Source organism: Streptomyces liliiviolaceus, assembly GCF_018070025.1.
GTDB lineage: Bacteria > Actinomycetota > Actinomycetes > Streptomycetales > Streptomycetaceae > Streptomyces > Streptomyces liliiviolaceus.
In genome coordinates, this window is sequence record NZ_JAGPYQ010000001.1 from 4,177,275 (window position 1) to 4,291,961 (window position 114,687).

The following is a 114,687-nucleotide window of genomic DNA, read 5'->3' on the forward strand; positions in this document are numbered from 1 at the left end:
CCCGCCGACCGGCTGACGGCTCTGCTCGCGCCCCTCGCCGAGGACGTGCGCGTGGAACGCCTGTCGGACGACTCCCTGCTGTGGGGCCGGGAGGTGGGGGACGAGCGGTACGCGGTGATCGCCGTGCCGTGAGACGCCGGGGGAGGGCTACCTGGCTGCGGGGCTAGGCCAGCAGTGCCTCGAAGTCGCCTTCGCGGGCGCGGAGTTCGAGTTCGTCCAGGGCCGCCCGGGCTGCGGACGCGGCCCGCGGATCGGTGGTCTCCAGGCCGCTCGCCGCGAACTCGTCCTCGTCGAGGCGCAGTACGGTCCCGCCGTCGGCGGAGCGCCACAGGTCCAGGTCGAGATCCTCGCAGACCACCTCGCCCGGGGTGGCGTCGGCCGTGGTGACCTCGGCCGGGCGGGCGATGTCGCAGTACCAGCCCTTGAGCGTGCCCTCGGCGTTCCGGACCTCCTTCACGGCGTACCAGCGGTCGCGCCAGTAGTGCTCGGTGAAGACGTCGCCCGGCTCGAAGCGTACGAAGCCGAAGTCGCGGACGCCCGCTCCCGCCCAGGCCGCGCGGACGACGACGTGCGTCCCGTCGTCGTGGAGCAGGTCGGCCGGGTACCGGATCTTCGTACGGCCGGCCTTGACCAGGACGATGTCCACGGCCTTCCGGAGTGAGGGATCAGCCGAGTTCGCGGACATGCTGCACCTCCGTGGCGCAGATCTCGTAGCCGAACCACTTGTTGATCGCGAGCATCGGGCCGTTGCCCGAGTCGTTGCCCGTGAACGCCTCCGTGAAGCCGGCGGCGCGGGCGCGGTGCAGGGAGTCGGCCTTGGCGAGTTTGGCCAGGCCCCGTCCGCGGTGGGCGCGGGCCGTGCCGGTCATCACCGTGCCGTACCGGGTGCCGCCGTCGGTGCGGGCGGCGCTGAACGCGGCGGGCCGGCCGTCGACGACCGCGACCGAGGTCAGCTCCTGGCTGAGGAGGGGGTGGTGCCAGGTCTCCTTCAGCCACGCCTCGTAGTCGGTGAACTCGTGGGCGATGTCGCTCGGTTCGTCCGCGAGCGTCTCCGCGTCCAGTTCGAACAGGGGGCGCGGGTCGTCGGCGAAGTCCGCGGCCGTGCGCAGCTCCACGCCCGCGGGCGCCTCCGGGCGCGGCGGCAGCGGGCTGTTCGCCAGGTCGAGACGGAGGAAGTGCGCGGAGCGGCTCGCGCGGTAGCCGCGCCGCTCGGCGAAGGACCGGTTCGCGGGCTCGTCGAGGACCCAGGCGAAGAGCTTGTTCGCGGACACCTCGGCGAGATGCTCCTCCGCTGTCCGTACGAGCAGCGCGCCCGCGCCGCGGCCACGGCGCTCCGGGTGCACGTACACGTTCAGATAGCCCTGGCCCGGCTGCGGGCTGTCGTACACGACGCCCGTGTTGGCCGTGCCGATGAGTTCGCCGTCCTCCTCGGCGACCAGCGGCCGGAAATGCGCGTCGGGGTGAGCGTGTGTGACGTCGTGGAGGACGGACTCCGGGGTGGAGAGCATGTAGGGGAGGGCCAGACGCCGGATGTGCGAGAAGCCTTCGGCGTCCTCGGCATCCTCGGTGCGGAGGTCGCGGACGATCACAGTCATGGAATCGCACGCTACGCGCGGGGTGCGGCAGGCCGCCTCTCATTTTCCGGCGGGTGCGGGACAATCACGGGGTGACACTGAAGATCGACATCGATGACGGTACGGGGGTCGCGCCCTACGAGCAGGTGCGCGCCCAGATCTCCGAGCAGGCGAGGGCCGGGGCGCTGCCGGTGGGGTACCGGCTGCCCACGGTGCGGGGGCTGGCGGAGGAGCTCGGTCTCGCCGCCAACACGGTCGCCAAGGCGTACCGGGCGCTTGAGGCCGACGGGGTCATCGAGACGCGGGGGCGCAACGGCACGCTCGTCGCCGCCGCGGGCTCGGCGGCCGACCGTACGGCCGCGTCCGACGCGCAGGCCTACGCCGAGCGCGTACGGCGGCTCGGGCTGTCGGAGGCCGCGGCCCTCGCCGCGGTACGGGATGCGCTGCGCGCGGCTTACGGGGAGTCCGGCTGACGGGTGGGGCGCGGCCGTCGCCCCACCGCCCTGCCCGGCCACCCCGGCCGACCGCCGCGGTCGGGTCCCGGGCGGCGGCCGGTGGTCGTGGCCTGCGCGGAGTGGGCGGGGGTGGGTTCGGCACCGCCGGGGTGCGTCGCGGTGGTTGCTCGCCGGCGCGGCGGAGTTGAGCGGCGGGGAGTGAGCGGTGCTGGTGGGTGGCAGGTTGGTCAGAGGTACAAGCCTGCCTCCGTGTCGGCCCGTTGGTCCGGGACCGAGGTCGGGGTCGTGCCTCTGCGTAGGGCGTACAGCTCCGCCAGGGTTGCGCCGTCGCGGCCCACGCCCTCGTCCGTGCCCAGCCAGGCCGTGGACTCCCGGCGGGTCAGCGGGCCCACCTCGATGCGCGCGAGGCAGCGGCCGGGGCGGACCACCGCGGGGTGCAGGCGCTCCAGGTCCTCGTTGGTCGTGACGCCCACCAGGACGTTGCGGCCCTGGCCCAGCAGTCCGTCCGTGAGGTTGAGCAGCCGCGACAGCGCCTGACCCGCCGTGTGCTTGGCCTCGCCGCGGATCAGTTCGTCGCAGTCCTCAAGGAGGAGCAGCCGCCAGCGCCCCTTCCCCGAGCCGTCCTCCTCGCCGATGGCGATGTCCATCAGATAGCCGACGTCGGAGAACAGCCGTTCCGGGTCCAGGACGCAGTCCACCTGGCACCAGTCCCGCCACGAACGCGCCAGCGTGCGCAGCGCCGAGGTCTTGCCCGTGCCCGGTGGACCGTGCAGCAACAGCAGCCGGCCCGCGATGTCCTCGGGCGTGGTCTTCATCAGGCCGTCCATGGCGTCCGCCACCGGCGCCGTGTAGTTGCCGCGCACCTCTTCCCACGTACCCGCCGAGATCTGCCGGGTCGTGCGGTGCGGGCCGCGCCGCGGGGACACGTACCAGAACCCCATGGTCACGTTCTCTGGTTGCGGTTCGGGCTCGTCGGCCGCGCCGTCCGTGGCCTGGCCGAGGACCTTCTCGGCGAGCTCCTCGCTGGTCGCGGTGACCGTCACGTCGGCGCCGCGGTTCCAGCGCGACACGAGCAGCGTCCAGCCGTCGCCCTCCGCGAGCGTCGCGCTGCGGTCGTCGTCGCGGGCGGACCGCAACACCCGCGCGCCCGGCGGGAGAAGGGAGACCCCGGACCGTACGCGGTCGATGTTCGCCGAGTGCGAGTGCGGCTGCTCGCCCGTCGCGAAGCGGCCGAGGAACAGCGCGTCGACGACGTCCGACGGTGAGTCGCTGTCGTCGACGTTGAGCCGGATCGGCAGAGCGTCGTGCGGGTTGGCAGACATGCCGACATGATCCGTCACACGGACGCCCCGTGCATCCGGTTTCCGCGTTGCGTCCACGGGCGTCCTCGGCGGGGCCCACGGGTCCCTGCCGGCCTGCCCGGGCGCTGTCCTGTTACAGGGCTGTGGTGTTCCGGAAGCTGTTCCGCCGCTGACGCGCGCGGTTACTGTTGTCCTTGATGGCACGTCATGGGTGGAATTCGGGGGCTCGGCGGTGGCGCTTCACCGCTCTGCTCGGCGTGGGTGTGGCCGCTGTGGCCCTGGTCCTGACCCTGATCCACACGCTGCCCGGAAGCGCCGGGAGTGAGGCGGGCACGACCCGCGACGGCGACAAGGTGCACGGCACGCCGTCCGTCCCCCCGGCGCCGAAGCCGGAAGTGGGCTGGGGGTTCACCCACACCCAGTACAGCGCCGACGAGGGCAGCGTGGCCGCCACGAAGCGCGTGGCGGAGCGCCTCGGAGAGCAGTCCCCGCCGCAGATCCAGCACATCATGGGCTGGGGCGCGGACAACCCCGAGCCGGTGAAGGGGCGTTACGACTTCGAGGCGATGGACCGCCGGATCGACTTCGTCCGCGAGACGGGCGGCACGCCGGTCGTCACGCTGTGCTGCGCGCCGGACTGGATGAAGGGCGGCAAGCCCGGCGCCGACCGGACCGACTGGAGCCAGGCGGCCCTGGAGACGGCTCCGGACCGCGCCCACTACAAGGACTACGCGGCACTCGCCGCGACCGTCGCCAGGCGTTATCCGGACGTACGCCACTTCATCGTGTGGAACGAGTTCAAGGGTTTCTGGAACGACTCCGCCGCCCGCTGGGACTACGAGGGCTACACGCAGTTGTACAACCTCGTCTACAAGGCGCTGAAGAAGGTCGACGAGGACATCGAGGTCGGCGGGCCGTATCTGGTGATGGACAGTCTCGACCCCCGCCAGAAGGAGGACGCCTCGCCCACGGTGAGGGGCAGTTGGGGCGCGCTGGACCAACGGGTCCTCGATGCCTTCGACTACTGGAACAAGCACAAGGCGGGCGCGGATTTCGTCGTCGTCGACGGATCCAGTTACACCAGGGACGACGAGCTGCTGCCGGACGAGTTTGCGGCCACCGAGAAGTTCACGGCCGTGAGCCGGTGGGTCCGCTCGCGGACCGGCGACCTGCCGCTGTGGTGGGCCGAGTACTACGTGGAGCCCGCGGACGCCGACGACGTACGGGACGGGTGGTCCGAGTCGCACCGGGTCGCCGTGCACGCCGCCGCGTTGATCGCCATGGTGCGGGGCGGGGCCACGTCCGGCTTCTACTGGAATCCGGAGACGGAGAAGGGGGGCGGGGGCGGGGACGGGTGTGCGGGGTGTCTGTGGACGCCCACGGATCGCTCCTCGGGGGGCAAGCCGTTGCCGATGCTCGGCCTTCTCTCCCGGTTCGGGGCGGAGTTCCCTCCCGGGACGGAGTACGAGTCGGTGGCCGTCGCGGCGGACGATCGGGCCAATGTGCGGGTGCTGGCGTCCGAGCGGGTTGTTCTCGTCGTGAACACGTTGGGGCGCACGATCAGTGCGCAGGTTGATGGGCGGCGGTTCGACATGGGGGCGTATGAAGTGAAGTGGGTTCGCCGGTAGGGGGTGGGGCGCGGCGGGTCGTGTGTCGGCTGCGGGCCGGTGGGGGCTTGTCGCGCAGTTCCCCGCGCCCCTAAAGGCGAAAGGATTGCGCAGTTCCCCGCGCCCCTAAAGACAAAAGATTGCGCCGTTCCTCGCGCCCCTAAGGACAAAAGATTGCGCCGTTCCCCGCGCCCCCAACGGCGGTTCAGGCCATCGTCAGGAATCTCTGGATCAAGGACGCCAGCAGCAGGGCCAGTAGGGGCAGCGAGAACCAGAACGTCGCCTGCAGCCACAGGTGCTGGCGCACGCTCGGGCGCGCAGCCACCCGTACGACCTCCCGCGTCGCGAGCAGCGCGATCAGTGCCACCGCCGCGAGCGCCCCCACCACCGACCAGGGCGTCCAGGTCACCTGCGGACCGATCGGGCCGGGGTCGGCCTTGGCGACCTTGCCGCTCGGCTGCTGCCGCAGGGCGTACAGGGACACGTCCTCGTTCACGAAGACCTTGCGCAGTTCCTGCCGCGCGTCGAGGTTGCGGATGAGCCGGTACTCGTACGTCTTCGAGTAGCCGATGTCCAGTTGCAGATAGGTCACCTGACTGCGGTTGATCATGAGGTACGAGTTCGGGCCCGCGTCCTTGAGCGACTTGACCAGGCTCGACACCAGCACGGGGTCGGCGGGCGCGAGCGTCGGTACGTAGTTGACCTTCTCCATGTCCCGGGTGCCCCACGGCATCGCGGGCGTCACGTTGTTGACCGTGTCGTTGCTCAGCCACAGCACCCGTGTCGTGGGTTTGTCGTGGGCGTACACGTACTCCATCGCGGCGACCTCGCCCGGCCTGATCCGCTCGAACGGCTCGTTGCCCCAGCGGGCCACCAGGAAGCCGCCCATCAGGACGAGGCCCGCCATCAGCGCGGCGAGCGGTGCGAGGCTCACCCGGTCCTTGTCCCGTTCGTCCGCGGTGACGCCCGTGCGCGGGAAGAGCGCGAGGCCGGCGAGCAGGGCCGCTCCCGGCAGAGCGAACATGAAGACGCGCAGCGCCATCTCGCCGCCGTACGACTGCAGGCCGAAGCCGAGGAACGGGACGAAGGTGAGGACGAGCAGCGACCGTTCGCGGTACTTGTGGTCGCGTCGGCGCCACCAGCCCCAGCAGGCCAGCGCAAGCACACCGCCGGCCAGCGCCACGCGCGCGTAGAGGACGAGTTTGTGGGACGAACTGCCCTCGCCGATACGGCCGGAGACCGAGGACGAGACGTTGTCGCCGACTCCGCCGACGCCGCCGAACAGTTCGCCGAAGTGCCCCGACCAGTACGGCTCGGCGAGGAAGCCGATCCATACGCTGACCACGACGGCGAACAGGATCGGCAGGCCCCGCAGTTCGCAGCGGCCGACCAGGACGAGGACCGCGAGGACGCCCAGCATCACGAACGGCGTCAGCTGATGGGCCGGCACGGTCGCCATGAACAGACCGATCAGCACCACGAGCAGCACGGCGCGTTCGCGCCGGCCGGTCGGCTCGACCTCCAGCTCGCCGGGCCGCATCCTCGTCCACAGCACCCGTGGTGCCCGGAACCACACCAGGAGGATCGCCACGAAGACTAGGTAGAGGAGGTAGGTGAAGCCCTGCGGGGAGAAGTAGTCCTGGCCCACCCAGCCGCTGAGCACGAAGATCCAGATGCCGGTCCACTGGGCGCGCCAGCTCGCCCGCATATGGCGTACGAGCAGGAACAGCGGTGCCAGGTAAAGGAGTTGCATGGCTGTCGGCCACCAGCGGATGACCTCGGTCAGGTCGTCGACCCCGCACGCCTTGGAGAGGAACGCGGCCGCCGCGAAGAAGCCCGGCCAGCTCCAGCGGGCGTCCAGATCGGGCACGGCCGAGCCGGTCCGGTCGATGTAGTCGATGAAGCCGAGGTGCTGCCACGCCGTGGCGAACCGCGGCTCGGTCTCGATCACGGCGGGCAGCGCGTGCAGCGACACCACGGTGGCCAGCAGGGTGACCATGAGCAGCGCCTTGTGCTCGCGCCCCAGCCACAGCAGCGAGGCGAACACCAGGACCAGCAGTCCGGCCCCGACCAGGGTCGCCGTGGGCAGGACGGAGATCAGGCCGAGCCCGCCCATCCGGTCCAGATCGCGCTCCCCGAGCTCGGACGCCGGCACCCAGTACAGGACGAGCGCGGCCGTCAGCAGAGAGCCGAGCAGCACCCCGAGCCGGGTCGGCCGCAGCCGCTGCCACCCGACGACTGGCGGCTCCGGCGGTTCGGGCCCGTCCGCCTCCCGTACGGCTCCGGACGCGCCGCCCGTGCCGGACGCGAGCGCGCCGCGTACGCCCTCCGGTTCCTCGGGAACGCCGCCGACCGGTGGGTCGAAGGGGGCGTCCACCTCGATCTCGGACGGGCTGAGGGAGGTCTCCGAGCCCGGTTCCCGCCGCTCGACGGGCAGCCCCAGATCCAGCCGCGAGGAGGGGAGTCGTGGCGGGGGAGTCTGCGGAGTGCGCAGCGCCCAGGTCGGCCGGTGGTCCGGCCGGGGCCCCGAGGGGCGGCCCGGCCGGTCGACCGCGGGTGTTCCGGCGGGCGGTGTCCCGGGGCCGGGCCGTACGTCCGGCCGTCGCTCCAGGTGGTCGAAGTCGAGCTGGACGCCGAGCGCCAGCGTGTCCGTGTCCAGGCGCTGCGCCCAGGCCGGACCGCGCCCCTTCCGCGGCTCGACCTTCCTGGGCCCGTCCTTCCCCGGGCCGTCCGTCCTCGGCCCGTCCTGCTCCGGCCCTCGCACCTTCCCGGCGCCCAGGTCCGCCAGGTCCCCGTCGGACGCCGCGTCCCCGGCGGCTTCCCCGGGCTGCGCGGTCATGACGATCCGGTACAGCCGGGGAGCGGCGAGCAGCACGATCACCGCGAGGCTGGAGATCTCCGCGACGCCCGCGCCGGTCAGTCCCATGCGGGGCAGCAGGATCACCGTGAGGCCGAGGACCAGTACGCACAACAGGCCCTGCAGCCAAGCGAGTCCGGCGGTGCGGCTCTGGGCGCGCAGCACCGCGAAGTACGTCTCCATGACGACCCGCAGCACCGCGCCGACCGCGAACCAGCGCAGCAGCGGCGTCGCCGCGTCCGCGTATCCCTGGCCGAACACACCGAGGATCCAGGGCGCCCCGAAGAACAGCACCCCGGCCACCGGCAGCATGATCCGTGCCATCCGGCGCAGCGCCGCCCGGGTGTTCGCGGCGAGCCGTGCCGGGTCGTGCGAGCCCTCGACGGTCAGCGAGGCACCCATGTTGATGGCGAGCAGATTGACCGTGCCGCCGATGGTGGTGGTGATGTAGAAGTACGCGTTGTCGGCCGAGCCGACCTGCGAGGCGACGATCACCGGGACGAGGTAGACGACGGCGAGCGAGAACAGCGAGCCCGTGTAGTCGCCCGCCAGGAACCGTCCGATCTCCCGCAGAGTGGGCGGCTCGGCGCCCTCCGCGGTCTCCTCCACATGCCGGGGGACCAGCCGCCGGAACACCAGCCAGCCCAGCGGCAGCACGGACACCGCGATCGCCGCGACCCACGACACGAAGACACCCATGGTCGGGATCGCCGACGCGAACGCCACGAGCAGCGCGAGCTTCACCGCCGAGAACACGGTGTTGCCGACGGGCACCCACAGCGCGCTGCGCAGCCCGGTCAGTACGCCGTCCTGGAGGGTCAGCACCGACCAGGCGACGACCGACAGGACGAAACAGAGCCCGATGAGCGGATCGTGCAGGAAGCGGTACGAGGATCCCCAGAGCCCCAGGGTGAGCAGGAAGACGCCCGCGGCCAGCGCCACGACCACCGAACTGCCCGCGTAGGTACGGAAGATGAGCCGTCCGGTGCCGCGGCCCGCCACCGGGATGAACCGGGCGAGGGCGCCCGTCAGCGTCACCGCGGTGAGGCCCGCGAGGAGTTTCATCGCGGCGATCGCGGCGGAGCCCTGCCCGACCGCCGACTCGGAGTAGTACCGGGCGGCGGCCAGCCAGAAGCCGAGCCCGAGGACGGCCGAGATACCGGTGTTCAGCATCAGGGCGTAGGCGTTCCGGAACAGCTGGCTGCCTCCGGACGACGGACCCAGCCGGGGCAGGCGCAGGCGCCGCCCGGACCGCTCGGGTGGATCGGGCGCGGGGGTGTCGGCTTCGGCCGTGGTCGTGTCAGACACGGGAACGGATGGCCTTCCGGCGAACCTGTCGTGCTCTGCGGACCATGGAGTACCCCTTGGTGAGGGCACGGTCCCTGGCGAAGACACGGGTGAGCGCGCGGCCCTCGACGAGCCGCTCGAACTCCCCGATCCCGGTGCTGCGGCGCACGGTGACCCGCCGCAGCGCGTACGGTCCCTGGCGGCGGCGCGCGAGAGCGTTGCCCACGGCGAGCGACTGGGTGAAGCCCGCCTCGCGCACGGCCCGGCGCACCCGGCGGCTGGAGTAGCCGTACGGGTACGCGAACGACGCCGGGAGCACGCCCAGTTCGGCGGCGATGATCTCCCGGCAGTGCCGCAGTTCGTAGCGCAGGGCGTCGTCGGGCAGCTGGTCCAGCTGCGGATGTGTATGGCTGTGGCCGCCGATCTCGACGCCGGAGGCGGCCAGTTCGCGCACCTGGTCCCAGTCGAGCATGACGTCGAGGCCGCCCCCGGTGTCGTACTCCCCGCGCAGCCAGCCCGTCGACACGAACAGCGTGGCCGCGAAGCCGTGCCGGGAGAGCACGGGCAGCGCGTGCCGGTGCACGCCCTCGTAGCCGTCGTCGAAGGTGATCAGCACGGGGCGTTCCGGCAGCGGTGTCGCCTCGCGCCAACTCCCGGCGAGCGACGCGGTGTCGACCGGGGTGAAGCCCGAGCCGCGCAGCAGCGCCATCTGTTCGGCGAACGCCTCGGGTGTCACGGACAGCGTGCGGGTGGCGTCGTTCGGCGCCTTCGCCACCGCGTGGTACATGAGGATCGGCACGCGTGGCTCGGGTGATCCACTCATGGTTCGGCCCCCTCGTTCCGCTCGATTCCGTCGGTCCCCTCGGTCCGGCTGTTCCGCTCGATCGGGAGCGCCGCGAACGTGGTGCCACCCCTGCGCGCCCGGACGCTCCCCAGGGCGTACCCGCCCGCCGCCGTCACCACCCCGGCGACGATGGCGGCGGCCCGGCCCGCGCCGCCGGGGCGGGCGAGCAGGGCGTCGCGCAGACCGCGCGCGACTCCGGCGGGCAGGACACGCGTGGTGTAGCGGCGTTCCGACTCAAGTCCCTTGCCCGCGCCGACGCTCCGGGCGACCAGGGCCTTGGACAGACCTTCGGCGTACGTACGGGTGCGGAAGTACGCGAAGTGCTCGCGTGCCTCGGGCACCCGGTGGTGGATCACCGCCCGGTCGTCGATCAGCAGGACGGCGTCCGGCCGGGCCCGGGTGAGCCGGATGCACAGCTCCGTCTCCTCGCAGCCCAGCGGACGTCTGTCGCCGTCGCGCCCGATACCGGTCGCGAAACCGCCCGCCGCGTCGAAGGCGGTACGGCGGAACGAGGCGTTGCCGCCGAGCACGTTGCGCACCCGGACCCGGCCGGGCGGCAGACCCTTGTACGTGCAGCCCACCACCCAGTCGAACTCGGCGGGGAACCAGACGGGCCGGCGGCCCGACGCCCAGATCGGCATCGTCCGGCCGCCGACCGCCATCACCCGCGGATCCGCGTACCCCTCGGCGAAGCGGCGGAGCCAGTCGCGCTCGGCCACCGCGTCGTCGTCCAGGAAGGCGATCACGTCGCCGCGGGACGCGGCGATCCCGGTGTTGCGGCCCGCGGACAGGCCGCGGGGGCCCGCGTTGGCGAGCACCCGCACCTCTCCGGTCCCCTTGTGCGCCGCGTGTTCCCGGTACTCCTTGTACTCCCTGGACAGCCGGTCCAGGAGCGCCTGGTTGTGGTCGACGACCAGCAGGGTCTCCCGTGCGGGCCGGGACTGCGTCCGCACCGAGGCGACCGCCGCGAGGATGTCCTCCCAGCGGTCCTCGGTGTAGACGCAGATCACCACTGAGATGTCCAGAGCGTTCAAGACGCTTCTCCCGCACCGGAGTTGAGCGTGACCGCGTGCGGGCGCCGGCGCAGCGACCGCCGGTTGGAGCGCTCCTTGAGGATCACCTTGAGCACCCGCAGCCCGTCCCGCACGGCCCGCAGATTGCTCGCGCCGTGGATGCGTACGTACTCGTGGCTCGGTATCTCCTGGACCTTCAGCCCCGCCTTGACCACCCGGATGTTCATCAGGGTCTCCACCTCGAAACCCGTGCAGTCGAGGTCGATCTTGTCCAGGCAGTGCCGCCAGAAAGCGTTGTATCCGTAGCAGAGATCGGTGTAGCGCGCGCCGAACTTGCGGTTGACGACCGTGCACAGGGCCCAGTTGCCGAGCTTGCGGATCGGTGTCATGTCGTCCGTGCCGCCGCCGTTGGCGAACCGCGAACCCTTCGCGAAGTCGGCCCCGGAGACCAGCGCGGAGACGTAACTGACGATCTCGTGACCGTCGGCCGAGCCGTCCGCGTCGACCATCACGATGATGTCGCCGGTGCACGCCTCGAAACCGGTGATCAGGGCGTCGCCCTTGCCCTTCCCGCGCTGCCCGACGACCTTGACGTCGGGCCACAGTTCGCGGGCGACCGCCACGGTGTCGTCGGTGGAATTCCCGTCGACGAGCACCACTTCGTGAATCCACCGCGGAAGTGTCTTGAAGACGAACGGGAGATTCTCCGCCTCGTTCATGGCGGGAATCACGATGCTCACCGGAGGCGCTATGGCCAGGTGAGTTGATATGGGCCGGTACGTGCTGGCAGCGATCTGATCCTGAATGTGACCTTGAATCTGACCTTGCATCTCATTCTGGAGCTGATCTTTGAGCTGATCTTGTCCCGAATCCGCCGGGCGCAGAAAAGAAGTCATTGAGTCTGGTCCCTCTCGTCCGGTGGACCGCCCGCCCCTGGGCGGTCCGGTTCTTTGTCCGGTTCGAAAGGGGGGTTTCTCACTTACGGCATGCCGAAATAGATCTCCGTCCATGCCGGGTGAGCTGGCATAACTGGCCGACTGTCTGGGTCGGTCTCGCGGCACGGCCCGGCAGCCTTGCGGTCACCGAGCACGGCACCCCCCTACCGCGCCCCGCGCCGGGCCCTCGTCGCGATCTTGAGCCCTCCCCTAGATCGCATATGCGCTGATGGACCGATGCGGGTGAGATGTACGACGGTATTGATGATTGAGACGCTATGGCAAGACCTGGAACATGGCCTCACGTTTTTGTTGGTTTGGCCGTTACTCAACCGCCCGAACGGATCTTCCCCATCCGTTTGAGCATTTTGTCGGCCGGCTCGAACAACTCCGGCCTCCCCAGCACCGCATTGCGCAGAGCGCGGACGGGGGCGCGTCGCGCCCGGTGTCCGAACGCCACGGGATGGCGGCGCGCAACCCACCCTTCGGACACGGTGAGTTCCCGTGTCTTGAGGGAGTCCTTGTATTCCTTCTGGCCCCTGCCGAGATCCAGATAGGCGATGCCGTCGGCGGCGGCCGCCTCGGCCATGCGTAAATGCAGGATCAGACCGGGGGAGTATTTCGAGAACGCCGGATCGTACGCGGGGAACCAGCACGCCAGCACCCGTTCGGAACGCAGTCCGAAGTGCGCGGCGATCGGCCGGCCGTCGGCGTAGAGCACCGACAGGAGCCCGGCGAACGACTCGGAACGGCTGTGGAAGAGCTGCTGTGCCAGCCGGGCGATCCAGTCCTGCGCGAAGCGGTCGCTGCGCCCGGTCCTGCGGTACTGCGCCGACTTCCAGCGCATCAACGTGCCCAGCGCCTCGGGGTCGCGCTCGTCGTGCACGTACCGCACGTCCGCGTGGTCGCGGCCCAGCTTGCGCTCCTTGGCGAGCGTGGTCCGGGTGAACTTGGGTGACTGGGAGCGCAGTTGGGTCAGATACGCCTCGTACCCTCGGTCGACGTCGATGACCGGGGACGGGAAGGCGCCGGAGGCTCCGGCCTCGAACGGTGCCTGGCCCTGGGCCAGATGGTCGAACTCCCACACGGAGAGGCCGCAGGCCCTCAGCAGTTGGCGGGCGTCCCAGGTGAAACCGGGGCGGTGGACCAGCCCCTGACAGTCCGAGATGCCCAGTCCGATCGCCCGGCCGACGCCCGCGGCGGTGGTGTGGAAGGGGAAGAACGCGGCGGGTTCGCCGTTCTCCCTGATGACCGCGATCCGTACGCCGCGCCGGCAGCGGCCCACGGCCAGTGTGAACTCCGGGGACAGGAACGGGTTCGCGAGTTCCGGGGTGTCGTGCAGATGGGCCTTCGACTGGAAGGCCGTCCACGCCGACCGGTCGGCGGAGGTCAGTTCGCCGGGGCGGTACACGCTGATGTCCATGTCATCCACGTCGTCCACGTCGTCCACGTCAGGAAACCCGTCTTCTCGCCGTACGGCCGCGCAGCCGCCGTACCAGGACCAGCAGGAGAATGAGGGAACTGAGTGCGGCCACGGCCGCGATTCCGCCCGGGACCGACCACCGGTGCACGGCGAGCATGCCCTGGGCGACCAGGAGATTGACAGCTACCGCTGCCGACAAGGACGCCAGGACGCGGCCCACCGGTTCCAGGTTCCGCAGGGCGATCGCCACGGCGGCGGCGGGGGCGGCGAGCAGGAAGAAGAGTGTGAGGGGGGCGCGCAGGGGGGAGTCGATGTCGGCGAGGGCCAGGACGGCGCCCACGCCGGCGATCGTGGTGGCCGCTCCCGCGAGCAGGGGGAGCAGGTCCCTTGCCGGGGTCCGCGCCTGCCGTAACCGCTCGTCGCCGTCCTGGTCGGGCGGGTCCGATGATGATGACTTGATACCTATGGTCTGCATGGGCGACTTGCCCCCTGAAGCGCCGGATGTCGGGCTTCAATGTCGCGCAGCTGTCGGGGAGCAGTCAAGCCCTGTGGCGGCTGCCGGCGCGTGAAGGGGGGTTGTCGTTCGCCTGCGGGCCGGTGGGGGCTGGTCGCGCAGTTCCCCGCGCCCCTAAAGACCAAAAGACTGCGCCGTTCCCCGCGCCCCTTCAGGGGCGCGGGGAACGGCGCGATCTTTTTGTGACGGGTTACGGGACTATCTTCAGGAGGCGGTTGGGGGAGCCTGTGCCGGGGGACGTGACCTTTCCGGTGGTGGCGCCGTTCGTCAGGGCCGTGGCGACCTGGGCAGGAGTCGCCGAGGTGTGACCGGCCAGGTACACCGCCGCCGCGCCCGCGACATGCGGCGTGGCCATCGACGTACCCGAGATCGTGTTCGTCGCGCTGTCACTCGTGTTCCAGCCCGCCGTGATCGACGACCCGGGCGCGAAGATGTCCAGCACGGAACCGTAGTTCGAGTAGCTGGCCTTCGCGTCCGTGCTGGTGGTCGCGCCCACGGTGATCGCCGCCGCGACCCGCGCCGGCGAGTACGACGAGGCGTTGGCGCTGCTGTTGCCCGCCGCCACCGCGTAGGTCACCCCGCTCGCGATGGAGTTGGACACCGCGGCGTCCAGCGTCGAGGAGGCGCCGCCGCCGAGCGACAGGTTGGCGACCGAGGGACCGCTGTGGTTCGCGGTCACCCAGTTGATGCCGGCGATGACACCCGCCGTGGTGCCGGAGCCGGCGTTGTCGAGCACGCGGACCGCCACGATGTTCGCCTTCTTGGCGATGCCGTAGGTCGAGCCCGCGATGGTCGTGGCGACGTGCGTGCCGTGACCGTTGCCGTCCGAGGCGACGGTGTCGCCGTCCACGGCGTCGTAGCCGTAGCTGGCCCGCCCGCTGATCTGCGAGTGCGTGATGCGTACGCCGGTGTCGATGACGTACGCCGTCACCCCGCTGCCCGCCGAGTCCGGGTAGGTGTACGTGCCGGACAGCGGCAGCGACGCCTGGTCGGAGCGGTCGAGGCCCCAGGGCGCGTTGGACTGGGTGGTGTCGCTCGCGCGCACGATCTGGTTCTGCTCGACCGTCGCCACCGACGGGTCGGCGGCGAGTCTGCGGGCCTCGGCCGCGGAGAGGTTCGCCGAGTAGCCGTTCAGCGCGGCGCCGAACGTCTTCGCGACGGTGCCGCCGTACCCCTTGATGAGGCTCTTGCCCTGGGCCGACGAGGCCTTGAAGCCGGCGCCCTTCTTGAGCGTGACGATGTAGCTGTCCTTGACGGCGGTGGGGGAGTCGGCCGCCAGGACCCGGCCCTCGGCCGGTGCGGCCTGGGCGGGCAGGGCGGTGACGGCGCCGAGCAGGGCGGCGGTCACCACGGAGGTCGCCGCGGCGATCCGGATCTTCTTGCTACGCAGCTGTGCCATTACGAGGGATTCCTCCTCATAGGCGGCGCGCGCCTGGGATGGGGCGCGCGTCTGTGGGGGGTGCGCACGTGATTGCGCGCACAGCCAGGAGCGTCGCGTTCCGCTACTGGTCGAGACATCAGCGTGATCGGTCTACGGGCGTAGCTCAAGGGAGTTGAGGGTATGTCACATGTCTGTCATGAGCACGCAATCGAACGTGTGGTGAACGTCAGGAAGAACTACCTGCCTGACCTGAAAAGTCTTGGCATGAACGCTTCCTGACGACACGTGCGGCTGGTACCAAAGTCACGGCAGAGATCCTGCTAAAGGGAGGTTCCATGAGACGTTCCCGACTTACGGCATACGTGACCTCGCTTCTCCTCGCCGCCGCCGTCGCCCTCACCGGGGCAGCGACGGCCGAGGCGTCCCAACAAGCCGCCGCCACGGGCTATGTGGCCCTCGGCGACTCCTACTCCTCCGGCGTCGGCGCGGGCAGCTACATCAGCTCCAGCGGCGACTGCAAGCGCAGCACGAAGGCCTACCCCTACCTCTGGGCGGCCGCGCATTCACCCTCGTCCTTCGACTTCACCGCTTGCTCGGGCGCCCGTACGGGTGATGTTCTGGCGAATCAGCTGGGCCCGCTCAACTCCTCCACCGGCGTCGTCTCGATCTCCGTCGGCGGCAACGACGCCGGGTTCGCCGACGTCATGACGACCTGCGTCCTGCAGTCCGACAGCGCCTGCGTCGCCCGCGTCAACCAGGCGAAGGCGTACGTCGACTCGACACTCCCCGGCAAGCTCGACTCGGTCTACTCGGCGATCAGCGCCAAGGCCCCGGCGGCCCAGGTCGTCGTCCTGGGCTACCCCCGCTTCTACAAGCTGAGCGGCAGCTGCCTGGCCGGTCTCTCCGAGACGGAACGGGCCGCCATCAACGGCGCCGCCGACTACCTGGACAGCGCCATCGCCAAGCGCGCCGCCGACCACGGCTTCACGTTCGGCGACGTACGCCCCACGTTCACGAACCACGAGATCTGCTCCGGCAGCGCCTGGCTGCACAGCGTCAACTGGTTGAACATCGGTGAGTCCTACCACCCGACCGCCGCCGGTCAGTCGGGCGGCTACCTGCCCGTCTTCACCGCCGCCGCCTGACCGATTCCGCCACCTGACCGATTCCGCGGGCCTGATCCACCCGCGGCCTGCTCACCCCCAGGGCCTGAGCGCCCCGTCCGGGGCCAGTGCCTGGGGAGAACCGGAGCCGGAGGTCCCGCCCGTCGGGGCCTCCGTCTCGCAGGTGACCGAGAACGGCACCTGGTTCGACTTCGTCCGCTGGGGGCTGCGGACCTCCACACCGATCTTGTTCGTGAGCGTCCCCGACGTGTCGTACGTCGTCAGGACGACCGTGTTCTGCTTGCTCTTCCCGCCGCCCTGCGGGAACGAGAGCGTCTTCCAGCCCGGGTCGGACACCTCACCGGTCTCCGTCACCCAGCGGTACTGCACATCGACCGGTACGACGCCCACGGTGAACGTCGCCGTGAAGGTCGGAGCCCCCGCCTCGGGCGGCGGGCAGGCGCCGGTGTAGTCGGTGTGCGAGCCCGAGACCGTCACCTTCACGGACTGGGTGGGCGCGGGTGTCGTAGCCCCGCCGCCCGTGGTCGAGCCGCCGTCCGACCCGCTCGTACCGGAGTTCTCCGTCGTCGAGCCGCCGTCGGTGCCGCCCCCGTCGCTCCCGTTGCTCGCGCCGCCGTCGCCCCCGCCCGTGGAGCCGCCGGTGGTCCCGCCGGTCGAGCTGTTGGCCCCGTTTCCCCCGTCGCCGCCGTTGTCGCGGTTGATCAGCGCGTAGCTCAGGCCCGCGATGGCCAGGGCGAGAGCGGCCAGACCCGCGATCATCACGATCATGGTGCGCCGGGAACGGTCGGGCTGCGCGGTCGTCGTCGTGGCGGTGGGAGTCTGCGGGCCGGGTGAGGCGGGCGAGTACGCCGGCACCGGGGACGGCCGGGTCGGGTCGCCCCGGTCCGGCTGCGGGAACGCGGCGATCGTCGGCGCGTAGGGGACGGTGCCCGTACGGGGTGTGCCGCCGGCCGAGACGAGCCGCAGATCCCGCTCGGCGTCCTCTGCCGACATGCGCTCCGCCGGGTCCTTGCGCAGCAGCCCCTCGATGACCGGAGCGAGCGGACCCGCCCGGAGCGGCGGCGGCAACTCCTCGTCGACGACCGCGCGCAGGGTGCTGAGCGGGGTGTTCTGCCGGAACGGAGAGTTCCCCTCGACGGCCGCGTACAGGAGCACGCCGAGCGACCACAGGTCCGACTCGGGCCCCGGCGTACGCCCCAGCGCCCGCTCGGGGGCGAGGAACTCGGGCGAGCCGATCACCTCGCCGGTCATCGTGAGCGCCGAACTGCCCTCGACCGTGGCGATGCCGAAGTCGGTGAGCACGATGCGGCCGTCGTTGGACAGCAGGACGTTGCCGGGCTTCACGTCCCGGTGCAGGACCCCCGCCTCGTGCGCGGCCCGCAGCGCGGCGAGCACCTCCGCGCCGATGTGGGCGGCGCGCTCCGGGGACAACGGGCCCTCGGCGTCCAGTGCGTCGGACAGCGCGATCCCGCGGATCAGCTCCATCACGATCCACGGGCGGCCGTCCTCCATCGCCACGTCGTAGACCGTCACCACATTGCGGTTCGAGACCCGGGCCGCGGCCCACGCCTCACGCTCCAGGCGGGCGTACATCCGCTCGACGTCGGGGCCCGGCAGCCCGCCCGGGGCCCGTACCTCCTTGACCGCCACCTCGCGGTGCAGCACCTCGTCGCGGGCCCGCCACACCGTCCCCATCCCGCCCTCGCCCAGCGGCGAGAGAAGACGGTAGCGGCCCGCGATCACACGTTCACTGCCCGGCTCTTCGGACACGGGCGTCCCCCATTCGCATCCGCACGATTCTGAACAAAAGTAGCTCAACCGAGTGCGGTTGCCGCCCCCTTGAACACCAAACCGGCCCCAAGGGCCACTACTACGAACGCGGATCCGAGCGGCGTGGCCCGGCGGACCAGCGCCGCGGTCCTCCCGCCCGACCAGCGGGCGCCGTTCTCGATGGCCTTCGCGACCCGGCTGCCGACCCTGACGACGGCGAACCCGGCCGCCGTGAGGGTGAGCGCGAGCCCGGCCCCGTACGCCAGGACGAGCAGCAGCCCGAACCAGGCCTTGCCGAGCGCCGCCGCGCCGACGAGCACGACCACGGCGGACGGGCTGGGGACGAGACCTCCCGCGAAGCCGAGGAGAAGCGTGTCCTTGAGCTTGAGGGCCGGCCCGTGCGTGTGGGTGTGCGGGTGGGGGTGCGCATGCCCGTGCCCATGGCCGTGCGCATGCCCGTGCTCGTCCTCGTGGCTGTGCTTGTGGCCGTCGCCCTCCCCATGCCCGTGCTTGTCCCCGTCCCCGTGGTCGTGCGTGTGCGCCGGGCCGTGGCTGTGCGTATGTCCGGGGCCGTGACTGTGCGAGTGGGAGTGCCCGTGCCCGTGTCCGCGCTGCTGCCAGGCCCGGCGTACGAGGGTCGCGCCGGCCACCGTGACGATGACGCCGCTCGTCACGCCCAGCCAGGCGATCACCGAGGGCGCCGCCGCCGAACCGGCGGTGACCAGGATGCCCAGGGCGACCACGCCGAGGGTGTGAGTGACCGTCACGGAGGCGGCCAGCGGCAGCACGTCACGCATCGTCGCGTTGCCGCGGGCGGCGGCCGTGGCGGCCATGATGGTCTTGCCGTGTCCCGGAGCCAGGGCGTGCAGCGCGCCGAGCAGGACCGCGATGCCCAGGGCCAGCGCGGCGAAGCCCAGCGTCAGATCGTGCCGGGAGACCAGATCGTCCAGCGCGCGCGTGAAGCGGTCGGCGCCACGCGGCAGCACGGACGAGGCGGGCGCGTCGGTCTTCTCCTCGACGAGCGCGGGACCACCGGGGCGCACGCGCAGGGAGGCGGACGCCGTGTCGGCGGGCGACGACAGCAACTCCGCCGGGTACTTGGTCAGTTCGCCCGAGACGGACTTCTCGGGTACGTCGGAGGAGGTGAGCGTCATCCGGTCGCCGCGCGCCGTGACCTCGCGCCAGCCCGGCCCGTCGTCCACGGAGGCGCGGAAGCGCACCGCCAGGTTCCCGTCGGGCAGCGGAGCCGTCCAACGGCACTCCACCCGGAGCGTCTTGAGGCCGGCCTGCCCGGGCCGCACCCGGGCACGGCTCTCACCGGCGGTCAGCGCGACGGGCTTCCCGCCCACGCTCACCCGGCTCCTCCCGGCCGCCGTCTCGCACCGCTCCCGCGCCCAACTCCCCATGCCCGCCTTGTCGATGGCGGGCTGGGCCTGGGTCGCCGGGATCTCCGCGAGGTCCTCCACATGCAGGACCCGCAGCTTTCCGGGCGCGACGACCAGACCGTCGTACCGGTTCACGGTGAAGTTGCCCAGCGGGTGCGCCGAGGCCGACCCGGAGGGGATCAGCACGAGCGCGCAGGCGGCCATGAGCACGGCCGCGCAGGACCCGTACGCGCGACGGCGCACGGTCGCCCGCCGGTTCCGGGTGAGGCGGGAACGGAGGCCGCGCAGTCCGGGCAGGGTGAGGGCGCTCACCGCGCACCGCCCAGGGCGGTCAGGGCCTTCTCGGCCTGCTGCGCGCCCACCGGCGAGAAGCCCGGGTTGAGTTCGAGCGCCGCCGACAGGCTGCCGCGGGCCTCCTTCGCGTGGCCCGTGGCGCGTTCGATCATGCCGCGGTGGTAGAGGAACGTGGCGTCGCGGTAGCCGGTCGCGGTGGCGCGCCGGGCGTAGGCCAGGGCCTCGTCGTCACGGTCATTGACGTGCAGGGCCCAGGCGAGCGCGTCCGCGGTGTGCACGGTGTGGCGGCGTTCCCACTCCGCGCGGGCGGCGCGCAGGGCGGCCTTGCGGTCGCCGTGGTCCGCCGCCGCGAGGGCGGTGTCCAGATCGGCGTTGACGCCGTTGGCGCGGGCCAGCGAGGTCCAGGCGTCGACCAGCGCGTACTGGTCGCGGGCCTTCGCCGGGTCACCCTCGTCGTCGCGTGCCTCGTACAGCTCGCCGAGCACGACCAGCGGTCCCGGCAGCGGGAAGCGCGCCACGACCTCCTCCATCCCGCGGATCGCGGCCGCCCGGTCGCCGTTCGCGGCCTGCGCGCGGGCGCGGCCCTCCAGCGCCGGCAGATAGGTCCTGTCGGCCCGGAGCGCCTGCTCGTAGTACTTCAGGGCCACCCCGTAGTCGCCCTCGCGCCAGGAGAGCTGGCCCAGCGACCCCGCCACGTACGCGATGTCCCCGGGCGCGGTGGCACCGGCCAGCGCCTGCTTCAGGACACGGCGTGCCGTGCCGATGTCGCCGCGCAGCTCACGCACATAGGCGTACCGGGTGAAGACCGGAACGCCCGGGCGGCGCGAGTCGGCCTCGTCGGCGGCCTTCGCCGCCTCCTTGTAGCGGCCCAGTTCGACCAGGGCGTCTATGCGGACCGACAGCGCGCGCTCGTTGAAGGCGTTCTCGTCCAGTGCCTGCTCCGAGAAGGCCAGTGCCTCGGGGAACTCGTGCCGGGCCGCGGCGAGCGCCGCCCGGCCGGCCAGCGCCGGATCGTTGTCGGGGCTCAGCTCCAGCGACCGTGCCAGCGCGCGCTGTGCTTGCGGATAGCGGGACGGGTCGCCGTTGGTGCGGGCCTGTTCGACATAGGCCATGCCCAGCGTGGCCCAGCCGCCGGAGTCCTTGGGCTGCGCCTTGAGATGGGACTGCAGCGCGGAGATGCCCGAGGCCAGGCTGCCGCCCGCCAGCAGTTCGGGATCGAGGCCGGGCGCGGACGACACCGTGCTCGTGTCGTCCCCGCCCCGGTTGCCCAGCACCACGGCCCCCGCGGTCATCGCGACGGCGAGAGCGACGGCGCAGGCCGCGAGCTGCAGCGCCCGGGACCGCCCGGATCCCCGGCGCTCCCCGGGCGCGGGCCGACCGGTCCCGGTGGTCGCTGCCGCCGCTGCCGACCCGGCCGCCCCTGCCGTCTCGGCCGGCGTGGCCGTCCCGGTCGGGTCGGCAGCTGTCTCCGCCGTCCCGGCCGGATCGGCGGCCTCGTCGACGAGGTCCCTCTCCTGCGCGTCGTCGTTGCTCCGCGGGGACATTGCGCTCTCCTCAATCGCCATGCTGGAAAAGGTGGTTCACGTGGTGGATGCGTTCGATGCGGTGGGTGGCGCGGCCCGTGCGCCGTGGGGGACGGTTACGCACGGACCGCGCCAGTCACTGATGCCGGCCGGACGCGGGTCAGTACGACCGGCGGCGGCTGCGCCACCAGAGCAGACCCGTGCCGACGAGCAGGAACCCGGCCGCGCCCGAGGCCGCCGAGACGGCGATCAGCGTGGTGTCGTCCATACCGCCCGTGCCGTTCGCGCCGGCGGGCTGCAGCGCGTCACCGAGCTGGTTGCGGACGTCGTTGGTGCCGGTCGTGCCCTTGGCCAGCGGCCCGCGCGAACCCGAGGTCGGCTGACCGACGTACGGGAACGTCTTCTCGAACTTCACGTCGTTCTTGTCGACGGCGTCGCCCAGGTCGTTCTTGGAGCCGACCAGTTCGCCCTCGACGACCTGCAGCGCGATGTCCAGCACGTCGTCGCCGAGCCGGCGGCCGTTCGGGAAGCCCGCGTTGTCGCCGTCCAGTACACCGAGGCGCTTCTCCTCGGCGGCCGGCTTGGTGGAGGTGTTGAGACGCAGCATCTCCGAAGGGCGCACGTTCGGCGGCTGGTTGAGGCCCTCGACGCCCTTCAGGAACACGTCGACCAGGTCGTTGCGGGGCTCGTCGGGCGCCTCGATCTTGTAGATCGCCTCGATGAGCTTCGGCAGCTCGGGGTTGGTGACGTTCTTCAGGAAGTCACCGTCGTTCCAGGGCGCGGACGCGTTGAACTTGTCCTTGTCCTTGAGCGGGTTGACGACCTCGTTCACCAGCGGCATGCCCAGGCGCGAGACCTGGCGGTAGTGGCCGCTCGCGTTCTTGCGCTGGGTCGTCGACCAGATGCCCACGATCGGCTGGTCGGCCGACTCCTGGATCACGTCGTTCGGGAGCTGGAGGGCGACCGAGTTGACGTTGTAGCCCTTGAGGGTGTCGTTGCCGACCTCGGACAGGTTCCCGCCGTACAGCAGGTCGAAGACGCGCAGGTCGAGGAAGAACGGGTCGTCCGCCTGGCCGGCGAACGTGGTCGCCCCGCCCGGCAGTTCGTGCACGGCCTCGGAACGGAGCTTGGCGTAGTCCGGCATGGACGCCTTGCCGACGTTCGACGGCGCGACCGCCACGTCGTCCGCGTACTTCGTCTTCTTGACCAGGTGCTGGTCCTTGAGCTGCAGCAGATCTATGTCGTACGTCTGCGTGATGTTGAGGTCCGGGTCGTCGAGGCTCTCCACCGGACCGGTGTTGTACAGGAAGGTCTTGTCGTTCTTGACGTGCGTCTTGAACGTGTAGCGGAAGACCAGTTCGCCCTGCGCGTCACCGTTGTTGTCGATGTGCAGGTCGTACTGGGCGTCCTCGGCGAACGGGAAGAAGTTCGGTCCGCCGGCCGGCTCCTCGAACGGGATCCAGTTGGCGATGATGGTCGTCGTGTCCGGCTTGTCGGGGCTCGCGAACGCGTACACGTCGGTGTTGTCGTACTGCGGCTGCCCCGAGATGAGCGGAGCCTCCCGGTGACTGGAGGCGCTCGCCGCCCCCGGTTCGAGCGCGGTCACGCCGACGGCCGCGAGCCCGCCGGTGGCCAGCGCACCGCAGACAAGGGTCGCGAGGCTCCTGCGTCCCACGAACCCGCTGGTGAAAGGTGTCATGCCGTCCGTCCTCTGTCCCAAAGCTGTGTTCCGGCGGTGATGTGGCGGAAGCGACCTGTCGATCTGTCGACCGGTCCGCCCCCACGCTCGTCCCGCGTCGGTGGGTGATGCCTGATGCACGCCATTCGGAGCCGGGGGGAGAAAGGATTGGTTCGACATTCACCCGCGTTTTCGAGCGGCTGATCCGTAACCCCATCCGACGGCGTTCCTGCGCCGAATACGTGAGGACGGGACGAGCCGTTCAGACCGGCGAAGGGGGAAACGGGTGGAGGCGGACGAACTTCTGGTGCTCGTGGCCGGAGGCGACCAGAAGGCCTTCGAGGATCTGTACGCCCTGGTGTCCGGGCCGGTCTTCGGGCTGGTCCGCCGGGTGGTGCGCGATCCGGCCCAGTCCGAGGAAGTCGCGCAGGAGGTGTTACTCGAACTCTGGCGCTCCGCCGCGCGCTACGACCCCGGCCGCGGCACCGCACTCGCCTGGGTCCTGACCCTCGCGCACCGCAGGGCCGTCGACCGGGTCCGCAGCGCCCGCTCCGCCACCGAACGCGAACTGCGCATGGCACGGCGGGCGAACGGCCCCGCCTTCGACCACGTCGCCGAGGAGGTCGAGGCCGGCCTCGAACGGGAATGGGTACGCCGCTGCCTCGACCGGCTCACCGCCCTGCAACGACAGTCCGTCACCCTCGCCTACTACGACGGCTACACCTACCGTGAGGTCGCCGAACGGCTCTCCCTGCCGCTCGGCACGGTCAAGACCCGCATGCGCGACGGACTCACGCGGCTGCGCGACTGCCTCGGAGGTGTCGCATGAGCACCCTCTTCCGCCGCGGTGATCTGCACTCGCTGGCCGCCCCGTACGCCCTCGACGCCCTGGAACCCCATGAGCACAAGCGATTCGAGAAGCACCTGAAGCGCTGCGACGGCTGCGCCGCCGAAGTGCGCGCCCTGCGCGAGGACGCGGTGCGCCTCGCCTGGTCCACGGCCGCCCCGGCCCCCGCCGCGATGCGCGACCGGGTCCTGACGGCCATCCGGACGACCCCTCAGGAACCGGCCTCCGCGGAGCCCCCGGCACGCGCGCGCGTGGAACGGCCGCCGTCCCGCGCCCGCCGCTCGCCCTTCTCGGTCTTCCTCGTCCCGCTCGCCTCCACCACGGCCGCCGCCGCTCTCGTCGTCGCCGCGCTCTTCGGCATGCAGGCGTCCCGGACACAGGACCAGCTGGCCGAACAGCGGGCGCAGGCACGTGAGATCGCCCACGTTCTCGCGGCGCCGGACGCGCGGGCCGCCGCCGGACGCGACGCGAACGGCCAGGGCATCGGTGTCGTCGCGTCCGCCGAACAGAAGACCGCCGTCGTCACCTCGGCCGGGCTCGGCACGCCCGCGAACGACGGGGTCCACCAGCTGTGGCTCATGCGACCGGAGGAGAAACCGCGCTCCCTGGGACTCCTCGACGGCGACACGCCCTTGATTGCCACCGGACTGAACACGGACGCGACCTCACTCGCTGTAACCGTCGAGCCGTCCGGCGGCTCCCCGCAGCCAACCACCGCACCGGTTGTCCAACTCGCCCTGAAATCGCTCGGATTCGGAGAGTAATCGTCAACCCCCTTTGCGGGTAGGTGAATACCGTGCCCGGGATACACGAGTGTGATGAGGGAGCGATAGGGTTAACCTGCCCGGGCCGGGTGCCCTCGTACGGGTGGGGAGTGACATGGAACAGATAACAGTGCGTGGCAGGGCGCGAGTCCCTGCTATCACGTGTGGGAGCAGCGCGACGAGTTCGCGCCTCGACCGCCATCTTTCGGTGATGGGTGGCCCTGCCATCCCTCAGCGCGAGGCGGCCGAGGCGACGTCCCTGATGCGCGAACTGACCGCACGTGACACCGCGCACGACCGCACCGGCAGGAGTGCGCGCGTGAGGCGGGTCTCGCTCTTCGCGCCGCTGCGCCGGCTGCGCCGTTCCCTGTTCGGCGGCCGCTGACCGGCGACCCCGGTCGCCGAGAGGCGGCCGAAACCGAGCAGGACCAGCGGAAGCAGCGGCATCGGTAGGACCAGCAGGACCAGCGGAACCCCGACCCGCGCTCAGGCGGACACACCGTCCCGGCGCAGTGCTGCGATCTCATCGTCCGTCATCCCCACGGCACGCAGCACCGCCCCGGTGTGTTCCCCGAGTGCGGGTACGGGCCCCATACGCGCCGCGTCCCCGCCCGGCAGCGTGATCGGCGGCAGCAGAGCCCGCAGCGGCCCGACCGGTGACCCGACATCCCGCCACCGGTCCCTGGCCGCCAGCTGCGGATGCTCCGCCACGTCCGCCACGTCCCTCAACAGTGCGCAGGCGATCCCGGCCGCTTCGAGCCGCGCCACCGCCTCCGGCGCGGTGAGCCCCGCGAGCGCCGTGGCGACCAGCCCGTCGGTACGGTCCCGGTTCTCCACCCGGGCCGCGTTCGTCGCGTACGCCGGATCGTGGGCCAGCTCCGGCCGCTCCAGCACCTGTTCGGCGAGGCGGCGCCACTCCCGGTCGTTCTGCACCGACAACAGCACCCGCCCCCCGTCACCCGTCGGATAGCCGTCGTACGGGGCGATGACGGCGTGCGCGAGCCCGGTGCGCGCCGGGGGAGTTCCTCCGTGCATCGCATGGTGCAGCGGATGCCCCATCCACTCGGCCAGCGCGTCCAGCATCGCCACCTCCACCGGCCCGCCGCGCCCGGTCGTCCCGCGCCGCACCAGTGCCGCGAGCACCCCCGAGAACGCGTACATCGCCGCCGCGATGTCGGCCGCCGGAATGCCGGCCTTGACCGGTTGCCCGGCCGTTCCGGTCACGGACACCAGACCCGCCTCGCACTGCACGAGCATGTCGTACGCGCGCTTCTCGGCGTAGGGGCCCGAGGGTCCGTAACCCGAGATGTCCACGGCGATCAGCCGTGGGTGCGCGGCGCACAGGGTGGCCGCGTCGAGGCCGAGCCGCGCGGCGGCGCCGTGTGCGAGGTTCTGTACGAAGACGTCGGCGCCGGCGATCAGGCGGCGCACCACGTCGAGGCCGCGCGGGTCCTTCAGGTCGAGGGCGACGGACTCCTTGCCGCGGTTGCACCACACGAAGTGCGAGGCGAGTCCGGCGGCCGCGGTGTCGTAGCCGCGTGCGAAGTCGCCGCCGTCCGGGCGCTCGACCTTGATGACCCGTGCGCCCAGGTCGGCGAGTTGCCGGGTGGCGAAGGGGGCGGCGACGGCCTGCTCGACGGCGACGACGGTGATGCCCTCCAGGGGCAGGGGGTGCGGCTCCATGTGGGGATGGTAGGTCGGGTGGTTGGCTGCGGGTGTGTGGGGGCTGGTCGCGCAGTTCCTCGCGCCCCTTTGGGGTGGGGCGGGGGTCAGCGGTTGCCGGTTGCGTAGCGGTGTATTGCGAGGGGCATGAATACCGCGATGAGGGCCGCGCACCAGGCCAGTGAGCCTGCGACGGGGTGTGTCACCGGCCAGGCGCCGTCGGCCGGGACCGGTGCGTTGCCGAACAGGTGCCGCAGGGCCGTGGTGACCGCGCTGATCGGGTTCCACTCGGCGAGCGTGCGCAGCCAGCCCGGCAGGTTGTCCGTCGGGATGTACGCGTTCGACAGCAGCGGCAGTATGAAGGTCGCGCCCCCGAGCTGTCCGGCCGCCTCCTCGCTGCGTGAGGCGAGCCCCAGCAGGATCCCGATCCACGTGGTCGTGAACCGGAAGAGCAGCAACAGCCCCACGGCGGCCGCAGCTTCGAGCGCGGAGCCCTCGATCCGCCAGCCCACCGCGAGCCCCACGAGCAGGAACGGCACGGTACCGGCCGCGGTGACGACGAGGTCGGCGGCGGCCTGCCCGAGCGGTACGGCGGCCCTGCTCACCGGCAGCGTACGGAGGCGGTCCGTGACGCCCCGGTGTGCGTCCTGGGCCGCCTGGAACATGCCCGTCATGATGCCGTTGGCCGCCGTAGCGACCAGCAGCCCCGGCACCAGGAAGGCCCGGTACTCCTCGCCGGGCACGGCCAGCGCGCTGCCGAAGACGTATCCGAAGAACAGCAGCATCGTGACCGGCATGGTCTGGGTGAGGATCAGCAGACCGGGATTGTGCCGGATGCGGCGCAGCTGGCGGCCCAGCATGGCGGTTCCGTCGTAGGCCAGGGCGGAGACGGGTGTGGGTATGGATGCGCTCATGCCACGAGCTCCTTCCGGTCGGTCAGGCGCAGGAAGACGTCGTCGAGGGTCGGCGGGCGCAGGCTCACGTCGAGCAACGGCACACCGGCGGCGTCGAGTTCGCGTACCAGCCGGGGGAGCGTGAGCGTCGGGTCGGTGGTGACCGCGCCGACGGCGTGCCGCTCCCGGTCGAAGGCCGGCACGGATCCGGTCAGCCGGTCCAGCACGGCCGCCGCGCCCGCCATCGCGTCCGCGTGGGCGACGACCGCTTCCGCGTACGAGCCGATGAGCGCCTTGAGTTCGGCGGGCGTCCCCGAGTGGGCGGCTCGGCCCCGGTCCACGAGCACGATGTCGTCGGCGAGCTGGTCCGCCTCCTCCAGGTACTGGGTGGTGAGCAGGACGGTCGTGCCCTCGGACCGCAGGGCGCGCACGGCTTCCCAGATCTGGTTGCGGCTGTGCGGGTCGAGGCCCGTCGTCGGCTCGTCGAGGAAGAGCACGGCGGGCCGGGTGAGCAGGCAGGCGGCCAGGTCGAGACGGCGCCGCATACCGCCCGAGTAGGTGGACGCGGTCCGGTCCGCCGCGTCGGTCAGCTCGAAGCGTTCGAGCAGTTGGTCGGCCCGGGCGGCGGTCTTCGGGAGGCGGTGCAGCCTCGCGAAGAGCCGGAGGTTCTCCCGGCCCGTGAGGTCGCCGTCCACCGACGCGTACTGCCCCGTGACGCCTATCGCGCGGCGCACGGCGGCCGGCTCCCGTACGAGATCGTGCCCCGCGATCCGGGCGGACCCGGCGTCGGGCCGCAGCAGGGTGGTGAGCAGTCGTACCGCCGTGGTCTTGCCCGCGCCGTTGGGGCCGAGCAGTCCGCAGACCGTGCCCTCCGCCACCGCGAGATCCAGCCCGCGCAGGGCATGGACGTCCCCGAAGCGCTTCTCCAGACCTTCACTAAGTACGCCGTACGTAGTAGTCATGGCTCGACCATAGCGCATTACGTACGCTGTACGTAACTAGGATGGTGGCGACAGGATCCACCGATGGCAGGGCTGGCGACACCGATGGCAGGACGTGCCGACGTACCCGAAGTGATCTGGGCCCGACCCGAGCGCACGGGACGGGGGCCGAGGCCCGCGTTCACACGCGCCGACATCGCGGCGGCGGCCGTGCGGATCGCGGACGCGCAGGGGCTCGACGCCGTGTCGATGCGGCACGTGGCGGCCGAGCTGGGCTGCGGGACGATGTCGCTCTACAACTACGTGCCGCGCAAGGAGGACCTGTACGAGCTGATGGTCGACGCCGTCAGCGCCGAGCACGAGCTGTGGGAGCCGGCGGGGGACTGGCGGGCCGACATGCTCCGGGTCGCGTACCAGACGCGGGCGCTGATGCACCGGCATCCCTGGCTGCCCGCCCTGATGTCACCGGTGTACGGCTTCAGCCCGAACGCCCTGCGGTACCTGGAGCACTGCCTGGCCTGCCTCGACTCCTTCGACGGCACGTACGGGACGAAGTTCGAGCTGGTCGCGATGGTCAACGGCGTGGTGACGACGTACGTCGGCAACGAACTGGCCACCGCCGAGCGGGCGCGGGCGCTGCCGTGGTCCGAGGAGCGGGAGAACGCGGTGCGGGGGGCGTATCTGGGGGGTCAGGTGGCCAGTGGGGTCTATCCGCGGATGGCTGCGGCGTTCGCGGAGGACTCGGGGCCGATTGATCTGGGGGCGGTGTTTCGGCGGGCGTTGGAACGGGTGCTCGACGGGTTTGACCCGTCTCGCTGAAGGGGGCCCTGGAGGGTTGTTTTGCGGCTGCGGTTGCGTCGTGGCTGGTCGCGCAGTTCCCCGCGCCCCTTGGGGGCTGCGCCCCCTGAAAGCAAAAGATTGCGCCGTTCCCCGCGCCCCCAGCGGGGCTTACAGCAGGGTGAATTGGCCCTCCGGGCCCTCCTCCTCGTGGGTCAGGACCGAGGCCGGGTGGCGGGTGGTGGGTGGGGGTGGGAGGACTTCCGCCTTGCGCAGGTCCGCCGCGGTGATGGGGGACTCGATCGTCAACTCCCGCTGCTGCGCGCGCAGTTCGGACAGCAGGGTCAGGATCGTCACCAGTTCCAGGAGCTCGGTGGTCCAGGACTGGGGCCAGGTCGTGGGGCGGACGGCCTCCAGCGTGCCCGGCTCGGGGCGGGTGATCCGGCTGCCGAACCACTGGTCCAGGACGCGGACACCGCCGACCTCGAAGTCCCAGGCCGCGGGCGGGACGGGGGAGATACGGCCCTCGTCGAGGCGGAGGGTCTCCTCCTCCCGGTCGTAACGCGGTTCGACCGGGAAGGGCGGCAGCGGGGCCCGTACGTAAGGGCGTCGGCCGCCGGGGAGCTTGGGGCGCTCACCGTCGCGGCGCATCAGCCACAGCATGCGGTGGCCCAACTCCGTACCGCGTGCCCACAGTTCGGGGTCGGCCGTGAGCGGGACGGTCACCCCGCGCGGCCCCCGGCCGGCGACCGCGACCGTCCAGGCGAGGACGTCGAGCGGGGCGGGTGAGTGGCCGAGGCGTCCGGCCAGGAGGTCCGACAGGCCCGGTGCCAGGTTCGGTTCGAGGCCGCCGGGGCGCCGGTACAGGGGGTGCACACGGCCGGGCCGGGCGACCGGAGCGGCCTTCGTCCCGGGGAGCTTCGGCTGCGGCGGGACCACCGGCAGCACCGACGCGACGAGGAGCACCGGCCCGTCGGGCGAGGGCGGCTGCTCGACCGCGAACACCTGCTGCTCGTCGGCCACCCGCCACAGCTCGGGACGCGCCGCGTCGATCAGCCGGTGGTCGGGGATCAGCCACTGCTCGTCGAACGGGCCGGTCTGGATCCGCACCGGCTCCGCGCACGGGCCCGAGGCGCGCGCCAGCCGGCCCGTACCGGAGGCCTGGCCGGGCAGCTGCCCCACGGCCGAGTGCAGGGTCCGCGCGCGGGTGGCGCCGAACAGGGCCTCCCGGTCGGGCCCCTCGGCCTTCACCAGGGCGTCCCACCGCGCTTTCAGGGACGCCGGGTCGGGGGCCGCCGGCCACGCCCGGCCCAGCCGGGGAGGTGCGACGGACCACGGCATGAGGTCCGCGAGCAGCGGAGCGTCGTCGTGCGTCACGCTCGGCATCGTACGACGTGGCCCGTGGGCGGCGACCGGGTCCCGCACGGTCAGTGGGCGTCGAGGGTGACGGTGAACGAGAAACGGTCGCCCCGGTAGTGGATGCGGACCACGTCCAGCGCCCGGCCGTCCGCGCCGTGCACGACGCCCGTGTAGTGCAGGATCGGGCTCAGCAGCGGGACCTGGAGCAGCCGGGCGGTCTCCGGGTCGGCGAGCCGCGCCTCGACCGTGTCGGTGATCTGGCCGATCCGCGCCCCCGCGACATCCCGCAGGACCTTGGTCATGGGCCAGCGGACCAGATCCTCCGGATCGAACAGGGCCGCCAGCTCCGGCCGTACGTAGTTGCGCGCGTGGTTGGTCGGTTCACCGGTCTTCTCGTCGCTGCGCAGCCGGTGGTACGTGGCCACCTCCGTCAGATCCGGGAAGTACGCGGAGAGTTCGCCGGACACGGGCTCGTTGCCGTGGTCGAGCAGTTCCGTCGTCATACCGGACTGCTGGGCCACGATGGCGTCGACCGAGCCGAGGAGGCGGACCGGCGCGCCCCGCAGAGCGCTCGGCTCGATGAACGTGCCGCGTCTGCGGTGCCGGGTGATGAGCCCCTCGCCCTCCAGCTCCTTGAGCGCCTGCCGCATGGTCAGCACACTCACCCCGTAGTGCTCCGCCAGCTGTTCCTCGGTGGGCAGGCGCAGCGGATCCTGCGCGGACCGCCCCAGTATCGAGGCGCGCAGGGACTGCGACACCTGATACCAGAGCGGCAGCTTGCGGTTCAGGACGATCGAGTCCGGCGCGAAGGAGGTCACGAGGGTATCCGTACCGGTCGCGGGCGTCGGTTGCAACGGGCGCTCACGACGGACGGCCACGGGAGACGGCAGTCGGGGCCCTGTGGGGGCCGTGCGCAGTCACGGCCGCCCGCCCGCCCGGAAGTGCCGTTCGAGCCCCTGCCACACGTCGTCGTACGAGGCCTGGAGATGCTCGGCGTGGGCTGCCTGCGCGGTGGCGGTGACCGGCCAGCGCGTCTCGAACATGAAGGCGAGGCCGTCGTCGATCTTCTGCGGTCGCAGTTCGGCGGCGCTGGCCCGCTCGAAGGTCTCCCGGTCGGGGCCGTGCGCGGACATCATGTTGTGCAGCGAACCGCCGCCCGGTACGAACCCCTCCGCCTTCGCGTCGTAGGCGCCTTCGATGAGCCCCATGTACTCGCTCATCACGTTCCGGTGGAAGTAGGGCGGCCGGAAGGTGTCCTCGCCCACCAGCCAGCGCGGGGCGAAGACCACGAAGTCGACGCCGGCGAGGCCCGGGGTGTCGGACGGTGACGTCAGCACGGTGAAGATGGACGGGTCGGGGTGGTCGTAGCTGATGGTGCCGATCACATTGAACAGGCGCAGATCGTAGGTGTACGGCACATGGTTGCCGTGCCAGGCCACGACGTCCAGCGGCGAGTGGTCGTACATCGCCGTCCAGAGGTTGCCGCAGAACTTGTTGACCACCTCCACGGGCTCCGCCGTGTGCCCGTCGGCCTCCGCGTCCTCGTACGCGGCGACCGGCGCGCGGAAGTCCCGGGGGTTGGCGAGGCCGTTGGCGCCGATCGGACCGAGGTCGGGGAGCTGGAAGGGCGCCCCGTAGTTCTCGCACACATAACCCCGGGCGGTCGGGTGTGTGGTCCGTGCGTCGTCGGAGGCGTCGCCCAGCAGCTCCACACGGAAGCGGACCCCACGAGGAATGAGCGCCACATGTCCTGGCTCCACATGCAGCAGCCCGAACTCGGTGCGCAGGAGCAGCCCGCCCTGTTCGGGCACGATCAGCAGCTCGCCGTCGGCGTCGCTGAAGACCCGCTCCATCGAGGAGTTGGCGTGATACAGGTGCACGGCCATGCCCGTGCGCTGGGTGGCGTCGCCGTTGCCGCCGAGGGTCCACAGGCCCGCCAGGAAGTCGGTGCCGGGCGCCGGCTCCGGCAGGGGGTTCCAGCGCAGCCGGTTCGGGTCCGGCACCGACTCGGTGAAGGGGGCCGAGCGCAGGGCGCCGTTGTCGGTGCGGGTGAACGCCGGGTGCGCCGCCGAGGGGCGGATGCGGTACAGCCACGAGCGGCGGTTGTGCGCCCTCGGCTCGGTGAACGCCGAACCGCTCAGCTGCTCCGCGTACAGGCCGAGAGGGACCCGCTGCGGTGAGTTGCGGCCCTGCGGGAGGGCGCCCGGGACCGCCTCCGAACTGTGTTCGTTGCCGAACCCGGAGAGATACGTCAGCGCCTCGGCGGTCTTCCGCAGTGCCGTTGCGCCGTTGCGCGCGTCCCCGCTCATGAGTGATCGCTCCCTCGTTCTGATTCCTATGCATCACCGTAGGATTCGGTGAATCGGTGCGCAAGAGGGAGGTGCCCCGGGCCCGCCGGGAGGCGGCGGGATCGCGCCAGGTCCGCGAAGATGGCCAGGAGTGGCGCCTGGGAGCCCGACTCGGACCAAGAACCCGACTCAAGGGGGATCCGGCTGTCGGAGCGGTGCTCTAACCTCCCGGCATGTCGTGGACGCGCACATTCCTCACCGCGCTCGCGGTCTGTGCCCTGTTCGGAGCTCTGCTCGTCGGAGCGACGGGCTGCGGGTCCGATGGCGCGCGCGAGGACGACGAGGTCAGACCGTCACCGGTGGGCAGGGTGCTGAAGGACACCGACGAGGAGGGGCGGCACTACCGTGAGATCGACGAGAAGAGCGCACCCGAGGTCGAGATCGAGATACAGCCCGCGGTGGACGGGGACGCCGACGACGCCGGCTGGGACGTCCGGCTGACGGTCCACGACTTCCGCTTCTCGCCGGCCGGCGCGCGGAAGAAGGCCGAACCGGGCCGCGGTTACGCGCTGCTCCGGCTGGACGACCGGCCCCTGTCCCTGCTCCGGGGCCCGACCCACCACCTTGCGGGGAACGTCGTCCCACGCGGCACCCACCAGGTGACGGTGCGCCTGCACGCCGACGACGACACGGTGTGGGCCGTGGACGGAAAGCCCGTCGCCGGCACGGCGGACATCACGGTGTCGAACCCGGCCCCCACGTCGACCTCGTACCGGACGCCGACCTCGCACCGGACCCCGACCGAACCATCGTCCACGAGGCCGACCGGACCGCCGTCCACGACGCCGACGCCCGATGTCTCGGCGCCCGACGCCGTGACGTCCGACGGTTCGGCGCTTTCGGTCTCCCCGGTCGGTGAGGCGCTCCTGTCCGCCTCGGACGACGGCCCGCCGCCCTCGGCGACCCCGGCTGCCCTGGCCGGCGACCCCCGGCCTTCTGCCTCATGACCTGCACCATCACCTGCACCGCTTGCGGGCGGTAGCGCGCCCCGCCACCGCCGTCCGTCGCGCGGTCCGGCGCGGCGCGCGCCCCGGCACGCCCCCCACGTCCTCGGATGAGTGGTACGGGCACCGACTTCGTACCCAAGGGCAAGGTTCACCGGACCCCGGCGGAAAGGCATCATGAAGCCCGTGCCCCAAGCGACCTCGCTGCGCCGCGCGCCCGTCCAGCGCCGTAGCGCCGAACGACTCACCCGTATCCTCGACGCCTGCGCCGACCTCCTGGACGAGGTCGGCTACGACGCCCTGAGCACCCGCGCGGTCGCCCTGCGCGCGGGCGTGCCCATAGGGTCCGTCTACCGGTTCTTCGGCAACAAGCGGGCCATGGTCGACGCGCTCGCCCAGCGCAACCTGGACATCTACACCGAGCGTGTCACCCACCGCCTCCAGGAGACCGGCAGCGGAGCGGGCTGGCGGGTGGCCATGGACGCGGTCCTCGACGAGTACCTCGCCATGAAGCGCACCGCTCCCGGCTTCTCCCTCGTCGACTTCGGCAACCAGATCCCCGTCGGCACCCGCGTCGCCGAGCCCAACACCCGCGTCGCCGACCGGCTGACCGACATGCTCTCCGCGTATCTCGACCGCGCCCCCGACGACGACCTCCGGCGGGTCTTCCTCATCGCCGTCGAGGCCGCCGACACCCTCGTGCAGCTCGCCTTCCGCCTCGACCCGGCCGGCGACGAGCGGGTCATAGGCGAGACACGGGAACTGCTCCGGGCGTATCTCTCGCGCTCGCTCGACTGACCGACCGCTCGACTGGCCGGCCAGCCGACCGACCGACCGCTCGACCGGCCGACCGCTCGACCGGCCGACCGCTCGACCGGCCGACCGGCCGACAGGCCGTGCGTACGGCGGTCGCCCGCCCTCCCGTCGACTCCGGGATGCGCGAACATCCGGACCCCGCACCCCCTCCCCACCGTTCATACCGGTCGGTATGCTCGGCCCGGTCAGGTCAGAGTCAGAGCGTCACCGTCGTCGCCGTTCCCTCCGGGAGGACCCGTGTCCACCACCGCCGACTCCCACTCCCGTACAGCCCTGCGCATCTGCCCGCTCTGCGAGGCCACCTGCGGGCTCACGCTCACCATCGAGGGGACCCGGGTGACGAGCGCGCGCGGGGACCGTGACGATGTGTTCAGCCAGGGGTTCATCTGCCCGAAGGGGGCGTCGTTCGGGGCCGCCGACGGGGACCCGGACCGTCTGCGCACCCCCCTCGTCCGCACGGACGGCGAGCTGCGCGAGGCCACCTGGGAGGAGGCCTTCGACGCCGTCGCCGCCGGACTGCGACCGGTCGTCGAGCGGTACGGGCCGCACTCCGTCGGAGCCGTCCTCGGCAACCCGAACGTGCACACCATGGCCGGCGCCCTCTACCCGGCCGTCCTGCTCTCCGGACTCGGCACGCACAGCGTCTTCACCGCGTCCACCGTCGACCAGATGCCCAAGCACGTCTCCAGCGGTCTCCTCTACGGCGACGCCAACGCGATCCCCGTACCCGACCTCGACCACACCGACCACCTGCTGCTGATCGGCGCCAACCCCCTGGAGTCCAACGGAAGTCTGTGCACCGCACCCGACTTCCCCGGCAAGCTCAAGGCCCTCAAGGCGCGCGGCGGCACCCTCACGGTCGTCGACCCCCGCCGCACCCGCACCGCCAAACTCGCCGACCGGCACGTCGCCGTCCGCCCCGGCACCGACGCCCTGCTCCTCGCGGCCATGGCGCACGTCCTCTTCGAGGAGCACCTCACCGACCTCGGCGAGCTGACCGCGATGGTCCAGGGATACGACGAACTGCGCGACGCCGTGCGCGACTTCACGCCCGAGGCCGCCGCCGGGGCGTGCGACATCGACGCCGACACCATCCGCGCGCTCGCCCGTGAACTCGCCGCCGCGCCCACCGCCGCCGTGTACGGCCGCATCGGCAGCTGCACCGTCCCGCACGGCACCCTCGCCAGCTGGCTGGTCGACGTCCTCAACATCCTCACCGGCAACCTCGACCGGCCCGGTGGCGCCCTCTTCCCGCAGGCCGCCACCGACCGCACGCCCCGCCCCGCGGGCCCCGGCCGCGGCTTCGCGCTCGGCCGCTGGCACAGCCGCGTCAGCCGTCACCCGGAGGCCAAGGGCGAACTGCCGCTCGCCGCGCTCGCCGAGGAGATCGACACCGCCACCGAGGAGGGCGAGCCGATCCGCGCCCTCGTCGTCATCGCCGCCAACCCCGTCCTGTCCGCCCCCGACGGCGACCGCCTCGACAAGGCCCTCGACTCGCTCGACTTCATGGTCAGTGTCGACCCGTATCTGAACGAGACCTCGCGCCATGCCCACGTCGTGCTGCCGCCGCCCCCGCCCTCGCAGAGCCCGCACCACGACTTCGCCTTCAACACCCTCGCCGTACGCAACCAGGTCCGTTACACCCGGGCCGCCGTCCCCCTGGAACCCGGCAGGAAGGCCGAGACGGAGATCCTCGCCCGGCTCGTCCTCGCCGCCACCGGCATGCACGGCGCCGACCCCTCCGCCGTCGACACCCTGGTCATCGACCAGACCCTCGCCAGGGCCGTCAAGGAACCGCACTCCCCGGTGCACGGCCGCGACCCCCGCGAACTCGCCGCCGCCCTCACCGGTGACACCGGCCCCGAGCGCCGCCTCGACCTGATGCTGCGCCTCGGCCCGTACGGCGACGGATTCGGCGCCCGCCCCGACGGCCTGAACCTGACGAAGCTGCTGGCCGCGCCCCACGGCATCGACCTCGGGCCGCTCCGGTCCCGGCTGCCCGGCCCCCTCAAGACCCGCAGCGGACTCGTGGAACTGCTTCCGCGGCCCCTCGCCGACGACCTCCCGCGGCTCAGGGACGCCCTCCGGCAGCGTCCGGACGGTCTCGTCCTGGTAGGCCGCCGCCATCTGCGGTCCAACAACAGTTGGATGCACAACATCCCCGCCCTCACCGGCGGCACCAACCGCTGCACCCTGCACATCCACCCCGACGACGCCGAACGCCTCGGCGTCACCGACGGGGCACCCGTACGTGTGAAGGGCGCCGGGGGAGAGGTCGTCGCCCCCGCCGAGGTCACCGACTCCGTGCGGCGCGGTGTCGTGAGCCTGCCGCACGGCTGGGGACACGACCGGCCCGGCACCCGGCTGCGGCACGCCACCGCGGACCCCGGCGTCAACGTCAACCAGCTCCTGGACGGCAGCCTGCTCGACCCGCTGTCCGGCACCGCGGTCCTCAACGGCGTACCCGTGGACATCGCGCCGGCGGGCGTGGAGCTCTGACCGCGGCGAACGCTGTGACCAGGAGTTTTGCGCTTATTGCTCTCGTGTCAACATCTTGTTAAGACTTGTCGGCCCGACCTAACGTCACTCGAACCGCCGTCCCTGGTGGGAGTTCAAGGGCGAACGTTAGGTATCCACTCATGCTGACCATCCTCGGCTTCACCATGATCGCGACCTTCCTGGTCCTGATCATGATGAAGAAGATGTCGCCGATCGCGGCGCTGGTGCTGATCCCGGCACTGTTCTGTGTGTTCGTCGGAAAAGGCGCCCACCTCGGCGACTACGTCATCGAAGGGGTGGGCACCCTCGCGCCCACCGCCGCGATGCTGATGTTCGCCATCGTGTACTTCGGCGTCATGATCGACGTCGGCCTCTTCGATCCGGTCGTGCGGGGCATCCTCAAGTTCTGCAAGGCCGACCCGATGCGCATCGTCGTCGGTACGGCCCTGCTCGCCGCGATCGTCTCCCTGGACGGCGACGGCTCGACCACCTTCATGATCACGGTCTCGGCGATGTACCCGCTGTACAAGCGCCTCAAGATGAGCCTCGTGGTGATGACGGGTGTCGCCGCCACCGCCAACGGCGTGATGAACACCCTGCCCTGGGGCGGCCCGACGGCCCGCGCCGCCACCGCGCTCAAGCTCGACGCCGGCGACATCTTCGTCCCGATGATCCCGGCGCTCGCCGTCGGTCTGGTCGCCGTGATCGGCCTCGCGTACGTCCTCGGCCTGCGCGAGCGCAAGCGCCTCGGCGTGCTGAGCCTGGCCGACGTCCTGGAGAAGGAGGAGCAGGAGAAGAAGGAGCTGCGGGAGACCGAGACCGAGACGGTGCTCGTCGGTGCGGGTGCGTCCGGTGTCTCCGGTGGCTCGGGTGCTTCCGGCGACTCCGGTGACGGCAAGGTGCGCTTCGCCAAGACCGCGGGCGGGTCGGGTTCCGGCACCGGCGCGGCGGTCGGCTCCGAGGGCGGATCCGAGGACGACGACGCGGACGACGTACGCCTCCAGGGTCTTGACCCGAACCGCGCGACCCTGCGTCCCAAGCTGTACTGGTTCAACGCGCTGCTCACGGCGGTCCTGCTCACCGCCATGATCATGGAGCTGCTGCCGATCCCGGTCCTGTTCCTGCTCGCCGCGGCGCTCGCCCTGACCGTCAACTTCCCGAACATCCCGGACCAGCGTGAGCGGCTCGCCGCGCACGCCGACAACGTCCTCAACGTCTCCGGCATGGTCTTCGCCGCCGCCGTCTTCACCGGCGTCCTCCAGGGCACCGGCATGGTCGACTCCATGGCCAAGTGGCTCGTCGACGGCATCCCCGACGGCATGGGCCCGCACATGGCGATCGTCACCGGCGCCCTGAGCCTGCCGCTCACCTACTTCATGTCGAACGACGGCTTCTACTTCGGCGTGCTGCCCGTCCTCGCCGAGGCCGGTGCCGCGCACGGCGTCTCGCCGCTGGAGATCGCCCGGGCCTCGCTCGTGGGCCAGCCGCTGCACATGTCGAGCCCGTTGGTCCCGGCCGTGTACGTACTGGTCGGCATGGCCAAGGTCGACTTCGGCGACCACACCAAGTTCGTGGTGAAGTGGGCCGCCCTCACGTCACTCGTGGTGCTCGGGTCCGGAATCCTGTTCGGCATCATCTGAGGCATGACCGTCCGATGGAGAACGTCACTGTGAAGCCCGGTAGGAACCGCGGCTGGCTGCTCCGCCTGGTCATCGCCTTCAGCTTCGCGCAGGGGGCGGTGTCCATGGCACGGCCCGCCGTCTCCTACCGGGCCCTCGCGCTGGGCGCCGACGAGCGGGCGATCGGCGTCATCGCCGGGGTGTACGCGCTGCTGCCGCTCTTCGCCGCCGTACCGCTCGGCCGCCGGACCGACCACGGCCGGTGCGCCCCGCTGCTGCCCGTGGGCGTCGTCCTGATCGCCGGCGGCTGCGCCCTCAGCGGTACGGCCGGCTCCCTCACGGCGATGGCGGCCTGGAGCGGTGTCATGGGCCTCGGACACCTCTCCTTCGTGATCGGCGCCCAGTCGCTCGTGGCCCGCCAGTCCGCGCCCCACGAACAGGACCGCAACTTCGGCCACTTCACCATCGGCGCCTCGCTCGGCCAGCTCGTCGGACCGATCGCCGCGGGCGCCCTGATCGGTGGCCCCGACATGGCGGGCACCAGCGCCCTCGCCCTGCTGGTCGCGGGCGGCGTCGCGGCGTTCTCGTTCGTCTCCCTGTGGCGCATCGAGGACCGTACGCCGTCCACGTCCCGTACGGGATCGGGTGGACGTGTGCCCGTGCACCGCATCCTGCGGACCCGGGGCGTGCCCGCGGGCATCTTCATCAGCCTCGCCGTGCTCTCCGCGACGGACATCCTCACCGCGTATCTGCCGGTGGTCGGCGAACACCGGGGCATCGCGCCCTCCGTGATCGGCCTGCTGCTCAGCCTGCGCGCGGCGGCGACCATCGCCTGCCGGCTGGTGATGACGCCCATGCTGCGGCTGCTGGGCCGGGCCGCGCTGCTCACCACGACCTGTCTGCTGGCGGCCCTGCTGTGCGCCGGGATCGCGCTGCCCGTGCCCGTCTGGGCGCTCGCCGTGATCCTTGCCGTGCTCGGCTTCTGCCTGGGCGTCGGCCAGCCCCTGTCGATGACCACGGTCGTCCAGGCCGCCCCGGACGACGCCCGCTCCACCGCCCTCGCCCTGCGGCTGACCGGCAACCGGCTCGGGCAGGTCGCCGCGCCCGCCACCGCGGGCCTGATTGCCGGAGTCGCGGGCGTGGCCGCGCCGTTCGTGATGCTCGGGGCGCTGCTGCTGATCGCCTCGGGGCTGGGGCTGCGACAGGGGCGTACCGCGCCGGGGGCCGTCGCAGGAGCAGGAGGAGAAGCAACAGCAGGAGGAAAAGCGGGAGGAGTCGGAACGGATGCGGGCCGGGACGCGACCGTGCCCTCTCCTGAACTGGAGAAACGCCGAACAGGCCGCGGCAGCGCCTGAGTTGCGGCGATTCGAGGTGTTCAAAGGGTTCCCCGGGGCCCGCGCGGTCCGTTAGCTTCCGTGACTCACAGGTCTCGTACGTACCCGTACGGGCCGTCCGAACCGTCAGGCCGCGGAGCATCGTGAGCATCGGTGCCCCGTGGGCCCCCGGGGGTCACGTCCCATGTCACGTGCCGTCTCTCTTCACCAGGTGAGCAAGTCCTACACGCAGGGCGTCCGCGTGGTGCAGCGGCTGTCGCTGGACATCGAGCCCGGTGAGTTCCTGGTGCTCCTCGGCCCCTCCGGCTGCGGCAAGTCGACCGTGCTGAGAATGATCGCCGGACTTGAGGAGCCCACCGAGGGGGAGGTGCGGCTCGACGGGGAGTATGCCAACCATCTCGCGCCCGCCGAACGGCACATGGCGATGGTCTTCCAGAACTACGCGCTCTACCCGACCATGAACAGCCGCGCGAACATCGGCTTCCCCCTGCGTATCGAGGAACCCGGCCGGGACCCGGGCCCGCGGGTGGAGGCAACGGCCCGGATGCTCGGCATCGAGGACCTCCTGGACCGTTTCCCCCACCAGCTCTCCGGCGGGGAGCGCCAGCGAGTGGCCATGGGCCGGGCGATCGCCCGGCACCCCTCCGCCTTCCTGATGGACGAACCGCTGGCCAACCTGGACGCCAAGCTGCGCAGCCATCTGCGGGCGGAGATCGCCCGGCTCACCCGGGACCTGGACGTCACGACGCTGTACGTCACCCACGACCAGGCGGAGGCGATGTCCCTCGGGGACCGGGTGGCCGTGCTGCGCGGCGGGGTGCTCCAGCAGCTCGGTACCCCGCGCGCGGTCTACGCGCTGCCGGAGAACGTCTTCGTCGCCGCCTTCATCGGCACCCCAAGGATCAATCTCCTGCGGGGTGTCGTGCTCGCCCCGCTCGACGGGGCGATGTCGATCGGCCTCGGCCGCCAGGCCCTGGTCCTGCCCGAACCGCTGTCCCCGGACCACAGGCTGCTCCGGGTGCAGCAGGGGCGGGAGGTCATCGTGGGGCTGCGCTCCGAGGCCGTCCGCCTGGCGCGGCCCACGCGGGCGCGGCCCGGGGAGGTGGCGATCAGCGGGCTCGTCGAGCATGTGGAGTTCCAGGGGCATGAGGTGCTGGTGCACCTCGACACCGGTTCGCAGCCCGCGCTGGTACCGGAGCTGGAGGCGCCGCGGCCGGTGGCGCGGGCGGGTGGGCGCCGCCGTCGGGAGGGCGGGGTGTTCGACCGGCTGCGGCTGCGGGGGCGGGCCGCGGGGGCGCTGCGGGCCGGGCCCGTGGTGGTGCTGGAGCGTGCGGCCGAGGCCGGGCCGGAGCCGGTGTCCGAGCCGGTGTCGGCGGAGGCTCGGCTGCCGGGGGATCTCATCGTGCGTACGACGCCGGACCACGCGCTGCGCCCGGGGATGCAGGTGCCGCTGCTCGTGGACCTCGCGCACCTGTTCGTCTTCGACCACGACGGCATCCGCATCTCCCCGGCCCCGACGAAACTCCCGAACCTGGAGGGTTGAGAGCGGGGAGGGTGGGGGTGGGTGCGGATTATCGGCTGCGGGTGAGCTGTGGCTGGCCGCGCAGTTCCCCGCGCCCCTAAAAGACGCCCCCACCCCACCAGGACCGCAAGGAACGTCGCAACCAACCACGACGCACCCGCAGCTATCCATCCACGTCACCCCCACCCCCTAAGGGGCGCGGGGAACGGCGCGGGCAGTCGCAGCGGGCCCCCGCCCGACGAGCCGGGTCGGCCCCCGCACCCCCACCCCTGGCGGTCAAAAACTAACACCGCTAGTTTGTAGCGTGGACGACGACACCCCCACCCGCGGGAGGACCCATGAACGCACACGACGGCATGTACATCGACGGCGCCTGGCGCCCCGCCGCCGGCCCGGACACGATCGCCGTCGTGAACCCGGCCGACGAGCAGCTCATCGCCCACGTCCCGGCCGGCACGATCGAGGACGTGGACGCAGCGGTCCGCGCCGCCCGCGCAGCCTTCCCGGCCTGGGCCGCCACCCCGCCCGCCGAGCGAGCCGCCCGCATCGGCGCCCTCCGCGACGTCCTCGTCGCCCGCAAGGACGAGATCGCCGAGACGGTCACCGCCGAACTCGGCTCACCGCTGAAGTTCTCCCAGGCCGTACACGTCGGCGCCCCCATCGCGGTAGCGGGCTCGTACGCCGACCTCGCCGCCTCCCACCCCTTCGAGGAGAAGGTCGGCAACTCCACCGTCTACCTCGAACCCGTCGGCGTGGTCGGTGCCATCACGCCCTGGAACTACCCCCTGCACCAGATCGTCGCCAAGGTCGCCCCCGCCCTCGCGGCCGGCTGCACGGTCGTACTGAAGCCCGCCGAGGACACCCCGCTGACCGCCCAGCTCTTCGCGGAGGCGGTCCACGAGGCGGGCGTCCCGGCCGGTGTCTTCAACCTCGTCACCGGCCTCGGCCCGGTCGCCGGCCAGGCGCTCGCCGAGCACGAAGGCGTGGACCTGGTCTCCTTCACGGGCTCCACGGCCGTCGGCCGGCAGATCGGCGCGACGGCGGGCGCGGCCGTCAAGCGCGTCGCCCTCGAACTGGGCGGCAAGTCCGCCAACGTCATCCTGCCGAGCGCGGACCTCGCGAAGGCCGTCAACGTCGGCGTCGCCAACGTGATGTCCAACTCCGGCCAGACGTGCAGCGCCTGGACCCGCATGCTGGTGCACGACTCCCAGTACGACGAGGCCGTGACCCTGGCCGCCGACGCCGCCGCGAAGTACGGCGAGCGCATCGGCCCGGTCGTCAACGCCAAGCAGCGGGACCGCGTGGTGGGTTACATCGAGAAGGGCGTCGGCGACGGCGCCCGACTGGTCGCGGGCGGCCCCGAATCCCCCCGGGAGCAGGGCTACTTCGTCAGCCCGACCGTCTTCGCGGACGTCACCCCCGAGATGGCGATCGCCCAAGAGGAGATCTTCGGCCCGGTCCTGTCGATCATCCGGTACGAGGACGAGGCGGACGCGCTCCGGATCGCCAACGGCACGGTGTACGGGCTCGCGGGCGCCGTCTGGGCCGGGGAGGAGTCGGAAGCCGTGGCCTTCGCACGACGCCTGGACACCGGACAGGTCGACATCAACGGCGGACGCTTCAACCCCCTTGCCCCCTTCGGCGGTTACAAGCAGTCGGGCGTCGGCCGCGAACTCGGCTCGCACGGACTGTCCGAATACCTCCAGACCAAGTCCCTCCAGTTCTGAAGATCCAGAGATCAGAGATCAGAGATCCGGAGATTCAGAGATCCAGAGTCCTAGGAGCGTTGTACTTCATGACCCGCGCCGCTGTGCTGCCCGCCGTCGGGGCCCCACTGGAGATCACCGAGATCGATCTGCCCGAGCCCGGCCCCGGGCAGGTGCGGATCCGCCTCGCCGCCGCCGGCGTCTGCCACTCCGATCTGTCACTGACCAACGGCACCATGCGGCTGCCGGTGCCCGCCGTGCTCGGCCATGAGGGAGCGGGGACCGTCGTCTCCGTCGGACCCGGGGTCGGCCATGTCGCACCCGGCGACGAGGTGGTCCTCAACTGGGCCCCCTCCTGCGGTAGTTGCCACGCCTGCTCACTGGGCGAGGTGTGGCTGTGCGCCAACGCGCTGGCGGGGGCCGCGAACGTCTACGCCCACCGTTCCTCCGACGGGACGGATCTCCACCCCGGCCTGAACGTCGCCGCGTTCGCCGAGGAGACGGTGGTGGCCGCCGGCTGCGTACTCCCGGCTCCGACCGGTATCCCCCTGGCGGACGCGGCCCTGCTCGGCTGCGCCGTCCTCACCGGCTACGGAGCCGTGCACTACTCGGCCCAGGTCCGCTCCGGTGAGACGGTCGCGGTCTTCGGCGTCGGCGGCGTGGGACTCGCGGCGATCCAGGCCGCGCGCATCGCCGGTGCCTCCACGATCGTCGCGGTGGACGTGTCGTCGGAGAAGGAGTCCCTGGCCCGCGCCGCCGGAGCCACCGAGTACGTGATCGCCTCCGACACCACCGCCCGCGAGATCCGCGGACTCACCGGCAAGCAGGGCGTGGACGTGGCCGTGGAGTGCGCGGGCCGCGCCGTCACGATCCGTACCGCGTGGGAGTCCACCCGCCGTGGCGGCCGTACGACGGTCGTCGGCATCGGCGGCAAGGACCAGCAGGTCACCTTCAACGCCCTGGAGCTCTTCCACCGTCGGGTGACGCGAATTACCGTCTCGTACACGAGTTTCCCGAGCCGGACAAGAACGGACGTACTGAAGTGGAGATGCGACGCTTTCCGCAGATTTACAAGCCTCAGGGAATCGCGCACATTTTTGGTGAATTCCTCCTGTCGCGTGGCTTCTTGGACTAGCCGCCGCAACTCCGGGGGGAGCGGAATCGTGCCACTCCCCCGAGTCCACGCAGAAATCCGTGATCGGGTAAAGGGGAAACTGATCATGAAGCTCATTTCGTGCGAGACCGGCAGGGAGATCACGAAAGGCCGGAGGCTTCGCGGTCTGTCGGGTGGTGCGGCTGGACTGGTCTGGAAGTTCGAGCGGATCGTTGAGCACCCTTCAGGTGAGCACCGTGTGCACGTGTCGCGTCACGGAGGAAGGTTGGGGCGGATTCATCGCAGGTTCCACCCGAGCGTATTCGGGTGCGAGGTCACGGCGATGATCACGTGGCGCCGGGCCATCCGTAACACGACCGTCCGCGCCTGGGCGAAGGCGGACGACTATCTGTTGGCGGGACTCTTCGCGTTGGTCCCTCTGGCTTTCTTCGAGCACTTCCACTGGGCCGAGGTCATCGTTTCCGCTCTCGGGATGGACGGGCACTAGGGAAACAGCCAGGTCAGAGGTGGGTTCACATATCCCAAAGTTCCACTATTGTTGGAGTTATTCGGGGGGCGGTGGCCCCGCCCCCCGAACCGCAGATGCCAACGCCGAAGGGGAAGCGACCGTGGCAGAACAGGAAACCCGGCAGATGCTGCCGGAGGTTCAGAAGTACCTCGCTAGCATCGAAGCAGCCACGGCAGCCCGGCAGGAAGCCTTGCGTGAAGTACACGCGAAGTACGCGGGCCGGTACGTCGACACCAAAGACGGTCAGCTCCAACTCGCCGCCTACAACCAGGCGTCCAACACGGCTTACGACGCGTGCGAGGAGGCCCGGACAGCCGCATGGGAAGCCTTGACGACGTCCGACGATCCGCTTGTGAAGTGGATCGCCAAGAACTGCGCCAACTACCGCTCAGAGGCCCAGCACGTCCTGACGGCCCTTCCTGCCACGGTCGAGGAACTCGACGCAGTGGCAGCATCGAACGACTGGTGCCCGGTATGGGCGGAGTTCAGGCAACAGGCCATGGACGCAGAGGTCATTCCCGACCCCAACCGTTTGATCGCCGCCCGTGAAGCGCTCTTCGAATGCATCGATCGGGAGGGCTGCTGTCCTATGAGGGCGACGTCAAGGAGCCGAATCGACACGGCTCTCGACGCTCTGATTGAGGAGTCCGTAAGGGCCGCAGCCAGCGCCACGGGCCGCATGTCGCCACAGCCCGCGTAGCGGCACCACCAAACCGCCGTGCCCTGCCCCTCTCCCTCCCCCCGTCACGGGGGGGGCGGGGCACGGCTCCGGCCGCCTCGCCGATCGCTGCCGCCGGCGAAGTGCAGGGCGCCGAGATCCGCACCCCTGTGACGGGCTCTGCGCCCACCACGCACCCATACGTGCAACATGCGTAGCGGCCACGTGGCTAAAGGGGCCGCAGCCCACCGCCCTGTGGGCATGCAGTCGCCCACCGCCCCATGGTGCGCTGAGCCGCCCGCTTGCCCAGGATCGGCGAGCACGAGCAGGTATACGCGGTTCAGGGGTGGGTTCACACAATCCAGCGATTAACTATTATTGCAGTTAGTCGGGAGGCGGTGGCCCCGCCTTCCGACTCCGCAGAAATCAACGTCGAAGGGGAACCGTGAGTATCACCGACGTGAACATCGCATTCGCTGCCGAGAAGGCCGCCCAGATCGAGGCTGTCCGCGGGCAAGAGCGCGCCCTACAGACCCGTGTGGACCGGGGCGAGGTCCGCATGATCGGCTCCGACCGGTACGAAGTCCTCACAGGCTGGGATCGGGGTGAGACGTTCACCGTCTCGCGCAACGCCGAGGGGCAAGTACAGCAGATCCTCGCCAACCACGGGCTCGACGAGCGAGCCGATGGCGCCATCGCCCTCTATACGTCCTCCCCAGCCTGGCACGGCCTGGGCCAGATCATCCCAGGAGGCACCGCGGACATCGACGAGGTACTACGTCTGTCCGGGCTCGACTTCGAGGTCACCACGGTGCCCGCACTGTACGAATGGCAGGGCGAGACACGCGAGCACGCCGACCAACAGCACACCGTCCGAACTGACACCGGCGCAGCCCTCGGCGCAGTGGGCTCCCGGTACATGCCCATCCAGAATCGCGCGGGGTTCGTGTTCCTTCAGGAACTGGTGAGCCGCTATGACGTGGTGTGGGAGTCCGCAGGACTCCTGCGCGGCGGGAAGCGCGTGTTCATCTCCATCCGCCTCCCGGAGACGGTCGTCGTGGACGCCGACGGCATCAACGACATCGTGGTGCCGTACATCGCCGTCATGAACGACCACTCCGGCAACGGCCAGTTCCAGTGCGTCGTCACACCGTGGCGGCCCGTCTGCGCCAATACCGAGCGGTTCGCCGTCCGTGACGCAGCCACCCGCTGGGCCGTCCGGCACACCGCCGGAGCCACCAGTCAGATCAAGGAAGCCCGCCGCACCCTGGGGCTCTCCTCCCAGTACTTCGAGCAGTTCACCGACGAAGAGACCGCGCTCGCCCGTACCGACATCGCCATAGCCGATTTCCACGAGGCGATCGCCGACTTGTGGCCCCTCGACGACGACGCGTCCAGCCGTAAACGGACCAACCACGCCGCCCGGCTGGGGGCCATCACCGAGGTGTTCCGCACCGAGGGCGAACGCGTCGGACGGACCGCCTACGCGGCCGAACGCGCCATCACCAGCTACCTCGACCACCTCACCCCCCGGCGTCCCCCGACGTCCATGACCGAGGAAATCGCCCGCGCCACCGCCGTACTCGAAGGCGCCGACGACGAGATCAAGAGCAGGGCGCACCGGCGCCTGCTCCAGCTCCGCACCCGCTGAGCCCCGAGAGCGGTGGCTCCAGCTGGCAGACCCCGTGCGGGCCGGGAACTTCCCCGAGCCCGGCCCGCGCGGACCCCTCAGAGCGCGGAGCACGCGTTGCCTCCCGCTCAGGGAGCGCGGAGCGCGCCCACCCCGCTTCGAGGCAGCGCGAAACGTCGGCGGAGCCGGCCACGCGCCAAAAAGACATCCGTTGTGCCCAGGGGCGCAGTGCGGCCGGCCTTCGTCGCGCACCACCCACCGCCCCGGCCCGTAAGGAGTTCTCATGTCTGCACGCCCGGAGCTCGCCCATCCCGGAGGCGACGCCATCGCGGCCGTCATGGGCCGCGCCTTGCACGCGCGGACCGTGTTGTTCCCGGCCCTCGGCGAGGGGAGTCACGAGCTCAGCATCATCGCCGAGCGGACGGACGGCACGAAGGTGAGCGCCGACCTGCACGTGTCCGTCGAGCCGGGTTCGTGGCGCGTGGATCATTCCGCTGAGGAGTGCGTGCCGTTCTTCGTGCTGCTGGCGTTCGCCCTGGAGAACAGCATCGTGCGTGAGGCCGTCCTGGTCGCCACAGCCGCCGACGCGGGCATCCGCGCGTGCGGGTGGGACGTACGGGTCAGATGGCTGCACCTCATTGGCCCGGCCGAACTCCAGAAGCCCGTCACGGTTGCCGTCACCACTGGCGGCGCCGCGCCGTTCGTGGTCTGTCACGCCCTCGTGCTGCGCCGCCCCCAGGGGATCGCCGAGGAGCGCTCATGGGTGAGAGGCCCATCGTCACGTCGGACGCCGAGTCCGTTTCCGCATGACCGAGCAAGTCAACGGCCGCTCACTCAGCGGGAAGTTCTTCAACATGCACGGCCGCCGCTACGCGGACTGTCCCTGTGGCCGCCGTCCCAGCCTGACCGACCGGGGCAACCTCCGCTGACACAAGCCGCCGAAGGAGTAACCCCACCGACGCCGTCCATGCCCCTCCCCGGTACGGGGGCGTGGACGACCGCCCCGGCCAGCGCGCGCCACTGGTCGACTGCCGCCTCGCCCTCACTTCCCTCTCCGGCGAGCGCGAGGCGGCACCCCCCAGCGCACCCGGACGAGCCCTGAGGAGTCGCAGCATGACGAGCCCGAGGCTGACCATCGACACGCCTGCCGGTCCCGTACACGCCACTGTCAGCCCCCGCGACGGCGACGCCGTTGTGTTCGAGCTGGGCGGGGCGATGCGCGGCAGCGTGCACGTCACCGGCACCACCGACCCCCATCACTGGGACCAGTTCACCGCCGTACGCGCCTGTCTCGGTCCCGTGAACGCCTTCACCACCACCGCCCCCGACGAGGACCTCCCGCGGCTCGCACGCGGCCGCATCGGCTACTGCGGCAGCCTGACGCTCTACCGCGACCGCTTTGACTGTCCTCAGGTCTCGGTGCGTCAGCTGTCGGCCACCTCTGATAAGCCGCCGTCGGAGAAGACGGAAGTGGTGCTCACGGCCGTCCTGCGCGGGTGCGCCGAGCACGTCGCGCAGCGCGCCGATCTGCCCGCAATCCTGGAGGCCTCCCGGCAGCGCGACACCCCCGGCCTGCTGCGCTTCCTCACTTGGTCCGCCGCCTATCACCACGCCGAAGCCGTCCGTCTGGAGCGCGAAGCCCGGGCAGCGCTCCTCGCACGGAAGGCCGCCGAGGCCGCTTGGCGGACCGCCGCGCAGTGGCTCTCCCTCTCCCCACACCCGGTCCTGCTGCTGATGCTGGCCGACTGCCCCGACTCGCTGACCCGCAAGATCAGGGGCTTGCAGTGGTGGGGTCCCTACTGTGTCGACGCCGCCGCTGAAGAGCTCGAGCGCGCACGCCGCGCCCAGGCGGAAGCCGACTCCCTGCGTGCTCAGCAGGGTGGGCGTCCGCCCTGCCGCCGCGGCCTCGCCCTGCCCGAGGGTGGCTAAGGGCGCTGCCCCGCAATCGAACACCGAGGTGCTGTAGCTCAGCTGGTAGAGCGGGGATCTCAAGAGTCCTGAGGCCGTGGGTTCGAGTCCCGCCGGCGCTACTCCAACACCGTCGCGTGCACCTGGAGTTGCGATGACCGACACCGTGATCGCCCCGAATCCCGAGGCACCCGCCGACGTAGCGGCTGCCGTCCTGGACGCCATCGCGGCGCAGCCCGACGTCTTCGACATGGACAACTGAGCATACCTGTCTGAGGCCCTCCGGCTGCCTCCCGCGAGGCCTCCGCCCTGACCTCGCTCGCGCAGGAGATTCGCGCTTCCTGGGAAGAGGTGGCGGGCACCGACGGGTTCCCGTTCCGCCCTCCGGCCGACGACCAGGCGATCGTGGACCTCTACTACGGTCCGGACAAGAGCCGCGGGGACGAGGGCTACACGCTGTACCCCGCCGACATCTGCCGTCACCTGCTCGCCCCCGTCAGGCTCAGGCTCTCGGACAGCGAGGATTGCGCAGAGGCGAACAGTTCGGCGGTCTTCCACCCGATGGACGGGCCCGACGACGAGAGCCTGCCCTGCGTCGAGATCGCCGGGGTGCTCGTGTTCGCCTACCTCGATGCCCACCGGGCGGCTGTACGGATATCCGTCGATCTGGACACCACCGCGCGGCAGTTGGTGCAGGCCGACGGCACGGTCCCGGTGCTGGTGGATCTCGCAGACACCACGGTGTTCGACAACGTCACCCCGCCGCCAGTCCCGTCGGAGCCCACCGGATGAAGAGCCGGTAGCCGGCGCCTGGCCCGCTGAACCGGGCTCTTGGGCAGGCAGTGCCGACAGGGGGTAACCAACTCCCTAGAGCCACTATTATTCACATTTGGAGGTGTCCGTATGGCCCCGTCCGTCACACACGTGTCCGGCACCGTCACCGGAGACGTGGAAGTCCGCTTCACCGGGGACGGCATCGCCGTCTGCCGGTTCCGTCTCACCGCGACCCCCACGCAGTGGGACACCGCCGCCCAGAAGTGGCGTGACCTGGACCCGATCCCTTACATCTGCACCGCCTGGCGCAACCTGGCCACCAACTCCACCGAATCCCTCGTCGACGGAGTCAACGTCCTGGTCAAAGGACGCATCACCGGACTCAAGAACGACTCGATCTACCTGAGCGTCGACGACCTCGGCATCAGCCTGCGCAGGCGCATCGCCTACACCGAGACCAGCCTCCCCAGCCCGATCGCCGCCCGCCCGTACACCACACCCACTGCACCGCAGCCCGCCACCACAACCCCGCCACCCGGGCGAACGGGCAGCCCACCCCCGTGGTGGGAGCGGAAGCGGGCCTAGAACTGGGCCTAGCCCGGCACTTCCACCACAGCGGCCGACGGTACTCCCCCCTTCCCGTCGATTCTGATCACGCTTCCCCTTCACCCGCCACGGCGCGGCACCGGTTCGCGCCGGTGCCGCGACCTGCCAGAACGAGCCGCACGCACCGCGCTCACCGCCCACTCGTCCCCGGCCGGCTCGACGACGACCTCGCCGAGCACACCGCGGCCGAGGTGTGGGACCGGCGCGTCCGCGACGCCGTCAGGGAGCTCCTCTCCTCCTACCGGCCGCACGAGGAACTCACCCAAACAAAGCTGACCCGCCCGTTCATCATCCCGTCGGACGACAAGTGACCCACTGCCCTCGCCGACCGGGGACCCGCCCCGCTGGGCCTGCGGGCCCGCGGCCGCGAACGGCTGCCCTGGCCGATCGGCAGTGCCGTCGCCATGACCGGAAACCGGATCCCATCGAACAGACCATCCCCCGCGCCCACAATTTCGCCACCGCCCTCACCAAGGCCCGATCACACGGTCACCGCCATGCCCGCCCACGGCATCGACTCCATCACCCATCACACCGCCGCCGGGACAGACGCCGCATCCCTCACCGCCCCGCCGCACGGCCTGGACGGCACCCACCCCCACACGCACACCCCGCTACCGCGTTCCATCCCCGACAACGGCAGCACCACGGTCAGCCCTCTACCCGCCCGGCACCGAAGCCAGCGGCGCCCGCCTCAGGGCCAGCACCCCATTGCTCTCCGCCCCGGCCCGCACCGTGGTCCTCATCGAGGACCTGGACCACAGCCCCGGGAGCCGGCGACTGGGCAGGCACCTCCCTCTCTGCTCCTGTTCGCTGTGCGTCTACGCATCCGCCGGGACCTCCTGCTGTCCATCGGCGGCCGCGGCTCGCCGACCTGTACGCCGAAGTCGAGCAGGTACGAGGCGACAGTTTCCGCGCCGACTGGCGCATCACCGACCTGATCCGGCACGCCAAGACCTGCGGAGCACTGAACGGGCGTCGTCTGTCTCGATGACGGACCCGAGTTCGCTGCGGTCCAGGTGCAAGTCCGCGCGGCACTGCAGGTGGAGCCCGCAAGCTCCCAGACCTGGCTCGTGACCGCGGCCGCGCCCTGTGCAACGACTGTGCCGGTCGGAGGGATAGGGCGTGGCCTGTGCGCTGAAGTCGGGCCCGGGCTCCTGCCAGCAGTCGCCTTCCCGGCGATTCCTGCAGAATCCGCCGGCATTTCTCGGACCGATCCGGAAGGTCATACTGGCCATGATGACGACCACCACCCAGCGCCTCCTGGACCTCGCCGCGGCTGCACCGGCCAGCCCCGACAAGGATGTGGTGCTGCTGTTTCTGACTGAGGCGAACGCCCTGCACGAGCAGGGTTTCGAGGAGCTGCGCTCCATTGTGGCGGCTCGTGTTGCTGGAATGTCGCCGGAGGTCTTGGTGGCGGTCGTGAATGGAGGGGGTCTGCCGTGCGACGCATCGCAGGATCGCGACGAGTTGGTCTCACTGCTCGCCCTTACCGAGTGGCAGATGACGCCAGCGGCTCTTGCCTACGCTGAGATGGCCGAGGCTGCCGCCCGCCGCGGTGTGTGTCTGGTCCCCGAAGGGTGAAGCCCGCACCCCGGGCGGGGGATTTCCGGGCAGCGAGGTGGACCCGCATCCGAATCTTCTGTCATTATCGGAGTTGTGTGCTGGGGAGGCTGGCGCACTTGCCGACTGGACGGACGGTTCCGCGATGGCCTCGTCACGTAAGCCTCGCCTGGCTGACGCTGCCGAGATCGCGGCCGAGCAGGGACTGACCTCCGCGCGAGTCACCCGCCTGTACAACACGCGAGACAGCAGCGGCTTCCCGGAAATCGCCGGCATGCGCCGGCGCGCGAGGCTGTGGGACCACGCCGAAGTCACCCGGTGGTTCGCCCAGCGGTCCCTGGCCCGACTCGGCGATCACGCATCACCCTCTCGCGACGCTGATGAACTGCTGAACGGGGCTGCTGCCTCGAAGTTTTTGGGTTACAAGAACGTCAACCAGGTCACTACCTATGTCCGCGACCACCCCGGGTACTTCCCCGACCCGGACGTCGTCGAGGAACTGGGCACCCCGGAGCGTCCCTACCGACGGTTGCTGTGGCGGGTGCAGACTCTGCTCGACTGGAAGGCCGCGCGCCCCGGGAGCGGCCGGTACGTCAGCAGCGAGCGCCCCGCGAAGGCGCTGCCCGATGTGCCGGCCGACGGTGATCCCGATGAACTCCTGGGAGCGACTCAGGCCGCGGCGCTGCTCGGCTACAAGAGCGTCGGTTCCTTCTCCAGCAGCCTCGCCCAAGGCAACCTTCCTCTGCTGGAGACGCCCGACGCCCTCTCGGAGAAGGGCGGGCGCCGGCGGTGGACACGCAAGCGGATCCTCACGCAGGCCGCACAGCGTAGGCAGAAGAGATAAGGCGCGGCGGTGCAGCGCTGACTCACCGCCCTGTGAACGCGGCGCCTGGTGACGGGTTGTTGGTTCCTTGCGGACCGGGTGCCGCACGGTGGCCGGCATGGCGCGGCTCGCCACCGCGCCCCGCAGCAGTTTCTGCTGCTGCGGACCGGCCATCGCCTCGCCCCCCCCTGCCCGCACCGTGCTCGGCAGAACGACGCCGGATACCTTGCGCCTTTGGCCTGCTGCCCTTGCCCGTCGGCGCAGCGTCGTGGACGGGTGTTTTGGGGCGCGTCATGCAAGCGTGTCGGCTTCGTGACCATGGTCGGGGCTCCATGGTCGGGGATCTGGTCGGGGTACCCAGGTTCCCTGCTCCGCAGACGAAGCCCCACGGCTGCACGAGGACGACCATGACCAACTCCGATCTGAACGCCCCGGCCGCCGCTGCTGGGCCCCTGCGTCACCAGGTGCTGGCCGGGCTGGCCCAGCACCGCATCGCCAGCACCAACCAGCTGCACCGGATGCTGCGGCCGCAAGGCAGCCGGCAACTGCTGTCCCGAGCCCTGACCAGACTGCGGACCGACGGCTTCGTCGACTGCACAGTGCTGCCGGATGCGAAGCACTCCCGTACCAAGGCCTGGTACCTCACGCCGGAAGGTGCCCGCCTGACACGGGACTTGCCTGCCCTGCGAGGCCGTCCGCCCTATCCCGTCACCTCGCGCACAGCTGCCTCGCTCAGGACGCTGCACACACTCACCGTCGTACGCGCCCACCTGGCCTTCGCCTCAGACGCCCGGCGCCTGGGACACGAACACGGCCCCTGGGACTGGATCCCGGAAGTCTCGCACTCCATCGGCGAGGGCAACCGGCTCGTGGCCGACGCCGTCATGTACTACACCGTCGTCGAGCCCGAACGCCGCCGGAAACTGCGCGCATTCATCGAAGTGGACCGCACCACAATGAGCAGCGAGCGCCTCGCCGCGAAGTTGATCGAGTACGCCAGACTGTTCACTTACGAGACCCAGCCCATCGGCCGCCGCAGACCGACCCCGGCAGGTCCGGCCTGGCTGCGCTGGTACCCGGTCTTCCCACGCCTCCTGTTCATCCTGACCGGCGCTCCACGGCCCAGACTGGATGATCGGATCAACGACCTGCAGGCGATGGTCTCCCATCATCCGCTCGTCGCCTCACTGGCTCACGAAGTCCAACTCGGAGCCGCCACGCTGGAAGACATCGAACACCACGGCCCCACCCAGGCAATCTGGGTACCACTGGCCGGCGGAAGACCCTGCCCATGGACCAGCCTGTGACACTCCCCAGCAGGCACCCCCACCAACGCACCCGCTCACAGGCTGTCATGCCGCAGTTGCTGCGGCCGATCCGAAGACGTCGTCGAAGCGGTGCGCCTGCTCTGTGCGCACGAGGTGGAAGGCGCCGCTGTGGTGGCGTAAGGCGTGTGCGGTGTAGTGGACGACCTCGGCCGGGGTGAGGACTTTCAGGTCGCCGAAGACGTAGTAGAGCGGGGTCGGGGCGTGGGCTGCGGTGAAGAGGAGACCGGCGGTCACGGTGTCGGCGCTGACGGCGTAGCGGTCGGTGTCGGTGCTGGGCATGCGGTCCTTGGCGTCGATGGTGATCAGGTCGGCGCCGCGGGCGGCGATCAGGTCGGGGAAGTGCCGCAGGGCGGAGCGGGTCCGGCGCAGGGCCTCGCGTATGGCGGGCGGGTAGGTGCCTTGTCCGCAGGGCTGGACGGTCCAGCCGCGGGTGCGCAGCGCGGCCGTCACCCGGCGTTCGTGCATGTCGCCTATCGTCTGGCGGTCCTGCCACTGCGTCACCCTGGTTCCCCCTTGGGTACGTTCCGTGATCCCTGTGCGTGATACGAAGGATTCATAGTTCGTCCTACCCTCCTGGACGCTATGATGCTCCTCATGGCGGCATACGTTGACCCACGCTTTCGTCCTACGCTCTGGCCCGGAACGCCCGTGCCGGCACCGGAGTTGATGCCTCTTCGCGGGGCGCGGGCCGACGGCGAGTGGATCGTCTGGACCCCGCAGATCCCTTCCCGCTCGCACACGGTCTCCGTGCCGGAGGACTTCTACCTGCGCGAGTTCATGGAGGTCGACCCCGAGGACCTCGACGCCGTGGCCGCCTTGATGCGCACATACGGACACCTCGGCGGGAGTATCGACACCGGGAGCTGGGACGTCGACGTGTACGAGCCGCTCAAGGAGCTCACCGAGCGCGACCACCCCCGCGCGCCGTTCGCCCTGCACGGCGAACTGGCCACGCTGTTCATGACGGAGGCGCAGGCGGCCGTCACCACCTGGCTGGCCCTGCGCCGCGAGGGCGGGCTCGACGCGCTCATCGAGCCCGAGGTCTCCGAGGAAGAACTGGCCCGGTGGCGTGCGGAGAACCCGGACCAGGAGGAGGTGTGGCCGCGCGACCTGGACCACATGCGCGAGCTCGCCATGGAATTCAGGATCACCCACTTGGAGAGTGAGCTGAACGCCGCGCTGAAGCGGTTCAGTATCGGCATCGGCAGTCTGGGCGACCGCTACCCCACCATCCTCGCCGTGGCATTTCTCCAGCTCTACAACCACCTCGCCGAGGACGCCACGATCCGTGAGTGCGCGAATGAGACCTGCCGCCGCAGCTTCGTACGCCAGCGCGGCCGCGCCGCGTACGGGCAGAACCGCACCAGCGGCATCAAGTACTGCACCCGCGAATGCGCCCGCGCCCAGGCCCAGCGCGAACACCGCCGGCGCCGCAAACAGCAGACCCCGCCCCTCCAGCAGCCACCGGCCGACAACCCTGCGCCGCAGGACGGCCCCAAGCCCGTCGGCCAGGCGGGAGCTGAGTGATGATCAGCCTGCGAGAACACCAGGTGGAAGCGAACGCGCGCATCCGCGCGTGGGCGGGATTCCCCACCAGGTCGCCTGTACTTGCACACGGGCTGCGCGGGACCGTCGTCTGTGCGACCGGGTCCGGAAAGACGATCACCGCCGCGTGGGCGGCGCGGGAGTGCTTCCGCGGCGGGCGGATCCTCGTCATGGTCCCCACCCTCGACCTGCTCATGCAGACCGCCCAGACGTGCCGACGGGTCAGCCACCGCGGGCCGATGGTCGCGGTGTGCTCACTGGAGAAGGACGAGGTCCTGGAGCAGCTCGGTGTGCGGACCACCGCCCATCCGATCCAGCTCGCACTGCGGGCGGGGCGCGGGCCGGTGACCGTGTTCGCCACGTACGCCTCACTCGTGGACCGCGAGGATCCCGAGGATGTTCACGGGCCGGGCGAAAGTACGCGGGCCGCTGGAGACCGCGCTGGCCGGCGGAAAACGCTTGTATGGGCAGGCGATGGACGGTTTCGACCCCGCCGTCGTCGACGAAGCCCACTCAACCGCCGGTGATCTTGGTCGGCCGAGGGCGGCGATCCACGACAACTCCCGGATCCCGGCCGACTTCCGGCTCTACCTGACCGCGACTCCACGCATCCTCGCCCCTCCCCGGCCGCAGAAGAGCGCGGACGATCGGGAGCTGGAGATCGCGACGATGACCAGCGACCCCGACGGGCCGTACGGTGAATGACTGTTCGAGCTCGGCCTGTCGGAGGCCGTCGAGCGGGGCATCCTCGCCGGGTTCGAGATCGACGTCCTGGAGATCCGCGCCTCTCCCCCGGCCCCGGCCTGTCGGAGGAGGCGCTGCGCGGGCGGCGCCTGGCACTGCTGCAGACGGCGCTCCTGGAGCACGCCGCCGCGCGCAACCTCCGCACCGTCATGACGTTCCACCAGCAGGTCGAGGAGGCCGCCGCGTTCGCGGAGGAGATGCCGCGGACCGCGGCCCGGCTGTACGCGACCGAAGCCTCCGACCAGGATCCGGCCGGCGCGGAGGCACTGCCGAAGTCGTCAATCGACGCGGAGCTCCACGAGCTGGAAGCCGACCGCCACGTCCCCCCGGACCGCGTGTGGGCGGCGTGGCTGTACGACGACCACCTCGCCGCCGAACGCCGCTCCGCCAAGGGCGTGCAGTCAGTGTCCACAATCGTGTAAGAAGCCCGCCCGCCGGCACACACGATCTCCTGAACCCGTAACTCCCCCACCACCAGCCGACCACCCACCCGCACGCCGCTCCTTTCAAACCGGGCACCACCCCAGTAGCGGCACCTCAGCCCGCAGTCCACGCCCCTCCCCCACCCCTGCAGACCACTCCACATGAACGTCGCACACACCCAGATGACGGTTGGTAAAGTCCGTCACCCTCACACGCCAAAACGCCGGAAAGGCAAGCTCGCTGCCGACATCAGCGAGGACAGGCGTGCCCCTCCGCCCGGTGCCCCATCCACACCGCGACATCACACACCCGCAACACACTCACCGTCTCCGGCACCCCCGCGACCTGGCGCAGCTCCAGCAGTTGGCGGTGCAAAGCAACGTCGTTTTCACGCAGCGCGGTGTGGAGGGCGAGCCAGAAGGACGACGGCCGGCCGACGGCGCAGCGGACGACGCGGTCATAGACCGGGAGCAGCCGCGGACGCTTGCGGGCCAGAAGCTTGCCCGCGATCACCCATCCGACATCGGGCTGGTCGCGCAGGAGATGCCAGGCCTGGTCCGCCGGCGAGTCGTCGGCCACGACGTCCGCGTCGGCGTCGACCATGTTGATGTCCGTGGGTATGGCGTGCAGCAGGCCGGAGAGCCGCGCGCCGAGAGGGCCCTCCAGAATGTCCAGCGCGACAGACGCGGGAACGGTGACCGACAAGGTCTGCACCGCGACCAGGTCCTCCGCCGTGACCCGGTCGGCAACCTCCGGCCGATCTCCCCCACCCGCCAGATGCTCGAACCGACTGCCGGTGAACGCCACCACGCCGGACGGCAGACCGATACCGAAGTAGCGGCGCAGATCATCCACAACACGCTCTGCGCCCAGCAGTACGCGCAAACGCTTACTCAACGGCGACAACGCCCCATCAGATACGCCCGGCGTTGCGGTGGAAACGGCCATGAGAACTCCATCCTGCGTCGAGATCGTCAGCGGGTCAGCGGGTAAGCGGGTGAGCGGCGCCGGAAGGTCCTGCCCGAGAAGCATGCGGCAAGCCGGTCGGTGGGCACACAGGATTACCGACCATCAGCTGGTGGAGGAACTCCGGTGCAGCTACGGCAGGGCGTTGACGAGAGGCTTGAGGGCACTGTCCATCAACCCACCGTGTCGGGCTGGTGCGTCGGGCTGTGCTCGCAGGACGTGCAGTATGTGGTCACGTACGGCGGCGTTGCGCAAGCTGCCGGACTGCTTGCTGCGCAGGATGTCGAGGAGGCTGGGGCCGGAGACGTCCTGCAAGGCTTCGATCATCTCCAGTTCTTCGACGTCGACGATCTCCACCAGATCCGTGTCCGGCGTCGTGAACAGCCCCTTCTTCCGAGCGCGTTCACGGATCACGGTCAGGGTGATGGGGTTGACAGGGAAGCCTTCCGGCAGCACGAGTAGCGGCAGGAAGCGACGATCGCTGGCAGCAGGAGCGCCGGTGAGAGCAGCCTCGTCGCCGCGCAGCGCAGCAATGGTCGCGTCGATCTGGTCGAGTTCGTCGACGAGTTTGTCGATGTCCTCGATCTGTGATTCGCCGGGTACGGCAGTGGCGGCTTCGCGGCGTAGCTGGGTGGTGGTGACCTCTATGACGATCCAGGTGCCGGGATAGTCAATCGCGGCGTCGGCTATGCGCTGGCCCTGGACGGTGTAGGCGGCCTTGAGTTCGGCGTCGTCGTAGACCCGGCGCGTGGTGCCTTCGTCTCTGGTAATCGCGTGCAGGACTTCGCTGACGTACAGCTCACTGCAGTGGCGCAGGGTCTGCTTGGCCCGGGCGGCCATCTTGCGGTGACCGGTGGGCTTGGTTCGCCCTGACGGCGGGAACTCGATGTCCCAGATCGGCAGCCATCCAAAAGCCCGGCTGATCAGGTGACGGGGATCAAGGATCAGCAGCCGGTCCTCGGGCAGGCGGATCACGGGCCACTGCTGGAAAGGATCGAAGGACCATTCGGTGCGCTGTTCGGGGCGTTCGCCGCGTACGGCCTCCCGCATGCCGGGCAGGTGGTTGGTGATCAGCGCCAGGACTGCCTCGACGCGCTCCGCGGGCATGGTCAGGCCAGCCAGTTCACCCGGCTCGATGACGAACCGCCCCATCGTGGTGCGCAGCCACAGATAGCCGGCGACGCCCGCCAGGTCCTCCAGGCGGGCGCCGGTGCATGCCTGGTAGGTCTGGCTGAGGTCGACGATTCCCGGCTCGCCGTAGTGTTCGGCGGGCAGTTGCAGCCAGCGCCGCGCGTATCGGGCGAGGACGCCCGGGACGGACCAACCGCGGTGGAAGTGCTGGTTGGCGATGAGTTCGCGGCCCAATGTGCCGGGCCGGTCCGTGATGACGCTCGGGCCGGGATCAGGGTGGCGGCCCATGGCCTGGGTGAGACTGAAGAGAGCACCGACGATGTCCCCGTCGGGGGGATCGTCCGGCGCTGTGTCCGGGGATACTTCCAGGGCCATGCGAGCCAGCAGCATGAGGGCCTGCGGCACAAGCAGCCTGCGGGTCTCGTCCCGGAGCAGGTTCCGGGCGCGGCTGCGGACCGGCTCATCCAGCCACTCCCCGGCGAAGTGAGCCTCGACTGCCTGCACGGACACACCGGGAAGCTCCAAGGCGTTGAGCACCCGGGCACAAAACCGTGTGACGCCTTCAAGAGGAAGGCGCTCCAGCTGACGCATGGCGTAGTCGACGGGCAGTTCGAACCCGAAGATCTCATCAGGGGTGAGATACGCCGCTCCCAGGTCGATCGGCGCGGGTGGCTGGACGGTGGCGGGCACCAGCAGCCCGCTGGAGTGCTCGTTCCAGCGGGGCACGAGAGCCGTCGCGGTGGAGCCCTGCAGTACCGGACGACCGGCCGAGGGATCGGCCAGGTAGCCGGTACGCAAAGACGCGGGCTCGGCATCCGTGAACGCCTTGCTCAGCGTTTCGATCTTCTGGGCGAGGCGCTCTGCCGCGTTCATCGGCACTCCCGTCGTGCGGTAATCGCTGGCCGTGAACTACCGGCTGCCGGTGTCACGTTGTTGCGGATTTCAGTGTTCGTCTCGTGGGCCGGGCGGCCAAGCGGATATGCGTGGTCCCGATGCTTCTGGCCGGGTGCTTTCATCGGAGTCGGTGCAGGAGGTCGTCGACGGCGCGCCAGGCGCGGAGCGGCCAGCGGCGTACCGCACGGGCACGAGCATCGCGGACCTGTTCAGCGGCCCGGTGCCGTCCCGTGACGGTGACGGGGGCGTCGTCGCCGAGCGCCCGCAGCATGCCGTCGTAGGGGCAGCCCGTCTCGCAGCCATTCTCGCGGTGGTCGAGGGTGGCGGTGGTCAGGTGGTACAGGTGGGCGCCGGTGTCGGCGATCCCGCCCGGTGCGGTCGTCATGGTGACGAACTGATTCAGCTGCGCGGCCGCGGCGCTGTTGGAGAAGACGAAGACGTTCTCCTTGCGGCGCAGCGGGTGGTCGGCGGGCAGGCCGGTGATGTAGGCCGGGTCGTCGAGGGAGCCGTCACGTTCGGCCTGGACGTGGGCGGGGTCGTACTGGCCCAGGCATTCCATGCAGGCGCGGCCGGGGGCGGCGATGTGGGCGCGCCATTCGGCGCCGCGCAGGCGTCCGCCGCGGGCGTCGACCGCGATGCCACCGTCGACAACGGGGATGAGGTGGGCGTAGGCGAGGAGGTTGAGGACGGCGCGGGGCCAGGGCCGGTCGACGCAGGAGAAGATCACGTCGCAGTCGGCTGCGGCGGCGAACCCGTCCGGCTCGGCCACGCTCAGCTCGTATGGCGCCGCCCGGAAGTTGAGGGCGGTGGCCGCGCGGCGAGAGGTGCGGGCGGCGAGGCGGGCCTTGGCCCGGTGCAGGCGCACATCACGGATGGTGGCGTGCAGGAGCCGGTCGAGGTTGAGCTCCTCTACGGTGTCGAAGTCGAACAGGCTCAGGTTCTGGAAGCCGGTGCGGGCCAGGGCTTCGACGACAAGCATGCCGACCGAGCCGCATCCGACGACACCGACATGCAGACGGGCCAGGTCGTCCTGGGTTGTCTGTCCCCAGGCGGAGACGGTACGCAGCTGCCGGTTCGTAGCCGGCGGCGCGGGAAAGAGGCGGTCGTTGACGGTGACCGTCAGACGGCCGCCGACCACCCGGACGCTCTCTGCCTCGGTAGGAACGTAGCGGCGGCGGGCCTCCTGCTGCCAGATACGTGCGCCGAATCCGGCATCCGCGCCCGCGAAGGTCAGACCGACCAGCGAATGTCCGGTGATCACCTGGGTCTGCGCGGCGAAGGACACCTCAGCCTCGTGATCAATCGTGTTCAGTCGCTGCCATCCCCGGCCTTGGGGATGGGCGTGGACGAAGCCGAGCCCGCAGCCGTGCTCGGCCGCGAGCGCGGCGGCGCGCAGGAAGTAGGCGCTGGTGAAGTCCACCGTGCCGTGCACAATCCGCTCGCCGTCCTGCGGCAGCACCACCTCGGTGAGCAGGGCTGTGGTGCGGCTGGCGCCGGTGCTCGGCCGCCACAGCACAAAAGTGCAGTCCTCCTGCCCGTCCCCACGGCGCAGGTGATCCGTCAGGCGCTGGGCGGTGACGCTGGTCATCGCGACCGAGAAGCGGCTGATCATGCGCAGGATCCGTTCCCCAGCTGCGTGAACAGGGTGCGCAGGTGCCGCAGATAGCCGCGGACCGTACGGTCCTGCGCCCAGTCGGAGGGCGGCCGGCTCCAGTGCTCCCACTCCTGCCCCAGCGGAGACGTGTGCACCGCGCCCTGCGGATGCCCCAGGCACGGGCTGATGTGCGGGCCGTGCGGGGCCGACAGCGGCCAGTCCGGCACCAGCTCCAGCCCGACGCGCACCGTCGTCCCGGCCCGCGGGCCGACCTCGACGAGGTAGTCAAAGACCGCGAAGTTGCCGCTCTGCTCCACCGTGTAGCCGGCCCGGCGCAGGCCCGCGAGCATCCCCGCGGGCCCTGCCTGCGGCATCACCGCGGTCATGCGGTCGGGGTCGGGCCGGTGGAGACCGACACGAACGTCTCCCGCTCATGCACGGTGATCTCTTCCTCCCCACGGCCGGCGAACGAGTGCTGATGCCTGCCGGTGATCCGGACCAGGTAGTGCGTGCCCGCGTCGATACCAGCCAGGCCCAGGACCGCGTTCGGCGTCGTGCGCTTCGTCACCGCGACCGGCTCGCCGTCCACGGTGACGGTCACCGTCTTGCCGCTGATCTCCTCGTGCTGGATGTCTGCCGTCGTCATAACGGCCACCTCCCCTTCCTCCCGGCCCGCCTGTGGCGGGCCGGGAGATACGAAAGGCGGGCTCGAAGCCCGCCTACTTGCTCTTCTTCGAGCCGCGCGACGCGCGCTCGTTCACCGTCGTCGACGGGTGCCTACGCACCGTCGACTGCTTCACAAACCGGCCCGTGACCGCACTCCGACCACGCTTCCCACCAGACCCACTCGCCTTACTGGCCTTGCCGGACATGACACACCTCCTGTTCCCAGAGGCCACATCGGCCCCTGCCAACACACCCAGGACAGCACGCACGGCACCACATTGGCAACATTTTTTGAGTGACAATTTCCCTGTCGTATGTTGACACAAGAAAGCCGCCCGACATGAACGGGCGGCCTTCGAGGACGCAGGGCCGCTTACGCCATTGGACCCGCGAGGATGCCGAGATTGATCAGCCGGTAACTCATGGCCATTTCGCTCATCTCAAAGCGCCCGGCCATGAGGTGCACCAACTCCTGGGCCGTACGGAACTCGGCCTCGCGTGCTGCGCGACGCACCATGGGCTCAGGAGCCAGCAGAGCCGCCGCGAAGCGGTTGGCTTCCATCTCCTCACGATCCGTGGCCATGCTTGAGACCGTGTCACGGAAGTTGACACGGGTATCGGTGTCCAGGATCAGCGGCCGGCCGCGATGCAGTCGCAGGTGCCCGAGTTCATGAGCCACCGTAAAACGCCGCCGGTTCTCGTGGTGCTTCTGGTTCACACCGATGACCTGCTCGTCTCCCCGGCGCAGCAGCATGCCGGAAACGTCGTCCGGCATCTCCTGCGGGACGACAAGCACACCCAGCTTTTCCGCAATCAGCGCCGGGTTGATGGGCGCCTCGTCGATGCCGAACTGCGTCAACAGCGCCTTGGCCGCCGCGTCAGACCTGGCCATCGCGCACCCTCCGTTCAAACGCCTCCGACGCCACAGACGCCACCGCGTCCGCAAGATAGTCCGGCAGCCCGTTCACCTGGCCGGGCTCCTGCAGTCCCGGCAGCAGGTCGGCCGGCTCCACCCCGAGCGCTGACGCGAGGCGCACCAACCGGTACGGCGGAGGAGCTTGCGCGCCGGACTCGATGTTCGTGATCGACCCGCGCGTCAGTCCCGCCTTCCGAGCCAGCAACTCCTGCGTCAGCTTCGCTCGCGCCCTCGCCACGCGCACCCGCCGACCAATCTCGGCATTGAAGTCCCGCTCAACATCGTCCACGCCGCTCCCCGCGATGACAGCCACACTGACATTCCAACTTAGCCCACCCTCACCAAGACCACCACAGCCGCCCCGTACTAAACCCTCGGCCAGACCGTTTCGGCAGATTCCCGCTGCCACAGTCCTGGTCCAGGATCACCTTGATCTGGCTGCCAGCTCTGAGCCGCCGAACCCTCCCGAGGAAGTCCCTCTCTGACAGCCTCGGCTGAGGCACCCGTCTTGTCGGGAGTACGCGGGGCGCCGGGCCCGCAAAAGCCTGCGGTACGCGCCGCACGTGCTCTTTCGGCGCCCGCCTGCCTAGAAGCGCTGCCGAAGCAGGGTTCTTCCGGCGAACGCTGATGCCTTCACCGGGCTTGTCACAGTGACGTCCGAGCGAAAGGAAACGTCGATGCTGTCGATGGCACTGGCCCGCGCCGCGGTGCGCCCCCTTACGAGGGCGTGTGGTGGGATGTGGCAAACGGTACGCAGCTGGGTTGAGGGTCGGCAGGCCCGGCTGTTCGAGCGTGAGCGCCGGACCACCCTTCAGACCGTGCCCGCCGCGGTCCCGCACGGCGCGTGGATCGTCGACCGCCGCGCGGACGGGAGCAGCCTGGAGCTGCTCATCCCGCCGGGCGGCTCATACCCCGATGTGCATGAAGGGCGCCCACAGTCCGGGGCTTCCGGGATACTGCTCCCGTAGCCGCCGGGTGGCCACGTGCAGGGCGATCGCGGTGAGCCCGGTGCGCGGAGGAAGGGTGCCCGCGGCGGTCAGGTGCGTGTACAGGGTCGTCGCGGTGCGCGCGGCGACCTGGTCCTCGACCGCCCACAGCGTCCCGACGACGTGCGCGGCGCCTGCGGCGAGGAAAGAGGAGGCCAGATGCACAGCTTCGTCCGGCAGCCGCTCGCCGGCTGCGCTCGAACTGCACGCAGACAGCATCACCAGTCGCGTCCCGTCGAGCCGGTGGTGCAGCAGGTCACGCACCGACAGAGCCCCGTCCGCGAGCACCAGTCGGTTCGCGGACGGGTCCTGCCAGTCCGTCACACCGTGGCATGCGAAGTGCACAATGGGATGCTGGCCAAGCTCGGAGAGCACGGTGGCGCGGCTCGCCTCACCGTCAGCCAACAGCGTGGTTTGCGGCATCATCTGGGCCACGGCCTCCGCCTCTTGGTGCGCATACGGCAGCGGAGGTACTCCCGGCGTGTTGGGCATCGCGACAACCAGGGCGCGACCGTGTCGACCCGCAAGGTGCGGCAACTCGCGGCGTGCCCGGCGGCGGCTCGCGGCCAGAGCCTGGACAGTTGGCGTGTAGGAGGAGACCACTCGGTCCAAAGCCGAGTCCCCGCCGTCTTGGTGGCGACCTGCGGCGTGCAGCGGCAGGCACGCCAGCAACCCGACTGGGCACCACCACACGCGCGGCCAGGGCCCGTCGTTGGCGGGCGTCGCGGTGACACCCAGGCTTTCCAGCACCGGCCCGACCGCGGAATCCCACAGCCACGCAAGTGTCTGAGAAACCTGCGACTGCGCACCCCACACCTTCCTGTGGAAGTTGTTCACGTGCGTAGCCAACTCATCTGGTGTGAGGCCCGGCAGGGGTATGACATGCAGCGCGTCCCGTGGCCCCGCGCCCAGTACGAGTGCGTCGCTGCGGTGTCCGGCGACGTTCACAACGATGACCGGGCCGTCATCGGGGTCCGGTCGCAGGTCATCGACCGTAAGCGGAAGGAGGAAGCGGCTGAAGCCGGGCAGCGCGCGGATCCGAGCGATCGTCTCCTCAAAGCGCATGCCGCCCGACAGCCGCGCGTCCGCATCGGCCTCAGGGGCCGACAGGGCGTCTCGCAGCCGCTGGAACTCGGCGTACAAGGCCGGCTCGCGCTCGGCCAGTTCCTCCAGCTCACCGCGCGCGGTGAGCACCTCACCGAGCAGGATGCCCCGGGCCTGCTCCAGCAGTTCCAGGGCGAGCCCCGGACGCCCCGCGTCGAGCGCGGCGGCGGCGGCCTCGGAGCCAAGTCCGGCTAGCCGCCCGAGCCGGTACTCACGGTCATCCCGGCTTAGCGAGGGCGGTGCAATGCGCGGCAGCAGTCCCACGGCCAGCTCAAAGCCCTTGACGGTCTCGGCAGAGTCGCCGTCCCGGCGGGCTGCGTCCGCATAGGCCCACGCGGCCCTCATCCGGATCAGCGGGGGTGCGTCCGGAGGCTCGGCAGCGGCCCAAAGCGCCATGCGGCCTTCTGCGGCATCCTGTGGGTCACGGGCGTGGTCGTGCCGCAGACGCAGGGCATTGCCCAGATTGGCAAGCTGAGCGGCCCGGCCGGAATGCTTGTACGGAAGGGCCGCGACCGCCATCCGCAGCAGCCCGATCGTTTCATCCAGGTCGTCAACAGCGCCTGCGCCACACTCGAAGCGCGTGCGCAGGATCGCGCCAAGATTACCGAGGCGGGCAGGCCACGCCGGGTGATCACCGGGCGTGGACTCGACCGCCGTGCGGGCGGCCTCCACCGCTTCCGCCAGCATTGAGGGATCGCTGGTCAGCGTATGGCGGCTGCGCAGGGCGTTGGCGAGATTGCTCAGCTGCGCGGCGCGCTCGGGGTGCCCGGGCGCCAGCAGGGGGATAGCCGCGCGCAGCAAAGTGATCGCCTCATCGAGATCCTCACGGGCGCCGCCGTTCAGGAAACGGGCCCGCAGCATCGCCGCCAGGTTGCTCATCCGGCCAGCCTGCACCTGGTGGTCCTCGGGCATCGACTCGACCGCCGTCCGGGCGTACGCAATTGCCTCTGTAAGAGCCGCCGAGTCACCGATGTGCTGGTGGAGCAGCCACAGTGCCGTGCTGATCTGTGCGGCCGCTGCCGGGTGGCCTGGATCTGTGGACGGGAGGCTGGTCAGGATCGAGCGCCGTAGGCGGACAGCCTCGAACAGGTCCTCTTGGTGGCCGGCGTGGTGGAAGCGTTCCTGGAGCGCGGCGGCCAGGCCGGCGAGCATGTCGGCCCGGTGCGCGTGATCCTCAGGGATCAGTGTGGCGGCTTCCCGGGCGGCGCGCATCGCTTCCCCCAGGCCTGCGGGGTCGCCGGTGCGGTTGTGCCAGCCGAGCAGGGCCTGGCCGAGGACGTGCAGCCGTGCCGGGTACTCCGGTGAGCCCGGAGGCGTCTGCGTGAGTGCCTCGCGCAGGAAACTCAGCGCCTCGGAGAGCGCGCGCTCGTCGCCGGTCCGGGAGAAGGTCTCGTACAGGACGGCCCCGAGGTCGCCGGACGTATGGGCGCGGCTGGCGCCGTCCAATGCGGCCTGCACCGCTCGCCGCGCGGCGTGCACGGCCTCTTCAAACCCCGCGGGATCCCTTTTGTGGCCGAAGCGGGCGAGTAGCGCGACTGACAGGACGGTCCAGGCCATGCTCCCGTTCACCGTGCGGGTGAGCTGTGTCTCGGCGCGCGCGGTGTCGAGGCAGACCGTCAAGGCCTCCTCGTCGCCGGTGTCCTCGTACAGGGACAGCAGCGCTTCGGTGAACTGCAGCAGGATCAGGGGACGGTCTGGCGATGCCTCGGGTGCGCCGTCGAGTGCCGCCGACAGGAGTTGCACGGCCGTTCGCAGGTCGGCGGGGTCGCGGGTGCTGCCGTACCGGTCAAGGTACGGCTGTGCCATGCCGCTCCAGGTGACCGGACTCTCCTGCTGTCCCGGGTCGGCAGAGGTGTCGATCAGCGGCAGCAAGGGGTCAGGGACCGCCAGGGGGTCGCGGCGGTGAATGCGGGAGAAGAGCGCGACCGCCGCCGCGAAGTCGTCGTCCTCTTCCTCGTCCCTGGAGTCTTCTCCGCTCAGGCAGTAGCGGTTCCAGTGCACGAGGGCCGCGACGCGGAGCGCCTCCAGAATCGCCGGCTCCGCATCGGGATCCCTGCACTCCGGCGGAAGGGCGGCCACGAGGACACGGGCCTGCCGGGCGGCCATGTCGTCCAAAAGCGGTGCAGCGTCGCCGCACTCGGCCAGTGCGGCGAGCCGGGCCTGCAGGGCTGCAAGCAGAGCGGCCATCACCGTAGGCCTGCCGGGCCACCGAGCGAGTGATCAGCCCACGCCGGAGGGATGCCGTACGAGCCCAAGCTGGCGGTTGTACGGCATCTCGCCCGCGCACGCCGGGAAAGAATCAATCGCGGCCTGTCCGTCCCGTTGCAGGTGTGCCGGAGTCGTCGGCGCGCAGTTCGCCGCTCTCCGGGCTCTCGGAGACATCCCAGGTGCGAGGGTGTGCAGCGATCTCCTCCCATACCAGGGCCCCGATGAGGTCGTGGCGGGCGGCACGGCGTTCAGCGACGCCGCGTGCAGCCTCGTCGAGCAGTTCGTCCTCGCTCAGCGCGGAGACATCACGGACGGCCTGTCGGCGGGCAGCCTCCGCTTTGATCCCGCCGAGCCAGGGGTTCGCGGCACCGGACCCGGGAGCGGCCTGGCCGGAATCCTTCGCGTACGTCATGACTGTGCCTCCGGACGTTCTTCGAGAAGCGCCGAAAGTGCCCTGCGTGCCCGGAACAGGCGGGTACGCACGGTCGGCACCGGGATACCGAGGAGCGGGGCGATGTCCTGCGGGTCCAGGTCGGACATCGACAGCGTGAGCACTTCCTGGTGCGCGGGGCTCAGACGCAGGAAGGCACGTGCCAGGTCGGCGCGTGCGATGACGGCTTCGGCTGCGGCGGCGCCATCGGCGACCGGCACGGGAAGCGCGGCGTCGAGTGCCCGCGTGCGATTCCGGGCCCGCAACCACCTGAGGGCGAGCCGCCAGGCGACCTTGATGGTGTAGGCGAGAGGGTTGTCCATCCTGGACACCCGCTCCCAGCGTTCGTAGACGATCACGAACGCCTCCTGTGTGATGTCCTCGGCCTGGGTGGGATCGTCGCGCAACAGGACTCCGATCGCGCGCCGGGTCCGCTCAAAATTCTCGCGGACGAAGAAGGCCTCAAGGCCGGTCGCGGCAGTATTTGTACGCGGCGCCTCGGACGTAGGGGCCCGTGGCGCGGCGACCTCAGTGAAGGTGATCCGCTCGGCGTCGCCGCCTGCGGGCAGCACGAGGTGGTCCTCGTCCAGCGCGTCGGTGGGCGGCCCGCCTCGGTGGGCGGCAGGCCGAACTGAGGGCGCCGGGGCCAGGGCGACGTCTCGGAACCGTAACCCCGTGTCGTCGGAGGACGGCTCGGAACACGGATCAAGGTGCGGCTCGGTGTCTGGTGGCGGCTGGGCTGGGAGCGCTTTGGCCACGAGCGGCTCCTGCTCGCCGGATCCGTTCACAGATGCGTCCTTCCCTCCGTAACGGACAGTCAGTCAGCGCGGACGGTTCCGGGGGACTCCAGGCGGCCGATCGCACGTAATACCCGGACAAGGAACGAGGAGGGGGCCGCGTTCCCCGCACGAGCCAGTTTTTTTTCCAGCGGCTCCCGAGGGAACTGCATGAGGCGCAGCCACTCGAAGATCCTGCCGCTCAAGCAAGGCGGAGACTTCGCCTACGTCCGGGAGAGCTGCCGCCCAACCTCGAGCGCATCGACCGCTCCGGGCGCCGCTATGAGAAGCCGTCCACCTCACGAACATGTGCATCACGAAGAGCGCAGGTCAGCTCCTACCCGTACACCTCTCCGCTCGGTAAAACGGACGAGGCCCACGGAACCGCTGGCGATCTTGGCCGTCCGTGGGCAGCGATCCACGACAACGCCCGTATCCCGGCGGACTTCCGGTTCTACCTCACTGCCACCCCTCGCATCCTCGCCGCGGCCCGCCCGCAGAAGGGCACGGACGGCCAGGAGGCCGAGATCGCGACCATGGCCGACGACCCGGAGGGCACCTACGGCACGTGGCTCGCAGAGCTGGGTCTGAGCGAGGCCATCGAACGCGAAATCCTTGCCGGATTCGAGATCGACGTGCTCGAGATTCGCGATCCCTCGCCGGTTCTCGGGGAATCGGAGGAGGCGCGGCGGGGCCGGCGCCTGGCGCTCCTGCAGACCGCACTTCTGGAGCACGCCGCGGCGTACAACCTCCGTACGCTCATGACGTTCCACCAGAAGGTCGAAGAAGCCGCGGCGTTCGCGGACAAGCTGCCCGAGACCGCTGCCGAGCTGTACGCCAACGACGCGTCCGACGCCGACCTGGCCGCCGCGGACAAGCTCCCCGCGTCCTCGATCGACGCGGAATTCTACGAGCTGGAGGCCGGCCGCCACGTCCCCCCGGACCGAGTGTGGTCGGCCTGGCTCTGCGGCAACCACCTCGTGGCCGAACGCCGAGAGGCGCTGCGCCAGTTCGCCAACGGCATCGACGCAGCCGGGCACCGGGTCCACCGCGCGTTCCTCGCCAGCGTTCGCGTCCTCGGGGAAGGCGTCGACATCACCGGCGAGCGAGGAGTCGAAGCGGTGTGCTTCGCCGACACCCGCGGCTCGCAGGTGGAGATCGTGCAGAACATCGGCCGGGCACTGAGGCTCAACAAGGACGGCTCCACCAAGGTCGCCAGGATCATCGTGCCGGTGTTCCTGGAGTCGAACGAGGACCCGACCGACATGGTCGCCTCCGCGAGCTTCAAGCCGCTCGTAGCGGTCCTCCAGGGCCTGCGCTCGCATGATGAGCGCCTGGTCGAGCAGCTCGCCTCCCGCGCGCTCACCAGCGGCAAGCGCAAGGTCCACGTCCAGCGCGACGAGAACGGGCAGATCGTCGGGGCCCGCGGCGGGAGCGACGGCGAGGACCAGGACCACGACGACGACACCGACGCCGCTACCGAGTCTGCGCTGCTGCACTTCTCCAGCCCACGCGACGCCGCGACCATCGCCGCGTTCCTCCGTACTCGGGTGTACCGGCCGGAGTCCCTGGTGTGGCTGGAGGGCTACCAAGCCCTCATCCGGTGGCGGGCGGAGAACGAGATCACCGGCCTCCACGCCGTGCCCTACGACACCGAGGTCGAGGTCGGGACGACGAAGACGTTTCCGCTTGGCCGGTGGGTACACCAGCAGCGCAAGGCGCTGCGGACCGGGGAGCTGGAGGAGCGGCGCAAGACCCTCCTGGACGCCCCGGAGGCCGGGATGCTCTGGGAACCGGGCGAAGAAGCGTGGGAGGCCAAGCTGGCCGCCCTGCGGTCGTACCGGCGGGCCACCGGGCACCTCGCGCCGCGTCAGGACGCCGTCTGGGGCGAGGGCGACGCGATGGTGCCCATCGGACAGCACATGGCCAACCTCCGGCGCAAAGGCGCCAAAAACGGCCTGGGCAAGGACCCGGAGCGGGCCTCCGCACGCGCGCAGCAGCTGACGCAGATCGACCCCGACTGGAACTGCCCCTGGCCGCTGGACTGGCAGCGCCATTACCGCGTCCTCGCGGACCTGGTCGACGCCGACGGCCAGCTGCCAGACATCGCACCCGGCGTGCTGATGGACGGCGACGACATCGGCAAGTGGCTCCAGCAGCAGACCCAGCCCGGCACCCGGGCGCAGCTGTCGACCGAGCAGCAGGAGCGGCTGACCCAGCTGGGCGTCACGCCCGTGGAGGCGCCGTCTCCCGCACCGGCCGCCAAGGGTGCGACGAAAAGGCCAGAGCAAGGCGCAGCAGGCGTTCCAGCGGGGGCTTGGCGGCGCTCGCGCAGTGGGTCGAGAGGGAGGGCCAGCGGTCGGTTCCTCGCGGCCACAGCGAAGAGATCGCGGTCGGCGGCGAGGCGGAGCCGGTGGCCGTGAAGCTGGGTGTGTGGGTCTCCAACACCAAAACGAGGCGGGACAAGCTCACCCAGGACCAGCTCGACGCACTGCGCGAGTTGGGGGTGGAGTGGGCGTAGGTATCTGCCGGAATGGAAGAGAAGGTTCACCGTTGGCCGGTGAACCTTCTCTTCGGGATGGGTGTGCGGACGGGCTACGTCCGCGCACCTACTTCTTCTTCTTGGGGGTCTCGTTGACCGTGGTCTTGGGGTGGCGCTTGACAGTGGACTGCTTGACGAACTTGCCGGTGATCGCGCTGCGTCCGCGGCCGGCGCTGGAGGTGGAGGTCTTCTTGGGCATGGTGGACTGGTTCCCTTCGAGCTAGCCTGACTGTCTCGACTTCGAGACGGTACGTCGAGACTAGATCACCAGTGTCGTGATAGTCAAACAGTGTTTCGGAAGTGACTCCTCTGGGATCGGAAGGACCGAAGTGGCCAAGGACCAGATCGACGTCGACGCGCTCTACTCGGCGCTCGACGCCCAGCGAACCGCCCGCGAGCTCTCCTGGCGGCAACTGGCCAAGGAACTTCAGGTCAGCCCGTCCTTGCTCTCCCGGATGGCCAACGGATTGCGCCCGGACGCGGACGCCTTCATCACCCTGGTTCAGTGGCTCGGAGTCCCGGCCGAGCAGTTCGCAGTGGGGGGTGAGGCGCCTGCGCAGCGAGATGAGCCAGAGCTTGTCACGCAAATCGGATCACTGCTCCGGGCACGTAAGGACCTCGAACCCGAGGACGTCGCGTATCTGGAGGTCGTCATAAACGCCACGGTGCGCCGTGTGAAGGCCTTGCCACGGGACAAGGAGGCGTAGTGCGAAGAGGGTTCAAGGCCGAGGCGAAGCGCCTGGCGCTGGAGGTCAGGGAAGAACTCGGCGTCACGACGCACGAAGCGATGGACCCGTACACCCTCGCCGAGCTCTACGGCATCGACGTCTTCACCCTGCACGACGTCACCGAAGACCACTCCGAAGCGACAGCCGCCCTGCGCCACTTCACCGAAATCCGGCCCGATGTCTTTTCCGCAGCGGTCCTGTGCCTTGGCCGCCGCCTGGTGATCGTGGAGAACTCCGGGCACGAACGACCCCGGCGGTCTTCCACCCTCGCACACGAGATGTCCCATATCCTCCTTGAACACAAGTTCACTACGCTGCTTCGCACCTCGGGACGCGAGTGCCGCAACAGCGACCACGACCAGGAGAGCGAAGCAGCAGAACTCTCCGGGGAACTGCTCCTTCCTTCGGATGCGGCCCGCCGACTGGCCTACAACGGTGTAGACGACGAATCTGTGGCTGCCCGCTTCGGTATCAGCACCGAGTTCGCGCGCTGGCGGATGAATGTCACGGGAGCCCGACTCATAGCTCAACGTGCAAAGGCCCGAAGCAGCCGCTGACACACTGCAGCGGTTCTCCGTCGCCTGGTATGCCGACAGCCATACCAGGCAGTGAAACCGAGCAAATTCAGTTGCAGTTGAGCAGGCGCTACGAGGCGCTCGCACCTCGTCCACAGCACAATAGGGCAGCACCATGCTCTTCAGGTGAGCTGGCAACACGGGCCCTCGGGTCCGCATTGCCAGCGCGAGCAAGGTCAGAGTTTTGTAGCGGCTGGATCCACGGTTTCTTCGTCGAGGAGGGCTCCGAAGTGCCCGAAGACCCACCCGTCAATCATCTGCGAGTAAGCGTCGATGAGGTCCTGAGGGAGAGACTGGCGCGGTTCTTCGAAGTGGAATCCCCATTGCGAGACGATGTTGTCACCTTCCGCCAGATCTAGAACCGCAGAGCGCAGACGGCGGACATGCCCGAGAATGTGGCGCTCTCGAACGACGCTGATATGCCCCACGCTGGCACCCTCATGCGCAATGAAGTTTCTTGCCTCTTTGGCCCGCCGTAGGCACTCCATGATCTCGTCAGAAGTCGAGATCTTGCCAGTCAGGCGGCTCAGCGTGACAGCAAGCATTTTGTCGACTGGCAGGCTGGTAATCATGCCGTCATCGTCCATGACGATCTCGACGCCACTCTCGTGCATTTCAACCAGGTTGATGCACCGGACCATCCAACGGCACTTCTCCTCGAACGCGTTAGCGAGATGAAGGGAACGTCCAGCCGCTAGAAACAGAGCGTCGAGTAGCTCCGGCTGACGAGGCGGTAAGTATCCCAAAGACCAAGTCATGTTCCTACGGTAATGACGATGTCCACCCGATATCGGTTGTCTCCGTACGCGGACGACGAGGGAAACCTTGACACCGCGCGTCTCTCGCCGCCGCCCACGGCAGCGGCTCCGCCTACTGGCTGTTCCTCACCATGATCGTCGACTGAAACATCTCCACCTTCGGCGTAATCCCCTATCCGGGGTGCCGTTGAGGGGCGTTGACCATCGTGTAACGGCGCGGCGGGCTGGCCGGCCCCCGCGTACCAGCTACGCGCGCCCCGGTACCCGGCCGTCGCCGTGCCGCCCCTCCCGCGCGCGGGTGAGCCGCCACATATGGGCACCTCCTGGCCGCCGCTGGACGCCACCTTCCAGGAAGCAGCCGTGGCATCTGGTTGAAGAACGCGCAGGCCGTCGCCCGAAACACTGTCGAGATCGAGCGGCGGCGCGCCGAGGGGTGGCCGGTGGAGTCGTCGGCTGGGGCACTGCCCGACATGCCGGTCAGGCACACGAACGGATGCAGCAGGGCCCCCGGTTCCCCTGCTGCGCCGAGACGCGGTTATGCAGGTTCCGGTTACGTGCGAGGCGTTGGCTCGATGAACAGTGCCTCCATGGGTTTGCTGCGGTGAGGTCGCAGCACTTCCAGCCATGTAACTCCGTCATCCAGGAGACGTCCCAATGACGATGTCAAGCCGCCGCGGTGACAGGTGGTGCGGCTTGGTAGCACGCTCCGTCGCGGATCATGGCCCACAAGACGTTGGCCCGGCGTCGGGCGAGCGCCAGCAGCGCCTGCTTATGCCCCTTCCCCTCGGCCCGCTTACGCTCGTAGAACCGCTTCGAGGCCGGGCAGCCGCGGAGACTGGCGAAGGCGGAGAGGTAGAAGGCGCGGAGCAGGCCGCGGTGGTAGCGGCTGGGGCGGTGGAGATTGCCGCTGACGCGACCGGAGTCGCGGGGGACGGGGGCGAGGCCGGCGTAGCCTGCGAGGCGGTCGGCGGTGCCGAAGGCGTCCATGTCCCCGCCGGTCGCGGCCAGGAATTCCGCGCTCAGCAGGGTGCCCATACCGGGCAGGCTCTGGATCACTTCGGCGTGCGGGTGCTCGCGAAACCGGGCCTCGATGAGAGTGTCGAGCTCGGCGATCTCCTCATCGAGGGCCATCACCCCCTTCGAGAGTCGAGCCACCATGGTGGCCGCGAGTTTCTCGCCGGGCAGGGCGGTGAACTGCTCCTCGGCCGCCTCCACAACGGTCCGGGCCAGGGCCGCGCTGCTGCAGACCTTGCGGTTCTTCAGCCACGTGGCGATGCGGGGAGCTCCGGCGCGACGGATCGCGGCTGGGGTCTGGTAGCCGGTCAGCAGCATGACCGGTCCCTTCTTCGTCAGCTCCAACGAGCGTTCCAACGCAGGAAAGATTTCCAGGAGTTGGGCACGCAGTCGGTTGATCCCTCGGGTCCGGTCGCAGACCAGATCGGTGCGGCGAGTGACCAGAGTGCGCAGGTCGACGGATATCTCGTCGCCGGGCCGCAGAATGCCGAGGTCGGTGCGCATGCGGGCCTGGTCGGCGATGACGAAGGCGTCCCTCGCGTCGGTCTTGGCCTGGCTCCGGTAGCCGGCCGACGCACGGTGGACGGCCAGGCCCGTGATGTAGGTGATGTGCTGGTCGTGGCTGACCAGCAGGCCGAGCAGGAGTGCGGCCCCGCCGTAGTTGATGTCCACCGCCCACAGCACGTCCTGCGACAGCTCCAGCACGTCGGCCACGAGCTTGAGCAGTTCAGTCTCATCGTTCAGCACCCGCCGTGACAGCAGCCGCTTGCCCTGGGCATCGATCACCACGCAGTGGTGATGTTCCTTGCCGATGTCCACTCCGGCCCAGATCTCGGGCACAGCCACCTCCGCCAGCTCGTCGTACAGGAACCCAGTAGACGACCTCGCCGACGTTGTCCTACACAGCGATCGCGTCGCGTCTCCCAATTAGCGGTCGAGTCGTCGCGGGGCTCCGGGCGGCCAAGTCTCCTGAGCCATCCGAACGGCGAACCCATGCCAGCCATACCCGGAACCCCTGGGCCCACCGATCTTACGAATGATCAGTTCAGACCCACATCAAGAAGGTAGGACGTCCCATGTATCCGAAGCCGTTCCACCCTAGATCGACACAGCAGCGTTCAGCCTGCTGGTCAGGTGTTGGCGCAGGAGATGTTGCCACCGCCGCCCCAGGCCTTTCGAGGCCTGGGGCTCACGCTGTTGGTCGAAGGTGGCTACCGCAGTGCATGCTGATAGCCCTCGAGTCGGTCGATCAGGATCTCCCCGGCGGGGGTCAGGACGTGAGGCTCGTGCGCTCCCATGTCGGCCAGCAGGTCGGAGACGAGTGCGCAGGCCACGACGACGGCCTCTCGCTGGTCGGTGACGAGGGCGGCGAGATCGCCGGTGGTCTGCGCAGGAACTGCTGGGAACGGCATCGCGGGGCCATGGGTGAAGCCGTGCTCCGAGACGATCAGGTACACGGGTTTGTCGCTGTCGTCGAACCGGTGGAGTGCGGCGGACAGCACCATGTCGCCGGCCGATCCGGTCTCCGCCGCCCAGGCTGCGGCAGCCTGGACCAGCGCCACGAGATCGAACTCGAGTCCGCGCTGGAACAGCCGCTTGGGGCCGTCGGAGTTGTACTGATCTTTCTGGAGGTTGATGGGCAGCGCCGCGTAGAAGCTGCCGTCCTGGTGGAGCTGTCCGGTCGGTACGCCCTCGAAGCGGACCTGGCGGCGGCCGACCAGCACGGGGCGGGCCGGCTGCACATTGTTGTTCACGCATTCGCGAGCGAGCTCATCGAAGCGATCGAACGCCACGTCCCGATCCGCCCGTGTGCTCACGGGATAGGTGCCGCGGACGGCCGGAACGGCGGCCAGGGAGACCCAGCCCGGGTAGTCGGTCACCTTGGGGCGCCCGCCGTGGGCCGTGCTGGTCAGGTAGCCCGACAGGTAGGCAAGGCCCGCGTCGGCGACCTGGTGGAGGCGGTCGACGTCGTCGGAGGCGGCCTGGAAGCGGTCACGGTAGCGCTGGGCGATCTCGGATTCGGCGAGCGTGCGGGTCGTGGTGCCGTGCCGAACGTGGACACGGAAGTGGTAGTCGTTGCCCGGGGCCGCGACCGCGTGCGGGGCCTGGGTGCTCGGGGGCACGGTGAGCACCCAGTAGATCTTGCCGTCGTGGAGAGCGGACTTCACCGATCGCACGCCCACGTTGGGAACGACGGGCTGGATCCAGTTCGCGAGCACCTGGCGGATCCACTCCTCGCCGCGGCCGGGTGCCGGACCGTCAGGGGCCAGGGCGTGGGCGTGGTCCTGTTTGCCGTCGTCGACGCCAATGACGACCATGCCGCCAGCGGTGTTGGCCATGGCGGACACGTCCTTGGCGAGTTCCTTCTTGCCCGGGTCGGTGCCTGGGTAGAAGTCCTTCTTCCAGTCGAGGTCGATGCTCTCGGGGATCTGGCTGTCGACCGCGCGCTGCAGATCGTCCTCGGTGAGGTGATCGGGGTGCTGTCCCAGGGCGGCAGTGAGCCGTGCAGGTAGAGCCATCGGAACTCCAGTGTCTTCACCACATGCTGCTGACGATCGCCAGCCAGATCACGCTAAAGGGGATCACCGGGCCGCCACCACACAATTTCCGTAACCCGGGCCCGTCGTCCTGTCTGTCGCTCCGCGCGCTTGCCCGGCAGAGGAGAGATCCCGGGCTGTCATGCCCGGGATCTCTCACTTTCTCGCGACGCGGGTCAGCGCCGTTCGATGGTCTGCCCCCTGGTGGCCGCCCTGTTGCGCGCGGGCCTGTCTTCGTTCCTCTTCTCCGTGCCGACAAGAGCCGGGTTGACCAGGGAGTCAACGAGACTGGGCGGGGGCGGAGGTGGCGGAGGAGGAGGGGGCGGTGGGTTCCCTTGGTTCTGTGCGTTTGCCATGGCCGTCAGTGTGCAGCACGAGACTGACAGTCGAGAGGAAGATCCCGGCGGCGACGGCGGCCATCGTGACCGTCCATCGTTTCGTCTTCCGCTGGTGCAGGACGTCGTTCCTCTCGAAGAAGCGCACCCGCGTTCCCGCGAGCTCCCCCAGCGCTGCGCCCTTCGTAGACCGTGCGTAGGCCGCCAGGGTCGCCCTCGGCTCTAGGTCCTCGTACGCGGCAAGGTTGAACACCGAGATGCCGAAACCGACGGCAACCGCGTATGCCACGAAGGCCGCAGCGCCGCTGAACGGCTCGAAGCTCCGGGAAGCCAGGAACTGAGCGGCCGTGGCCGCGAACCCCACCAGGAAGACCGCTTTGGTGTCGACCTTCGCGCCCGATTCCGACTGCCGCGCCAGACGCGCCGCGAGTTCACTGTTGATCAACTCCAGGGTCTGTTCCTGATCCTGGAGTTCTTGCGGCGTCATCGGAGGCGGGGGTGGTACAGCGGCCATCTGCTGATGATGCCGCACGCCTGTGACAGTCCGTTCCGGGCGGGGACGATCAACGGTCGAGTGCGGGAAGGCTGGCCAGGCCGGTGTCGAGCACGATGTGGTCGACGGTCTCCTTCAAGGTGCTGTCGGCACCGATGACGGTCTCGGTGGCGCCGGGCAGGAGATCGAGTTCCCGGTACCACTCCCGCAGCTGCGGCTCGCTGACCTCGCTCGCGATCGGTTTGGTGGCGTGGCGGGCGAGGCTCTGCTCGAACGGCACGTGTAGGTAGTAGCCGTGGGTCGGGCCGCGATGATCGGTGCGCAGCTGGGCGAGCATGTCGCCGTAGTGGTCGGCGTAGGGGATGCCTTCGACGACCACGTGGTAGCCGGCGTCCAGGGCGTAGCGGGCGGTCAGGTCGATCAGGCCGATGTTCGCGGCACCTGGCCGGTCCCGCTCACGCAGGACGATCCGGCGCAGGTTGTCCTGGCCGACAACAGCCAGGCCGCGGCCGAAGCGGTCACGGATGCCGGCTGCGACGGACGACTTCCCCGACGCGCTGTTGCCCCGCAGCACGACCAGCCGGGTTTCTTCGGTGCCCACCATCACGACGATCACGCTACCGGCGGCCAGCGACAACATGCGAAACGACTGACGGGTCGCGGGAGTTCTCCCGCGACCCGCTGCACCTTCGGTCAGCCGACGTCCGAGGCGTCCCCCTGAAGAGCATGCAAGCTGATGATCTCGCCGCAGATGATGTAGGTGTTCAGCGCGCACAGATTGGCCGTCTCAAAGGCCATAGCCGCGTGCACAGCCTTGTTGGTCATGGTGTCCACGGCTACGAACCGCTCGTAGAGACCGGTGATCATGACGTCGGTCAGCTTGTTGTTCGACTTGCTCTCGATCGCCTGCTTGGTGAACTCGAACAGCCGGTTGCGGTGGTGGGCATCGTCGAGGAGGTGGCCCGTAGTCGACGGCTGGTCCTGCGGCGGCAGCACGTGGTCGACAACGGCCTTGAGGATGCGGCGGCACGTTGTGATGGCCTGCGAGAGCTCCTCCGCGACGTCCCGATCGGGCGAGGTCTCGGCTGCTTCCTGGAGTCGCCGGTAGACCGCGCTGAACTGCTGGAGGAGCTCAGGAACACCGTCGGCCAGGAGCTTGTCCACCTTGGCGCGGTAACCGCCGAAGATGGACTCGTTGATGCCGCTGTAGCCGAAACGGCGCTCCCAGGAACAGAGCAAGGCGAACGTCAGATGACGCGTCTTGGCGACAATCCGACCGTTCCGTTCTCTCGATGCCAGGTCGTCCCTGTAATCGAAGCGCTCACCGCTCTCTTTGAGTTCTCGGAGTTCCGCCTCCCAGAAATCAATCTCCGCCAGCGAGTGAGCGACCACCAAATCCTTATCGCCGTCCGTCGTGAACTTCCGGTCATCTATGTACTGGGCGAGAGCTTCCTCGGCAGGTCCGGTGCCGCTCCCCCAGGTAGAAGGATCCTCCATCAGCATGCGGGAGATCTCACCGTTACTCCGCCGGCTACCCCCTGGAGGCCGCAGTTCGAGGGAGAGACGGATCGCGTGCCGGGTGTCACCCACCAGGTTGGCGATTCGGACAGCACGCCGGACCGAAACATCCAGAGGCTTGTCGTCGAAATCGTCCAGCGCCTGCCGCACGAGCTGAAGAAGGTAATCGCTTGATGCCACGACAGAATCTTAGAAAAGGCGCGGTCACCTCCGCAGCGCATTTTCGCACTGTCCTGCCATACCCCCCCCGGTCTCAGGCGGGCGGCCCGTCGCAGCGACCGGCCCCACTGCCGCCCGCCGCTTCGCGCCATCCACCGGAGCTCGTAGCACGTCGAAGCCACCGAAGGGACGGTCTCGCGCTACCAGCCGCCGGCGTCTCCCCCGTACTGCGCCCACAGCTCATGCGCCTAGTCGGCAACGGCGCGGGCGGCGCTCCGCTGCCCCGGGAGCGCCCGTTCGTTGGCCACCACTCTGTTCAGGACGTCACACAGCGCGGCGGCGAGCGTCACCATCGCGTCGTCGATCACCGGCTCGCCGACCCGGGCGTGGAAGGTGAGGTCGAGTTCGGCGAGCTGGACGAGTTGGCCGGCTTCGCCGCGGCGGAGGTCGGCGCGGTAGGCGGCGATCAGCTCCGGATCGACGACGGGATCGAGGACAGCACATGCCTCGTCGGCGAGGACGACGCCAAGACCGTAGCCTTCGCGCGCCGGAGAAGCGTGGTCGGCGAGGACGGTGCTGACGAGGCCGGCGACAGCGAACGCCCGGCGGGCCCGGGCGAGCAGCACCACCGGTGGGGCCGGCCGACCTGCCACCGGTCCGGTCAGAGCTCGGGCCTCGTGGGTGAGCACCTCGGGAAGGCGCCGGTCGCCCGGCTCGCTCGCGGTCCTCCTGCGACGGTAGCCGCGGCGGCGCACGGCCGGGAGGCCGCGTTCAGACGGGAGGCTGCAGGAACGCGGCCTGGACGCGCAGCAGATGCGTCTCGGGGCGGGTCTTCTCGTAGCAGTCCATGACCTTCTGGTATCGGCCCGCCGCGAAGTCGCGGCGGGCCTGGTCTTCCTCGTCGTCCAGACCGCAGGCGATCGCCAGGGCGGCGCCTTCACGCAGGGCGTCCCGCTTGGTCGCGTAGACCCACACGTCCAGCCGTCCGCTGCCGGAGTAGCCGCGGTGCGCCAGGGTCCACACCGCCGGAGCCCGAGTCGTCTGCGTCGAGCCGTCCGGCCGATGCAGACGCGAGGCCACCTGCTGCTTGATGAACCCGGAAGAGTCGCTCACCCGGGCACGGTATCGACGGTCATGCTGCGGTGTGACCCGTTCTCGGCAAGCCCCGTCGGGGCCGCGTCTGATCCGTCCGGGGGGGGCGGGCAAGCCGCGACTGCACAGTCCGGGACCGTGGGCCCTTTGACGTGCGGGGCCGTGGATTGCGCTCCGGTGCCCGAGCCGCTGCAGCAGGCCCTTCACCAGTTGGTCTCCGAGGCGGTGATGAACTGTCAGGAGGTCCTGCGCTACACCGAGCCGAACGTCGCGCACGACTGGACCCGGATGACGCTGTACCGGGCCACGGACGCCTCCGACACCCTGGACATGGCCTCCCTGCTGATCGCCGCGTACTGCCAGCAGCACACCGACATCTCCCTGGACACCCTCGCTTCCTACCTCCAGACCCGCCAGCAGCGCAGCCGGGCGGCCGGCCCCCGCGAGTCGGACCGACAGAAGATCGCCGGAATGCTCGGTACAGCACCCCCGCCCGAGAACGACTCCAACGCCCGCCGGTGGTACTCCTGGGGCAGCGGATATGCCAGCGGCGGGCCGATGTCCGAGGCCGATGAGCAACAGGTGTTCACCGAGGCATGGCATGTTCTGCACGGGCTGCGGGCCCGGCTGTGTGACGACGTCGACGCACTGGACAACTATCTGCCGCCGCCCGTCGCGGCCCTGGCGCGGAAGGTAGCCGAAGTCCTGGAAGAGCCGCAGCCAGCCACCGTGTGATCGCGGTGCCACAGACCGACCGCGCGCACCAACCTCGCCCTGCCCCCTCGACATAGGGGACCCATTTCCTCGATCCGGTGGATGCCGGTCGCCGGGTCGCAGTGCACCGGAACGTACAGGCGTAAGCCGGCGTCCCGTGACCGTGAGCCAGTCCCCGGCCACGGGACACCGCTGGTCTCCAGCTCGCGCCCGGCGAGCGGACCACCCGCGAGTCGAACTATCACAGCACTACCTCTTCCGGCGAGAGCGTCCCGCCTCACCCTTTGGTGGGGCTCAGCGTCTGGAGGACAGCACCGGAGTGCCGGCGGCTTCTCTCCCGGCCGGGCCCGCCGCGCAGCCGGACCGATCGCGCCCCGGTCCCCGGCCGCGGCCGCGGCCGAACCGCCCATCCCGCCCGTCCCTTCCTCCTTCACTCCAGCCAGGGGACGCGGGCAGAGCAGCCGCAACGGGGATGTCAGCACACCGACCACCACCAAAAGGCGTGGTGACCTGCGCGAAGCCGTAGACGGTCCGCCGGGCCGCGCAACAGCAGGCGCACCCCCTGTCACAACCTCCAGCGCAGCCCTTGTCGCCCCCCCCCCGTGCTCCTGGTCGACCGGGGCAACCGGTCACGCGGACTGGACGGCTCCGTGGGCGCGGGCGAGGTGGCGCAGCTCGGACCGTGCCGCCGGCACCGCAGGGACGGTCTCCCAGTAGGGGTGCCACCACAGCCGTACGGACAGGAGCAGCAGGCGGCGGCGCAGGGCAGTGGTGTCGTGGGGCTGGTGTGCGGTGAGGGCTTGGTAGGTGGTGTTCCAGGCGGCTTGCGTCTGCACCAGGTCGTCAGGGAAGTGGTTCGCATCCATACCAGCATTAGATCGCTTGTTCGAATTTCGTGTCACTTCGGACCCCCCGCCCCCGGCGCGGCAGATCGGGTGCGGACCAGCGTGGTCGGCCTGATGATGGTCGGGTCCCGGAACCTTGCACGGAAGCGCGCCCCGATGCCTGGATGTCCGCGTCACCTCTCAGCGCACCCCGTGCCCGCCTGTCCCTGCCCGTTCTTCCTCGCCGGACGGGCGGCAAGGGGTGCGCTGAGAGGGTTGTCCGCCCCCGACCACGCCAGCAGAGAAGGCTGACCTGCGAGGATCAACAACGCCGGAGACAGGCGGGCTACCCGATGTCCTACCACCTGTTCTCCCCCATGCCCTACCCGTTGCCCTCCCCCATGACCTCCCTGCTGTCCGGCACCAGGCCCCGGCCGCGCGCACCCTGCCGACGCGCGCGAGCAGACGGCAAACGCCCGATCCCGAGGATGGGCTGCAGGGCGGCACCGACGCCGGGGAGAACATCCGTGCCGCCCTGCAACGCGGGTCCGGCCGCGCTCACACGACCGGACCCTCCAATGGCTTTCTGCCGACCGTCCTACCGGCTCCGCCAGCTGTCATCACCCACACCGGTGAAACCGGCCGGGCCGCCACGGTGAGCCCGCAACGCCGGGACTGTCGGTGGAGGTTGCGGCTCACCCGCTCCCGCGCGGTACGAGGCGCAGGGGCACCGGCGGGGCCGGGGGCGCTTCGGGTATGTATCTTCGCTGCGAGTAATCGTGCTGGCCAGCGCGGGACGCCACCGCCGGCGGTGGCTGGCTGTCGTCGCGCGGCCCGGCCCCCTCGCACGATGCCGAAGGCTCCCGCGCCGCCCGGTAGCCTGCCGCGTGTCCGGACGCGGCGTGGACGGGCCACGCCCATATCGGGAAGACCGGTAGGCGGTCATCTGGCTAACAGCCCGCCTTCACGAGGAGACCGACACCTTGATTGACCGGTATGGGCGTTCGAAGAGAGCTCCGCTCAGCGTCGGCCGTCGAGGGCCTCCTGGACTGTGCCGAAAGGCGCGAAGACCTGTTTGAGTGCGGTGGCCTCAAGAATGCGCAGGTGTCGGGGCGCGGCGCATACCAGAACCAGGTGGCCTCCTTGTTCCAGGGCCCTGCGGCGCGTGCGGCAGAGCAGGCCCAGGGCAGAGCAGTCGAGGAAGTCCACCAGCCGCAGGTCTACGAGGGCCTGAGCGCCGGGCTCGGCCGTGGCGGCGTCGGTGTGTGTCCGAAGGTCGGGCACGGTGCACAGGTCGAGGGCGCCGCGTGCCTCGACCACGGTGAATCCACCCTGTCGGTAGCTGCGCGCACTGCGGCACGGTGCAGGAAGGCCAGTCAGCTCCGGCTGGTGTCGGGGCGGCTCCGGCACGGGGTTCGCCTTCTGGATCTCCATAGCGGTTCCTGATGTAAGCCCCCGTGGGGGAGCGCGAGGCGTCGAGGCGTGACCAAGGACCGGGGCAACAACCGTCTACGTCGAGAGACAGCGGGTACGCGCAGGTCCGGACGTCTGACGCTTCACCTGCACGGGGGGTGTCTGTGGTGCAGCACTGACGATCGGGGTGGACGGGCGATCGGACGCATCGGCCCGATCTGGGTGCCGGGCCGGTGCGGGGTGGCCGCATCGGCCCGGCCGGTGGAGAGGGCCGTCATGTGTCAGGGGTGCCTCGGTGTTTCAGGCGTGCCCCGGTGCGAGTGGATCGGTGCATGGCGGCCTGGTGACGGTGGCCCTACTTCTTGGAGATGTAGAGGTCCCAGTTGTGACCCATGTCCGTGGCGTAGACGCACTGGTACGCCTTCCATTCCTTGATCTGCACACCGCGGTCGCCGACCTTGATGCAGGTGGACTTGAAGACGTAGTCGCTGTGGTAGGTCCAGTCGGCTGCCAGCGCCTGGCCGACGCACAGAAGGGCCGCCAGAACGGTCGCGGTGAAAGTGACGGCCGTGCGGCCGCCGCGGTTGATACGGATCGACAGGGACATCGGAGTCCTCCTGGTGCTGGGCCGGCCCGGCGTGTTCCGGGCGCTGCTGGACTTGAGCATCGGAGCCGGGTCGGCGCACCGGTAGCGGTTGCCGGTTTCCTGCTCGGCCGGATACCCGTAAACCCGCCTTGACGTGCTCTTTTCCGTCTGCGGTACGCGTCGTGCCCGGGCGTCACCACAGGGCGGCGCGCGCAGTTGAGAGGGGAAGAGGCCGTGTTCGCGGCTGGCGGGCGGTGGGTGGGAAGGGCGTGCGATGGAACCCGAGGGCGATGGCGTCACTTTCGGAGGGGAGCTGCGGCGTCTGCGCGGCGAGGCGGGCATGTCGCTGGCGCATCTCGCTCGGGAGCTGGGGACGGGAAAGGGGTATCTGAGTCGGCTGGAGCGCGGGCTGCAGCGGCCGAGTGAACCGTTCGCCCGGTGCTGCGACCAGGTGCTCGGCGCTGGCGGCGCGCTGCTGGCGCTGGCGGCCGGGCCGGGTGCGGGGGTGTGTCCGTACCCGGGGTTGACGTCGTTTCGCGCGCAGGACACGCGCTGGTTCTTCGGCCGGGAGCGGGCGGCCGCCGATCTGCTGGGACTGCTGTGCGATCCGAGCACGGCCGGGCAGCCGGCGGTGGTGATCGGCCCTTCGGGCGTCGGGAAGTCGTCGCTGCTGCGGGCTGGGCTGGCCGCGGCCGTCGCGCGCGGTGCGCTGCCCGCGCGTGGCCCCGGGACGCCGCAGACCCTGTATCTGACGCCCACCGCGAGCCCGGATGCCGAGCTGCGTGCGTGCGGGGCGCGGCAGCCGCTCGACTCGTACGCGCTGGTGGTCGTGGACCAGTTCGAGGAACTGTTCACCCTGTGCGAGGAACCGGCCGAACGCGAAGCGTTCATCGCGCGGGTGTGCCGCCTGGCCGCCGATGGGCTGCCGGTGGTGCTCGGTGTCCGTGCCGACTTCTACGGGCACTGCCTGGCCCATCCCCCGCTGGTGTCCGCGCTGCGTACGCGTGCGCTGCCACTGGGGCCCATGGGCTTGCCTGAGCTGCGCCGGGCGATCACCGAACCTGCTGCCACCGAGGGGCTGTCGCTGGAGCCGGGGCTGGTGGAGGTGCTCCTGCGGGACCTGGGCGCCACCCCCAGCACCGGACGATGTGATTCCGGGACGCTCCCGCTGCTGTCCCACACGCTGCGCGCCACCTGGCAGCACCGCATGGACAGGGTGCTCACGGTCGCCGGGTACGAGGGCACCGGGGGTGTGCACGGGGCCGTCGCGGCCAGCGCCGAACGCGTCCATGCCCAACTGGAGCCTGAGGACCGGGGTGCGGTGCGGCAGGTGATGCTGAGCATGGTGCGGGTCGGCGACAGCGCGGGGGACGTCCGGGTGCCGGCCGACCGCGACGCGCTCACCCGGTCGGATCCGCGCGCGGACACGGTCGTCGAGGCGTACACCCAGGCCCGGCTGCTGACGGCCGACACCACCAGTGTGGAGATCAGCCACGAGGCCCTGCTGCGGGCCTGGCCGCGGCTGCGCGGATGGATCGACGACGGCCGCACCGCGCTGCGCACCAAGCAGGAGGTCGACGACGCCGCGCGCCGGTGGGCCGAAGGCGGGCGGGACCCGGGACTGCTGTACCGGGGCACCGCGCTCCTGCTCGCCGAGCAGGCCGGACCCGGTACGAGCGTGCACGCCGCCGCGTTCCTGGCCGCCGCCCGCGACCAGGAAGAGCGCCAGGTGCGCACGCAGGCCCGGTTCGTGCGCAGGCTGCGCCATGCCGTCGTCGCGCTGGCCGTGCTCCTGGTCCTGGCCGTCGCCGGCGGACTGATCGCAGTGCAGCAGAAGGCCCTGGCCGACAGCCGTACCCGCCAGGCGTGGTCGCAGCGTGCGGCCAGCCGCGCCGACCAGCTGCGGGCGAGCGATCCCGCGCTCGCGGCGCAGGTCGCGGTGGCGGCCCGGCAGTTCGCCGACACCCCCGAGGCCCGCAGCGCCGTGCTGAGCTCGGGCGGCGCGCCGACAGTCACCCGGCTGGCGGCGTTCACCGAGACCGTCACCGGTTTGGCGGTCGGTGTGCACGACACGGTTCTGGCGACCGCCGACGCCGGCGAGGGCCTGCGCCTGTGGGACCTGACCACGAAACGCACCCCCGTCCCGGCCCTGGACGTGGTCCCGCCCTCCCCCGTCGCGGATCTGGCCTTCGCCGGGCGCACTCTGGTGACCGTTCACGAGGACGGCCTCGTCCGGACCTGGCGGGTGTCCGACGCCCGCACCCTGGGCGAACCGGCCGAGGTCTACCGCCATGACGCGGCCGTGTCGGTGGCGCTCTCGGCCGACGGGCGCACCATCGCCTCCGCCGACGGGGACGGCGGCATCCGGGTGCACCGGCCGAACGGGCGCAGCCCGGTGTCACTGTCGGTCGGGTCCCGACCGGCCGGAGTGGCACTGTCCGGCGCGGGCGACCTGCTCGCCTCGGGCGACATCGGCGGACCGCGTGCCTGGCGGCTCGGATCCGGCGCACCCGAGCCGGTGGACCTGGACGGCGGCTTCGAGGCCAAGAGCGTGGCGGTGCGCCAAGACGGGCGGGAGATGGCCTTCGGCAGCGACGACCACACAGTACGGCTGTGGCGCGCGTTGGGCGCACCGCCCAGGACGCTGCACGAGCACCGGGAGGACGTGTCAGCCCTCACCTACCAGACCTCGGACAGAGGCTCGGGAGAGCTGGTGAGCGGGTCGGTCGACCGCGACGTGCTGGTGTGGCGGGGCGGACGGCCGGCGCAGACTTTGCGGCACCCCGACACGGTGCTGGACATCCGCCCGGCCGGCCGGTTCGTCGTCACGCGCGCCGCCGACAACGTCGTACGCGTGTGGCGGCTTCCCGCACCGGCCGTCGACGCGGGACAGGGCAATCTCCAGGCGGTCGCCTACCGGCCCGACGGGAAACTCCTCGCCACGGCAGGCTGGGACGGCACCGTCGGGCTGTGGGACAGTGCCGACGCCCGCCGTCCACGCCTGATCCGGCGGCTCCGCACGGGCGGGGAGGTGGTGTTCACGCTGGCCATCGCCGACCGGGGCAAGCTGCTGGCCACCGGCGACAAGCGCGGTCGGCTGACACTCTGGGACATCGGGAATCCGGCCGGGGCCACGCACCTGAAGACCGTCACCGCCGTCCACGGCGGAGCCGTCAGCACGGTCGCCCTGTCCCCCGACGGACGCAGGGCCGTGACCGGCGGCCAAGACGGGGTGGCCCGCCTGTGGAATCTCGACGACCCGCGCAGGCCGGTGCTCACCGGCGGCCGCTGCCGCCACACGGAATCGGTGTTCGCGACGGCCTTCACCCGGAACGGGACGCTGCTGGCGACCGGTGGGGTCGACCGGACCGTACGGCTGTGGGACACCACCGACCCCGCCCGCTGCGTGCCGCTGTCCCGGCCCGGCGGTACGCAGGCCGGGACCGTCTCCGGCATCGCGTTCTCGCCGTCCGGGGACCTGCTGGCCACCGGCGGCTACGACAGCACGATCCAACTGTGGGACGTGTCCGACCCGCACAGCCCGCGCTCCCTCGCCCCCCTGCCCGGACACCTCAGCCGGGTCTACGACCTGGCATTCGCTCCCGGCGGGAAGATCCTGGGGACCGTCAGCGCCGACCAGAGCGCCCGGCTGTGGGACGTGTCCGACCCGCACCACCCCACCACCGTCGCCGCCCTCACCGGGCACAAGGCCGGGGTGGAGGGCCTGGCCTTCCACCCCACGCGCCCGCTGCTGTCCACCGTGGGGGACGACGGCGCTCTGCGGTCATGGGACATCCGGCCACAGCCGGTCGCCGCCGGCCTGTGCGCGCGGGCCGGGGCCGTGCTCACCGCCCCGGAGTGGGACCGGCTGCTGCCCGGACTGCCCTACCGCCGCCCCTGCCCCGGCGACGGTGCCTGACCGGGGCCGCGCGCCGTGCGGGCGTCAGCCGCCGCTGCCGTCGACAGCCGCCACGGCGGCCTCGACCGCCTTCGCCCGCGCCGCCGCCGACGCGCGGATTGCCGGCTTGTGCTCCAGGTGGACGAAGAGAGCGCCGGCCGCCCGCGTCTGTGCCCCCACCGGATTGCAGGTGGCCGCCAGGTCCTTGAAACGCCCGCCGCCCGTGTACGTCCCGGCGGTGATCCCGCGCTCCCCCAGCTCACCGCCCAGCCGGGCCAGATGCGCGCCGGGCCGCGGGGCCGCGCCCTGCGTCTTTCGCTCCACCCCGTCACTGATCACGACATCGGGGTACCCGGCCTTGTCCTTGAACCCGTGATACTGCAGCACCCACCCGCCGCGCCGCAGCAGGCTCCTGTGGACCGCCAGGAACGCGCTCCTGTCGTTGCGGGCCATGTCCGAGGCGCTGAAGGCGCACTTCGTGACCGGGCCGCCCGCGTCCCGCTTGGTCCCCGCGACCAGCAGCGCCCGTGCCCCCAGCCGCTGGAACGCCTCCAGGGCGAACTGCTCAGTGTGCAGATCACTCTGCGGATGCGGGGCCTCCACCAGCACCTTCCTCCTCCCCTGCCCCGGATCGATCACGAACGTGCCCCAGCACATCCGGCACGGGACCGCCTCACGCAGTACGCCGTACGTACGTCCCGCGGCCCGGTCACGGACCTCCTCGACCCGATAGCCCGACGACCGTACGGCTGCTGCGGCGTCGGCGAGACGACCCGACCGGATCAGGCCGGCCGCCCTCCCCAGAGCATCGACCTCCCGCTCGTGCCCCTCCACGAAGCGCCCGGAGCCGATGCCCTCGTACACATCCGCCAAGTAGGCCCGCAACGAGACGACCTCCCGCGGCGCCTCCCGGGACGGCACCACAGCAGCCGGCGCCGCCGGAGCCGCCCCGGCCGACAGCACGGACAGCAGAAGGGACGCCGACGCGACCTTCTCGAACCTCTTCATCACAACCCCTTGAAGTCGAATGACTACAGATAGTAGCCGTCTCGTGTATCCTGTTCCCCGAGGGTTCACCGCAGCCGAATGGACGGCTCTCCGGCCGACACCAGCAGCTGACCAGGCCAATAGAACCCCGGCGCGACTCGCGTACCAGCGGTTCAAACACCACTCCCGGCGTCGACGCCGCCCCCACCCCTTGGTAGAGCTCAGCGCCTACTGGAGGACAGCACCGGAGTGCCGGCAGCTTCCCTCCCAGCCCGGCCACCGGACCGACGGCGGGGCTGCGCGCGCCTCGATCTCCGGCCGCGGCCGTACCGCTCATCCCGCAGCGAGACGCTGCTGAGACCACGTCCTTCCAGACGTGCGAGCATGCCGCACCCGAACCTGTACGCCATTGAGGCTCTCCGGCGGCAACCACCGTCGGGTTCACAGGTCACGTCCTCCAGGATTCAGCGAACCCGCGCGCTTCCGCGTTCGACGTCTTGCGCCTGGCGGGCACCGACACCACGGCGTGGACCTACGAGCGGCGCCGCGCGGCCCCTGTGGAGTTGTTCCGCGCGCACCGGCTGGCGGCGGCGTGGGCACTGTGTCCGTCGACCACCGACCCGGCCACCGTGCACGAATGGCTGACCACGTGTACCACGGTCGGGATGGAGGGCGTGGTGTTTAAAAGGCTGGACGGCCCATACCGGCCCACCGCCAGAGGGTGGTTGAAGTACAAGGTGCGCGAGACGACCGAGGCCATCGTCTGCGCCGTCACCGGCCCGACCACGGCACCGCGCACGCTGCTGCTCGGCAGATACGACACCATCGGACGCCTGCAGTACACCGGCCGCACCACCCCCTGCCCCGAACGGCGGCCCGCATCCTCGGTGGTCTACTCACCCCCGCGGGCCCCGAACATCCGTGGCCAAGCTGGTCGTTCTCCGCCGAGTGGGGCACACGCGAGACGCTGGACGTCACGACGGTCCGGCCCGAACTGGTCGTGGAAGTCGGCGTCGATGTCGCCCGCAACGCCTCCGGCCGGTGGGGCCACCCCGCCAGCTGGCACCGTGCCAGGCCTGACCTTGCGTCCGACGACGTCACACTCTTCAACGACCCCGGGTAAGTGTCATCGCTCCGGCCTGTACACAGACGTTCTCACAGGCACACACCAACAGCAGCCATCTCACAAGCATGTCACTACATCCCCGGCACTCCGACTGAAGCATAAAACCAGGCTGGCAGCTTGGTCTCTTCATCCGGCACCGCTGAAATGACCTGCCCAAACGTCAGGCGACGTGCACTCGACAGATCGGCCACGGACAGATTGGCTTCCGTGAAAGTCGCCTCGCGCAGGTTGGCCTCCGTAAAGGTCGCCCGGCGTAGGTTGGCCTTCGTGAGCGTCGCCCCGCGCAGGTAGGCCTCCGTGAACGCCGCCCCAACCAGATCGGTCTCCGTGAGCGTCGCCTCGCGCAGGTTGGCCCCGGTGAAGGTCGCCTTGTGCAGGTTGGCCTCCGTGAAAGTCGCCCCGCGCAGGTAGGCCTCCGTGAACGCCGCCCCAACCAAGTTGGCCCCTGTGAACGTCGCGCTGGGCAAGCTGGCCTCCGTGAAGGTCGCCTTGTACAGCTGGGCACCTGCGAACGTCGTCTTGTACAGCTGGGCTTCGGTGAAGGTCGCCTTGTACAGGTAGGCCCCGGTGAACGTCGCCCCGGACAGGTTCGCCCCCGTGAGGTCAGCTTCGTTGAGTTGGACGCCGGCCAGGTGGAGGCCGCTGAGATCGAGGCGTTCACGCCGGTCGACATGAGTGCGGGACTCGCGGCGGGTAAGAGCTGTAAGCGCGGCCTGTACATCGGCATCCGGCTTGGGAGGCAGCGGGTCGGCGTGCGGACCGCGGTGGGGATCGTCAGGGCCGGGCGGGGGGACGGTGTGAGGGGCTCGGTGGCGGATGAAGTGTCCGAGGACGTGAGCGGCGTCGGTGGCGGCCTGTTCGGGAGCGTCCTGCACAATCTGTTCGAGGGCGAGGATGCCGCCGATGCGGACGTAGATCTCGCCGGAGCCGAGGCGTTCGAGGGCTTTGGTAAAGCGGTCAGTGATCTGGCCGCGGCGGGTGAGGCGGTAGGTGCGGGCGGTGTAGAGCAGGGCGATGCCGGCCCCGAGGGCGGCCGTGAACGCGACCACGGCGGTGCGCAGGCCGGTCACGAGGGCCGCCGACCCCTTCTTCGCCTCAGCCTTGTCGATGGGGTCGGGGCCGATGACGTAGGGACCCCACCAGATCAGCCAGGGCAGCACCACGAACAGCACAAAGGCTCCGGCCACCATCAGAGCAGTCGTTGCCCGCCGCCGGTTGCGCGCCTTCTGCCGGACCCGCGACCGACCCTGATCCAGCTCGGTCATGGCCTCCCAAACGGCCTGACGCTGCAGGCGACGCTCTCGCTGCTCTTGGAGGGCACGCAGGAGGTGGAGTGTTCTCATGCCCCATACATGCCGGTAAGACAGCATCCGGTTGCAACCGAACAACCGACGGACCACAGGCGCGAACAGCGAGCGCCCGTCTGGCACCATCCAGGCCAAGGCCCCTCGTCCAACGACCTCCCCCAGCCTTTCGTTACCGCTCTGAGATGTCGTGGACACGCACAAACGGCAAGCACGGTGCCGTATGCCGGATTCGTCCTACGGCATCAACTTCGGTTCACAACGTACTGACGGCCGTGTGAGCTGCTGAAATAAACTCGTCGAGCCGGTCGCGGAACCGTTCCTGTGCTTCGTCGAAGTCCTCCCGAGCCTGCGGTTTCTCCAGCGAAACATGCCACAGAGCCGAGTTGGCTTCTGCAGCTGCTTCCAGTACAGCGCGAGCGGCTTGGGCTACGGTGTCGGATCCTTCGAGCACGATGACGCGCACGCAGCGCATGAGCGGGTCGAAGCCGTCGCGCAGTTGCACCCGGGTCTCCTCGATACGGGTCAGCCGGGCTGCGTGATCGGTGAGCTGCACGTAGGCATCACCGACACGCCAGTACAACTCGCCGATCACATGGGCCTGCTCCATCAAATCCAAGTAGGCGATACGCCGGCTGCTTCGTAAGTGGTCCCGGCGCTGTCCCTCGATGGACGTCTCCGCCTGGACTCTCGCCGCCCGCGCGTTGCCGACCGTGGTCACCCAGCTCGCCAGGACCGCTGTGCCGCCAGTGAAGACCGCTACCCACACCGTGCTGTCCCCCCACCACTAGCCCAGTGTCGACGCCGCACTCCAGGCTGTCGAGACGGCCTCCGTTCTCTGCCCGGTCTGCAACCAGCCATGTGTCTCCGTCAGTTCCGTCGGGCCTGAGCCCACGTCTGTCCCTGCGTCAAACTGAACGGCGCGGCCTGCGCCGGCGACCCGTCGGTCGTCCTGGTCATGCACAGCGAGGTATACACGTCGGTTTCCGACATGGCATCAGTCCGTCTGCTCATGGGCGCGGCGCGGAGCAGAATGCGCGGATTCCTTCCGGCTCTTCACGAGTGGGCCGGCGCGTCGGTCCGCAGATGAGTGAGCAGGGCCCGTACCTGCTCGGGGTCGTCGCCGTCCGTGGTGAAGGACAAGATCGCCTGCAGAACGTGACGGGCGCGGTCGCCGGTGGTCTGGACGTCGTCGCCTGCGCTGGTCGCCCAGCCGGAAATCATGCTCAACGCCACGGTGGTCATGTGAGAGATGAGGCCCTGCCGCAGCTCGGCCACTGCTCTGTCCTGCTCGGCGCCCTCCAGGCGGGCGATGCCGGTGACCACCAGCAGCATGTTCTGCACCCGGCTGGCACCGTAGCGGGCCACCAACACCGCCAGCGGCAGCTCACTCTGACCGCCACCCACCAGAACGGCCAGCGCGTCATCCTCATCGGCCCATGCCGCTTCCAGCGTCGCGATCACCCGCATGACCTCATCCGCGGTCAGCTCCGGTTCCATGGACGGCACCGTAGCCATCCCGCACCGTTCCGGGGGGGTCTTACACAGCTTCTGGGAGGCAGGGCCCGGTGACGGGCGTTGTACGACGGGTCCGGCTGGCAGGTCGTTCGGTGGCGCGGCTGGGAGGGTGTGGGAGAGCGCCGGTGCTGTAGCCGGAGCGGGTCCTCGCATCCGCGAGCACCCGCCACCGGAACGCGGGAAGGCGTCCTTTTTATCCTTTTTATCTCGCTTTGGTGCTGGAGGTGGGTCCGGGCAGTCGTGCAGCCGTTGGCGCTCCACGGCGACAGGTACCTCATTTGGTACCGGACGGGGTACCTTGGAGATATGCCTGCACTCAACGTGGAATTCAGCGAAGAAGAGATGGCGCGGCTGCGTGATCGGGCGGCTCTGACGGGCCGGAGCCTGAAGCAGCACGTGCACGACGTGACGGTGGAGGAAGCCGACCGGCTCGCCTTCGTGGAAGGCGCCGTTGCCGAGGCGGCCCGGGTCCTGCCCGGCATCGAGGCGCGCTTCCCCGCAGGGCAGCGGTGAGCGCGATCATCCGTGTCGACGTCGGCTGGGTCCTGCAGGTCCAGTCCGCGATCTCCCCGCTGAACGTGCCCATCGCCGACTGGGGCGCCCTGGGGTTCATGGCCGACCGGCACACCTTCGCGCGCGAGCGCGGCGTCCCCTACTACGAGGAACCCGCGGCCCGGGCCGCGACCTTCCTACACACCGCGCTGCTGCTGCGCCCCTTCACCGACTACAACCTCGTCATCGGATGGGCCTGCACCAGCCAGTACATGCACCTCTCCGGCCAGCCCCTGCAGGCCAAGGACGACGACCTGTACGACCTCGCCCAGGCCGTCCGTGCGCAGGAAGCCGATCTGCGGGCCATCGCGCAGCGCCTGGAAGCCTGGCGCAGCCGGTGACCCCCGTGCAGGGATCTGCATTCGTCAGCTACATGCCGCCCGTCGGCGGAGCGAAGCAGACGCTGCCCGAACTGACGGACCACTGCCGCCCGGCCGGAGAGAAGACGCATCCAGAGCACGCCTACCCCTCCACCGGCCCAGCGATCTGCCGTCGCTGCGGCATGGAGGAGAAAGCAGGGGCCGGCATGTGATCCGTGACTTCGGGTGATCGCTCAGATGCCGCAGAGGGCTTCTTCCTGCACCGCGTTCAGGGGCGGCTGCGTTGTCTGTCTGACGTTCCCGGCCGCAGGCCGGGGTGCCCTCCGGAGGAACCGTGCAGTTCACTGTCCTGCCGGTCCGCGGGCAGCCCGCCTCCCCCGTGCCGGGGCAGGCCTTCCCGGTCCAGGACAACGGGGACGACTACAGCCTCAAGACGGCTTTCCAGTTGCTGTATGCCGATCCGGACAGTGCGGTCAGGGAGATCGGCGGGGTCACGATCGGGCGGCCGGGTGCAGGGGGCGCCGCAGACGGTGCAGTGGGCGTGGGCGAGGGAGAGCGCGGAGGCCGGGGTGTGGGCGCGGGCGGGCCCGGCCGGGCAGAGCGTGTCCTCGATGACGGCGGCCGGGGCGGGCCGGGGCGGCACGCACGGACACGGTGGCGTGGCGGTGGCGGGGTGTTCGCTCAGGAGCGGTCCGGTGCGGCCGCGGGGCGGGTGCGGCGGCCGTCGGGCCGGCGGCCGATCTCGCGGGCGACGGTGTCGAGTTCGCTGCTGCTGTAGGCGGTGCGGATGCCGGAGGGGGTCATGCCGGTGGCCTGGGCGAGGGCGTCGAGTTTGTAGGGGCGGTCGCCGTGGAACTCGCGGCCGTAGGCGAGGAGATGGCGGATCTCGCGGTCGGCGGCCTCGCGGCGGGCGCGGGCGTTGCCGAGGGCGAGCAGCAGGGCGTCCTCGCCGAGGCCGTCGCACTGGGCTTCGAGGGCGGATGCGTCGGCGGTGCGGGCCCGTTCGGCCTGTTCGCGCACGTCGGGGTAGAGCTCTTCGGGTGTGACGTCGCCGGGCTGCGGCAGCGGGATGCGGATGGCTGTGATGTCACCGATCAAATCCATAAATGCGATTGTCGCAAAATACTGTGATGATCGCAATAGTGGGGTTGGACGCCCTGTGAGCGCCGGGGCCACTTGTCCCAGGCGTCAGGAGCGGGCGACGGACCGGTGAGGCATGTGCTTCTCGGGCACCGTGCCCGAAGCAGCTGCACCGAGGCCGTTCATGACCGGGTGCTGCCAGAGCGATCGCCCCCGGTACGAGCAGCAGCCACCGGGAGCCCGGACACCGGCAGCTGCCCGTCACCCAGGCTGCCGGAAGGGGCCGGTCCGCAATGCTGTCCCGGGCGGCGGAACCACCGCCCGCCGGGCGCCCGGCATCCGCCCGGGCACGGCACGGCGGGATCCCGGGCCCGCCCCCTGCGGCGGTGCCGGGCCGCAGGCGGGAACCAGCCGGGTTGCGCAGGGAGTTGCGCCTGCGCAAGACGTCCTCCGCGGCAAGGGAGCCGTCATGAACCACCCGTGCGGAACGCCGTCACCAGGAGCGTGTCGGCGCCCCGCGGGTCTGCCCGGCCGGACAGCACCTCGGTGCGGATCCGGGTGAACCCGGCTTCATCGAGGAGTTTCGTCCACACGTGTTCCTGGAGCACCCAGCGGCGCAGGGTGGCGGTCTCACCGTGCGGTGTCTTCGCGGCGATGTCGGTGTGCTGCACGTCAAGGCGGGCGGGCGCGCCGCCGAGGTGATGGGCGAGGGTGGAGAACACCAGCCGCCCGCCGGGGCGCAGCGCGCGTGCCACTGCGGGCAGCAGGCCGTACGGGTCGGTGAAGTCGGCGGCGCCGAAGACGCTGTAGAGCACGTCGTAGATGCCCGCGCTGGTGTGCAGATGCTCGGTCACGTCACGGTGGATCAGGCGCAGGCGCGGGGCGAGATGGCCGTACAGGGTGCCGGCCGCGGCGTGCTGGGCGGGCGAGGCGTCGACGGCGTCGATACGGGCGGGCCGGTGGTGGACGGCCAAGTGGGCGGCGTGCCGGGCGGCCCCGGCGCCGAGGTCGCCCACGCACCGGCCGGTGACCGTGCCGAGGAGGTCGATTCCGGGGCCGCTGTCCTGGCCCCAGGTCCACAAAAAGCGGTCGGGCACGGCGTGGTCGGTGGCGTTGCGGGCGCGGCCGTAGTGGTGCCAGAGGTCTGGGGTGGGGACGGTCACCCGGCCCACCCTGGCGGGCACGGCCGGCAGGCGGGCGCATTCGGCGAAATCCCACCCGGAACGCGCACAAGCGGTCCCGGCCGAGTGGCCGGGACCCCTGTGCCCCGTGCGGGGGATTCTTATACGCCGGGGGTGATATCCGGGTCTCTCAGCCCCTTCATGAGCTCGGTGATGACCTCGCGGTCCCGCTCCTCGTCGCTGTACGGGCCTGGTGCGGCGGTCTCCTGACGGGGCGCGAAGCGTGGCACCTTGCGAAGCGTGGCGAACCGGTCGACCCACTTCTGGACGGTGGCGAAGTCCTCAGCGAACTCGTCGTCCGCGCCACCTTCATAGCCCTGGTCGAACAGAAACTGCAGCAGCGTCTCCAGCGGATGAGCGTCGAACAAGGATGCATCCTCACCGGCGACCAGGTGAAGCGCCTCGAGCGCGCACTCGACGAGAGCCTCCAGCAGGGGGCCGCTCAGCGAGCCGCCGGGAACCTCCTTCAGGTTTTCATAGAGGCCGATGGCCCCGTACCAGTTGCCGCCCTCGACCTGCTCCGCCAGGTCCAGCCGGATTGCGTCCGCTACTTCACCGGCGAAGCGCGCCACGTCCTTATGGGCGATGAGCCGGCTGCCTGTCATGGCATGCACCAGACTGACGAGGTGCTCGACGTGCTCGCCGTGCCAGTGGTCCGGGCCCCTCTCCTTGACGACATGCGCCGCCAGCGGAGCGGAGTCCAACAGCTCGGCAGTCTCCAGGATCCACTGGAGGTTGGACGCCTCGCTCTCGTCTGCGACTTCAGGGGACCACTCAATGAATTCCGCCGTCCCCAGCACCGCGGACTCGGTCCGTGCGGCTTCCGCCTTGAGTTGGGCGAGAATGCCGGCCCCGTCCGCTATTCCGGCCGCGTCGATCAGGCTGTGAATCTGCACCGGGTCGACCAGCGCGCCCAGGAGCGCGGCCATCGGGGCCCGCCCGGCGTCGAGATGGAAGCGGAGGTAGTCCGCGATCGACGGATTGTGGAAGGACACCGTGTGCTGCGCAACGGCGACCATCGTGCCGTCCAGCACCTGCAGCGCCCGGTGGAAGGCCCGGACGTCTGCCTCCAGCCCACGCTCCTTGCGATACCAGGACCAGGATTCGCTCAGCGTGTCCAGTGTGGCCGTGCGCAGGGTGAAGAGAACTTCGAGCAGATGCACCGCGGCGTCGGTCAAATCGTTCTCCACGATCCGCTCCCAGATGCGGCGGGGATCGTCAAGGTTCTTCCGTACGGCGGCGGCGACGTCCTGCTCCTGCCGAGCGGCGAGCCGGAGCGTCTCCTCGATCAGTCGGGGGCTGAAGTTGGGGTGCTCGACGATGGGCTGCCACACTGCCCGGTCGGCGAACGGCCTCTTCTGCTCGGCGGGCAGCTCCGCGTGGTGGACGTGGTTGTAGAGGATCTGGCCCCTGACACCGAGGCTCAGGTCGGTGAGGTGGACGACGCTGGTCGCCCGTGTGACGTCCGGGGTGCCGAGCCTGTCGTGCTTCAGCAAAGCGTGCTCCAGAATGTAGTCACGGGTCGTCATCACCAGTGCCTTGTCCGGAGCCTCCTGGATTTCCCGGATGATGTCGATGAGGCGGGCGTCCTCGTTCTTGTTGAGCTGGGACTCCAGCGTCGTCTGGCCCAGGAAGTCGTCATAAAGGAACAGTTGGGGCGTGTCCTCGCGCCACAGCGCCGCGATCTCCTCGGCATCCTGCGAGATCTCATGCACCTCGTACCCGTTGCCCATGAGCCACGCAGCGAGCATCAGGGCCACCGTCGTCTTGCCCACCCCCGGGATCCCGGCGATGACGCAGACGCGCTGCTCGTCCAGGATGGCCTTCGCCCGGTCGAAGCCTTCGTGCGGGACGAAGGTGTCCGCCGCGCGCGGGATCCGCTTGCGCAACCAGGACGAGCGCACGTACTTCTCCTGGTTCAGCACCGTCTGCAGTACGGCGGTGCCGCTCAGCCAGAGACGGAAGTGGCGCCGGACCAGCTCGGGTCTGCTCTGCAGTTCGGCGACGATCTCGTCCACACCGTAGAGGTCGCCGGTGGTGCGCACGTAAGGAGCGAACGCATCGCGAATCGTGTCCTTGCCGTCGACGGTCAGGCCCACGCTCGTGGCGATGAGGTACCGGGCCGGCTTCAGCGCGAGGACCTTGGGCAGCTCCTCCTTGACCAGGCGCCTCGTCAGCGTCGCCTGCGCAGCCTTGGGCCAGTGCTTGCACTGGACGACCGTCATGGTTCCGTCCGCCGCCGTGTGACGCAGATCGATCCCCCGGTCCCGGCCGCGTGGGAAGAGCTCTAGCGGCATGCCGAGAATCTCACCGAAAAGATCCCGGCAGACGACCTCGAAATCATGGTCCGTCAGGCGTCCCAAGTCGAAAGAATCCATACCGCCTTCGCACAATCGCAGTGGTGCCGTCGGGCCCCATTCTCCACCGGCCGACCACCACCACAACTCTGACCATCTCAGACGGACTCCACCCGCTCCGATCCCATGATCGTCAGGCGGTTCCTGGTAGCACATCCGGGACGGCCGGGGCTGTTTCGTGGCTGCCTCGCCTGGAGGCTCGCCGCCGAGGCCACCGTGTGCACGGTGGCCGACCGCGTGTGGCGTCCATCAGATGAGGTTGTCGTCACCGGTGGAGACCCGGAACGCTTGCCCCAGGCGGTGGGTGGCTTGCTGCCGCCTTGGGCGAGCGTCTGAAGCGGGAACGGCTAGAGAGTGACTCCCCGATCATGACTCTCGGCCATACTGCCTATATGTCCTCGTCACTTCGGCCTCCTGCGCTGCGTCCCTGCGAGAGCTGTCCTTATCGGCGTGATGTGCCTGCGGGGATCTGGGCCAGTGAGGAGTATGCGAAGCTCCGGCGTTACGACGCCGACACTCCTGATCAGCCCACAGGGCTGTTCCAGTGTCATCAGGCCGATGCAGACAGTGCTGTCCGGCGCGTCTGTGGCGGGTGGGCTGGGTGCCACGAGGGCAGGGAACTGCTCGCCCTACGCTTGGCGTTGCTCGATGGCCGCATCGATACCGTCACGTACAAGGCTGTGGTCGAGTACGTGTCGCCGGTGCCGCTGTTCTCGTCGGGCAGCGAGGCAGGAGCTCACGGGGAATCGGGCATCGAAACGCCGGATGAGAGGGCCCGCCGCCTGATTAACAAGATCAATCGGACACGCAACGACCTCGTGCAGTAGAAGTTCTTGGTCAACAACGGAGCCAGATGAGGAGTGCGGCCGCAGTGACGGTGCCGAGGTAGATGTCTCGGCGTTTGTCATAGCGGGTGGCGACGGCTCGGAACTGCTTGATCTTGTTGATCGCTCGCTCGACGGTGTTCCTCGCTTTGTACCGGGTCTTGTCGAAGCCTGGCGGTCGGCTGCCGTCTGAACCTCGGCGGCAACGGGCAGTTCTGGAGTCGCTTTTCTCCGGGAGCACGTGCCGGATGCCGCGTCGGCGCAGGTCGCTACGGATCAGGCTGTTGCTGTACGCCTTGTCGGCACCGACGCTGTCCGGCAGTCTCCGTGGTCGGCCCGTGCCGAGTCGCGGAACGCGGATCTTGTCCATGCCCGCTTCGAACTGCGTGCAGTCCGCCCGTTGTCCGGGGGTGAGGACCAGGGAGAGCGGGCGGCATCTGCCGTCTGCCGCCAGATGATTTTTGAGTCAGCCCGCCGCGGGAGCGGCCGAGGGCCTCACCGGCCGCTCCGCCTCATCCAGGAACAGGCGTCGGCGCATGTGCGCACGCAAGTGAACTAATCTTTACAGGGCCCCTTTTGATGCATGCGGGGGTGCTGGTGGCGGATCGGTCGAGGCGCCGGCGGCGTGCTGGTGGGCCGGATCGAGGTGGAGTCGACGTTGATGTTCCAGTCGATGTCACCCACCGCGTCGGCGACGGCCTGGACGTGCTGGAGCAGTCGGTCCCAGGTGCCTTCGGCCGACCACCGGGCATGGCGCTTATGGATGGTCTGCCATGGGCCGAAATGCTTGGGCAGCTTGCGCCACTGGCAGCCGGTGCTGAGCCGATGAATGATTCCGTTGATCACCTGCCGGTGATCCCGCCACCGGCCGCACCGGTTGTCACTCCTGGGGAGCAGCGGTTCAAGCACTGCCCACTCGCCGTCCGTGAGATCTCCCCTTGCGTCTTCCACTCGGTGACAGGCTCGCCGTAGAGGTCGTCGATGCTGGACTGGTCGGCGAGGTCGACCACCAGCGTGCCCGGTGCTGAAAGCGGCTGCAGCGGCGAGCCAAGCGTCAGCAGCAGGCCGTCACCGCGGAGTTGGCCGGTCCATTCCATGGCACCCTGACTGATCAGCCAGGTGATCGACTCGGTTGAGAGCATGACTCACTCCCGAAGATGTAGGCAGCGCTGTGGGCATCGCCTTTCGGATCGAAGGCAGATGCTGAAATGTTCCCCGGGATAGTCCGCGATATCTATATGTCCGATAGGACATTTTAAGGTTTTCTCGGGGTGAAATGCGGAGAAGTTCAGTTCTGCTGGCCGTGCGAACAGTGCAAGCTGGTTGCGGCCGCATCAGGGAAGGAGCGTGATGGTGCCGTCGTTGCCGTCCGGACCGTTGAAGGTGCCGGGCCCGGAAGGGTTCCGCGCTGACCTGATGGCCTGTTCCCCGGACTTGCTGGATCTGACCTGGGACCAGATGAGGACGCTGATCGTCGTCCGTGAGGCGGGGACCGCGCTGGCCGCGGCGAAGGTCCTCGGGCGTGAGCAGTCCAGCGTGCAGAAGCAGCTCGACATCCTCAATCGCAACTTCCAGGCTCTCACCGGTGAGTTGCTGGTGGTCAAGCAGGGACGGGGCAGGGACTTCCTGTTCACCCCGACCGGTCTGGAGGTCGTCGAGCGGGCCCGGGCGACGTTCGCCGACTGGCTGCAGGGCATCGCCGACTCCCGCCGCCGGCTCGGCTCGACGCTGACGGTGGGTACGACCGAGTTCACCCTCGGATTCCTGGGGCGGGTGTGGGAGAGGGTAGCCCCGCAGCTGCTGGAGCGGGAGGTCGAGCTGAAGGTCGTGCATGTGCGGACCCGCGACTTCTGGAAACGCCTGGACTCCAACCAGGTCGACCTGCTGTGCGGCGGGCTTGCGGCCGAGGCCGCCGCCGAGCGAGTCGCCCCCGAGTACGACTTCCTCGAATGGCATCGCGAAGGCCTGGCCCTGCTGACGAACCTCACGGTGCGCGAGCTCGCCGCCAGGACCGTCGGCGTCGACCGGCTGCGGACGCTGCCGCTGGTCATCCCCTCCCACGGGGTGATAACCGACTTCGTCGAGCGCTGGTACGGCCCGGACTTCCGTTCGCAGCTGCAGATCGCCGCCGAGATCGACGACATCTATTACGGACTTGCCCTGCTGCGATCCCGCATGACCTATGGGTGCATGCTGTGTGCCCGCTCCATCGGCGAGGCTGCCGTCGACGGGCGCCTGCCCACCAGCGAAGACTTCCGGCTCATCGACTTCGCCGACGACTTCGACCCCATGCTCCAGCTGATTTCCGGTGTCTTCGCCCGCAAGGGCGAACGCGAAACCTATGACGCCTCCCACCCGCTCAACGTCCTTTGGGACGCCTTCCGTGACGAGGCCGCCTCCGGTAGGCCCCTGCCCCTGTGACCTTAAGGACCCCTCGTGCTGCTGGCCTCGGTCAACCTCAACAAGCGTCTCGGCGCCGCCGGCGCCCGCGCTAACCTCGCCGCCTGGCTCCGCGAGCACGGTGTGACGGCCCTGCTCGCCCAGGAGCCATTCAAGCCCGCCGACCGGACACCGCCCGCGCTCGGCGGCTTCACCTTCGCCGGCGGCGACGGACACCTGGCCGCCTGGACCAGCGAAGACCTCGCCCCTGCGGCCGTATCCTCACCCAGGACGTGGGTCCAGCGGATCGAGCTGGAGTGGCTGGCCGTCCTCCAGGTGCATCTCGACGCCTATGCCGGCACCGCCCGGGTCGCCCAGCTGGCCGAACTCGCTGCCATGGCCGCCGCCCAGGACGGTCGCCCTCTGCTGATCTGCGGGGACTTCAACCTCGCCCCCCGCCCCGAGGACGGCCTGTTCGGCGAGGAAATCAGCACCTTCACCACCGACGCCGAACGCAAGTCGCTGCAACAGCTGATGCAGGGAGCGGGTCTGGTCGACACCACCGCCGAGACAGCGCCCGCCTTCACTTTCGAGCGGGTCTTCTCCGGCAAGCCCAGCCGCTTCCGCTGCGACCTCGCCCTGCTCAGCGACCATCTGACCGCGACAACCACCATCACCCCGGACGCGACCGTGCGGACCGGCCCCAGAGCGTTCACCGACCACTCCGCGCTCCTGATCGACCTGCCCGTCACCGGCCAGGCGGGCGAGCCGGACGACGTGCTCTTCGCGCTGAGCGAGCTCACCGGGCACAACTCCGCAGCCCCGGCCCAGAGGGAGTACAAGCCCCACAGGACGGCAATGAGCCGCCAGGCCCCCTCCCCGGCCTCCCGAGCCGTAACCGAGCACCTGACCGGCCCCCTCGGCGTCAGAAGCGTCCTGGACCACGGCTGTGGCCGCGGCGCCGACATCGCCCACTACCGCTCGGCGGGCCTGGATGCCGAAGGCTTCGACCCGCACGACGACTTCGGCTGGCCCCGCCCCGAGCGGACCGGCTTCGACCTGGTCACCTCGATGTTCGTCCTCAACGTGCTGCCCGACCCCTGGCAGCGGATCCAGGCACTCAAAGACGCGGCGTCCTTCGCCCGCCCCGGCGGCCATGTCGTGGTCGTCACCCGCTCACCGGAGGAGATCACCAAGGCTGCCGCGGACGGCGGCTGGACGGCCCACCACGACGGCTTCTGGTCCAGCCAGAGCAAAGGGACCTTCCAGCGCGGCATCGACCCAGGAGAGATCACCGCCCTCGCCCGCCGGGCCGGCCTCACCCCCGCCGCCGTCCCCGGGCTGCCGCTGCCCGGGGTCTGCCATGCCGTCCTGGCCAAGCCCCGGACGTGAATCGCGTACCAACCAACGTCCCCAGCCGCATACACAGTTGTGCACGAAGCCCTGTGCCCACTCTTCGCTGAGGACGGCTTGCGGTCAGCGGTTGCCCGTCCAAACGATCCGGTCGGCGAAGCCGCCCCGCTCACTCGCCTTGGTCTCACGGATCTTCTCCATCTGATCCGCATCGACCCCCAGGTCCGCGGCGAGCGCGCGCACGACCTCCAGCACGTCCGCGAGTTCCTCCGGCGCCGAGTCCTTGTCCGCCTCAAGGAACTCGGCGACCTCCTCGCCGAGCTTGTCCCTCAGCCGACTGCGGTATTCCTCCCGGCCAGCTGTGTAGATGACCGGCTCTGCCCCCTCTTCCCGGATGATCTGAGGAATCCGGTCCCGCACCAACTTGCCGTGCCTGCTGTAGGGCTCCACCCGTGCTCTCCCGCGCTGTCTTCGTGAGGCGGTCGCCGGACGCCGCCCCTTCATGCCGCCGCAGCCTAGAGAAGCCGCCTCACAACTCGCCATGCGAACCGCCAATCCCACCCGTTCGGAGGGCCCCTTGCCCCCGCGGCCGTTCGTCACCGCCGGCCCCGCGGCGGAAGCAGGCGGGCGGGCCCGCCCGCCGGGAGAGGCAACCCTCTGCTGCGACGGGGTGGTGGGCAGCGCCGCGACGCCCAGAACGGCACCCCTCGCAGCGAAGGCCTCATCACAGTCAGTTGGCCATCGTCGATCCTCCCGCCGACCTCCGAGTCAGGGACATCGCCACAGAAGCCGTCGTTCACAGATTCCGCGGCACCAGGGCCAGAGCAGTAGCCGCCCCGACAGCAAGTACCTCGCCAGCTCATCCGACAACACGATCTCCGCCTGGGACTCCACAACAGGAGAAACCCTCACCAGCATGCGGACCGACAGCCACCTTGAATCCGCCGAGCCCTCTTCACTGGCGGCCGTGACCTCCTCGGCTACGAGTTCACGGCACAGACCGACGCAGCGCGTCGCAGGAAAAGAGCCGTTTGCCCTCTCCCTGCAGAGAGGGCAAACGGCCGAGAAGGCCGATGCCACCGCCGGACCGGTCAAGGCCAGCAGGCGGGGGCGCGTTCACGGCCGGCGGTTTCTCCTGCGCGGCAGCGAGGCCTGCGGGGGCCAGGGCGACGACCTCGGCCAGACTCAGCCCGGCCGCCGGGGCGATCCGTTCCGCCTTCGCCTTGTCGTGACCGGCCAGGAGCCCGGCCTGCTTGTCCCGCTGCGCCTCCAGCCGGGCCAGGATCGCCCGGGTCTTCTTGATCTCGTCCCGCACGCCGCGCAGGTCGGCAAGAGCGGCGGTGTGTTCTGTGCGCCCATCACGGTCCCTAGAGACCGGCGGTTCAGTTGGTGGTGCGGGTGGGCACGTAGGCGATCGCTCCACCCGAGTGAGAAGTAAGCCGGGTGCCCAGCAGCAGGTCGGCCAGCTTCCGGTCGGCTTCACTCTCGGCCGTCACCTGCGTGAGGGGGGGTGACCAGGTCGGTGACGTACCCGGTCAGCCGCGCCCGCGGGAAGGCGTACCGGCCCTGGTCGTTCCTCTCCCACTCCTGAAGGCCCGTCAGCACCGCCACCACGTAGCCGGACAGCGTCACGGGCAGGACGCCGGCCGCTGCAACGCTCGCCGCGTCGCAGCGCCACCAGCCACGCAGCGCCCTGAGCAGGTCCGCGGGCGGCAGGGAGGCGGCAAAGCCGATCCATAGGCGGTCGGGTTCCTGGACTGGCCGGGCCACATCGACGCGCAGCACCGCGAGTTCGGACACCGGCAGATGGTCCAGGGAGGCGGTCTGACGGGCACGGAGTTCCTGGACGGCTTCCAGCGGCACCATTACACGGAACCCCTCGCCGGCCCAGGCCAGGCAGGACCTCGGCACGGACGAGGCGGCGGAAGGTCGTCACGGCGCAGCCGAGCTCGTCCGCGGCCTGCCCCGTCGTCAACAGCATCCCCCCACCTGCCTCTCAACTGTAATCCGATATCTGATCTGGGACCGGCACTACACCTTCGTCTTGGTGGACCGGCCCATGCCAAAGCTGCGGCCCGGCCGCTTGCGCTGCGGCTCCCGGCCAGGCAGCCGAGAAGGCCGCGCATCCGGTGGCGTGGCGGTGTTCAGCCGATCGGAGGCTGTGGCGGGAAGGTGTGGTGCCAGGGTGCGGGGTCGTCCGCGCGTTGCTCGATGATTTCCGCTGCCGCGTAGCGCAGTTGGAAGGTGTGGGCGTGGTCGCCGTCCATCCAGTACAGGGTCATGGCGGAGAGCATGCTCTCCTTCACCCAGCGCGTGCGGGATGACGTACTCGTTTCCTGATCGAGGATCCATGTCTCGACTTGTTCGGGGAGGCCGAAGGTCAGCGCGTAGGCGGCCGGGGCATCCAGGGGCTGGATCTGCCAGACCGGGTGCGGTCCTGTCTGCCTGAGTCGGCGCAGCCGGACGGAGTGGGTGGGGTGCTGGCGTGCGTAATTGACGAAGCCGTACAGGTCGTCGGTGGCAAGTCCGAGCACGAATGGCGCGGCGGGAAAGGCCAGGAGGAGGCCCAGAGTGGACCGGCTGCTCAGGCTGTCCGCCAGGACGTCGAGTGGGGTGGTCAGCGAGGGTTCCGTAACGACCGGCTGTTCCCAGAGGTTCAGCAGGGGTCCTCGCAGGTAGTTGCGGATCTCGTGGACGGTCGGAAGGCCGGCTGCCGGTATCTCGCCCATGGCCGTGTGGATGTCTTTTGCTGCGGCACGTACCAGGGTGCGCAGTTTTCGGAAGTCGGGCATGGACAGGTCGACGAGCGAGATCTGGTGGGCGAGGGCGAACTCCTGGGCGTCCTGGCTGAATCCGGAGGTGGAGAAGATGGCGTAGCTGTACCGGTACCGGGTTCGGGGCCGGCGCGGGCCGGCGTGCGTCGTGAGGGTGGTCATGACGTTCTCGTTGACGTCGTGCACGACACCGTGGCCGTTGCGGACGGTGGCCAGGCGCACCTTGTTCCGGGTGAACTTCGCTTCTACGAAGAGGCGGACAGGGAGGGAGAACGGCGGTACGTAGCGGAACTGCCCCAGTGTGTCTGCCTGGTGCCAGGCTCCGCGGCCGCGTACCACCAGGCCGTGGTTGCGCTCCTCCAGCGTCTTCCACGGCGGCTTCTCACCGTCGTCCTGGGCGGTGAGCACCTCGTATCCGCTGGAGCGCAGCATCCAGGCCAGGACCTCTTCCAAGATGTACCCGCGCAGTGCAGCCTCACTGATCATGGCGGGACCCTAGCGGGGTGCCGGGGGCGCGTCACCGTCAGCCCGGGGACCGTCTGATGGAGATGCTCATCTCGCTCGGCGAGTCCTCCTCCTGGCGGACACGCCTGCCATGTCATCGTCACGACCCGGGATGTTCCGTCCCGGGTGTAGCCGACGGCTGGCACCGCCCGCGCCAGGCTCAGTTGAGGCATACGGCTTCTCATCCGGCAAAGCGCCGGACTTCTGCGAGGAGGAACATCGCCAGACCGCCGGGCCTGTCACGGGCAGAGCAGACCGGTCGTGGACGGTGACGAATGACCGGCATGAGCTCTCGCTAAAACCATGGAACCAGTGGAGAGAGTATCAGGGGCATTCGCGCACCCGCCCATTGCCGGGCCTACGCAGAACCGGACCGGGATGAAAACGCGCCAGATTTCCCTCGGCCCTCCGCATGGATGTCCACACTCGGCTTACCGAAATGATGTTGGCCGATTTCGTTCCGCTCCCTCAGGCCATGCGCCAGTACGGTTCAGCTACCAGGCTGTTGACCATGAAGTCTCCATGGTTCCGGCGTGGTGCTAGCCATACCCTCAAACCGCAACAGGGAAGGACTTCATAGTGAGTTGGCGAAGACTGGGAGCTGCGCTGGCGGCAATAACCCTCGCCTTCATCTTGCTCCCCAATCAGGCGCTGGCAAGCACGCAGACTTCGGAGCCTGAGCGCACGCACGGCCGATTGCTTGGGACGGTGCAATATCGGCCCGAGCTGCGTGCCGTCACGCCGTCGAACACGGTGCAGGCTTCCTCCGCGAAGGAGACCTGCGCGCCAACCGCTCCAGGATCCGCGGAGCGGCGTTCCGGCGCTACACGTGTGTGCACTTCGCTAGCACCGGCCCCCGCACCGTCTGCTCGCACAGCTTCTGCAAGCCGTGCGGGTTCGGCCGCCGCAGCTCAGGTTTGCGGGATCGCGGATTCCGGCTACTGGCACTTTGAGCGTCTGAGCGCCTGCCTTCGCGAGGTGAAGGTGACGTTCACACTGCGAGGTTCACAGCAGGAGGTCCTCGGTACGGCGATCCTCTACGTGAGTTCCAGTGCCACGCTCAACCCGCGCTCAGGTGCATGGGATGACGATCTCGTGGTCGAGGCCGTTGACTTCACCGGTCAGCTGACGAGCCTGAGTGTCGCCATCGAAGCATCGTGCACCTCGCAGTGCACGGCGACGAACAAGAACCCTTGGGAGGGGAACAGGGTGTTGACGGAGCTGGCCGTGGCCACGGGGAGGGTGTCCTACTCCAACGTTCCAGCGGTCGGTGTGGCTGACGCGGCCACGGTCAGCTATCGCATGACTATGTTCCAGACCGGCACCGCACCTGTTCCCGTGCCTGCGGTGAACTGGTCCAATCCTCGTCCCATCCGATGCGACTCCGCGCTGACGGAGTCGGGCAATACGAGCACGGGCTGTGCACTGCCCAGCGTGTCTCCTAAGCTGGAACTGCCGATTGCCACCTACGGCGCAGCGGCCGCCACCTATGACTGGGCGCAATACAGTCTTCCTGGCAAGTGGGGCCGGTATTCAGGGCAGCCTATGACCCGAGCCTTGGACGGGGAGACGCGACGGCTGAAGACCTGCGGTACCCAGAGCTCGATCCCCTTCGTAAGGAAGCCCGCCGATGTCGTCCCGGATGATTCCTGTGACGAGTTCCCCTTCGCCTCAACGTGGCAGGGAGGAACCGACGGAGGCTTGTGCGCCGAGATCGTCCCGCTTCTTGAGGATGGCGTGTGGAACATCTATGAGGCGGATCCCGCCAGGCCTGTCACGCTCACGGAACCGTGCGTCCGCGGGCACGTCCCCCTGGGAGTCAACCAGCTGGCCGGCACGGCCTACAGCAACCTGATCCAGAATCAGCGAATCATCAACAATGACCCCTTCTATCTGGGCGTACTGTTCTAGGAGAGCAGGTTGACGTCGTGCGCCCGCTGCGGATGCCGTGGGCGCACGGCCATGTTGACGGAAATATTGGCAGTTTGATTCGGTGGTGACGGAGGGCGCAATGACGGCAGAACCCTGGACGTTGGCCCAATCGGGACAATTCTGTCTCACGTTGTCGGCGGGACGCAGCGTTGAGGACGTACTCGAAGCGTATGGCGCCGACACCGCCAGGGCCCGATGGCTTACGTCGGAGGAGTGGTTCGGAATCTACGAGCCGAGCGCAACAAGTACCGCACTGCGTGCGGGAAGTCTCGGGAACTGGTCCTTTTGTATCGAGTTCGAAAACTGCATCGGCTTCACACCCGGAATCCGACGTGCACTCTCGAAGGAGACAGAAGCATTCATTCTGAGCCGGACCGGGCATGCGCTCACCACGCTGCACTACATGACTGACGGAGAACTCGTTGAGTCATTCGAGCCCGGAAACGATACTCCCTCCGCACCGAGCGGCCGCGACTTCGCAGGCAGGGTCCAACGGCTCACCGACTCCGCGGACGGCGTTACAGCATGCCTTGAAGTCCTTGCTGAATATACGGGGCGCTACCTGACAACATCGCTCCTCCACGGGCCTTTGCTGTCCGTTACTGTCCCGGACCCAGATCGGGCAGGCCTGATGAGGGCAGATCTGAGCCGCACTGAAGGAACCACCGCATCGGGAACCTCAAGCGGCCTGGGCAGACGCCTGGGGACGATCGGGCAACACGCACCCTAGAACACTCATCTGACGGCACCCCGGCCCTCCTGCCAGCTGTCTGCGATCTGCGGTGACGGGAGGAGCACTCGCCTCATGCAGGCTCATTCGGCGGCCGTACTGGAGGCATCCCGCCGGGAAGCTGACCGGCACAGCGGGCCCAGCGAGCCGACGGCGCCGCGCCCTTTCCCCACCCCGCGGCCACGGCGGCACGGACCGCCGGTTGCAGGGAGGCGCGCGAAGCGGCCTGCGCGCTGTGGACGTGAGAGGTGCGGCCCTTCGCGATGCACAGCGTCACCCCTTGGCGGGTGGCCGACGAGAACCGCTGTGACGATGCAGGCGCGAGCAGCGTGTACGGGTCGTCCGCCCGGCGGCGGTCGGGCCGTGTCGTCCGTGAGCATGCCCCGTTCGAGGAGCCGTTCGACACTTGTCCCTCGGCGCTGGGCCATTGCACGGAACGTCTCCTGCTGCCGCTGTCAGTCGAGTGCCCGGCTGCCGGCGGATTGACGGACGTACTCCTGCGCGGAGATCCCCAACACCGCGGCATGATCGCGAATCGCGGCCTGTTCCTCAGTGGTCCACTGCATACAGCCCTCGCGCTGGTGGCATCGCTCCATCGCCTCTGATTCTCCCCGGCGACAACGGGGCGGTGGCACGTCGCGCGGGCACAGAAGCGGCGGCCGCCCGTGGGAACTTGTATTGAGATGTCTTCCGGCAGGGTGTGTGAGGCGCACCGGCATGCGCGCCTGCCCGCCCTCTCCCCCGCCCTCACGCTGTCCCGTCATGAAGGTGTCAGCGAACGGTCCGGTTGTCCTGCGAGAGCCTGCTGGCAAAGCGGAGGCCGTCTGCCAGGTGTCCCCGGTTGCCGTTGCAGAGCGGCACAGGCCCGATGCGTATGTGGCGTCTGCTCCGTCTGACTATTCGGCGGGCCATATGATACCGCTCCGATGCATTTCGGGCATTGCGCCGCTTCTTCGGGTACGTCACTCTGGTTCTCCGGTCTGGTCGCGGCGCACCGGCCGATGCCACGACCGTGGGGGGCGGATGGATCCGATCACCATGGCAGCCGCTACGGCCTTGATCAGCGCGATGGCCACCGACGGCTGGCAGCGGGCCGTCAACGCCCTGGTGCAGTGGTGGCAGCGTGCTCGTCCCGAGCAGGCGGAAACAGCTCCGGATGAACTGGCTTTCCTGCATCGGTACGTCCTGGCCCTGCAAGCGATGCAAACGCCCTCGCCGGAGGCAGAGGAGGCCCTGATTCGTGTCTGGCAGGCGCGCCTGGCGCAACTGGCAGGCGACAACACGCAGTTGCGAGCAGACCTTCGGCAGTTGGCGGAGGACATCGCTCGGCAACTCCCCGGACCTGAGCAGGAGCGCGTGACGAGCGTCTACCAAAATGCGCAGGCGGACCGGCGCAGCAAGGTCATCCAGGTCGGCGGAGACGTCACCATCAACGGTGAATGATGGCGTCGGAGGACGGCAACCGCCCTCCTCCGCCCCGCCATGTCAGCCAGGACGCGAAAGCCGGGCCGTTCAGCTGGGTTGTCCAGGTCGGCGGGAATATCTCCGTCACCCTGTTCGGCCGACGGCCCGAGCGGCTGCTGGCGGCCTGGGCCGATGCGTTGGCGGACGCGACCAGGAACTACTGGAACAAAGAGTTCGATCTGCGTGTGCCGGGCCACTTCCTGACGGTGCGGTGGAAGGCGGCGGACCCGGATCTGGTACAGCCCTGGGAGTCTCTCACCGCGCTGGCCCGGACATGGCCCGGTTCGCCGGTTGACGAGACGACGTGGGCCGGCAGTCCCGGTGAGCTGGCCGATGCGACCAGACTGGCCGATGTTCTGCATCGGACTCCCACCTGTCGGCTGCTCGTCCTGGGGGAGCCTGGCGCGGGAAAGACAATCCTTCTCATTCGCCTCCTGCTGGACCTGCTCGCGCAGCGCGAGAGCAGTCCGGGGACACCGGTCCCCTTCTACGTCTCTCTTGCTTCGTGGAACCCGGTCGAGCAAAGCCTTCATGATCTTCTGGAGCAGAGCCTCATCGCCAACCTCAAAGGACTGCACCGCAAAGTCGCCTACCAGATCGATGGGGTGACCTATCGACGCACGATCGCCCGTGCCCTGTTGCAGGAGCGGAGAATCCTCCCCGTTCTCGACGGGCTCGATGAGCTGCCCAAGGAGTGGCGAGGCATCGGCGTCATGCGTATCAACGAAGCTCTCGGCAGCCACCGCAGCATGGTCGTGGCTTCTCGCGGCGCTGCTCTGCGCGAGACCCTTCGCCCGGAGCACGACGCCGAGGTGGAGTTGGCGGGGGCAGCGGGAGTGGAGTTGCTGCCGCTGGCCGTCGAAACGGTGCTTGAGCATCTCAAGCATGCGACCACCGGGCCCGACACCCGTGCCCGCTGGGACGAGATGGCTGCTCAGATACGGGCCAGGCCCAGTGCTGCTTCAGCGCTCGCTCTGACCACCCCGCTCGCCGCCCGGCTGGCGGATGTCCTCTACAACCTGCGGCCCAGAGAGCAGCCTTCTGCTGAGCCACGCTCCACCAGGGATGTGTTGCCTCCCCCCTCCCCCGTCGAGCTGTTCCATCAGCGATTCACCACACCCGATACGGTCCGTCGGTATCTGCTGGACGCTTACGTGCCGGCGCTCTACCGCGATCAGCGAGCGCAGGAGTTGCATCGCACCCGCCGGTGGCTGGCCTTCCTGGCCCGGGATGTGCAAAGACGGGAGACGGTGCAGGGGGACGGCTTCACGCCACTGGACTGGTGGAGTCTGGGCGATGCCGGACCGCGGCTGCTTCCCGGGCTGATCGTGGGTGCCCTGACGACGGCCGTGGGCGTCTGGGGTCTGCATCTTCCCGTCTCGGCCGGTATCGGGCTCATCGCCGCCGTCGCCGGGGGCCTGGTTGGGCGACGCCTGTTCGACTCCCGTTCCGGCATGGCCATGGCCCTGGGCGGTGGTCTGATCGGCGGGCTGACCGGGACCGTTGCAGCGGTACTGCTGTTCGGTGCCGTGCAGGGTGTGGGCCCCTCGTTGACCGGTGGGCTGGCTGCCTGCATCACCGTGGGCTCGATGGGCGGCTTCCGGGCCGGCGCACTGGGCGGATTCACGGGAGGCTTCGCCGCGGTCCTCACCGGCCGGCCGGAGGTGATCGCCATCGCTCCGCTCGTCAACGGCATCGGCCTGGGCCTGGGCGCCGGATGCGCCGCGGTGCTCGCCTTTCACAGCGAACCCGCGCGCGAGCGCCGCTGGTCCCTGCGCGGCATCCTGACGGGCCTGGCCGCAGGCCTCATCATGGGTCTCGCCGCGACCTTGCAGGCGGGTTTGCGGCGGGGCCTGCTCGTCGGCATCGTCACGGCGGTGCTGGGCAGCATCGCAGGAGGCCTGAAGGCGGCGCCGCCGAAGGGACCTCCCGTCTTCACCACTCCCGCGCTGTCACTGCTCCGGGACCGGCGGACCTTCTGGGCCACCGCCCTGGCAGGCGGTCTCGCCGTCGGAGTCAGCACCGGACTGGGCCCCCGCTTCCCGCCCGGGCAGCCCGGCAGCGACGTCATCTTCGGTCTCAAGGTCGGCATCGCGAATGCAGTGGCCGTAGGGCTGGCTTTCGGGTTCCTCAGGGCGGCCTACGGGCGCTACACCACGTCCCGGCTGTGGCTGGCGCTGCGCGGCGACCGCCTTCCGAAGCGCCTTATGTACTTCCTGGACGACGCGCACAAACGTGGCGTACTCCGGCAGAACGGCGTGCACTACCAGTTCACGCACCAGAACCTGCAGGAGCGAGTAGCCCTCTACACGGCACAGGGACCTGCCCCGTAAACACGTCCGCCAAGGCCGCCTCGCCCTAGGCGGCTGGTCTGGTGGCCGCTGTCATGCGCGCCAACCAGGGCACGAGAACGGACAGCCCGGCAAGCCGCCACCTGCACCGCCGGGCCGTCGGCCTCGTGGCCGGCGGCATGTCACGGTGTGGGCCCAGGCATACACGCGGGTGATCGCCCAACGCGGTGTCTTCACTGCCGCTTGCACGAATGAGCCCTGCTCAATGCATCGTCCTGAACGAGTCGTAAACCGCCGAACAGGTCACGGGCGCATCCGTCTGGTTCCAGCAACACAGGCGCAACCATGCGCATCACGCTCTCCCCCGAGGTCCTCAGGCTGCTGGCCGAATGCAGACGAACGCGCCGCACTCGGCATGCGTCGCCACGCAGCTGCGACCGGAAGCAGCCCAGCTGACGTGATCCGCAAGTCTTGACCATTCCTCTCACGACGGGAGTTCCGTGGTGTCCCTTGCTGAAGACGAGACGGCCAACGTACGGAGCGAACTGCAGAGTGCGAACACACAGGCTTCGGTGGTCCTTGCCGTCGTGGCCATCGCAGCGGGCGCGTTCACTGACCAGACCACAGCACTGTTCGATCGCTCATGGTTGATCACCAGCCTCACCACGGCGGGAATCCTGGCGGCGGCGGGAGCCGTCTACCTGCTCCTCACTGTCGTTCTACCGCGCCTGGACGCCTCCGGCAGGGGGAGCTTCCAGACCTGGGCCGAGTGCGATCGCGATCAGCTGCGGGAGGCGCTCACAGCGGATTACCACCTGGACGAGCTGCGCGTCCTGTCACGCATCGCCCTGGCCAAATACCGGCGGCTGCGCTGGGCAGGGAATCTTCTGCAACTGGGGTTCTGTCTCCTGACAGCCGCCGGCTTTGCGGCGGCTGCCAGGTAACAGTCGTCTGCCCGGCTGACGGCGAGGTTGCTGTCGCCGGACCGGATGCCGCCGCTGCTGCGGTCGGCGAGAACTCGGGCCACGGCGGCCCCTCGGCGTTCGTCAGGCGTGCAGGAGCCGTCTGGCCGATACAATGCCTCACTCACCGGGACCGTCGAATCCCGGCAGTCAGCGACGAGTTGCGGACGAGCAGCACCAGCTGGCGTGACCGCCCTCCTTTTCCCATGAGGGGAACGGTCACGGACATGCGGCGTCATTCCTGGGCCAACAGCTTCTCGCGGAGCTGTGCCAGGGTGCGGGCCAGCAGCCGGCAGACGTGCATCTGCGAGATGCCGACCTCCTGGGCGATCTGCGACTGCGTCATGTTCGCGAAGAAGCGCAAGAGCACGATCCGCTTCTCTCGTGGCGGCACATCATCCAGGAGCGATTTCAACGATTCCCGGTACTCAACGCTTTCCAGCGCCTCGTCCTCGGCGCCCCGGATGTCTGCGACGGCCCGGGACTCATCGTCCGTGTCGGGGACCTCCAGGGACAGCGCGGAGTACGCGTTGGCGAACTCCAGCCCCTCCAGTGCCTCTTCCTGCGAAACGGCCAGCTGCTCAGCCAGCTCGTGCACGGTCGGGGAACGGCCGCGCTGTTGGGAGAGTTCTGCGGTCGCGGTGGTCAGCGCGAGCCGCAGCTCCGCTGACCGCAGCGCAGCTCAGCCCCGTTCCGGCCGTCGGGTTCCGCTGCGGGGAGGCCGGTTCAGAGATCCCGCGCATTGACGGTGAGCGTCCACAGACGTGCGGCGGCGTCTTCGTCGGCTGCGAAGGTGGGTACGCCCCCGGCTGGCCCGTCGTTCCCGCAGGGCCGGTCCGTGGCGGCCGTTGCGTCCTCGGTGCGGGTGCGCCTCAAGAGCTGAGCGACCTGGCCGACGAGCTGGAGCATCACCCGCTCGCAGTCGATGAGGTGGGCCGAAGCCGAGCGGATGTCCTGGGCCTGGAGCAGACAGACCGCCTCCCACAGGAGGTGGTGGCCGATCTCCACCGAGCGCCGCAGTTCGTAGCGGTCGCTGCCGGCGGCGGCGTCGACGAGCAAGGTGTGCAGGGACGCGAGGCGCTGCAGGTACCGGCAGGCGCTCTCGCCCTCGATGCTGCGGACGTGTTCGCCGGCCCTCGCGTCCAGGCGGCCGGGCAGGTACTCGGCGAGCAGCGGGGCCAGCAGCATCGCCGGCAGTACGACGCTGGCAGGAACGCCGCGGTCCAGGGCGAACAGTGCGGCGAGCACGCTGACGAGCGCGATGGCAGCCGCGGAAAAGCGTGCGCCCACACAGGCGGTGTCCCAGGTGACATACCGGGCGGGGCACCGGGTCAGCCACCGAAGCGCCAGGCGCTGGGTGCGGGTCGCTTCCGGCGCCAGCACCCCGACATGGTGGGGGACTTCGGGCAGCGTGCCGTCACCGGGCACGGTCCAGGCGAACCAGCCCCATGGGCTGCGTTCATGCACGAGCAGGGGCTCGCACACGGCCGCACACCGGTGGTCGCGGACGTGACCGGTGCGCAGGGCACGGGATCGTTCCCGCTCCCACCGGCCGGCATCACGGGGGAAGGG

At 69.8% G+C, this 114,687-nt stretch carries 99 protein-coding genes, 1 tRNA gene and 5 pseudogenes (1 of these 105 cut by a window edge); 46 read left to right on the top strand and 59 right to left on the bottom strand.

Features of this window, described 5'->3' with window-relative positions; genetic code table 11:
- Positions 1-132, top strand: the 3' end of a protein-coding gene (locus J8N05_RS18300) for a class I SAM-dependent methyltransferase (protein ID WP_210884095.1). The gene continues 483 nt to the left of window position 1, outside the view; the window shows 132 of its 615 coding nt (coding positions 484-615); the start codon falls outside the window, past its left edge; it ends in the stop codon at positions 130-132.
- A 31-nt stretch (positions 133-163) separates the two neighbouring features.
- On the opposite strand, the gene J8N05_RS18305 is transcribed toward J8N05_RS18300, so the two are convergent.
- Positions 164-685 (bottom strand): DUF402 domain-containing protein, encoded by a 522-nt coding sequence (locus tag J8N05_RS18305; protein ID WP_210884097.1) that lies wholly within the window; start codon positions 683-685, stop codon positions 164-166.
- Positions 666-1,595 (bottom strand): GNAT family N-acetyltransferase, encoded by a 930-nt coding sequence (locus J8N05_RS18310; protein WP_210884099.1) that lies wholly within the window; start codon positions 1,593-1,595, stop codon positions 666-668. The genes J8N05_RS18305 and J8N05_RS18310 overlap by 20 nt, the downstream gene beginning before the upstream one ends.
- A gap of 71 nt (positions 1,596-1,666) precedes the next feature.
- Here J8N05_RS18310 and J8N05_RS18315 point away from each other — a divergent pair, with 71 nt between their 5' ends.
- On the top strand, positions 1,667-2,047 hold the full coding sequence (locus J8N05_RS18315; protein WP_210884101.1) for a GntR family transcriptional regulator: 381 nt from the start codon (positions 1,667-1,669) through the stop codon (positions 2,045-2,047).
- A gap of 209 nt (positions 2,048-2,256) precedes the next feature.
- On the opposite strand, the gene J8N05_RS18320 is transcribed toward J8N05_RS18315, so the two are convergent.
- Positions 2,257-3,351 carry a DUF5925 domain-containing protein gene (locus J8N05_RS18320; protein ID WP_210884103.1) on the bottom strand — a complete coding sequence of 365 codons (1,095 nt, stop codon included), beginning with the start codon at positions 3,349-3,351 and terminating at the stop codon, positions 2,257-2,259.
- 176 nt (positions 3,352-3,527) lie between these two features.
- Here J8N05_RS18320 and J8N05_RS18325 point away from each other — a divergent pair, with 176 nt between their 5' ends.
- Positions 3,528-4,958 (top strand): GH39 family glycosyl hydrolase, encoded by a 1,431-nt coding sequence (locus tag J8N05_RS18325; RefSeq protein WP_210884104.1) that lies wholly within the window; start codon positions 3,528-3,530, stop codon positions 4,956-4,958.
- 184 nt (positions 4,959-5,142) lie between these two features.
- Here the strand turns inward: J8N05_RS18325 and J8N05_RS18330 are convergent, their stop codons facing one another.
- The 7 genes from J8N05_RS18330 to J8N05_RS18360 form a co-directional block, all read right to left on the bottom strand.
- On the bottom strand, positions 5,143-9,102 hold the full coding sequence (locus tag J8N05_RS18330) for a lipopolysaccharide biosynthesis protein (protein ID WP_210884105.1): 3,960 nt from the start codon (positions 9,100-9,102) through the stop codon (positions 5,143-5,145).
- Entirely contained in the window at positions 9,095-9,904 is an 810-nt protein-coding gene (locus tag J8N05_RS18335) for a polysaccharide deacetylase family protein (RefSeq protein ID WP_210884106.1), read from the bottom strand. The genes J8N05_RS18330 and J8N05_RS18335 overlap by 8 nt, the downstream gene beginning before the upstream one ends.
- A complete protein-coding gene (locus J8N05_RS18340; protein WP_210884107.1) occupies positions 9,901-10,959 on the bottom strand; it encodes a glycosyltransferase family 2 protein in 1,059 nt (352 codons plus the stop codon). Before J8N05_RS18340 ends, J8N05_RS18335 begins: the two co-directional genes overlap by 4 nt.
- The gene (locus J8N05_RS18345; protein ID WP_210884108.1) at positions 10,956-11,768 is read right to left on the bottom strand and encodes a glycosyltransferase family 2 protein; all 813 of its coding nucleotides are present in this window, start codon (positions 11,766-11,768) and stop codon (positions 10,956-10,958) included. Before J8N05_RS18345 ends, J8N05_RS18340 begins: the two co-directional genes overlap by 4 nt.
- A 433-nt stretch (positions 11,769-12,201) precedes the next feature.
- A complete protein-coding gene (locus tag J8N05_RS18350; protein ID WP_210890241.1) occupies positions 12,202-13,296 on the bottom strand; it encodes a GNAT family N-acetyltransferase in 1,095 nt (364 codons plus the stop codon).
- A gap of 28 nt (positions 13,297-13,324) precedes the next feature.
- A complete protein-coding gene (locus tag J8N05_RS18355) occupies positions 13,325-13,771 on the bottom strand; it encodes a hypothetical protein (RefSeq protein ID WP_247706315.1) in 447 nt (148 codons plus the stop codon).
- A gap of 229 nt (positions 13,772-14,000) precedes the next feature.
- On the bottom strand, positions 14,001-15,209 hold the full coding sequence (locus J8N05_RS18360) for a S8 family peptidase (protein WP_210884109.1): 1,209 nt from the start codon (positions 15,207-15,209) through the stop codon (positions 14,001-14,003).
- 317 nt (positions 15,210-15,526) lie between these two features.
- On the opposite strand from J8N05_RS18360, the gene J8N05_RS18365 reads away from it, so the two are divergent.
- Complete coding sequence (locus tag J8N05_RS18365) at positions 15,527-16,336, top strand: SGNH/GDSL hydrolase family protein (RefSeq protein WP_210884110.1); 810 nt, start codon at positions 15,527-15,529, stop codon at positions 16,334-16,336.
- Positions 16,337-16,387: 51 nt separating this feature from the next.
- On the opposite strand, the gene J8N05_RS18370 is transcribed toward J8N05_RS18365, so the two are convergent.
- From J8N05_RS18370 to J8N05_RS18385, 4 genes are all read right to left on the bottom strand, one after another.
- The gene (locus J8N05_RS18370) at positions 16,388-18,085 is read right to left on the bottom strand and encodes a serine/threonine-protein kinase (protein ID WP_210884112.1); all 1,698 of its coding nucleotides are present in this window, start codon (positions 18,083-18,085) and stop codon (positions 16,388-16,390) included.
- Between the two features lie 44 nt (positions 18,086-18,129).
- Positions 18,130-19,674: a HoxN/HupN/NixA family nickel/cobalt transporter gene (locus tag J8N05_RS18375; RefSeq protein WP_210890243.1), complete on the bottom strand. Its 1,545-nt coding sequence runs from the start codon at positions 19,672-19,674 to the stop codon at positions 18,130-18,132.
- 104 nt (positions 19,675-19,778) lie between these two features.
- Entirely contained in the window at positions 19,779-21,308 is a 1,530-nt protein-coding gene (locus J8N05_RS18380) for a tetratricopeptide repeat protein (RefSeq protein ID WP_210884114.1), read from the bottom strand.
- 139 nt (positions 21,309-21,447) lie between these two features.
- Positions 21,448-22,986, bottom strand: coding sequence for a DUF4331 domain-containing protein (locus tag J8N05_RS18385; RefSeq protein WP_210884116.1), 1,539 nt, complete (start codon positions 22,984-22,986; stop codon positions 21,448-21,450).
- A 217-nt stretch (positions 22,987-23,203) separates the two neighbouring features.
- On the opposite strand from J8N05_RS18385, the gene J8N05_RS18390 reads away from it, so the two are divergent.
- The 3 genes from J8N05_RS18390 (at position 23,204) to J8N05_RS18400 (ending at position 24,961) form a co-directional block, all read left to right on the top strand.
- Entirely contained in the window at positions 23,204-23,794 is a 591-nt protein-coding gene (locus J8N05_RS18390; RefSeq protein WP_210890244.1) for a sigma-70 family RNA polymerase sigma factor, read from the top strand.
- Positions 23,791-24,576, top strand: coding sequence for an anti-sigma factor (locus J8N05_RS18395; RefSeq protein WP_210884120.1), 786 nt, complete (start codon positions 23,791-23,793; stop codon positions 24,574-24,576). The genes J8N05_RS18390 and J8N05_RS18395 overlap by 4 nt, the downstream gene beginning before the upstream one ends.
- 115 nt (positions 24,577-24,691) lie before the next feature.
- Positions 24,692-24,961, top strand: coding sequence for a hypothetical protein (locus J8N05_RS18400; protein ID WP_107021126.1), 270 nt, complete (start codon positions 24,692-24,694; stop codon positions 24,959-24,961).
- A gap of 101 nt (positions 24,962-25,062) precedes the next feature.
- On the opposite strand, the gene J8N05_RS18405 is transcribed toward J8N05_RS18400, so the two are convergent.
- The 3 genes from J8N05_RS18405 to J8N05_RS18415 form a co-directional block, all read right to left on the bottom strand.
- The gene (locus J8N05_RS18405; protein WP_210884122.1) at positions 25,063-26,259 is read right to left on the bottom strand and encodes a CaiB/BaiF CoA transferase family protein; all 1,197 of its coding nucleotides are present in this window, start codon (positions 26,257-26,259) and stop codon (positions 25,063-25,065) included.
- A gap of 86 nt (positions 26,260-26,345) precedes the next feature.
- The gene (locus J8N05_RS18410; protein WP_210884124.1) at positions 26,346-27,152 is read right to left on the bottom strand and encodes an ABC transporter permease; all 807 of its coding nucleotides are present in this window, start codon (positions 27,150-27,152) and stop codon (positions 26,346-26,348) included.
- On the bottom strand, positions 27,149-28,093 hold the full coding sequence (locus tag J8N05_RS18415) for an ATP-binding cassette domain-containing protein (RefSeq protein ID WP_210884125.1): 945 nt from the start codon (positions 28,091-28,093) through the stop codon (positions 27,149-27,151). The genes J8N05_RS18410 and J8N05_RS18415 overlap by 4 nt, the downstream gene beginning before the upstream one ends.
- Before the next feature lie 84 nt (positions 28,094-28,177).
- On the opposite strand from J8N05_RS18415, the gene J8N05_RS18420 reads away from it, so the two are divergent.
- The gene (locus tag J8N05_RS18420; protein ID WP_210890245.1) at positions 28,178-28,891 is read left to right on the top strand and encodes a TetR/AcrR family transcriptional regulator; all 714 of its coding nucleotides are present in this window, start codon (positions 28,178-28,180) and stop codon (positions 28,889-28,891) included.
- A gap of 129 nt (positions 28,892-29,020) precedes the next feature.
- On the opposite strand, the gene J8N05_RS18425 is transcribed toward J8N05_RS18420, so the two are convergent.
- The 3 genes from J8N05_RS18425 to hmgA form a co-directional block, all read right to left on the bottom strand.
- A complete protein-coding gene (locus J8N05_RS18425) occupies positions 29,021-30,235 on the bottom strand; it encodes a type ISP restriction/modification enzyme (RefSeq protein WP_210884127.1) in 1,215 nt (404 codons plus the stop codon).
- Between the two features lie 41 nt (positions 30,236-30,276).
- Entirely contained in the window at positions 30,277-31,026 is a 750-nt protein-coding gene (locus J8N05_RS18430; RefSeq protein WP_210884129.1) for a GntR family transcriptional regulator, read from the bottom strand.
- Between the two features lie 99 nt (positions 31,027-31,125).
- Positions 31,126-32,517 (bottom strand): homogentisate 1,2-dioxygenase, encoded by a 1,392-nt coding sequence (hmgA, locus tag J8N05_RS18435; protein ID WP_210884130.1) that lies wholly within the window; start codon positions 32,515-32,517, stop codon positions 31,126-31,128.
- Between the two features lie 212 nt (positions 32,518-32,729).
- Here hmgA and J8N05_RS18440 point away from each other — a divergent pair, with 212 nt between their 5' ends.
- The 19 genes and pseudogenes from J8N05_RS18440 (at position 32,730) to J8N05_RS18525 (ending at position 53,887) form a co-directional block, all read left to right on the top strand.
- Positions 32,730-33,503 carry a nuclear transport factor 2 family protein gene (locus tag J8N05_RS18440; protein WP_247706317.1) on the top strand — a complete coding sequence of 258 codons (774 nt, stop codon included), beginning with the start codon at positions 32,730-32,732 and terminating at the stop codon, positions 33,501-33,503.
- 174 nt (positions 33,504-33,677) lie between these two features.
- Positions 33,678-34,298: a TetR/AcrR family transcriptional regulator gene (locus J8N05_RS18445; protein WP_210884131.1), complete on the top strand. Its 621-nt coding sequence runs from the start codon at positions 33,678-33,680 to the stop codon at positions 34,296-34,298.
- 255 nt (positions 34,299-34,553) lie between these two features.
- Positions 34,554-36,815 (top strand): molybdopterin oxidoreductase family protein, encoded by a 2,262-nt coding sequence (locus J8N05_RS18450; RefSeq protein ID WP_247706318.1) that lies wholly within the window; start codon positions 34,554-34,556, stop codon positions 36,813-36,815.
- Between the two features lie 140 nt (positions 36,816-36,955).
- Positions 36,956-38,455 (top strand): CitMHS family transporter, encoded by a 1,500-nt coding sequence (locus J8N05_RS18455; RefSeq protein ID WP_210884132.1) that lies wholly within the window; start codon positions 36,956-36,958, stop codon positions 38,453-38,455.
- Between the two features lie 29 nt (positions 38,456-38,484).
- Positions 38,485-39,789: an MFS transporter gene (locus J8N05_RS18460; protein ID WP_210884134.1), complete on the top strand. Its 1,305-nt coding sequence runs from the start codon at positions 38,485-38,487 to the stop codon at positions 39,787-39,789.
- 163 nt (positions 39,790-39,952) lie between these two features.
- On the top strand, positions 39,953-41,311 hold the full coding sequence (locus J8N05_RS18465) for an ABC transporter ATP-binding protein (RefSeq protein WP_210884136.1): 1,359 nt from the start codon (positions 39,953-39,955) through the stop codon (positions 41,309-41,311).
- Between the two features lie 317 nt (positions 41,312-41,628).
- Positions 41,629-43,017, top strand: coding sequence for an aldehyde dehydrogenase family protein (locus J8N05_RS18470; RefSeq protein ID WP_210884138.1), 1,389 nt, complete (start codon positions 41,629-41,631; stop codon positions 43,015-43,017).
- Positions 43,018-43,085: 68 nt separating this feature from the next.
- A pseudogene (locus J8N05_RS18475) lies at positions 43,086-43,970 on the top strand (zinc-binding dehydrogenase); the annotation flags it as partial.
- A 748-nt stretch (positions 43,971-44,718) separates the two neighbouring features.
- Positions 44,719-45,318, top strand: a complete 600-nt coding sequence (locus tag J8N05_RS18480) for a hypothetical protein (protein ID WP_210884139.1) — start codon at positions 44,719-44,721, stop codon at positions 45,316-45,318.
- 403 nt (positions 45,319-45,721) lie between these two features.
- Positions 45,722-46,927 (top strand): DUF932 domain-containing protein, encoded by a 1,206-nt coding sequence (locus J8N05_RS18485; protein WP_210884141.1) that lies wholly within the window; start codon positions 45,722-45,724, stop codon positions 46,925-46,927.
- A 785-nt stretch (positions 46,928-47,712) separates the two neighbouring features.
- Positions 47,713-47,835 (top strand): hypothetical protein, encoded by a 123-nt coding sequence (locus J8N05_RS47910; RefSeq protein WP_282108151.1) that lies wholly within the window; start codon positions 47,713-47,715, stop codon positions 47,833-47,835.
- Positions 47,836-48,019: 184 nt separating this feature from the next.
- Positions 48,020-48,835, top strand: a complete 816-nt coding sequence (locus J8N05_RS18490; RefSeq protein WP_210884143.1) for a hypothetical protein — start codon at positions 48,020-48,022, stop codon at positions 48,833-48,835.
- Between the two features lie 27 nt (positions 48,836-48,862).
- A tRNA-Leu gene (locus J8N05_RS18495) sits at positions 48,863-48,936 on the top strand.
- A 229-nt stretch (positions 48,937-49,165) separates the two neighbouring features.
- Positions 49,166-49,606 (top strand): hypothetical protein, encoded by a 441-nt coding sequence (locus J8N05_RS18500; protein WP_210884145.1) that lies wholly within the window; start codon positions 49,166-49,168, stop codon positions 49,604-49,606.
- Positions 49,607-49,717: 111 nt separating this feature from the next.
- Positions 49,718-50,173 (top strand): single-stranded DNA-binding protein, encoded by a 456-nt coding sequence (locus J8N05_RS18505; protein ID WP_210884147.1) that lies wholly within the window; start codon positions 49,718-49,720, stop codon positions 50,171-50,173.
- Between the two features lie 113 nt (positions 50,174-50,286).
- Positions 50,287-50,505: a hypothetical protein gene (locus tag J8N05_RS18510; protein ID WP_210884149.1), complete on the top strand. Its 219-nt coding sequence runs from the start codon at positions 50,287-50,289 to the stop codon at positions 50,503-50,505.
- A 925-nt stretch (positions 50,506-51,430) separates the two neighbouring features.
- Positions 51,431-51,778 carry a hypothetical protein gene (locus tag J8N05_RS18515; protein ID WP_210884151.1) on the top strand — a complete coding sequence of 116 codons (348 nt, stop codon included), beginning with the start codon at positions 51,431-51,433 and terminating at the stop codon, positions 51,776-51,778.
- Positions 51,779-51,902: 124 nt separating this feature from the next.
- Entirely contained in the window at positions 51,903-52,601 is a 699-nt protein-coding gene (locus J8N05_RS18520) for a hypothetical protein (RefSeq protein WP_210884153.1), read from the top strand.
- A 386-nt stretch (positions 52,602-52,987) separates the two neighbouring features.
- Positions 52,988-53,887, top strand: a complete 900-nt coding sequence (locus J8N05_RS18525; RefSeq protein ID WP_210884155.1) for a replication-relaxation family protein — start codon at positions 52,988-52,990, stop codon at positions 53,885-53,887.
- Positions 53,888-53,932: 45 nt separating this feature from the next.
- Here the strand turns inward: J8N05_RS18525 and J8N05_RS18530 are convergent, their stop codons facing one another.
- Positions 53,933-54,409 (bottom strand): hypothetical protein, encoded by a 477-nt coding sequence (locus J8N05_RS18530; protein WP_210884157.1) that lies wholly within the window; start codon positions 54,407-54,409, stop codon positions 53,933-53,935.
- Between the two features lie 165 nt (positions 54,410-54,574).
- On the opposite strand from J8N05_RS18530, the gene J8N05_RS18535 reads away from it, so the two are divergent.
- On the top strand, positions 54,575-55,435 hold the full coding sequence (locus J8N05_RS18535; RefSeq protein WP_247706319.1) for a hypothetical protein: 861 nt from the start codon (positions 54,575-54,577) through the stop codon (positions 55,433-55,435).
- Positions 55,435-56,580, top strand: a pseudogene (locus tag J8N05_RS18540) (DEAD/DEAH box helicase family protein); the annotation flags it as partial. The gene J8N05_RS18535 and the pseudogene J8N05_RS18540, both read left to right, overlap by 1 nt.
- 289 nt (positions 56,581-56,869) lie before the next feature.
- On the opposite strand, the gene J8N05_RS18545 reads toward J8N05_RS18540, so the two are convergent.
- The 10 genes from J8N05_RS18545 to J8N05_RS18590 all read right to left on the bottom strand — a co-directional run bounded on the left by J8N05_RS18545 (position 56,870) and on the right by J8N05_RS18590 (position 68,087).
- Positions 56,870-57,568, bottom strand: a complete 699-nt coding sequence (locus J8N05_RS18545; protein ID WP_210884161.1) for a DUF6308 family protein — start codon at positions 57,566-57,568, stop codon at positions 56,870-56,872.
- Between the two features lie 150 nt (positions 57,569-57,718).
- On the bottom strand, positions 57,719-59,590 hold the full coding sequence (locus J8N05_RS18550) for a hypothetical protein (protein WP_210884163.1): 1,872 nt from the start codon (positions 59,588-59,590) through the stop codon (positions 57,719-57,721).
- A 139-nt stretch (positions 59,591-59,729) separates the two neighbouring features.
- Positions 59,730-61,223, bottom strand: coding sequence for a ThiF family adenylyltransferase (locus tag J8N05_RS18555; protein ID WP_210884164.1), 1,494 nt, complete (start codon positions 61,221-61,223; stop codon positions 59,730-59,732).
- Complete coding sequence (locus J8N05_RS18560) at positions 61,220-61,591, bottom strand: hypothetical protein (protein WP_210884166.1); 372 nt, start codon at positions 61,589-61,591, stop codon at positions 61,220-61,222. Before J8N05_RS18560 ends, J8N05_RS18555 begins: the two co-directional genes overlap by 4 nt.
- On the bottom strand, positions 61,588-61,851 hold the full coding sequence (locus J8N05_RS18565) for a hypothetical protein (protein ID WP_210884169.1): 264 nt from the start codon (positions 61,849-61,851) through the stop codon (positions 61,588-61,590). The genes J8N05_RS18560 and J8N05_RS18565 overlap by 4 nt, the downstream gene beginning before the upstream one ends.
- Positions 61,852-62,244: 393 nt before the next feature.
- Positions 62,245-62,763, bottom strand: coding sequence for an ImmA/IrrE family metallo-endopeptidase (locus J8N05_RS18570; protein ID WP_210884170.1), 519 nt, complete (start codon positions 62,761-62,763; stop codon positions 62,245-62,247).
- Entirely contained in the window at positions 62,750-63,100 is a 351-nt protein-coding gene (locus tag J8N05_RS18575; RefSeq protein WP_210884171.1) for a helix-turn-helix domain-containing protein, read from the bottom strand. The genes J8N05_RS18570 and J8N05_RS18575 overlap by 14 nt, the downstream gene beginning before the upstream one ends.
- Before the next feature lie 592 nt (positions 63,101-63,692).
- On the bottom strand, positions 63,693-67,064 hold the full coding sequence (locus tag J8N05_RS18580; protein WP_210884172.1) for a CHAT domain-containing protein: 3,372 nt from the start codon (positions 67,062-67,064) through the stop codon (positions 63,693-63,695).
- 112 nt (positions 67,065-67,176) lie between these two features.
- On the bottom strand, positions 67,177-67,497 hold the full coding sequence (locus J8N05_RS18585; RefSeq protein ID WP_210884173.1) for a hypothetical protein: 321 nt from the start codon (positions 67,495-67,497) through the stop codon (positions 67,177-67,179).
- The gene (locus tag J8N05_RS18590; protein ID WP_210884174.1) at positions 67,494-68,087 is read right to left on the bottom strand and encodes an RNA polymerase sigma factor; all 594 of its coding nucleotides are present in this window, start codon (positions 68,085-68,087) and stop codon (positions 67,494-67,496) included. Before J8N05_RS18590 ends, J8N05_RS18585 begins: the two co-directional genes overlap by 4 nt.
- 560 nt (positions 68,088-68,647) lie before the next feature.
- Here J8N05_RS18590 and J8N05_RS18595 point away from each other — a divergent pair.
- Positions 68,648-70,812: pseudogene (locus J8N05_RS18595) on the top strand (Helicase associated domain protein); the annotation flags it as partial.
- 88 nt (positions 70,813-70,900) lie between these two features.
- Here J8N05_RS18595 and J8N05_RS47915 read toward each other — a convergent pair.
- Complete coding sequence (locus J8N05_RS47915; RefSeq protein WP_282108152.1) at positions 70,901-71,032, bottom strand: hypothetical protein; 132 nt, start codon at positions 71,030-71,032, stop codon at positions 70,901-70,903.
- A gap of 130 nt (positions 71,033-71,162) precedes the next feature.
- Here J8N05_RS47915 and J8N05_RS18600 point away from each other — a divergent pair, with 130 nt between their 5' ends.
- Positions 71,163-71,540, top strand: coding sequence for a helix-turn-helix domain-containing protein (locus tag J8N05_RS18600; protein WP_210884175.1), 378 nt, complete (start codon positions 71,163-71,165; stop codon positions 71,538-71,540).
- On the top strand, positions 71,540-72,118 hold the full coding sequence (locus J8N05_RS18605; RefSeq protein ID WP_210884177.1) for an ImmA/IrrE family metallo-endopeptidase: 579 nt from the start codon (positions 71,540-71,542) through the stop codon (positions 72,116-72,118). The genes J8N05_RS18600 and J8N05_RS18605 overlap by 1 nt, the downstream gene beginning before the upstream one ends.
- Positions 72,119-72,312: 194 nt before the next feature.
- Here J8N05_RS18605 and J8N05_RS18610 read toward each other — a convergent pair whose 3' ends face one another.
- The 8 genes from J8N05_RS18610 to J8N05_RS18645 form a co-directional block, all read right to left on the bottom strand.
- Positions 72,313-72,750: a hypothetical protein gene (locus J8N05_RS18610; protein ID WP_210884179.1), complete on the bottom strand. Its 438-nt coding sequence runs from the start codon at positions 72,748-72,750 to the stop codon at positions 72,313-72,315.
- Between the two features lie 807 nt (positions 72,751-73,557).
- The gene (locus tag J8N05_RS18615; protein WP_210884181.1) at positions 73,558-74,754 is read right to left on the bottom strand and encodes an IS110 family RNA-guided transposase; all 1,197 of its coding nucleotides are present in this window, start codon (positions 74,752-74,754) and stop codon (positions 73,558-73,560) included.
- A gap of 365 nt (positions 74,755-75,119) precedes the next feature.
- The gene (locus J8N05_RS18620; RefSeq protein WP_210884183.1) at positions 75,120-76,427 is read right to left on the bottom strand and encodes an AlbA family DNA-binding domain-containing protein; all 1,308 of its coding nucleotides are present in this window, start codon (positions 76,425-76,427) and stop codon (positions 75,120-75,122) included.
- Between the two features lie 297 nt (positions 76,428-76,724).
- Positions 76,725-77,294 (bottom strand): hypothetical protein, encoded by a 570-nt coding sequence (locus tag J8N05_RS18625; RefSeq protein ID WP_247706320.1) that lies wholly within the window; start codon positions 77,292-77,294, stop codon positions 76,725-76,727.
- 49 nt (positions 77,295-77,343) lie between these two features.
- Positions 77,344-77,877: a kinase gene (locus tag J8N05_RS18630; RefSeq protein ID WP_210890248.1), complete on the bottom strand. Its 534-nt coding sequence runs from the start codon at positions 77,875-77,877 to the stop codon at positions 77,344-77,346.
- Between the two features lie 89 nt (positions 77,878-77,966).
- Positions 77,967-78,971 carry a hypothetical protein gene (locus J8N05_RS18635; RefSeq protein WP_210884184.1) on the bottom strand — a complete coding sequence of 335 codons (1,005 nt, stop codon included), beginning with the start codon at positions 78,969-78,971 and terminating at the stop codon, positions 77,967-77,969.
- A 227-nt stretch (positions 78,972-79,198) separates the two neighbouring features.
- Positions 79,199-79,705: a hypothetical protein gene (locus tag J8N05_RS18640; RefSeq protein ID WP_210884185.1), complete on the bottom strand. Its 507-nt coding sequence runs from the start codon at positions 79,703-79,705 to the stop codon at positions 79,199-79,201.
- A gap of 16 nt (positions 79,706-79,721) precedes the next feature.
- Positions 79,722-80,063 (bottom strand): hypothetical protein, encoded by a 342-nt coding sequence (locus J8N05_RS18645; protein ID WP_210884186.1) that lies wholly within the window; start codon positions 80,061-80,063, stop codon positions 79,722-79,724.
- A 156-nt stretch (positions 80,064-80,219) separates the two neighbouring features.
- Between J8N05_RS18645 and J8N05_RS18650 the strand changes: the two genes are divergently transcribed.
- On the top strand, positions 80,220-80,777 hold the full coding sequence (locus J8N05_RS18650) for a hypothetical protein (protein ID WP_210884187.1): 558 nt from the start codon (positions 80,220-80,222) through the stop codon (positions 80,775-80,777).
- Positions 80,778-81,385: 608 nt separating this feature from the next.
- Here the strand turns inward: J8N05_RS18650 and J8N05_RS18655 are convergent.
- The 3 genes from J8N05_RS18655 to J8N05_RS18665 all read right to left on the bottom strand — a co-directional run bounded on the left by J8N05_RS18655 (position 81,386) and on the right by J8N05_RS18665 (position 83,600).
- On the bottom strand, positions 81,386-81,622 hold the full coding sequence (locus J8N05_RS18655; RefSeq protein ID WP_210884189.1) for a hypothetical protein: 237 nt from the start codon (positions 81,620-81,622) through the stop codon (positions 81,386-81,388).
- 978 nt (positions 81,623-82,600) lie between these two features.
- Positions 82,601-83,014 carry an STAS domain-containing protein gene (locus J8N05_RS18660; RefSeq protein WP_210884195.1) on the bottom strand — a complete coding sequence of 138 codons (414 nt, stop codon included), beginning with the start codon at positions 83,012-83,014 and terminating at the stop codon, positions 82,601-82,603.
- 334 nt (positions 83,015-83,348) lie between these two features.
- Complete coding sequence (locus J8N05_RS18665) at positions 83,349-83,600, bottom strand: hypothetical protein (protein ID WP_210884196.1); 252 nt, start codon at positions 83,598-83,600, stop codon at positions 83,349-83,351.
- A gap of 253 nt (positions 83,601-83,853) precedes the next feature.
- Between J8N05_RS18665 and J8N05_RS18670 the strand changes: the two genes are divergently transcribed.
- Positions 83,854-87,498 carry an nSTAND1 domain-containing NTPase gene (locus J8N05_RS18670; protein WP_210884197.1) on the top strand — a complete coding sequence of 1,215 codons (3,645 nt, stop codon included), beginning with the start codon at positions 83,854-83,856 and terminating at the stop codon, positions 87,496-87,498.
- A 24-nt stretch (positions 87,499-87,522) separates the two neighbouring features.
- Here the strand turns inward: J8N05_RS18670 and J8N05_RS18675 are convergent, their stop codons facing one another.
- Complete coding sequence (locus J8N05_RS18675) at positions 87,523-88,485, bottom strand: hypothetical protein (RefSeq protein WP_210884199.1); 963 nt, start codon at positions 88,483-88,485, stop codon at positions 87,523-87,525.
- A gap of 476 nt (positions 88,486-88,961) precedes the next feature.
- On the opposite strand from J8N05_RS18675, the gene J8N05_RS18680 reads away from it, so the two are divergent.
- Entirely contained in the window at positions 88,962-89,738 is a 777-nt protein-coding gene (locus J8N05_RS18680; RefSeq protein ID WP_247706321.1) for an ATP-dependent DNA ligase, read from the top strand.
- On the opposite strand, the gene J8N05_RS18685 is transcribed toward J8N05_RS18680, so the two are convergent.
- The 3 genes from J8N05_RS18685 to J8N05_RS18695 form a co-directional block, all read right to left on the bottom strand.
- A complete protein-coding gene (locus J8N05_RS18685; RefSeq protein ID WP_210884201.1) occupies positions 89,662-90,855 on the bottom strand; it encodes a pentapeptide repeat-containing protein in 1,194 nt (397 codons plus the stop codon). The genes J8N05_RS18680 and J8N05_RS18685 overlap by 77 nt on opposite strands.
- 295 nt (positions 90,856-91,150) lie before the next feature.
- Positions 91,151-91,615 carry a hypothetical protein gene (locus J8N05_RS18690; RefSeq protein ID WP_247706322.1) on the bottom strand — a complete coding sequence of 155 codons (465 nt, stop codon included), beginning with the start codon at positions 91,613-91,615 and terminating at the stop codon, positions 91,151-91,153.
- Between the two features lie 335 nt (positions 91,616-91,950).
- Complete coding sequence (locus J8N05_RS18695) at positions 91,951-92,394, bottom strand: hypothetical protein (protein ID WP_210884205.1); 444 nt, start codon at positions 92,392-92,394, stop codon at positions 91,951-91,953.
- A gap of 324 nt (positions 92,395-92,718) precedes the next feature.
- Here J8N05_RS18695 and J8N05_RS18700 point away from each other — a divergent pair, with 324 nt between their 5' ends.
- From J8N05_RS18700 to J8N05_RS18710, 3 genes are read left to right on the top strand one after another with little or no spacing between them, the layout of a single operon-like run.
- Complete coding sequence (locus J8N05_RS18700) at positions 92,719-92,925, top strand: hypothetical protein (protein WP_210884207.1); 207 nt, start codon at positions 92,719-92,721, stop codon at positions 92,923-92,925.
- Positions 92,922-93,305: a hypothetical protein gene (locus tag J8N05_RS18705; RefSeq protein WP_210884209.1), complete on the top strand. Its 384-nt coding sequence runs from the start codon at positions 92,922-92,924 to the stop codon at positions 93,303-93,305. Before J8N05_RS18700 ends, J8N05_RS18705 begins: the two co-directional genes overlap by 4 nt.
- A gap of 5 nt (positions 93,306-93,310) precedes the next feature.
- Positions 93,311-93,496 carry a hypothetical protein gene (locus J8N05_RS18710; RefSeq protein ID WP_210884214.1) on the top strand — a complete coding sequence of 62 codons (186 nt, stop codon included), beginning with the start codon at positions 93,311-93,313 and terminating at the stop codon, positions 93,494-93,496.
- Between the two features lie 56 nt (positions 93,497-93,552).
- On the opposite strand, the gene J8N05_RS18715 is transcribed toward J8N05_RS18710, so the two are convergent.
- From J8N05_RS18715 to J8N05_RS18730, 4 genes are all read right to left on the bottom strand, one after another.
- Positions 93,553-93,927 (bottom strand): hypothetical protein, encoded by a 375-nt coding sequence (locus tag J8N05_RS18715; RefSeq protein ID WP_210884215.1) that lies wholly within the window; start codon positions 93,925-93,927, stop codon positions 93,553-93,555.
- Between the two features lie 38 nt (positions 93,928-93,965).
- A complete protein-coding gene (locus tag J8N05_RS18720; protein WP_210884216.1) occupies positions 93,966-94,388 on the bottom strand; it encodes a hypothetical protein in 423 nt (140 codons plus the stop codon).
- Positions 94,389-94,831: 443 nt separating this feature from the next.
- On the bottom strand, positions 94,832-95,527 hold the full coding sequence (locus J8N05_RS18725; RefSeq protein WP_210884217.1) for a class I SAM-dependent methyltransferase: 696 nt from the start codon (positions 95,525-95,527) through the stop codon (positions 94,832-94,834).
- Between the two features lie 119 nt (positions 95,528-95,646).
- Positions 95,647-97,923 carry an nSTAND3 domain-containing NTPase gene (locus tag J8N05_RS18730; RefSeq protein ID WP_282108153.1) on the bottom strand — a complete coding sequence of 759 codons (2,277 nt, stop codon included), beginning with the start codon at positions 97,921-97,923 and terminating at the stop codon, positions 95,647-95,649.
- A 371-nt stretch (positions 97,924-98,294) separates the two neighbouring features.
- Between J8N05_RS18730 and J8N05_RS18735 the strand changes: the two genes are divergently transcribed.
- A complete protein-coding gene (locus J8N05_RS18735) occupies positions 98,295-98,729 on the top strand; it encodes a DUF6283 family protein (protein ID WP_282108154.1) in 435 nt (144 codons plus the stop codon).
- 10 nt (positions 98,730-98,739) lie between these two features.
- Here the strand turns inward: J8N05_RS18735 and J8N05_RS18740 are convergent.
- Positions 98,740-99,677: pseudogene (locus J8N05_RS18740) on the bottom strand (IS5 family transposase).
- A complete protein-coding gene (locus J8N05_RS18745) occupies positions 99,569-99,868 on the bottom strand; it encodes a hypothetical protein (RefSeq protein WP_210884230.1) in 300 nt (99 codons plus the stop codon). Before J8N05_RS18745 ends, J8N05_RS18740 begins: the two are co-directional and overlap by 109 nt.
- Before the next feature lie 274 nt (positions 99,869-100,142).
- On the opposite strand from J8N05_RS18745, the gene J8N05_RS18750 reads away from it, so the two are divergent.
- A complete protein-coding gene (locus tag J8N05_RS18750) occupies positions 100,143-101,147 on the top strand; it encodes a LysR family transcriptional regulator (RefSeq protein WP_210884232.1) in 1,005 nt (334 codons plus the stop codon).
- Between the two features lie 15 nt (positions 101,148-101,162).
- Entirely contained in the window at positions 101,163-102,497 is a 1,335-nt protein-coding gene (locus tag J8N05_RS18755; RefSeq protein ID WP_210884233.1) for a methyltransferase domain-containing protein, read from the top strand.
- A gap of 84 nt (positions 102,498-102,581) precedes the next feature.
- Here the strand turns inward: J8N05_RS18755 and J8N05_RS18760 are convergent, their stop codons facing one another.
- The 4 genes from J8N05_RS18760 to J8N05_RS18775 form a co-directional block, all read right to left on the bottom strand.
- Positions 102,582-102,908 (bottom strand): nucleoside triphosphate pyrophosphohydrolase, encoded by a 327-nt coding sequence (locus J8N05_RS18760; RefSeq protein WP_247706324.1) that lies wholly within the window; start codon positions 102,906-102,908, stop codon positions 102,582-102,584.
- A 538-nt stretch (positions 102,909-103,446) separates the two neighbouring features.
- Positions 103,447-103,773 carry a hypothetical protein gene (locus tag J8N05_RS18765; RefSeq protein ID WP_210884236.1) on the bottom strand — a complete coding sequence of 109 codons (327 nt, stop codon included), beginning with the start codon at positions 103,771-103,773 and terminating at the stop codon, positions 103,447-103,449.
- Between the two features lie 164 nt (positions 103,774-103,937).
- Entirely contained in the window at positions 103,938-104,324 is a 387-nt protein-coding gene (locus J8N05_RS47340) for a DNA-binding protein (protein WP_247706325.1), read from the bottom strand.
- 278 nt (positions 104,325-104,602) lie between these two features.
- Entirely contained in the window at positions 104,603-105,718 is a 1,116-nt protein-coding gene (locus J8N05_RS18775; RefSeq protein ID WP_247706326.1) for a hypothetical protein, read from the bottom strand.
- Positions 105,719-106,720: 1,002 nt separating this feature from the next.
- Here J8N05_RS18775 and J8N05_RS18780 point away from each other — a divergent pair.
- From J8N05_RS18780 to J8N05_RS18795, 5 genes are all read left to right on the top strand, one after another.
- Positions 106,721-107,647: a NucA/NucB deoxyribonuclease domain-containing protein gene (locus J8N05_RS18780; RefSeq protein WP_210884238.1), complete on the top strand. Its 927-nt coding sequence runs from the start codon at positions 106,721-106,723 to the stop codon at positions 107,645-107,647.
- Positions 107,648-107,747: 100 nt separating this feature from the next.
- Entirely contained in the window at positions 107,748-108,398 is a 651-nt protein-coding gene (locus J8N05_RS48135) for a DUF6461 domain-containing protein (protein WP_407699916.1), read from the top strand.
- A gap of 1,023 nt (positions 108,399-109,421) precedes the next feature.
- Positions 109,422-109,841 carry a hypothetical protein gene (locus tag J8N05_RS18785; protein WP_210884240.1) on the top strand — a complete coding sequence of 140 codons (420 nt, stop codon included), beginning with the start codon at positions 109,422-109,424 and terminating at the stop codon, positions 109,839-109,841.
- Positions 109,838-112,195: an NACHT domain-containing protein gene (locus J8N05_RS18790; protein ID WP_210884242.1), complete on the top strand. Its 2,358-nt coding sequence runs from the start codon at positions 109,838-109,840 to the stop codon at positions 112,193-112,195. Before J8N05_RS18785 ends, J8N05_RS18790 begins: the two co-directional genes overlap by 4 nt.
- A gap of 461 nt (positions 112,196-112,656) precedes the next feature.
- Positions 112,657-113,097, top strand: a complete 441-nt coding sequence (locus J8N05_RS18795) for a Pycsar system effector family protein (protein ID WP_210884244.1) — start codon at positions 112,657-112,659, stop codon at positions 113,095-113,097.
- A gap of 253 nt (positions 113,098-113,350) precedes the next feature.
- On the opposite strand, the pseudogene J8N05_RS18800 reads toward J8N05_RS18795, so the two are convergent.
- Both J8N05_RS18800 and J8N05_RS18805 read right to left on the bottom strand, forming a co-directional pair.
- Positions 113,351-113,788: pseudogene (locus J8N05_RS18800) on the bottom strand (sigma-70 family RNA polymerase sigma factor); the annotation flags it as partial.
- A 53-nt stretch (positions 113,789-113,841) separates the two neighbouring features.
- A complete protein-coding gene (locus J8N05_RS18805) occupies positions 113,842-114,582 on the bottom strand; it encodes a hypothetical protein (protein ID WP_210884246.1) in 741 nt (246 codons plus the stop codon).
- Positions 114,583-114,687: the final 105 nt, after the last annotated feature.

What these genes read in the sequence shown, in the direction of transcription:
- J8N05_RS18445 (WP_210884131.1), top strand. Translation starts at nt 33,678, where the DNA reads ATGAAGCCCGTGCCCCAAGCGACCTCGCTGCGCCGCGCGCCCGTCCAG.
- J8N05_RS18630 (WP_210890248.1), bottom strand. Translation starts at nt 77,877, where the DNA reads ATGGTGGGCACCGAAGAAACCCGGCTGGTCGTGCTGCGGGGCAACAGC.
- J8N05_RS18360 (WP_210884109.1), bottom strand. Translation starts at nt 15,209, where the DNA reads ATGGCACAGCTGCGTAGCAAGAAGATCCGGATCGCCGCGGCGACCTCC.
- J8N05_RS18520 (WP_210884153.1), top strand. Translation starts at nt 51,903, where the DNA reads ATGGCCTCGTCACGTAAGCCTCGCCTGGCTGACGCTGCCGAGATCGCG.
- J8N05_RS18365 (WP_210884110.1), top strand. Translation starts at nt 15,527, where the DNA reads ATGAGACGTTCCCGACTTACGGCATACGTGACCTCGCTTCTCCTCGCC.
- J8N05_RS18335 (WP_210884106.1), bottom strand. Translation starts at nt 9,904, where the DNA reads ATGAGTGGATCACCCGAGCCACGCGTGCCGATCCTCATGTACCACGCG.
- J8N05_RS18355 (WP_247706315.1), bottom strand. Translation starts at nt 13,771, where the DNA reads ATGCAGACCATAGGTATCAAGTCATCATCATCGGACCCGCCCGACCAG.
- J8N05_RS48135 (WP_407699916.1), top strand. Translation starts at nt 107,748, where the DNA reads ATGACGGCAGAACCCTGGACGTTGGCCCAATCGGGACAATTCTGTCTC.
- J8N05_RS18545 (WP_210884161.1), bottom strand. Translation starts at nt 57,568, where the DNA reads ATGGCCGTTTCCACCGCAACGCCGGGCGTATCTGATGGGGCGTTGTCG.
- J8N05_RS18665 (WP_210884196.1), bottom strand. Translation starts at nt 83,600, where the DNA reads ATGTCCCTGTCGATCCGTATCAACCGCGGCGGCCGCACGGCCGTCACT.
- J8N05_RS18570 (WP_210884170.1), bottom strand. Translation starts at nt 62,763, where the DNA reads ATGGCCAGGTCTGACGCGGCGGCCAAGGCGCTGTTGACGCAGTTCGGC.
- J8N05_RS18405 (WP_210884122.1), bottom strand. Translation starts at nt 26,259, where the DNA reads ATGGAGCCGCACCCCCTGCCCCTGGAGGGCATCACCGTCGTCGCCGTC.
- J8N05_RS18420 (WP_210890245.1), top strand. Translation starts at nt 28,178, where the DNA reads ATGGCAGGACGTGCCGACGTACCCGAAGTGATCTGGGCCCGACCCGAG.
- J8N05_RS47910 (WP_282108151.1), top strand. Translation starts at nt 47,713, where the DNA reads ATGACCGAGCAAGTCAACGGCCGCTCACTCAGCGGGAAGTTCTTCAAC.
- J8N05_RS18525 (WP_210884155.1), top strand. Translation starts at nt 52,988, where the DNA reads ATGACCAACTCCGATCTGAACGCCCCGGCCGCCGCTGCTGGGCCCCTG.
- J8N05_RS18565 (WP_210884169.1), bottom strand. Translation starts at nt 61,851, where the DNA reads ATGACGACGGCAGACATCCAGCACGAGGAGATCAGCGGCAAGACGGTG.
- J8N05_RS18735 (WP_282108154.1), top strand. Translation starts at nt 98,295, where the DNA reads ATGTCCTCGTCACTTCGGCCTCCTGCGCTGCGTCCCTGCGAGAGCTGT.
- J8N05_RS18730 (WP_282108153.1), bottom strand. Translation starts at nt 97,923, where the DNA reads ATGGATTCTTTCGACTTGGGACGCCTGACGGACCATGATTTCGAGGTC.
- J8N05_RS18670 (WP_210884197.1), top strand. Translation starts at nt 83,854, where the DNA reads ATGGAACCCGAGGGCGATGGCGTCACTTTCGGAGGGGAGCTGCGGCGT.
- J8N05_RS18425 (WP_210884127.1), bottom strand. Translation starts at nt 30,235, where the DNA reads ATGCCGAGCGTGACGCACGACGACGCTCCGCTGCTCGCGGACCTCATG.
- J8N05_RS18350 (WP_210890241.1), bottom strand. Translation starts at nt 13,296, where the DNA reads ATGGACATCAGCGTGTACCGCCCCGGCGAACTGACCTCCGCCGACCGG.
- J8N05_RS18535 (WP_247706319.1), top strand. Translation starts at nt 54,575, where the DNA reads ATGCCTCTTCGCGGGGCGCGGGCCGACGGCGAGTGGATCGTCTGGACC.
- J8N05_RS18720 (WP_210884216.1), bottom strand. Translation starts at nt 94,388, where the DNA reads ATGGATTTGATCGGTGACATCACAGCCATCCGCATCCCGCTGCCGCAG.
- J8N05_RS18625 (WP_247706320.1), bottom strand. Translation starts at nt 77,294, where the DNA reads ATGGCCGCTGTACCACCCCCGCCTCCGATGACGCCGCAAGAACTCCAG.
- J8N05_RS18320 (WP_210884103.1), bottom strand. Translation starts at nt 3,351, where the DNA reads ATGTCTGCCAACCCGCACGACGCTCTGCCGATCCGGCTCAACGTCGAC.
- J8N05_RS18685 (WP_210884201.1), bottom strand. Translation starts at nt 90,855, where the DNA reads ATGACCGAGCTGGATCAGGGTCGGTCGCGGGTCCGGCAGAAGGCGCGC.
- J8N05_RS18385 (WP_210884116.1), bottom strand. Translation starts at nt 22,986, where the DNA reads ATGACACCTTTCACCAGCGGGTTCGTGGGACGCAGGAGCCTCGCGACC.
- J8N05_RS18750 (WP_210884232.1), top strand. Translation starts at nt 100,143, where the DNA reads ATGGCCTGTTCCCCGGACTTGCTGGATCTGACCTGGGACCAGATGAGG.
- J8N05_RS18470 (WP_210884138.1), top strand. Translation starts at nt 41,629, where the DNA reads ATGAACGCACACGACGGCATGTACATCGACGGCGCCTGGCGCCCCGCC.
- J8N05_RS47340 (WP_247706325.1), bottom strand. Translation starts at nt 104,324, where the DNA reads ATGGTGCCGCTGGAAGCCGTCCAGGAACTCCGTGCCCGTCAGACCGCC.
- J8N05_RS18395 (WP_210884120.1), top strand. Translation starts at nt 23,791, where the DNA reads ATGAGCACCCTCTTCCGCCGCGGTGATCTGCACTCGCTGGCCGCCCCG.
- J8N05_RS18790 (WP_210884242.1), top strand. Translation starts at nt 109,838, where the DNA reads ATGATGGCGTCGGAGGACGGCAACCGCCCTCCTCCGCCCCGCCATGTC.
- J8N05_RS18325 (WP_210884104.1), top strand. Translation starts at nt 3,528, where the DNA reads ATGGCACGTCATGGGTGGAATTCGGGGGCTCGGCGGTGGCGCTTCACC.
- J8N05_RS18745 (WP_210884230.1), bottom strand. Translation starts at nt 99,868, where the DNA reads ATGCTCTCAACCGAGTCGATCACCTGGCTGATCAGTCAGGGTGCCATG.
- J8N05_RS18675 (WP_210884199.1), bottom strand. Translation starts at nt 88,485, where the DNA reads ATGAAGAGGTTCGAGAAGGTCGCGTCGGCGTCCCTTCTGCTGTCCGTG.
- hmgA (WP_210884130.1), bottom strand. Translation starts at nt 32,517, where the DNA reads ATGAGCGGGGACGCGCGCAACGGCGCAACGGCACTGCGGAAGACCGCC.
- J8N05_RS18380 (WP_210884114.1), bottom strand. Translation starts at nt 21,308, where the DNA reads ATGTCCCCGCGGAGCAACGACGACGCGCAGGAGAGGGACCTCGTCGAC.
- J8N05_RS18660 (WP_210884195.1), bottom strand. Translation starts at nt 83,014, where the DNA reads ATGGAGATCCAGAAGGCGAACCCCGTGCCGGAGCCGCCCCGACACCAG.
- J8N05_RS18610 (WP_210884179.1), bottom strand. Translation starts at nt 72,750, where the DNA reads ATGCACGAGAGTGGCGTCGAGATCGTCATGGACGATGACGGCATGATT.
- J8N05_RS18695 (WP_210884205.1), bottom strand. Translation starts at nt 92,394, where the DNA reads ATGGAACCGGAGCTGACCGCGGATGAGGTCATGCGGGTGATCGCGACG.
- J8N05_RS18515 (WP_210884151.1), top strand. Translation starts at nt 51,431, where the DNA reads ATGATGACGACCACCACCCAGCGCCTCCTGGACCTCGCCGCGGCTGCA.
- J8N05_RS18550 (WP_210884163.1), bottom strand. Translation starts at nt 59,590, where the DNA reads ATGAACGCGGCAGAGCGCCTCGCCCAGAAGATCGAAACGCTGAGCAAG.
- J8N05_RS18775 (WP_247706326.1), bottom strand. Translation starts at nt 105,718, where the DNA reads ATGATCAGTGAGGCTGCACTGCGCGGGTACATCTTGGAAGAGGTCCTG.
- J8N05_RS18785 (WP_210884240.1), top strand. Translation starts at nt 109,422, where the DNA reads ATGGATCCGATCACCATGGCAGCCGCTACGGCCTTGATCAGCGCGATG.
- J8N05_RS18305 (WP_210884097.1), bottom strand. Translation starts at nt 685, where the DNA reads ATGTCCGCGAACTCGGCTGATCCCTCACTCCGGAAGGCCGTGGACATC.
- J8N05_RS18490 (WP_210884143.1), top strand. Translation starts at nt 48,020, where the DNA reads ATGACGAGCCCGAGGCTGACCATCGACACGCCTGCCGGTCCCGTACAC.
- J8N05_RS18585 (WP_210884173.1), bottom strand. Translation starts at nt 67,497, where the DNA reads ATGACGTACGCGAAGGATTCCGGCCAGGCCGCTCCCGGGTCCGGTGCC.
- J8N05_RS18440 (WP_247706317.1), top strand. Translation starts at nt 32,730, where the DNA reads ATGTCGTGGACGCGCACATTCCTCACCGCGCTCGCGGTCTGTGCCCTG.
- J8N05_RS18620 (WP_210884183.1), bottom strand. Translation starts at nt 76,427, where the DNA reads ATGGCTCTACCTGCACGGCTCACTGCCGCCCTGGGACAGCACCCCGAT.
- J8N05_RS18465 (WP_210884136.1), top strand. Translation starts at nt 39,953, where the DNA reads ATGTCACGTGCCGTCTCTCTTCACCAGGTGAGCAAGTCCTACACGCAG.
- J8N05_RS18580 (WP_210884172.1), bottom strand. Translation starts at nt 67,064, where the DNA reads ATGGCCGCTCTGCTTGCAGCCCTGCAGGCCCGGCTCGCCGCACTGGCC.
- J8N05_RS18400 (WP_107021126.1), top strand. Translation starts at nt 24,692, where the DNA reads ATGGAACAGATAACAGTGCGTGGCAGGGCGCGAGTCCCTGCTATCACG.
- J8N05_RS18345 (WP_210884108.1), bottom strand. Translation starts at nt 11,768, where the DNA reads ATGCAAGGTCAGATTCAAGGTCACATTCAGGATCAGATCGCTGCCAGC.
- J8N05_RS18560 (WP_210884166.1), bottom strand. Translation starts at nt 61,591, where the DNA reads ATGACCGCGGTGATGCCGCAGGCAGGGCCCGCGGGGATGCTCGCGGGC.
- J8N05_RS18415 (WP_210884125.1), bottom strand. Translation starts at nt 28,093, where the DNA reads ATGACTACTACGTACGGCGTACTTAGTGAAGGTCTGGAGAAGCGCTTC.
- J8N05_RS18455 (WP_210884132.1), top strand. Translation starts at nt 36,956, where the DNA reads ATGCTGACCATCCTCGGCTTCACCATGATCGCGACCTTCCTGGTCCTG.
- J8N05_RS18655 (WP_210884189.1), bottom strand. Translation starts at nt 81,622, where the DNA reads ATGGATGCGAACCACTTCCCTGACGACCTGGTGCAGACGCAAGCCGCC.
- J8N05_RS18410 (WP_210884124.1), bottom strand. Translation starts at nt 27,152, where the DNA reads ATGAGCGCATCCATACCCACACCCGTCTCCGCCCTGGCCTACGACGGA.
- J8N05_RS18310 (WP_210884099.1), bottom strand. Translation starts at nt 1,595, where the DNA reads ATGACTGTGATCGTCCGCGACCTCCGCACCGAGGATGCCGAGGACGCC.
- J8N05_RS18700 (WP_210884207.1), top strand. Translation starts at nt 92,719, where the DNA reads ATGCCTGCACTCAACGTGGAATTCAGCGAAGAAGAGATGGCGCGGCTG.
- J8N05_RS18505 (WP_210884147.1), top strand. Translation starts at nt 49,718, where the DNA reads ATGGCCCCGTCCGTCACACACGTGTCCGGCACCGTCACCGGAGACGTG.
- J8N05_RS47915 (WP_282108152.1), bottom strand. Translation starts at nt 71,032, where the DNA reads ATGCCCAAGAAGACCTCCACCTCCAGCGCCGGCCGCGGACGCAGCGCG.
- J8N05_RS18555 (WP_210884164.1), bottom strand. Translation starts at nt 61,223, where the DNA reads ATGATCAGCCGCTTCTCGGTCGCGATGACCAGCGTCACCGCCCAGCGC.
- J8N05_RS18375 (WP_210890243.1), bottom strand. Translation starts at nt 19,674, where the DNA reads ATGGCCGCCTGCGCGCTCGTGCTGATCCCCTCCGGGTCGGCCTCGGCG.